The sequence below is a fragment of the Flavobacterium salmonis genome, assembly GCF_903819435.1.
Lineage (GTDB): Bacteria > Bacteroidota > Bacteroidia > Flavobacteriales > Flavobacteriaceae > Flavobacterium > Flavobacterium chungangense.
In genome coordinates this window covers 1-115,343 of the sequence record NZ_CAIJDP010000069.1, presented here as the reverse complement: position 1 = coordinate 115,343, position 115,343 = coordinate 1, and the positions used below count along the sequence as shown (strand labels likewise).

Here is a 115,343-nt window from a genome sequence, read left to right as displayed (position 1 = left end):
TTTCTACGGCAACTAAAGAAGGCAAAAGAGCTACGAGAGTTTATCCGCCTTGGGATGTTACTACAAGCAAACAGGCTCAAAAAACACAAAAGTGGCAATTGGATTATTTTTTAGAAATAACAAAAGATGAAACTATTGATTTGAAAGCTAAAGAATTACGGGATAAACTGAGTCGGTTATTATTTCAAATTTAACTTGATGCTTTTTTAACAAATTAATATTTTCCGGCAAGGTCTTTTTTTTCGATATTGCGGGTATGCATTATTCGCAAATAGGAAGATATAAAGAAAAAGGGGCAACACCTTCTGCCAATATTATAGCAAAGATTTCTAACGCGCTAGGTGTATCTTCTGATTTTTTAATGAGTGAAGTTCTGATGATTTAGCAGATAGTTCGATAACAGATAAAGAACTGTTTAACCAATTTAAAGCCATCGAAAAAATACAGGAAAATGATAGATCTATCATTAAAATTCTAATTGATGCCTTTATCACAAAAAAGAAAATTCAGCAATTAGCGCAATAAAAAGCTTCGCTATAAACACAAAAGCCTAGCAATTTTCTAGTTTTTTGTGTTTATTCTTTGTGGGTACGAGTGAGACACTCGCACTAGCAGTTGTAATTATTTCTGCTCGGACCAGCTGGGCTAGCATCTTTGCTCATTTTAGTTCTTTTTAAGGCAATATTAAAACAATAAAGAAGAGCATTACTGCACTTCTTTATCTTATTTTTTGCTAATAATAATTCTATTTCAACATGTTATAAATTTAAATTCTCATATCACTAACTCTGAAACACTACCATCTGAGATATTACCCATTGTTTTTACTGTAAATTTCAAGAAAAACAGTTAAAAACCAAAGAAAACCAATAAAAGCAATACTAATTCCAAAAATTTTTCTTTTAAATTTAAAAAATTCGACTAAACCTAATAATATTAATAATGGAAAACTTAACCAAACTTGAATATAATAATGATATGGTATTAAAGGTAAATTTTTTAAATTAATATAAGTTTTAGCTACATAAACTATAATTGGATACAAAAGAATGCAACATAAAAAAACAATAATAAACTCAATAACATTTTTTTTTACTAATCTCATAACTTTAAATTAATTATTTAATTCTTTTAGAATTTGTTGAATCACAGCTTTAAAGGCTACCTCATCAATTTTTCCATGTTCATTTGTAATTTTAGTTAAATCGACATTAACTCCATTTGTATTACTTTTTTTCTCTTTTTTATTTTCCGCTCCATGAGAACCTATTGCAGATGGATTAGTTTGAAAAATATTAATATATTTTTTAACATTTGAAGAAACAGTTCTATTAATATCATCTGACTCAGGACCAGCAGCCGTGTCAACAGTAACAAGTAAATCAATATTAATTTTATTTTTCCTCAATCTACTTGCAAGATGTGAAGCTAAAACACCTCCATAACTATAACCTTCTATTATGATTTTACCGCCTTCTACATCTTGTCCTTTATCCTTGTTATAGTTTGAAAGAATATAATCATATGCTCCTTGTGTTGCATCATCAAGACTTTCAGAATCTGAAAGACTCGTTCCCCAATATTTAGAAACAAAAGACTCAACCTTTCCACCCTTAGAATTACTATATAAAGATTGTAAATTTCTTTGAATTGCTAAAGCTCCACCTTTATCGTTATTCTTAAGAATATCTCCACCACCAAAGACAACTACTACATCTCCTGGGTCTTTTCCTTTAATATCTATATATTTTATAGGATTATTAAAAACATATGAATATGGACTTATAGATTCATATTTTTCAATATGTGGATCAATGTTTATCCATCGTCCTAATGCAGGGTCATAATTACGTGCTCCATAATCATACATGTGAAGTCCTAGCTCGTCTTGAAGTTCTTTTCCATTGTACTTATACTTCAAAGCAGGATGGGTTGAATTAACTACATTATTATTCTTATGCTTTAACCCAAACGGATAATAATTGTTTTCCTCCAGAATTTCAGAACCTGCGATTGTTCCATCGTTATTTGAATCGCTATAACTCAATCGTACATTCCCTAAATGATCTTTGTATTGATAAATATAACTAAAAGTTCCTGAATTATACTCTACAAAACCTTCAGGTTGGGGGAAAAATTTTAATATATTGTTTTCATACTGAAATCCACTGGCATAATCGGTTGTCGTTCCTGAACTTACTATTTTACGCTGTTTTACACCTGTTGCATCATAAAAATAATCGATAGTTCCGTTGCCAAATGTTATTTTAACAGGAAGGTTGAGGTGGTTGTAGGCAATGGCTGTTATCCCTTTGTTTTTATCCAGAATCATATTGCCATTTGCATCATAGCTGTAGTCATCATCTGTATTATTCCCATCTTTAAAGCCTTCAGATCCATAGGCAGTATTAGCATTTTCCATTACTTTTATTAAGCGATTCCCTTCATTATAATAATACCTTAAAATATCCATATATCCTGAAACAAATACACCAGGAGTTGGCATATTACGGGTTAAATACATAATATTACCATTGCGATCATAACCAGAAATAATTTCTTCAAACTTATTATTCACAACATTATTTTCAGCATAAATCGCAGTTTTAAATCTATTCAACGCATCATAAGTATAATGATACTGTTTTAAGACAGAACTCACATTATTTGTTTTCCAGGAAGTACTGCTGATGTTGCCATTGTATAGTGGTTTATTTTGATAATAGGAAGCAAGAGATGGATTTACTAAAGTATTATAATTTAGCCCAAAACCAAATAAATCATTATCCTGATTCAGGTTATTGGGGTCGTTTATACTTTTGAGCCATCCCCTAATGTTGTAGGCATAATCTACTTTTTGTAGTCCCTGAATGGTTTTTCCGCCCACTTTCTTGCCGGATAATTGCCCTAATTCATCATAGGAATTGGCTACAATCATTTCTGGTGTGGTAGTCCCGTTAATGGCCTGTGTTTGCTTGGTGAGCCTTCCGGCTTGATCGTAGGTAAAGGCATCTACTATAGAAGTAGTAACCCCGTTTCGGAGGTGTGTAGAGGTGGTTTCCAACGTTTTGCCTACAAAATCGAATTGATTTTTTACCGTGCTGGTGGTCCCCAGATAATCATTTTTGGTATAGTTGTAAATAGCTCTGCTTTTAGTATCATAATAGGTCAGGCTGGTTATCCAGCTGGAAGTTCCTAAAACACGGACTTTGTTTCCAGTAGTCAGACCTTTGGCATTGGTAATTGGGGTAATAGTATAGGATATTGCTGAACCGCCGCCGTTTAAATCAAAATCATAATTATCGTAATAATTAATCGTCAGCAGATTAATGTCAGTTGGGTTTGGAAAAGCATTGTTGCTATAATATACAGTAGTGCCATTGATGGTGTTCACTGCCTGTTTCGTTTCCGATAAGGTGGTACCGGCATCTGCCAAAAGTTGCACATCAGCACGAGTTGTTTTTACAGTATTTATATATTCACCGGTATAAACAGGTCTATTAAAGACATCATATTTGGTAAAGATCCATTTTTTGAAAGTTTTTAAATTGGCATCCTGTGTTAAAACCGGCCTGTTCAGTTTATCATATACAATGTATTCCCATTCCTTGCCCGGAAGCTTCTTTTCTATAAGCCGGTTGCGTTTGTCATAACGGTATTGATAAATCAAATCATTTAAAGTGGTTCTGTCCAATGCCAAGGGAGTATAAAGAGCCTGTAAACCGGAAAGACTTTTTGTCATTTCACAATATAAATAACCATACTCATCTGGATAAACGCCAACGCCGGGTGTTGGAGTACAATACAAACTGCCATTCTGAATAGAAGCAACGCCTCCCACTACTAAGTTTCCGTTTACGTCCAGCACCATAATATTGCCTAAAATCATATCGGGTAAGGCAGGAGAGAAATCCAAATCAGCAATTTTTCCGGATATCAATGAAGAGCCTGGAGTAAAACCAGATGAAACCAGATAAAAATATATGGAATTGTCATTGTTATGAGATAAACTAAGTTCAACAAATTGATCATCAGTAAAAAAATGAAGATCCTCAAAATCGCTATCACTATAAAAATATTGATCTTCATACCCCTGTGTTATGGAATAATAGGTAAAAACTTTAGGAGGCAATACATAAGTTAGGTTCCCATAATCGTCATATACATAATAAGTGTCATGCCATTTACCGGCATCGAAAGTACGTTTTAAAACCACATGTTCTTCTTTGTCTTTAAATTCTACTGTAGTATAATCATCAGGATTAGTTTGGTTTGCCTGCCAGTTCTCATCCTTGGTAATGGTTTTGTATAATTGGGATGGAGCATAAATACCTTCATCTTCCAAATAAGGATTCTCCGTATTGCCGCCAATAAAAGAAACACCAAAACGTCTTACCAGATCAGCATTTGTATTGGCTTGGTAGTCCAGTCTTATCTCATGGCCATTCCCTAATTTCCAGTCCTCTCCCGGAGCTGCTTGCTTCAGCACCCTGTTAAGTGGAGAGGCTTCAAATTCTTTTTGAGAAAAAGGGTTGGTGGTGTTTTCGTATTTCGCCGTATTATAAAATGTACCAACCTCCGTTAGTGCCGTAGTTTTATAATCGAGTGAAGCAGTGGCAGTAGGTACATAAGGCAGATAGTCTTTTACCTGACGGCCAAAGGCATCATACTCAACAGGTGTCACTATATCTTTTCCTGTACCGGATTGCTGATGTGCCACTTGTTGGATAGGCCTTCCCAAGCCATCAAAATAGGTGATGTTCTGATTTGCTTGTGTAATATTTGGTACTGAAATAGCTGTCTGGGTCGGTACTTTATAAGTTGTTGTTTTTATATAATTCTGAGTGACCGTCTGGCTTATTACCAATATTGGAAATAAAACCAAAAGCAGGTTTAGTATTTTTTTCATCTTTACTTTAAAGTCTTATTGTTTGTAATGGTATTGGTTCTCAGTAAGTATGTTTCCGTCCTTATCTTTTATAAATTCAAGTCTGCCAAAATTATCATAAGAATACGTTGTGGTATATCCCTTAGGATCTGTAGTAGTACTTACACCTACAAGAGGAATATAAGTATAGGTGGTTACCATAGCAGCCGGCAAACTTGTCCTGATTTTATTTAAAACAGTAATCATTGCTCCCTGATCATATGTTCCGTTCTTAATATTGTTTAATTCTGCTGAAGTTAAAGCAGCTTCCACTGCGGACAACGAACTATTTTTAACTTCTGCTACCGGATATTGCTCATTATAACCCCAAACATAAACTGTTGTGGCACCATCGGTTTGCTTGTATTCAGTAAGGTTTCCGTATTTTCCATAACCTGTAAAATCTATCTTTTTTTCATAACTTGTTGAACCACCTTTTATGGTTTTAATGTTTTTAGGCAAATACATGTTCTTAGAAACATTATTTTCATCCAGATAAGATATGATTTCAAAATTATTAATAGTTCCTTGTACTACATTTCCATCAACAGTAGTTTCAGATTGGATCACAGGGTTAACAACATTAGCTGCTATTATGCTTGAGATAGTTGCTGCTGGAGTTTCATCTATACCTGATTGTAAATCTTGTGGATATTTGTTTTTAGATATTATTGTTTCCCCATTACTGTTAGTAGTTGTTGTTTTGGTTATATTTTTATGCAAGACATTTTCAAAGTCATAATTTGTTGTTGTAATGACAGGATTCTGTCCATTAAGATCATAAACTGTTTCTATAGTCTTTTCAGGATGCCACCACTCAGAGTAAATTCTATAGTAATTTATAAATCTATTAGGTTCCGGTTGATAACTAGGAGGATTTTTTAGCAAAGTTCTCACATTAATTCCTTTAATCATCTTTGATGAAGCTTGATCTTTTACATATTTATTTTCGATGGATTTTAAAAGAATATCATTAGTATTAAAATATTCCTCCTTTATTAAATCACCATTATCCATATGAGTTATTACAGGCATACCCGGAACATCATAAAATCCACTGTCATCAGGATTATTTGAATAGGTGTACGTAGATCTTCCCATCTTATTTCCTAATTGATCTTCATCTGAAACAGATACCTGTGTATAGCCTACATGATTTCCCTGCGCAGATGAACTCAACGGTGTATTATTATCAGAAGAACGTACAATTACTTTTGTCCAATCGTTACCAAAAGATATATTATATGGATCATAATAATTTCGATTTCCCCCATCTAAATAAAAATGCTGAATATCACTCATTGCAATTCCTGAAGTCCAAGTGTTTGGATGAAAATTATACTCATAAACTCTGCTCAATTTGACTTTTCCATCTGTATCTAAACTTTCCTGTTTTGCGATTCTTAACCCTCCGCCAATTATTGTGCCTGTTCTAAATGTCTCAGCAAACTTAACAGTCATAAAAATTGTTACCAAACCTGTTGGAGCTTTAGTATTTGCTTTAATTGAATAACTACCTGGTGGCAAAACCAACTGAATGTTTGAATTAAAATTACTTATGTTTGGATTAAAACGAATTACATCAATATTACGACCATTAGCTTGTATCAAGGCTTTAACATTTGCCAATGTGCTTGCAGATCCAGAAGTCGTAATTCTGCAATCAATTTTAACAATGGTATATTCGCTTAAATTAAAACTGCTTATTTCATCATCTGCGGTATCTCCATCGTGCCATACTGAATATGATCTGTACTCATATTTTAAAGGATCCTGATCAATGTTTGGATCATAGCTATTTGGCTCGTAAGTAAATCTCGTACTTCCTCCTGTGGGATAAGTAATTTTGTTCAAAATCCCTGCCTGCATTTGTACTTCATCAGCTTCTCTATTAGCACCATTTAAAAAAGGAAAATAAGTAGAGCCAATTGTTGGACTAACAATTGCCTGAAAAGGCAAAAAACTTTGGTACTTCTTTTTATATTCATTTGCATTCTCACTTTGTATTATAACAGTATTGCGTATATAATCATATGCAGGAGAATCATTCTTATATAACTTTTGTGTTACATCTTCGTAATATTGGATATGATCATTATCAAATCCATTATGGTATCCCCAATGATCAACATTAGCAGAGGTCTTGGCTGGAAGGATAACTGAATTATACGTAAAAGTGAAGGGTTGATTTTTTTTGTATGCATTAGACGACTTATCATAAAATAATTCCTGTACAGTATTTAATTTGAGTCTCCAATAATTTTCTTTATTTTTCCCTACGATATTTTCGTTAAAATATGAATAATCAAATGCTACTTTTTTAACTGATTCTCCATTTAAATCAAATACTTCAATAGAATTTAATTTTTGAGATTTTGGAGATAGCGTTCCAAAATGATTATTTTGACGAAGGTCTTCTCTATCACTTGTAGTGAAATCAATGTACCCATTTTTAAATGTTATTTTTTTTAAGTTTATATCTGAAGCCGATGACATGCCAACAGATATGTTGTATTTCTTTTCTGAAAAACTCCCATACCACAAATTTTCATTTTCAAAAGGTTTGATAAGAGTATTACCATAATAACTCTCTTGTTCATAAAAATTTAATTGCGTTATACTCCGGCGTCCTAATGCATCATCATATTCGAAATTTAATATATCACCTTTCGGAGTGATTATTTTATTAATATACCAAGCTGATATATATTCATCGAAATTAACATTGGGATCTAATCTGGAAAATCTCTCTTCACGTTCCTGATGATTTACCAGATAAGATGCCGAACCACTATTATCGGAAGCGCTATAACTACGTGATACTTCTGTCACATTAAAATAATACTTCCAGCCATTACCATCAGTCACTTCCCACTCTTTTTTGTCTGAATCATAGACAAATGTAGTATTTGTTTGTTTTAGAGGTATGCCTTTGATTTTGTTCGTACCCGACTGCTTTTTATCGAAAATCATTTTTCCTGATTCTCCTAAAAAATTATAATAAAACATATCTGGCTTTCCATCTCTTAGCCCCATTTGAATTTCTCTATAGTCATAAAAATATTGCCATGTATCTCCATAAATGGCAATATCACTTTGTGTAGAAGGCAATTCATTAACTATAGTATATCCATAAAAAGGTTTTAAGTCATCTACACCATTTACTGACCTTGAAATAACACCACCTGCATTTAATGCCCAGCCCAAACCGACATTGCTTGCTTCCTGAGAGACCTTTACACCAGAAGCATGATAACTTAATGAAATAGGTAATTCTATCTCACCTGATTTTATTTCATACAGAGGTATAGATATGTTGGGAACTCCAGTGTAATTATTCGTTGGAACATTTGCATATTGCGCCAGAGCAGAAGCATTAGGTGACGGCGGCATGACTTTTGGTGCATTTTGTGAAAAAACAATACTTAAGCTGAAGAGTGGCAAAATTTTTGATAGTATCTGTCTTTTCATATGATTTGTTATATTCTTTTTTTATTAGTTATAAATATTGAGCCAATATTAACACATTATTTCTTGTTTAATATTTACATCAGATTAACTAATTATTATTAAAATAAAAACATAAATATGCTATATAAAAATGGAAGCAAGAATAAATATGCATCTTTTATCTTCATTTTATCCTCTGAAACTGTGCCGAAAAAGCATATTGTAGAATAACATCATTATGGCAACTTTGCCCTTTAGCAATCATTATTAATCTCTTTTGATTTTTTAAAAAAATTTCAATTTTAATCATGTTTTTATAGTGATTTAGATTACAAAAAAACAGGCAGCTCAATCGAACTGCCTGTTTTAGTTTTATTATTTGTCGTTTTATTATTTTATAATCTTTCCTTTACACACTACTTTATTATTTTCTGTCAAAGTATAAATATAAATTCCTTTTTGTAAATGGCTTACCGGAATTGATGTTGTTGTTATATCCTGACCAGCTGTAACATTCGACGGATTGTTTACCAAACGTCCGTTAAGATCATAGATTCTGAATTTCAGATTCTTATCTATATTGCTTTTCACTGAAATATTAAAAACATCTGTTGCAGGATTAGGAAATACTTTTACAGCAAATCCTTTATTCGTTTCAAAATCAATTGTACCCAGATTATCTTCTTTCAATTCAAAGCGTGCAATTACAGGTCCATGGTCAGAAGTGTTCGTTGTATAGTTTGCAATGTCTGTACGCGGATCATATACAGCAATAGAATTTGCAATATATTCATCTGTCAATTCATTAGAAATGATAATGTGATCTAAAAACCCGCCAGAACTTAAAAAACTATAAGTACCCGCCTGACTGATTCCCAAAGTAAGTGCATTGTAATTACTGGTATCGGTAACAAATGCTTCGTAAGAGGAAGGATTTGGAGTAACAACAGATGCTTTCACATCATCATTAAAATCTCCTAAAATAATCAGATTAGAATTTGGATAATGAACATCCAGACTGTCTTTCAAAAATTGAGCATCATATTTACGCATATTATATCTTCCTATATCTGTTCCGCTATTCGCACGGGCATGAAGGTCAATCAGGTTAATCTCTTTTGTAACTCCGCCAATATTAGTTTCTATTTGTACCAGATATGGTAAACGTCCTGAAGAGAAAAAACTATCATCATTTCCGCCCGGATAACCAGATAAAGTTACTGTATTAGCACGCACATCATCATATAGTTCTTTAAACATTACACGAGTCTTTTTTACGGTTGTCGTTTGTGTATTATAAAGTACCACTAATTTTTGAGGAGGGAAATTCGGGTCGGCTGCATTAAATGAATACGACCATGATGTAGAAATTGATTTATCAAATGTTTTTCCGTTGATATTTATTTGTTTAATCAATTCATCAATTGACGGATCATCGGATACTTCCTGAACTACATACACATCTGCATTCAGTTTGTTCATTACTTTTGCCACATTTTCGATTTGCAAGGCATCATCTGTTGGGCCAAATTCAACATTATCAGTTCCTTTTACATCGGTACCAAAAAATTCTAAATTATAAGTTACCACATCAAAAGTTTCTGCTTTTGGAAGTGAAGATCCCGTTAAAGAACCTATCTGTTTGTTTAATGAAGTTCCTGTAACTGTTAGCGGGCCGGCAATTTTAAATTCTTTTACAGTCGGCGCAAATCTCGCATACAATGTTTTCCCTGCAAAAGCATCGGCTTCTGTCAAAATAATGCTGTTTTGGAATAAACTATTATCTACAGATATCTGATAACCTGCAGGTGCAATAATCGTTACATCTCCATATCCTTTGGCTTTAAAAGTAAAAGATTGCGAAGTCGAAATAGTGTTTTGATCTACAGTACCAAAATCTAAAACAGGGTTTGACGCTACATAAGCTGATTCGTTTACAATAGCGTAATCATCAAACGACCATTCTGAAGCATTTCCTGTACCACCGCCTATTGTTGTCTCATAAACCCATGCTACATAAGTATGACTAGTTTTAAAAGCTGATAAATCAATATATTGAGATTGAACATACGATCCTGTTGTAGTTGGAAAACTGCCATCAATTTCTGTCCATACTGCAGTTTCTGGGCTGCTTACTCCATCGTAATTCGTAGAAACCATTAATTTTAAAGCTGGTCCCGGATAGAACTTACGAGAATAAAAAGATAATAATGGTAATTTGTCAAAAGTATCTAAACGTAATTTTGGCGAAATTAACCAATCTTTGCTGGATCCTGCATCAGAATAGCCATTCATAAAAACCGCACCGGTTCCAGAATTTACATTTCTTGCTGTTGTGGTGTATGCCCATTTGTTTGCAGTTCCTGCTGCATCATATTGCGTCCAGCCACTGTTGCTTAACACATTTGGATCATCAAAATTTTGAACGTATGGATTGATTCCTCTTCCTTCTAAAGATAAATTTTTAATAACAGAAGTAGATTCATGTGTAATCTGTCCTGTAAAAGCACCCGCTAAATTTGGATTAAATCTTACATAAACCGTCTGTGAAGCATTTGAAGCAAAGTCAGCAGCAGCGTAAGTAAGCATTGAAGCAAATGTTACATTATCTTTTGAGATCGAAAAATTTGGTGTAACACTAACCGTTAAATCGCTCAAAAGATCCATTGCTTGAATTTGATAACTTTTAGATGCTGATTCTAAGTTTAATTCATTAGAACCTAAATCAAGAGCACCTACAGAAGTTGTTACTACTGGTAATGCAGTTGCTGTTGTTGTAACGTCTACTTTATTTACTGCTGTTTGTAAATTTCCATATTCATCCTCAGAAACAGAAAATACGCTGTAGGCAGTTGATAGCGTTAAACCAGCAATATTTTTCGTATAAGCCGATGAAGCATCTGCTATAGTTAAAAATCCTGCTTGTAAAGCAGCATTTCCGTTGGCATCTAATCCTGCTTTTACCTGAGCAGGAGTTGGAACTGTATTCCCGTCTGCAAGCAAAACATAATAAGTTTTTCCGATTTCATTCAACTTATCCGAAAAATCAAAATGAGTTGAGGATATATTAGCAGATTTTGGAAATCCGGTTTCGTTTACTGGCGCTGTGTGATCGCTGTTTACATCAATATTGTCAATTGCGAAAGAAGGACGAGAACCAGAACCTGAAAGTTGTCTTGCAATCCATCTAAGCTGCACGACTGGCTGATTATCACAATCTGAAGGCAATGTTACTTTTATAACTTGAGGATTTTGCGCCGAAGTATCTCCAGCTCCTATTTTTTGAGTTGAATTATTGACATAAACAGTAGTTGGCAAAGTTGTGAATGCTGCTGTTGTTCCGACTCTGTATTGTAATACGAACTCATTAACTCTAGTTGTTGCCGGGCTTCCTACTCCTGTTGGATTACGAATCACCATCGCATCATATTGAACTTGAATTCCGTAGAAATTAGTAGTTTCTAATGCAAGACCAATTGCCTGATCAAGGAAGCTTCCCGCATTTAAAATTCCTATTTTGTCATTAAAATTATAAACATCTCCAGAAGTAGAACTAGCAGAACCTGCAGTTAAACCTTTATTTCCTACTATAGTACCCGAGGTTGTAAAATTTGATGGAGTTGGTAAGCTTGAAGGAGTACTTGCAGACCAGCCTTGAATTCCTAAAGGAAAAGTTGTTCCTAAGCCTGTAAAATTCTGCTTATAAGGAAGTTTCTGCCCTTCCGGCATTGTCTGCGCATTTACACTTAAAGAAAAGCAATAAAAAAAACTTAAAAAAGCCATTAAATGGCGTACAGAGTAGATCTTTTTCATATTTAAAAAATAGAGTTTTTAGAAATCAAATTTATACCCTTTAAAGTTAAGGGAATATTATAAAACTATAAACTTAAATACACTAAACTTATAAACATTTCACATCAATAGCTAAAAAATTCGACAACTAATTAAATTATTCACAACCTTTCTTCAATTGAAATGATGATATTATTTTTTTAAGCCCCGCTATTTTTTTTTAACAAAAAACTCTAAACATAAAGCTATACCTACAATTATACTGCAAATAAGTAAAGCAAAAAAGACTGAATGAAAAACAGACAGTCTTTGTATTGTATAATGAAAGAATTTTAAAGAGTTATGTTTTAATTTCCCTCATCCAATTTCATATTTCCTCTGTCTTCATGACTTTCAGGATTTGAATTAGGATACCGATTTGGTGTAATATCCGAATTTCGGTCTTTGTTTTCGACTGTCTTTTTTGCTTCTTCTTCTGTAGAAACACCACGGTTTGCATTGGCATCCTCCATACTTGCATCACCTTTTACTTTTTGAATATCCTCGTTTTCATTTCGTGCCCTTTCTACTATTTGTTTATTTCCCTGCACATCCGTAACAACTTCTTTTTTTAAATTTGCATCCTCAGATTTGCCGTCGTGAGAAATATTTTTTCCTTTCGATTCGTCAATATTTTTTTGTACTCCATTTATCTTTTTAGAGCCTAAATTATTAGTTTCCATATCATTATTATTTAAAATTACTATTATAATATTACGAATTCTAAATTTTAAAACTAAACGATTTAACATTGCCTTTAGTTTATTATACGATTATTTTTAATGAAGATGAAACAAACTATCTTTGCAAAAAATTAAAAATGCACAGACACTTTATTCTTTTTAAACCTTATGGCTACCTCAGCCAATTTATTTATGAATTAAAAAGAAAGAAAAAGCTTTTAGGTGAATTGCATGATTTTCCGGAAGGGACAATGGCAATAGGAAGGCTCGATGAAGACTCTGAAGGTTTGCTTTTGCTGACTACAGACGGAAAAGTCAGCGAACAGATAAGAAGCAAGAAAGTAGACAAAGAATATTACGTTCAGGTTGACGGAATTATAACTCCCGAAGCCATTGAACAATTGCAGCAAGGTGTAGAAATTGGTTTTGAAGGAGTAAAATACAAAACAAAATCCTGTACCGCTTTTATCGTTACCGAAATTCCTGATTTTGGTCCAAGAGCCAAAAAGATCAGGGACGAACGTCATGGTCCAACCTCATGGGCTTCGATAACAGTTAATGAAGGAAAATTTCGTCAGGTTCGAAAAATGACCGCCGCAGTTGGTTTTCCTACTTTAAGACTTGTACGTGTTCGAATAGGAAATGTATATTTGCAAAACTTAAAAGCGGGTGAAGTTCGTGAGGTTGATCAATTAGAGAATTAGATGATGTGGCAATTAGCCAATTAGATAATTCCAAAAAAACTTATCACTTATAACTCAAAACTCAAAAAAAACATGCTAAACGTTGTTCTCGTAGAACCGGAAATACCAAACAATACCGGAAATATTGGCCGCTTGTGTGTAGGCACAGAAAGCAGACTGCATTTAATTCATCCGTTTGGATTTGTAATTAATGATAAAAATCTAAAACGTTCCGGCTTGGATTATTGGGTTCACCTTGACGTAACCGAATATCAAAATGTTGAAGAATGGATAGCACAGATTCCGGATCAATCCCGTGTGTTTTTAATGAGTTCACATTCTGATAAATCGTATTTGGAAAATGAATTTCAGGATGGTGACTGGCTGGTATTCGGGAAAGAAAGTGTTGGTTTGAGTAAGGAGTTTATGGCAAGATTCGAAAATCATTTGACTATTCCGATGTCTCCGCTTATTCGTTCTTTTAATATTGCTAATTCAGTTGCGTTTGTGGTTGGGGAAGCTAAGAGGCAGATTGGATTGAAGAAATTTAATCATTAAATCAACAAAATGTCTGAAAGAATAATATTTACATTCGAAATAATATTAATTGATTTTTTTGCAGCATATGGTTTAATCACAATTCTATATCTAATTCTTTCAATTTTCACAAAAAACCAACTTATTAAACAAGTTGATGAGCAATCTAATCGTTCTATTTCCTTTGTTGGAATTATTTATTTAATTGTATGGATGATTGCAACTATAACTGATTTAAACAGCATAGATGAAGAAAGTAAAGCTTCTCTACTCAGTAGAATGTTTGGAGAATATTGGTTTACAGTCTGGCTTCAGCCATTCCTTTGGTTTTCTATTACTCAATTATTACGATTTAAAGTAATCCGGAAAAATATTCTATTGAGATTAGTTTTTAGTATTTTACTAATTCTTTCAATAGAAAGAATAGTAATAATCATAACCTCTTTTCACAGGGATTATTTACCTAGTTCCTGGTCAATGTATTCAAGTATTTATCCTTCAAACATTTTCATTGAATTGCCGATGAGGATTTCTTTTTTCTTAGCTTTTGTTGGATTTTTTGTATTTATTAATCGAAAAATAAACGGGTGGAAATCAAAAAAAACTAACTCACAATAAACTTCCCTTTCTCTGCATCAAAAACAATATGTTCGTCTTTAAATAATGTTGCAAAACTTCCTTGTGAAATTAAATTGCAAGGTTCATCCTGTACTACCATTTCGGGCGTCATTATAATCATTTCGTCACTTAACTGAATTGCCAGATCAATGTCGTGTGTTGAAAACAAAATGCATTTTTGAGTTTCCTGTGTTAGCTTTTTCAGCAATTTGAACAGTGAAACTTTATGCAGTAAATCGAGATGTGTTGTAGGTTCGTCCAGAATAATCAAGGGCGTGTCCTGTGCCAGAGCTCTTGCAATTAAAACTTTTTGCAATTGACCATCACTTATTTCAAAATGCCTTTTTGTAGCTAAATGTTCTATTTGGGTTAATGCCATTGCCTGCCTTACTTTATCAATATCAGTTTCTGTTAAAGTTCCCACCCAATTGGTGTAAGGCTGACGGCCCAATGCCACCAATTCAAAGACTGAGAGATTACTTGGGGGCAGTTTTTCAGTTAAAACTAAACTTAGGCTTTGTGCTAAATCTAATGGTTTGTAGGTGTTTATATTTTTATCATTTAGAGAGACACTTCCTTCTAGTGCAGGCTGAATTCCTGTAATCGTTCTCAGTAAAGTTGACTTTCCTACTCCATTGGCTCCAATTAAAGCAACGAGTTTTCCCGAATCGAAAGTCAGATTTAAATCCTGGGCAATAGTCACAGCAACTTTCTTGATTTTGTAGCCAATACTTAAATTTGAAGTTGAGAGGATGGTGTTCATTTTTGCAATTGATTTAAACTAATTACTTAAAATTACTTTTTCGTACCAATAACCAAATCACAACTGGTGCCCCAATTATAGATGTAATAGCATTTATTGGAAGCGTCACATCAAAACCGGGCATTTGAGAAACTATATCACAAAATAGCACGATAATAGCTCCAAAAAGCAAAGTACTCCAAAACAAAATCATATGATTACTGGTTTGGAAAGTCAGTTTTGCAATATGCGGAACTGCAAGACCAATAAAAGCAATCGGACCTGCAAAAGCAGTGATACTTCCGGCTAGAATACTGGTCGCAAAAATGATTATTAATCTGGCTTTTTTAAAATTCAACCCCATGCTTTTTGCATAATTTTCTCCCAGTAGCAAAGCGTTCAAAGGCTTGATACTGCATGCACTTAAAACTAAGCCAAAAGACACACTAATAGCTAAAACAATGATTGATTTCCATGAAAGGTTTCCAAGATTTCCTAAGGACCAAAAAGTAAATTTCTGAAGCTGTTCAGCAGTACTAAAATAGGTCAAAACACTTACGATTGCTGTTGTAAAGCTTCCAAACATTAATCCAACGATCAAAATTGCAATTGTATCCCGTAATCGCTGTGAAACTAACAAAACCAAGAGTAAAACGAGTGTACTTCCTAAAGTCGAAGCCAAAACAATTCCGTATGATGATAATGCAATTATTTTCAAAAAGGGTGGCAAAAAGCCTGCCCCCAGAATTACAAAAGCTACACCCAAACTTGCACCTGAACTTAATCCTAAAACATACGGTCCTGCAAGCGGATTTCTAAACAAAGTCTGCATTAGCAAACCGCTTATTGAAAGTCCGGTTCCAACTAAAATGGCGGTAATGGCTTTTGGCAAACGATAATTAATAATGATATATTCCCAAGTCGATTTACTAGCCTCACCTCCTGTTAAACTTGCATAAACATCTTTAAACGGAATATTCACAGAACCCAAACTAATACTCGCAAAAAACATCAGAAGAAGTCCTAAAGCTAAAATGCTAAATAAAATCGTATTTCTTTTTCTGTTCGGCAATTTAATTCAGTTTAGTTGCAAAAGTAAACTCATAACCCGGCAATAAATCCGGATGAAAAATTTTAATATAATCTTTCAGAACCAAATCAGGCCTGCTTGGTGATAATTCATAATAAATAGTTCCGCCTGTAGCTCCAAACTTACTTTCTAAACAATAAACTGATTTGTTTTTAAAAGCATCAAATTCATTATAATGCGGATTTGCTTTTTGTAATTCGTCTAAAGTTTTAAAGGATCCTGAAACAATCCAGAAGTTTGCGGTTTTGGCTTTGTCCAAAACTTTTTCAAATGACAAGCCCTGGCTTCCGGTGCCTTCTAAATCTGACCATAAATAATTGGACTGAGCATCTTTCATAAATTTGGCAACCCAGCTGTTTCCTTTTGCCACATACCATACATCTTCATACATTGAACCGTACAAAACAGTAGAAGCTGCAGATTTTCCGGCTACTAATTTTTTTGCCTGATTATAACTTGTCACAATTTTATCGAATAATTCTTTTGCTTTGTCTTCTTTTCCAAATAAAGCTCCATAAAGTTTAATCCATTCCGCTTTGCCAAGTGGAGACTGCTCCATCCAATCAGCCTGAATGAGTACATTTAAGCCACTTTTTTTCAAATTATCCAGCATTGGATTATTATTGTCTACTCCAAAAGTCACAATCAAATCCGGTGACAATTCTATTAATTGTTCCATATTTAATTTTTCGTTCTGCCCCACATTTTTAACAGCACCTTTATCTATTAATGCTCTGGTTTTTTCAGAAGAAATATAATCTGTATGTGGAAACCCCGTCAGTTTATTTTCGACATCGAGCATTTCAAGAAACGGAATATTGGTTGTTGAAGTCACCACAACTGATTCCAAAGGCACTTTAATAGTTGTATAATTCTGCAGGCTGTCAGGCACTTCAGCATCTTTTTCTTTTAAAATATATTTAAAATTTTTATTGGCTTCCGGCCAGGGATTCGAAACTGTCACAACTGAATATCCTTCGTGTTTTACAATAGAAAGTCCGGAAGCATACTCGATAGTATTTTTAGGAATTTTAGAAGTTACAATTTGTTTGCTTTCATTTTTCTTACATCCTGTCAGTATAAAAAATGAGACAATAAAAATAAATTTAGAAAATAAATGTTTCATATGCATGTTATATTGTTTCAGGAAATATGGCATTATTATTGTCTGCTCCCAATAATGTCTTTATCAATAATGACAAAGGTAACGTAATTTATTATTTTTTTTACCCACCTTTATTCTTACAAATTTAGACAAACCAATTTTTAAATATTTATGAATAATATAAAAACGAAAGTTTGTTCAAGCTGTGAATCTTCCTTTAGCTGCGGTAATATTTCTCCTGAAAACAATTGCTGGTGCAATGACTTCCCCCCGATTTTTAATCTTTCAGAAGGAGGAGACTGTCTTTGTCCAGAATGTTTTAAAGAAGCATGTATCGACAAAATTGATGCCTATGTAGAAACTATTACTCCTAAAAAAGCACTTAAAAACAAAGCGATATGCTTACCAAAAACTGAAAAACTAATTGAAGACATTGATTATTACATTGAAAATGGCAATTATGTTTTTAAAACATGGTTTCATTTAAAAAGAGGAACCTGTTGCGGTAATGCCTGTCGTCATTGTCCTTATTAATTGTTAATTATAAATTGTTAGTTGTTAATGAAAAATAACATTGTAAAAGATAAAAGTTTTGATTTTGCTATTCGAATAGTTAAATTACATCAATATCTATGGATTGAGAAAAAAGAATTCACTCTCTCAAACAGCTCCTGCGATCCGAAACCAGTATTGGTGCTATGATAAGAGAAGCAGAGCATGCTGAAAGTAAAAATGATTTTATTCATAAATTTGCAATAGCTCAAAAAGAAGCCAATGAAACAATTTATTGGTTGGAACTTCTCAAAGCAACTGACTATTTAAATGAAAAAGAATTCGGGAACATTAACAATGATGCAATTACAATATTAAAATTAATAACCAGCATAATTAAAACTACTAAAAGCCAAGTTATGGCTAAGTAAGTTCTTTCTTAATTAATAACTAACAATTTACAATCAACAATTTAAATAATGATTTACTTAATTACCGGAGGTGAACGTTCCGGAAAAAGCAGCTACGCTCAGACTTTAGCTTTACAGCTTTCAAATGCGCCAATTTATGTCGCTACGGCCAGAAAATGGGATGATGATTTCCAGAACCGAATTGACCGTCATCAACAGGAACGCGACGAACGATGGACCAATATTGAAAAAGAAAAATATTTGAGTGAAATTGACTTTTCAGACAAAACAGCTTTGATTGACTGCGTAACGCTCTGGCTGACCAATTTTTTTGTTGATACCAAAAATGATGTCTCATTATCACTTGAAGAAGCAAAAAGCGAATTTAAAAAAATAGCCAGTCAAGAAAATACTAACCTGATTATTGTAACAAACGAAATTGGAATGGGCGTCCATGCCGATACTCACATTGGCAGAAAATTTACCGAACTGCAAGGCTGGATGAATCAGTTTCTGGCTTCAAATGCAGACGAAGTGGTTTTGATGGTTTCAGGTATTCCGGTTAAAATAAAAGGTTAGGCAAAAATCAATTTCAAAAACAATGGCAATTTCAAAAATCAATATCAATTAATAAACAAATTCCAACATTTTAAATTCCAAATTCCAAAGCTCTGCCTTAACTTTACATAAATTCAAACATCAAGATTATTGCAATTGATTTTTGAAATTGTAATTGATTTTGATTTTGACATTGTAATTGATTTTGACATTGTAATTGATTTTTAAAAATGAGCAATCTGGACGATATACTAAAATCACGTCGTGATACCCGACATTTTACAGCCGATACCGTTCCTGACGAGGTGATTAAAAAAGCTTTGCAGGCCGGACATTGGGCACCTTCTGTAGGATTGACGGATGCCACAAGATATTATATCATCAAATCTGCAGAAGTAAAGAGTGCAGTTAAAAATTTATTTTTGGATTATAATAAAAAGGCCGAAGAACTTACAGATAATCCAGAGCAAAAAGAACATTACAAATCCCTGAAACTGGAAGCGATTGAAGAAGCCCCAATCGGGCTTATCATTGCGTACGACAGATCGGTTCTGAATCAATTTACAATTGGAACTGTTGGAAGCAATGAGGCGGTAAAATTTAGTTCGGTTTGTGCAGCTCAAAATATCTGGCTATCCCTTACAGAGCAAGGATATGGGATGGGATGGGTTTCGATTTTGAATTATTATAAGTTTAAAAAAATACTTAACCTACCTCAAAACATTGAACCTCTGGGGTATTTCTGTATTGGAAAACCTGCAACCAATTACGATAATCAACCGATGTTACAGCAACTGCATTGGAAACAAAAATCTGAAACTCCGGATTGTACAGAAATTAAAAATGTTAATCTAAATCATGTGTCGGATTTTGTTTTAAAACCTCAATCTGAAACTGAAGACGAAACCAATTTCAACATACTGCTGCAGGAAAAAATAGATTCTAAAACCAAACCTGTTGGTGCTTTAGGCACTTTAGAAACTTTGGCTTTTCAGTTAGGGACAGTTTTTAAAACTTTAAATCCAAAAATAAACAATCCTAATATTGTCGTTTTTGCAGCTGATCACGGAATTGCAAATCACGGTGTAAGTGCTTATCCACAGGATGTAACCAGACAAATGGTTGGTAATTTTCTGGAAGGCGGTGCTGCAATTAATGTTTTTTGCAATCAGCATGATATTCAACTTTCAATTGTCGATTCCGGAGTTAATTATGATTTCCCAACAAATGCTAAACTGATCAATGCGAAAATCGCAAAAGGAACCCAATCTTTTTTGCATGCGCCGGCAATGAGTGAAACCGAATTGCAATTGTGTTTTGAAAAAGGAAAATCAGTTGTCGAAACTATTGCCAAAACAGGTTCTAATTGTATTGGTTTTGGTGAAATGGGAATTGGAAACACTTCGACAGCTTCAGTTCTGATGAGCGTTTTAACCGGTTTTCCGATTGAAGAATGTGTTGGAAAAGGAACAGGAGTTATTGATAAAAATTTAATTCAGAAACAAAATCTGCTTAAAAAAGCGATTGAAAATTATTCTGGCCCGGCCGAATTAATGCAGCAGCTCGCCTACTTTGGAGGTTTTGAAATCATACAAATGACAAGCGGAATGTTAACAGCTTTCGGGAACAATATGATTGTTTTGGTTGATGGCTTTATTTGCAGTGTTGCCTTTTTAATTGCTTCAAAAATAAATCCTGATATTTTACAAAATGCTGTTTTCTGCCACTGCTCTGCCGAAAAAGCACATCAAAAATTATTGAATTATCTGCAGGTAAAACCAATTTTAAATTTAGATTTGCGCCTTGGAGAAGGAACAGGCTGTGCTGTTGCTTTTCCTATTCTGAAATCTGCTGAGGCTTTTTTGAATGAAATGGCGAGTTTTGAAAGTGCGGGAGTGAGTAGGAAATAAAAGCAATTGCAAAATTCAATTTCAATCAAAATATAAAAATCAAATCTTTTAATGAAAAAAGAACTACATATTTTCTTTACATGTCTAATGTTTTATAGCCGGATTCCATGTCCGAAAAACATCAGTCACGATCCTGAATATTTAAACAAAGCCACACGATATTTCCCTTTAATTGGCTGGATTGTGGGAAGCATATCATTTGTTGCTTTCTATGTTTCTTCTCTTTTTCTTTCTACAGAAACAGCTGTTATTTTAGCAATCATTACTTCTATACTCACAACAGGCGCCTTTCACGAAGATGGTTTTGCTGATGTCTGCGATGGTTTTGGCGGAGGCTGGACTAAAGAAAAAATCCTCATGATTATGAAAGACAGTTCAATTGGCGCTTATGGTGCGATTGGTTTAGTGCTGCTTTTTTTATTGAAATTCAAATTACTTTCTGAATCTGTTTTACTATTTACAAACGATAGCTCCTATTTTCAAATTTATCTATTGTTTATTTCTGTACACGCATTGAGCCGTCTGGCCGCAATATCCATTATTTTTACTCACGAATATTCACGAGATGATGCTTCAAGCAAAAGCAAACCCATTGCTAAAAGTCATAGTTGGAAAGAGGTTTTCGGTTCGTTTTTCTTCGGATTACTTCCCCTATTGGCACTCTCCTATTTTCAATATAAAATACTTTTAGTTTTAATTCCTGTTTTCCTGACTCGTTATTTTTTAGCTCGTTATTTTCAAAAATGGATTGACGGCTATACCGGTGATTGTCTGGGCGCTACCCAACAAGTTTGCGAAGTGCTTTATTATTTAAGCATTCTTTTTATATGGAAATTTATTTAGTTCGCCATACCGAAACGACCTGCGAAAAAGGAATTTGCTACGGACAATCTGATGTAGATTTAGCGGAGCCTTTTGAGTCTGTTTTCGAAAACATCCTTTCACAACTACCTTCTAAAGCAATAATTTTTTCGAGTCCGTTGAAACGATGTGTGATTTTGGCGAAATACATTCAAAAAAATATAAATACGATTTCTTACCAGGAAGATAATCGCTTGAAAGAAATGCATTTTGGCGATTGGGAAATGAAAACGTGGAATGAAATTCCGCCGGAGCAACTCAATCCATGGATGGAAAATTTTGTTAATATCCGTGCTTCAAACGGAGAATCTTTTGTGGAATTACACGAAAGAACTGGCGATTTCTTATCCGAAATTAAATCAAAAAAGTCCCATTTACCGATTATCATCGTAACGCATGCCGGCATCATCAGAAGCTTTTTGTGCTATCATTCATCACTACCTTTAAAAGATGCTTTTCAGAATAAAGCAGACTTTGGAGAGGTCATCAAAATCAATTTTTAAGGCGTCTTTTCTTTATCAAGTGTTTTAAAAAGTAAAACAAATTTGAATTTTACACTTTTTTAACTTTATCTTTGCACCCGATTAAGGTTGTGTTTTTGATTAAAAAACACATTAAAAGGGAATCAAGTGACTGATTTTAAGTATTTTAAAATCAAATTCTTGAGCTGTACCCGCAACTGTAAGCTTAGTTCTTTTTAAAAGAATGCTTGTTGTTATCTACAAAACCACTGTCACGGCTGCGTGATGGGAAGGTAAACAACAAGACGCAAGCCAGGAGACCTGCCTTATTAACAAATATCGAACTCTCGGGAAAAAGAGTGTAGAAATTATGACTTTTAAAAAACGTTTTGCTTTTTGCTTTTTGCTTTTGTGCCAGATTATTTTGGCGCAGAACGACTCTATTACAAAATTAAAAGAAGTTGTTGTTTCGGATAAAAATTTAAAAAAATACTCAAACTCTCAGTCGGTTTTAAAACTCAATGACTCCATCATCAATAAAAACGAGGCTTTACTGACTGATTTATTAAATTTCAATTCGACACTTTATTTCAAGGAATACGGTCGTGGAATGCTTTCTACGGTTTCTTTTAGAGGAACAACTTCTTCTCAGACAGCTGTAATCTGGAACGGAATCAACATTAATTCACAAATGAACGGAAGTACTGATTTCAATACAATTTCCGGATCCGATTATAATTCTGTGAGTGTAAAAGCAGGTGGTGGAAGCGTAATTTACGGCAGTGGAGCAATTGGCGGAACAGTACATTTAAATAACGATTTGGAATTTTATAATCGTTTTGAGAATAATTTAAAACTGGATTACGGAAGCTTTAATACAATTGGAATCAATTATAAAACCAATATTTCTAATGAAAAATGGAGCGCACAAATTGGTTTTTCCAACAACAGCTCAACCAACGATTACAAATACCTAAATAAATACACATGGAAGGGAGAACAGCGGTGGAATCGAAATGGTGAATACAATATTTTTACGATCAGTGCCAATTTAGGCTACAAACTTAATGCAAAGAACTTTCTTAAGTTATACAGTCAAACATCAAATACAGACCGAAATACTTCTTTAATCACAGAAACTGAAACTCCAAGTAAATACATCAATGGTTTCAATAGAAATTTATTAGAATACGATGGTAGTTTTGGCAAATTCACTGCAAATCTCAAAACAGCATACATATACGAAAACTATCAATATTACGCTGATAATTCAACAAACAATTACACATACGGAAAAACAGAGAGCTTAATTACAAAAGCTGATTTTGGTTATACTCTATTTAAATCAACTCAGATAAATGGGATTCTAGATTATAATAAAACCACAGGGACAGGAAGCGGTTTTGGAACCAATACCCGTGAAATTAGTTCTGCTTCTTTATTACTAAAAGAGGATATTTCTGCCAGCTGGAAAAACGAATTTGGTGTTCGAAAAGAATTCACAGACAATTACAAATCACCGATTTTATTTTCTTTAGGTTCTTCTTATCAGTTTAGCCAATTGTACAATTTGAAATTGAATGTATCACGTAATTTCAGAATCCCGACTTTTAATGATTTGTATTGGGAACCAGGCGGAAATCGCGATTTAAAACCTGAAAGTTCCTATCAGGCCGAAGTTGGAAACATGTTTACATTCAGCAATATTACATTAACCCAGACTTTTTATTACATCAAAATAAAAGACTTATTACAATGGGTTCCGGGCAAAAATGGGATATGGACACCACAAAACACAGACAAAGTAAACAGTTACGGAGCAGAAACTTTATTTAGCTGGAAAAAACAATTTGGTAAAAATATTTTTGCCCTTAATGCTACTTATGCCCATACAATTTCTGAAAATATTGATACTAAAAAACAACTCTTTTTTGTCCCTTTCGATAAAGCTACAGCTGCAGTTGTTTATTCCAGAAATAGAATTTCTGCCAATTATCAGTTTTTATATAATGGTTTTGTTTATACCAGAGCCGACAATGATCCTGATGAAATTATAAACGATTATATGGTATCCAATATTGGAATCGATTATGATTTCAAATTTATGGAATCTTTCAAACTAGGTTTTCAAATACTGAATTTATTTAATGAAGCTTATGAAAGTCTTGAAAACAGACCCATGCCAGGTCGCAATTTTAATATGAATTTAATCTTAAAATTTTAATATATGAAGCTTAGTAAATTATTTTTAATAGCACTTAGTGCATCTATGTTCGTTTCGTGTTCAAACGATGATGAAGATTCAAACGAACCGCAAGGAGTTTATGATAATGGTTTTTTCATCTTAAATGAAGGAAGTGATGTCAAAGGTACAGTTTCTTTTCTAAATAATGACTTAGTTACATTTACAAAAGACGTATATGGATCAAATAACAACGACGATAACCCTGGTGGTTATTTGCAGAACATTTTTTTTAATGGTGATAATGCTTACATCATTTCAGGTAGCTCTAATGTAATTAATGTAGTTAACAGATACACTTTTAAACTAGTAGATAAAATAGAAACCGGCCTTAAAAACCCAAGATATGGTGTTGTAAAAAATGGAAAAGCATATGTAACCAATGCAAATGAATATGCTTGGGGAGGTGCTTGGGATACTGAAGGTAATACAGATGATTTTGTGGCGGTAATTAATTTGAAAACAAATAAAGCAGAAACTCCAATACCATTAAATGGAACAGGGAACAGAATTATAGAAGAGAACGGTAAATTATATATTACCGACCCGAACAATAGTGACAAATTACTGATTGTAAATATTGCTACTAAATCATTAGAAACTCCAGTAACTATTGGATCAAATGCTGATTCTATAGAGGAAGAAGACGGCATTTTGTATATTTTAAGAGGTCCTTCTGGCAACAGAAGTGAAATTGTAAAAGTAAAATTATCAGACAAATCGGTTTCTAAAATTACTTTCCCTGAAACCCTAGATGGAGCTGGTTTTATGGATATCGAAGATGACAAAATTTATTATACTGTCGGAAGTTCAGTTTATGCAATCAATGATAATGCAACAGCGGCTTCAACCACGCCAATTGTTACTTCTCCGGCTGGTTATGTATATGGATTTGCTGTAAATGATAACCGCATTTACATTGCTAATGGAGTTTTCACAAAAGATGGTCAAGCTTATATTTATAATTTAAACGGAACATTGCTAAAAGAATTAACCACAGGCATAGGATCAAACGGTTTTTACTTTAACGATTAAACAAAAAATGCCCTTATAAACAAAAATATGAGGGCATTTTAATAACATATATAGAATGTTAAAAAAATTACTTTATAACCTGTTATTCGTTCCTTCAATAATTTCTTCACAATCATATGCCCCGGCAGCAGGTCAGACCGGCAGTACTGCCATAGCAAAAAGTAGTTCCGTTTTTGTAGGCTGGGCAACAGGGATTACAGTTGTAAGAGGTCCCCAGGATATTGCTATAGCAAACAGCCCTTTGGCTTCTTCCGGAACACCAGCAGACGGAATGAAAGGTGGTACATCAGGATCAGGTGTTGTGTGTCTGGGTGATGGAGGAAGCGCAACCTTAACTTTCGACACTCCAATCGCTAATGGTTCAGGATTTGATTTTGCCGTTTTTGAAAATGGTTTTTCCGATACTTTTTTAGAATTGGCCTTTGTAGAAGTCAGCTCAGATGGTATTAATTTTTTCAGGTTTCCTTCACATAGCGAAACACAAACCACAACTCAAATTGGAGGTTTTGGAGCAGTTGATTGCAGATACATTAATAACCTCGCCGGAAAATACCGTACCGGTTTTGGAACTCCATTTGATTTATCAGACATTCAGGATAATACTCTGTTAGATAAAAACAATATTACATATGTTAAAATAATCGATGTAATTGGTACAATTAATCCTTTGTATGCCTCTTATGACAGTAAAGGAAATATAATCAATGATCCTTACTCGACTGGTTTTGCAGCAGGAGGTTTTGATTTGAATGGCGTGGGCGTGATTAATCAGAAATCAGCAACTTTAGGGGGTAAAGACTTTAATATTGATTCTGTGATGTTATATCCAAATCCTGCTTCAGATATTGTTTATTTAAATACCAACGAAAAAACCAGTATTATCATTTTTGATATAACCGGAAAAATTGTAAAAAATCTCCCTACAGCAAATTACAACGATATTATACTTACTGATATAATTCCCGGAACATACCTGTTTGAGATAACTGCTCAGGATAGAAAAGCGGTTAAAAAAATAATTATCAATTAGTTAATTTTGTTTTTTTTTTAAAATTGTTTTGGAAAAAAAAGGCTTTCAGAAATGAAAGCCTTTTTTATATTTTTACAATTTTAGAAACTCTTTTGGAATACTTTCAAAATACATTTCTTTTCCAAAACGACGCATTGATTTTGAATCTGTAAAATAAGGAAGAACAAGGCCTTTATCAGTTTGAATTCTTTTTGACGTTGAACCTGTGATTTTAGAAATGGCAAGATTCAATAAAGGTTCAGACGCGTCACCTAAAACCCCGTAACTGCTCACACGTTCATCTTGTGCAAAAGTGGGCGGTAATCCTCCTGTATAATCACCAAAGTTAGCAGAATTCGAAATTTTAAAAACCAAAGGCTGCATCGCATATTTGTGTATCGGATTTACTCTTGTTTTAGATAAAGTTTTGGAATCATAAACTGTATAAGATCCAACATTTTTACCTATAGTTGTTTCTCCAACCTGAATTACATTGATATATGGTTTTAAACCATTAATAACTAACTCACTTGCAGAAGCTGTACTTCCTGTTGTTATAACATACACTGTGTTTAATTTTAAACTATTTATTGCCTTTCCGTCAAACGATGATACAAATCTGTTATTTAATGACTCTAATTGTGAACTGCTTAAACCATTCATCTGTTTGGCATTATATTGTGTTTTTGCAAAAATATCATCTGGGAATTGTCCTGTAATCATACTTGCTAATCTAATCGAAGAACGAACTGAACCTCCTGGGTTATATCTTAAATCCAGAACTAAATCAGTAACTCCTTCAGTTTTCAGTTTGCCAAAAGCCTGATTTAGTTCATTATCATATTCAGCATAAAAACCATTATACATTAAATATCCTATTTTATGGCTTCCCGAAGTTATTATTTTATTGATTAAAATTGGATTTTCTTCTAAAACCGTTTTTGTTAACACTACAGATTTACCGTTTAACTCAAAAGTACTACCATTATAATTGGCTAAATTTAAGGTATAACTATCAGACTCAGAATTTAAAAGTAATGATCTATAATTTGATTCTGTAAGTGGTATTCCATTCACACTGGTAAATAAATCACCTCGTTTAATATCTTTCTTTGAAGCATCAGAGTTAGGAATAATATAACGTATATAGCCTACTAAATCATTTGATCCTTCTGCTTGCCTTCCTAATCCAAAATCAATACCACTATTTTTTGTAATACCATTTAATTCTTGTTCTAAAACGGTATAGTCATCTACAATCCAGCTAAAACGATCGATAGCACCTCCATTAGGGTACTTGCTTTTAGGTTTATTTAGCAAATCTTGAAATAAGTCTTCTGGCGTTGAATAGCCTTCCAAAAACGAATTTAAATCCTCCTGACCCGTAAAACGATTGTCGGCCAAATTAGGAACATCGGCTTGCCATAAATAAACTTTATTCAATCCTCTCCATATAAAATTATTTATTTGCAGATCTTTTGGAGTAGCAACATCATCTTTATCGTCACAAGATTGAAGGCTAAATGCAATCAAAAGAAAGTAAACGAGACTTCTTAATGTTTTTTTCATAAAATAGGGGTTTCAATATAGTATAAACGTAAAAATAGTACCTTTAGTTTTAACTATATAAATGTACAGGTTTTTTTACAACATTTTTTTAACTTGTCTTGTAACAAAAATAATACTGTCTCGTCTTGAATATATAAGCTAACCAAATCTTTGATTTATGAAATGAATATGATCATAAACAGATCAAAGACAAATTGAAATATGTTAATCTATATTACCGGCCAAAAATCAATAAAAAACCACAAATGAACCAAGTTGTATTTATAGAATTAATAAATCCTTTTAAAGACAAAGTTTTTCGTCTGGCAAAAAGATTATTGACAAGCACTGAAGAGGCTGAAGATGCAACTCAGGAAGTTATGGTAAAATTATGGAACAAAAAAGACAATTTAAACGCGTACAATAATGTCGAGGCTGTAGCGATGACAATGACTAAAAATTATTGTCTGGATCAATTAAAATCTAAAAGAGCAGATAATCTTAAAATTGTACATAATAATTTTACGGATCGCGAACCTCAATTAGACAAAAAATTAGAAGACTCGGATAGTTTAGAATGGGTAGAAAAAATAATAAGCCAGTTGCCTGAACAGCTTCAAATACTAATTCAGCTCCGCGATGTTGAACAATATGAATTCGATGAAATCGCAAAAATTGTTAACATGAATGAAACAGCTATAAGAGTAGCACTTTCAAGAGCGAGAAAAAAAATAAGAGAATCAATGATTAACACACACCGTTATGGAATTAAATAAAATAGAAAATATATTAGAAAAATACTTTCAGGGAGAAACAAGTATTGCTGAAGAAAATGAATTACGAGACTATTTTTCCTCATCAAATGTTGCGCAGCATTTGGAGCAATACCAACCAATTTTCAGTTATTTCTCCCAGGTAAAACAACAAAAATCGACGCATGAACTCGAGAACCTCGATCAAACAGACAAAGCAATTCCGCTACAAACTAAAAAACAAAATGTGGGGTGGTTATCAATTGCAGCTTCTGTTATTGTTTTACTAGGAATTGGAACCTATTTTTATACAAGCGAAAAAACCACAACTCCGGTTGTTGCGCAATCAGAATTAGGAACCTATGACAATCCTGAAAAAGCCTTTGCCGAAACACAAAAAGCTTTGGCTCTATTGTCAAATAATGTTAATGTAGGTATTGAAAGTGTACAATACATTAAAGAATACGAACAATCAAAAAATAAAATTTTTAAACAATAATTAATTAAACAGATATGAAAAATTTCATCATAACAGTAATTTTGGCCTTTTTTACACATGCTTTTTATGCACAAAATGCATTTGATAAATTTGACGGGCAGGACGACGTAACATCAGTAATTGTCAATAAAAAAATGTTTGACATAATGAGTAAGGTAAAAGTAGATCCATCTGATAAAGAAACTCAACAATACATGAATCTTATTAAAAAGCTTGACAATTTAAAAGTGTTTACTACAAAAAACTCAAAAATTGAAGCCGATATGAAGCTTTCTGCTGATAAATATATCAAAACAGCAAATTTAGAAGAATTGATGCGCATAAATGATAACGGGAAAAACGTGAAAATATATGTTAAATCAGGCGCTACTGATACTAAAATCAAAGAATTATTCATGTTTATCGATGGTGCAAAAAATGAAGACACCGTTTTATTATCCTTGACAGGAAACTTTGATTTAAATGAAATTGCTGTCCTGACAGACAAAATGAAATTACCGGGCGGTACAGACTTAAAAAAAGCCTCTAAAGGCAAAAAATAAGATGAAAGTTGGTATTTTTATCCCGGCACTTTTAGCATTGCTAACTTTAATAAGTTGTAATTCTGAACCTTCATTACAAAAATACTTTGTAGAAAATACAGAGAATAAGGATTTTATTGCATTGGATGTTTCTCCAAGCATTCTAAACCTAGAAAAAACTAAATTATCACCAGAGCAAAACGAAGCCTTAAAGTCCTTCGACAAGATGAATATTCTCGCTTTCAAAGCCAATGATAAAAATCAGGCACAATTTGAAACAGAGCGGGCAAAAGTCAAAGCGATTTTAAAAAATACCAAATATCAGGAGTTAATGAAAGTTGGTTCCGGTAAAGATGGCGCCTCAATAAGCTATGTTGGCACTGATGAAAACATCGAAGAATTTATAATTTTTGCCAACAGAAAAGAAAATGGTTTTGCTGTTGTTCGTGTTTTAGGAAAGAATATGAATCCAAATAACATTATAACTTTAATATCGGTTTTGAAAGAATCAAAAATTGATATGGAACAATTAAAACCATTACAGGAATTGGTTAAATAATCCACCTTAGGTTTCAACAAAAAGCTCCAGAATTGGAGCTTTTTTTGTTACATATATTTGAAAGATTATACGTTGTAATTTAGTTCGGTTTTTATTTTAATGTGTGCTGAATTTAATTATATTTGTTAATAACCAAAACTAGATTATTAAACATGGTACAAAAAACATCAAATGCCTTTATAGCGGCATCTTGGGTAGCTCTTGGGGCTGGAACAATTGGATTTATAGTTGGATTAGCAAGAGCCGAAATGCTGTTAAATGAAAAAGGATATTATTTCACCGTTCTAATGTTCGGATTATTTGCAGTAGTTTCATTGCAGAAAAGTGTTAGGGACCGACTTGAAAATCTTCCTGTAACTGATATTTATTATGGGATTTGCTGGTTTGGAACACTTTTATCAATTGTACTTTTAGTTGTTGGACTTTGGAATGCAACTATTTTACCAAGTGAAAAAGGATTTTATGCTTTTGCTTTTTTACTAGCGTTGTTTGGCGCTATTTCTGTTCAAAAAAACACAAGAGATAATATGTCATTTAGCCAAAACGAATAAAAAATTAATATTTTTATTAAATGCAAAAAAGCCTCAAAATTTTAGATTTTGAGGCTTTTTTTATTGAATCTATTATTTACTCAAATACATTTTTCTTCTTGAATACAATTCATAGAATTGGTCATCTTTTAAATCATCAATAAACAAGATGCTCTCTCCTGTTGATTTCATCTCAGGCCCTAATGCTTTATTTACATTTTGGAATTTACTGAAAGAGAATACCGGCTGTTTGATAGCATATCCTTTTAATTGTGGATTAAAATCAAAATCAGTTACTTTATTGTGACCTAACATTACTTTTGTTGCGTAGTTTACATAAGGCTCTCCGTAGGCTTTTGCAATAAACGGTACTGTTCTGGATGCTCTCGGATTTGCTTCAATAATATAAACTGTATCGTCTTTTATTGCAAACTGAATATTGATCAAACCAACTGTTTTTAAAGCTCTCGCAATTTTATAAGTATGATCTTTTATCTGCTGCATCACGAACTCTCCTAAGTTGAAAGGAGGTAATGTAGCGTTACTATCTCCAGAGTGAACTCCGCAAGGTTCAATATGCTCCATAATTCCGATGATATACACATTACCATCAGCATCACAAATTGCATCAGCTTCTGCTTCAATTGCTCCGGCTAAATAATGATCTAAAAGCAATTTATTTCCTGGAATTGTTTTCAATAAGTTGATAACGTGCTCTTCGAGTTCTTTTTTATTGATAACGATTTTCATTCCCTGACCTCCTAATACATAAGAAGGACGAATCAATAATGGAAAATCAAGAGTATCTGCAAGAGCAGAAGCTTCATCAGCCGTTTCAGCAATTCCGAATTGTGGGAAAGGAATATGTAATTCCCTCAATAAGTCTGAGAAACGCCCCCTATCTTCAGCTAAATCAAGTGCATCAAAACTGGTTCCGATGATTTTCACTCCGTATTTAGATAATTTTTCAGCTAATTTTAAAGCTGTTTGTCCGCCTAACTGAACAATAACACCTTCCGGTTTTTCATGCTGAATGATGTCGTAAATATGTTCCCAGAAAACAGGTTCAAAGTATAATTTATCCGCTGTATCAAAATCAGTCGAAACTGTTTCCGGATTACAGTTAATCATAATGGTTTCGTATCCACATTCTTTTGCTGCTAAAACGCCGTGTACACAAGAATAATCAAACTCAATTCCTTGTCCAATTCTGTTTGGTCCTGAACCAAGAACGATGATTTTCTTTTTATCGGTAACAATACTTTCGTTATCTACATAACGCTCCCCGTTTGCTTTTTCGATCTCAGCCTCAAAAGTCGAGTAGTAGTAAGGTGTTTGTGCTTTAAACTCAGCCGCACAAGTATCAACCAGTTTAAACACACGGTTGATATTCTGATCCATACGCAAAGTATGTACTTCACTTTCTAAGCAATTTACCATGTGAGCAATTTGTCTGTCGGCAAAACCTTTTTGTTTCGCTTCAAGCAACAGTTCTTTTGGAAGATTTGAAACTTTATAGTTTGAAATTTCTTTCTCTAAAGTATAAAGCTCTTCATATTGTTTTAAGAACCACATATCAATTTTTGTGATTTCATGAATACGGCTCAACGGAATTCCCATTGCAATCGCATCATAAATTACAAAAACACGATCCCAGCTTGCAAAAGTCAGTTTCTCGATAATTTGTTCGTAATTGGTGTAGCCTTTTCCGTCAGCTCCTAACCCATTTCTTTTGATTTCTAATGATTGAGTAGCTTTGTGTAATGCTTCCTGAAATGAACGCCCAATTCCCATTACTTCCCCAACGGATTTCATTTGAAGTCCCAGAGTTCTGTCTGCGCCTTCAAATTTATCGAAGTTCCAACGAGGTATTTTTACAATTACATAATCTAAAGTCGGCTCGAATAAAGCTGAAGTTGATTTTGTAATTTGATTTTGTAGTTCATCTAAATTGTAACCTAAGGCCAGTTTAGAAGCAATTTTAGCAATCGGATATCCGGTTGCTTTTGATGCTAAAGCAGAAGAACGAGAAACACGAGGATTAATCTCAATCGCTACAATATCTTCTTTATCATCAGGAGAAACTGCAAATTGCACATTACATCCTCCGGCAAAATTTCCGATACTACGCATCATTAAGATAGCGTAATCACGTAATTTTTGGAAAGTGGTATCAGATAAAGTCATTGCAGGAGCAACGGTAATCGAATCTCCGGTATGGATTCCCATTGGATCCATATTTTCAATCGAACAAATAATTACAACGTTGTCATTTTTATCTCTCAATAGTTCTAACTCATACTCTTTCCATCCTAATAAAGCTTTGTCAATTAACACTTCATGAATTGGTGACATTTCTAATCCGTAGGTTAGTTTTTCGTCAAACTCTTCTTTGCTGTGTACAAAAGCTGCTCCTGTTCCACCCAATGTAAACGAAGGACGAATTACTAATGGAAACCCAAACTCCTGAGCAATTTCTTTTCCTTCAAGGAAAGAAGTAGCGGTTTTAGCAGGCGCAGTAGGTACATTTATTTTTTGAAGCAGTTGCTTGAATTGCTCTCTGTCTTCGGTAATATTGATGGCGTTTACGTCAACACCAATTAATTTTACTCCAAAATCCTGCCAGATTCCTTTTTCGTCAGCTTCAAGACACAAGTTTAGAGCCGTTTGTCCACCCATTGTAGGTAAAACAGCATCAATTTGTGGATGTTCCTTCAGAATTTCAATAATCGATTTTGTAGTTAATGGTTTCAAATAAATATGATCGGCCATAGATGGGTCGGTCATAATAGTCGCTGGATTTGAGTTTATCAAGATAACTTCAATTCCTTCTTCACGAATAGAACGTGCAGATTGAGATCCTGCATAATCGAATTCGCAAGCTTGACCAATAACAATAGGTCCTGAACCTATTATTAAAACTGATTTTATTGATGTGTCTTTAGGCATTTTATTTGTATTGTGTAGTTATATTTTATTTAAATCTGCAGTAGTTTGTTAAAAACCAGAATTTTAACCTCTTTATTTACTGACAAGGTATAAAAAAAGGCGGTACTAAAAAAAGTAACGCCTTATTTATGTTTACAGAAACATTATTTTTTGTGTCTAGGCTCGCTAGAAACAGTTAATTTATGTCTTCCTTTAGCTCTTCTGCGCGCTAGAACTTTTCTTCCATTCGCAGAAGCCATTCTGTCCATAAATCCGTGCTTATTTCTTCTTTTTCTTTTCGATGGTTGAAACGTTCTTTTGCTCATTGCTTTGTATCTTTAAAATAGTATCTAATATCTCTTTTTTGTTTTTGAATATCCTTATTCCAAAACCGAGTGCAAATATACAAAGACTTTTTTTTCTGGCAAGTACTTTAATAAAAATATTTTTAATTCATTTTACTATATTTGCAATCACAAATATACACCTATTATGTTTCATAAAAATATTAAACTTATTTTAGCCGGACTTCTTGTAGTCGCTGGCGTTTGGCAATTTACAGAAAGTAATATCGGAAATGGAATCTTCCTTATTTTACTGACTGCAATTCCTGTTTTCCTTTACTTCAAAAACGAATTTATCCTATTAGCTTTCCTTAAATTGAGAAAACAAGACTTCGAGGGCGCTAAAAAATGGTTAGCATACATTAAAAATCCTGAAACGGCTTTAGTAAGAAAGCAGCAGGGATACTTTAATTATCTTCACGGAATCATGTTGTCGCAGACAAATATTAATCAGGCTGAGAAACACTTTAAAAAAGCAATCGAATTAGGCTTGTCTATGGATATGGATTTAGCCGTAGCAAAATTAAACCTAGCCGGAGTTGCCATGTCACGCCGTAGAAAACTTGAAGCTACCAATTTATTAAATGAAGCTAAGAAACTAGACAAACAGGGAATGCTAAAAGAGCAAATCACAATGATGAAAGAGCAAATGAAGAAAATTTAGATTCTTTAAAATCACAATATTTAAAATCCCAAATTCAATTCAGGTATTTGGGATTTTTTTTTGTTTTAGAATTTCAGTCAGGAATTTAATTTGAAGCTATTTCCTGCTGTCCTTCCAATCTTTTGTGCCGAACCCCGGCACAAAAGGATTTTCCCTCCCATCAGGGCTAGGCAATCATTTTCATAAGAAGTTTACGTTTATCTGTAGTGCCAGTCTGAGCGAAGTCTAAGCCCTTTTTGAGAACGAAAGCCTTCGACTTCGCTCAGGGTGACAATAGTAATAACCGCTATTTTATCCCTCCAATATAATAGACGGCAAATTCTCATTCAGCCATTTGTATTTATTCAGAATCATAATATGAGTCCCTCCTTTTACAACAATACAACTATTGATATATTTTATAGGAAAAACATCATCCTGATCGCCGTGAATATGAATTACTTTTTCATCAATCTCATTCCGGTTCCAACATATAACAGATTCTACAGCCCATTGCAGGTAATTCAAATCTCTAACAGCAAGAAACTTTTCATACAACTTAATGCGCTTATTGATTTTTTCACCAAAAGAAAACTTAGCCAGATTCTCTATATTCAAAATCAACTTCATCGGAATCAGCTTGTACGCTTTTGTGGCCTTACCAATTTTCATTCTCCTTGGAAACTCCAAACTGCTTCTCACACTCGAAATAATAATCACTTTTCGGACTTCGATATGTTTTGCCATTTCCTGAACCAGAATTCCACCAAAAGAAACACCAATTAAAACAGGATTTTCATGTTTAATTTTTTTTGTAATTCGAAGCGCATAATCAGATAACGATTCTTTTAACTGAGGAATTTCCCATTCCAGCAAACAAACTTCAAAAATAACTTCATCTAATTGGATTCTTTCAAAAATGGCCGGACTAGCAGCCAAACCGGGCATAAAATAAACAGGAATTTTACTCATCGCTAGAAAAGGAATTTAATTACAAAAGCTAAAATTACTTTTTTTACCAATATACACAGCAAGTCTTACGCTTTAAATTGAATATCAAAATAAACAAAAACATAAAATCATTTCTAAGTTAACTTTAGAGCAGTCATTAAAAAATAATTTTATATTGAAAATCAAATGATTAACTTTACAGTCCAAATCATTCGTGTTTACTATTTTCCTATGATTTTTTTTAAACCGAATCATCACCCTAAATCTATATTATATTTTTAAACCTGCTAAAAAATGATAAATTATGGAACCTATTGAAACTATTATGGCGGTCAAAGACAACTCTTTTGCAAGACAATTTGAAACCATAGTTCCGGAAGGAATGCTTTCAGTTGAATATTCATTTCAGGAGAAAAAGATTTTCCTAACAAAAATAAATACTCCGGAAGATTTTAAAAATCAACTCCTAATAGACACATTACTTAAAAACATCATGGAGATTGTCATTGAAAAAAAAATGAAAGTAATGCCAATTCATCCAAAAATTGTATTATTCATTAAAAAAAATCCGGAATACAAAGAATTACTTCCACCTGGAATTCGAATTTAGAATTACATTTCAAAGAAAAAGAGCTGCTCAATTGAACAGCTCTTTTTCTTTCTTACTTCTCCTAAATCAGGAATTATTTCTCAATCTCCCTCATAGAATCCATTTTTTTATGTGCCAGAAAACCTGCCACATCTTCAAAATGTTCTTTCACACGTTTATTTCCAAATTCAAAAACTTTAGTTGCCAATCCGTCAAGGAAATCACGATCATGAGAAACCAGAATCAGTGTTCCGTCAAAATCACGCAAAGCATCCTTTATAATATCTTTGGTTTTCATATCCAGATGATTCGAAGGCTCATCCAGAATCAACAAGTTTACCGGCTCAAGCAATAATTTGATCATTGCCAAACGGGTTTTTTCTCCACCCGAAAGCACTTTTACTTTTTTGGTAATGTCATCCCCCTGAAACATAAACGCCCCTAATATATTTTTAATCTGCGTACGAATATCTCCGACCGCAATAGCATCAATAGTTTCAAAAATTGTTGCATTTTCATCTAACAAAGAAGCCTGATTCTGAGCAAAATAACCAATTTGCGAGTTATGACCAATTTCTACACTTCCTTCATCAATACCAATTTCCTTCATAATGGCTTTGATCATAGTTGATTTTCCTTCACCATTCTTTCCAACAAAAGCAACTTTCTGACCGCGTTCGATTACAATATTAGCATCTTTAAAAACGACATGATCGCCGTAAGATTTAGAAAGATCTTTTACCACAACAGGATATTGTCCTGAACGTGCAGCCGGCGGAAATTTTAATTTTAGCGCAGAATTATCAACCTCATCAACCTGAACAATAACTAATTTTTCCAACATCTTAACACGCGACTGAACCGCATCTGTTTTAGAAAACGTTCCTTTAAAACGATCAATAAACGCCCTGTTATCCGCAATCATTTTTTGCTGTTCGTCGTATGCTTTTTGCTGATGAACGCGACGGTCTTTTCTCAACTCTAAATAATGAGAATATTTGGCTTTATAATCGTAAATTCTTCCCATCGTCACTTCAATGGTACGATTTGTAATATTATCTACAAAAGCTCTATCATGGGAAATCACCACAACTGCTTTAGCCTGATTAATTAAAAACTCCTCTAACCACTGAATACTTTCAATATCCATATGATTGGTAGGCTCATCCAGCAAAATCAAATCAGGTTTTTGTAGTAAAATTTTAGCCAATTCAATACGCATTCGCCATCCTCCTGAAAACTCAGAAGTTTGCCTTGCGAAATCCTCACGTTCAAAACCTAAACCAACTAAAATTTTCTCAACTTCAGCCTCATAATTTACCTCTTCAATTGCATAATACTTCTCACTTAAATCCGAAACCCTTTCGATCAGCTTCATGTAAGCATCACTTTCATAATCGGTACGAACAGTTAATTGTTCGTTGATCTCATCAATTTCTGCTTTCATTCTAAAAACTTCCCCAAAAGCTTTTGATGCTTCTTCCATAACAGTCGCTCCATCCTGTGTCAGCAAATGCTGAGGCAAATAAGCTACAACAGCATCTTTTGGCGTAGAAATACTACCGGTAGAAGGCTTACTTTGACCTGCAATTATTTTTAAAAGTGTCGATTTCCCCGCACCATTTTTACCCATAAGGGCAATTTTATCGTTTTCATTGATAGCAAAAGAAACATCGCTAAATAATGTAGTTCCACCAAACTGAACCGAAATATCGTTAACTGTAATCATTTAGATTTTTAGATTTTAGACTGCTTAGATCATCAGACGTCTTAGCAAGTATTTTTTTGAAGGTGCAAAGATAGATTTAATTAGAGAATTTGACAATTAGATAATTAGATAATTCTACTTAAAACGAAAAGCTTTTAAACAAAAAAAACTCCACCAAGCATTAAACTTTGCGGAGCAATATTTTCAATTATCTAATTGACTAATTATATAATTGACACATTAATCTTTTCTCCATTTTTTGGTTTCCTCAAAAACATGTTCTAAGATGGCAGCTTCTGTTTCGTCAAATTCGATATTTCTTCTTCCCATTACCAATTTAGCAGTTTCAAAAGCTTTCTTGGTAATATAAGTCGTAAAGCCGGCAGATCCACCCCATGAAAAGCTCGGGACGAAATTTCTAGGAAAACCAGAACCAAAAATATTAGCACTCACTCCTACTACCGTTCCGGTGTTAAACATCGTATTGATACCGCATTTACTGTGATCCCCCATCATCAAACCGCAAAACTGAAGCCCTGTTTTTTCAAAACCTTCTGTTTCATAGCTCCATAATTTAACTTCTTCATAGTTATTTTTCAGATTCGAATTATTACTATCTGCACCAATATTACACCATTCACCCAAAACAGAATCACCTAAAAATCCGTCATGACCTTTATTTGAATTAGCAAAAAGAACAGCACTCTTCACCTCTCCGCCTATCCTTGACCCCGGACCAACGGTTGTAGGCCCGTAAACTTTTGCATTTAGTTTCACCTGGGCATTTTCGCATAAAGCAAAAGGACCACGAATTACGGTTCCTTCCATGATTTCAGCATTCTTACCTATATATATAGGACCAGTCGATGCATTCAGGGTAACAAATTCTAATTTAGCTCCCTCTTCAATAAAAATATTTTCTGGCGCAATAACATTTACACTTTTCGGAATTGGTTGTGATTTTCTGTCTTCTGTCAAATATGCAAAATCAGCACGAATAGCAGCATCATTTTTTGAGAAAATATCCCAGGTATGCTCAACTGTTAAACAATCATCGTTGTACTGAATAATTTCATACAAATCAAAATCAACTTCTTCCTGATTTTCAGTCGTAAAAAAAGCAATCACATCCTCACCTTTAAAAATGGCCTGATTTTCCTTTAAATCAGAAACAATTTCGACAAGTGTATCATTTGGTAAATACGCAGCATTTATCATAACATTCTCTTCCATTTCCACCATCGGAAATTTAGCAGATAAATAATCTTCGGTAATTGTTGTAATAGTAGAACCTAAACGAGCCTCCCACTTTTGACGAATCGTCATGATTCCGATTAGAATATCAGCCACGGGCCTTGTAAAAGTAAAAGGTAATAAAGCATTTCGAACGGGCCCATCAAAAAGAATGTAGTTCATAAATAATAAATTTGGCGCTTGTTAAAATCTTGATTTGGTTATCAGGTTCAAAGTTACAAATATTTTATTTGTATCAGTAAACATGTTTTTCAGCGAAATAAACAGCCTTTTTCTATTCAAAATTCAGAACCAAATTTAGTTCCTAAGCCGCTCTTCAATAGCGGGTTGTTTAAAATATTGAATCAATTCTAATGAGTAAATTACACTTGTAATTTACCATTTTCCATCTCTTTTTATGAGATTTAAATACTTGCTGCCCCAATTTGTCATTTTGCCATCTGCCCAAAAACTGTAATCCATTATTACAGAAGCTACAGTTCCATATTCGATAACTTTAATATTATCAAACTTATCTTCAGTAGATTGGTGCCTGAACAAACTTCTCATAAAACCTTTATACGATCCGGAGAAATAATTACTACCTGCTTTTACCTTCCCTTTTGCTTCAATTTCTTTGGCCTGAGTCCGATCTTTATAGCCTGCGCACCAGGTTACATTTCCATCATTAAATAAACCATAAAACACAACAAAATCTTTTACAATGACACTTTTCGAATAGTCGTCAATCATGGCAAATATTATTTTTTTATCGTCTGTTTTTTACTGCCCATAAAATAGCAAGATTACCAAAAGCAAAATCGCCGTTATTTTAAATTTTTCCATTTCTGTTTTATTTAAAGGTTATCTTCTTTTTTGAAATTTGAAATTTTATTGCTGATAATTTTATACTCAATAGTAAGCACTTCATAACCGTAAGCATCAGCTTTCATTTCTTCGATTGCTGAATAACTTACCGGATAAACATTTCCAAGTAGCTCTGACAGCAAATTATGCAAAGCCTCTATATATTTTGCCTTGTCATCTTTGAGGTTGATTGAGCCTGAAATTTTGATCGTCAAAAAGAAACTGTTCTTTTTTAATTCAGCTAAAGATTCTGAATTTACAAACCATAAACAATCCGAAATAAAAGATACGGTTACAACTGTAACTTCAGGCTTTTTATGCAGTATTTGATTTGTGAGACTACTAATCGTTTTCACGAGTTCTTTTACTAAAGCAGGATTTTCTTTACCGCTGACTTTAAGATCAATTGCTAGCATACTTCAAATATTTATTGATTACTGAAGTACAAAACTCAATCTAAAAACACACTTATTTATTGATGTATGTTAAGAGTTTAATGCGGCTTAACGATTCCGGTTTTATTCCTAAATAAGAAGCAATATGGTATTGCGAAATTTCCTGTTCGATTCCGGGATAGGCTTTACAAAGGGGCTCAAACCTTTCTGTTGCAGAGTTTTTCAAAAATGAAGTTTCGCGTTTGCATTTTTTAATAAAGAAAACATCCGAGATATATTTTGCTAATTTCAAAAAACGGACATCCTCTTCAATCAACGCATTAAATTATTTATAAGTAATACAAATGATTCCTGTATCAGCCAAAGCTTCAATATTGCAATTTGTTGGATTCCGGGTTAGATAACTTGTATAGGCCGTAACCAGACTATTCTGCAGATAAAAATCATTATTGAATTCTACACTATCATTTTGAACATAAGACCTAAGTTTCCCGGAAACAACAAATCCTATGAATTCACAAACAGTTCCTTCCTGAATCAGAAATTCTTTTTTCTTTAAGGTTTTAATTTTAGTTAAGCTAATGAACTTTTCAAGATGGTGTATTTCCAGTCCGAGTTTATTAATAAAAATATCTTTTAGAAAATCCATTGCTTTTTAATTAAGATGAATTCTTTTCAAAGATAAAGATTAATTTTTTGAGGAATTTAAAAAATCACCGCATAAAAAAAGCCTCCCGGACTGGAAGGCTTTTGTATAGTTTAAAACAGCTATTATTTTTTAGCGTGTTTTGCATATTTAGTTTTGAACTTGTCAATACGTCCTGCAGTATCAATAAGTTTAGATTTACCAGTATAAAAAGGGTGAGATGTTCTTGAAATCTCCATTTTTACAACAGGATACTCAACTCCGTCAACTTCAATTGTTTCTCTTGTATCTGCAGTAGATTTAGTAATAAAAACGTCATCATTTGACATGTCTTTAAATGCAACTAATCTGTAATTTTCCGGGTGGATTCCTTTTTTCATCTTTTCTTTTTATTTATTGTTTCAGAGCACTTTTATTTTGAAGCTTTTTCATGGCTAGAAAAAGGTGTAAACAAAGGATACTCTTTCTTGTTTAAAACTTTTAATTATTTTGAGTTTGCAAATTTACAATTCTTTTTTAATATACAAATCTTTAGCCCACTTTTTTTTAGTTAAATTCAAAAAGCTTTTTTTTAACTTTGATTATATTCGGAATTGCTATATTTGTGGATTATTTTTAAAACATATAAATATGATTAATGAAGTTATAAAAAAGAATGGAATTACATTTGGTTTAATCATAGGAATTGTTGCTTGTTTATCGCAAACTTTTGTATACATCGGTGGATCAGCTGTTTATAAAAGCTCCATCTTTGGCATAATCGTTTGGTTGTTATATTGGGTAATTAGAATATTTCAGGCAATTACAACTAAAAAAAAATTAGGTAATATAATTACTTTTAAAGATTCTTTCACCACCTTATTAATATCAACAAGTATTGGAATATTTATATCGATAACGTTTAATTATATTTTATACAACTTCATAGCTCCTGAATTTAAACCTGAAATAAATAATTTCATGAACTCTAAACAATTAGAGATTTTTAAAGCTATGGGTAAAACTTCATCAGAACTAAATGAATTATTAAAAAACGACAATTTCTCTATCGGAAACCTTATTAAAGGAGGTCTTTTTTCAATAGTTGTAAGTTCTATTTTTAACTTGATTATATCAGCAATTATCAAATCTAAACCATTACAACAATAGTGAATTTATCTATACTTATACCACTTCTAAACGAGGAGGAATCACTGAAAGAGCTCTACTCATGGATTATTAAAGTGATGCAGTCTAACAATTATTCTTATGAAATCATTTTTGTGGATGATGGCAGTACAGATGATTCGTGGAACATTATTGAAAGCTTTTCTAACGAAAATCCGAATGTAAAAGGAATTCGTTTTATGAAAAACTTTGGAAAATCTCAGGCACTACATGCTGGTTTTGCAAAAGCACAAGGTGATGTTATTATTACTATGGATGCCGATTTACAAGATAGTCCTGATGAAATTCCGGGACTATACGAAATGATCACTACTCAGAAATATGATTTGGTTTCTGGCTGGAAAAAGAAACGATACGACTCTGTTGTAGCCAAAAACCTTCCCTCTAAATTGTTTAACTGGGCAGCAAGAAAAACTTCCGGAGTTGAATTGAATGATTTTAACTGTGGATTAAAGGCTTATAAAAATGCCGTCGTAAAAAACGTTGAAGTTTCGGGCGAAATGCACAGATACATTCCGGTTTTGGCGAAAAATGCCGGATTTAACAAAATTGGCGAAAAAGTCGTAATTCACCAAGCCAGAAAATACGGCGAAACAAAATTTGGAATGGAGCGTTTCGTTAACGGATTCCTTGATTTGATTACGATTTGGTTTTTGTCACGATTCGGAAAAAGACCTATGCATTTGTTTGGCGCAATTGGCTCTTTAATGTTTATCATCGGATTTTTATTAGCCGGTTATATAGGCATCTCTAAATTATACCATATGTATAATGGAATGAAATATAGTTTAATTACCAGTAATCCCTGGTTTTTTATTGCGCTGACAACAATGATTTTAGGAACGCAGTTATTTTTGGCAGGTTTTCTGGGAGAAATTATTTTGCGAACTAAAAACAACGAATCACGTTATAAAATAGCACGGGAAGTTAATTTTTAACCTGAAGTCATAGCCCTGATGGGAACGGCATCCTTTTGTGGTTCCGTTTGTAACGGGATCACAAAAAATATAGTGTGCAGCAGGATTAGCTCCTAAAAAAAATTATCTTTAATTTAAACATTAAAAAAAATTACATGAATATAGCTCCTAACATATTGAATGCTGTAAACGAATGGCTAACACCTACGTTTGATAAAGAAACACAAGCTTCCGTTAAGGAATTAATGACAACATCGCCGAAAGAACTTGAGGAAAGTTTTTATAAAAACCTGGAATTTGGAACTGGAGGAATGCGTGGTGTTATGGGGGTTGGAAACAACCGAATCAATAAATATACTCTTGGAAAAAACACGCAGGGACTTTCAGATTATTTGCTTACAGTTTTTCCAAATCAGCCTATAAAAGTAGTAATTGCTTATGACTGTCGTCATAACAGTAATACTCTGGCCAAAGTTGTTGCCGATGTTTTTTCTGCAAACGGAATTCAGGTTTATTTGTTTTCAGATTTACGACCTACTCCTGAGTTGTCTTTTGCCCTTAAGTATTTAGGCTGTCAATGCGGAATCGTTCTTACTGCTTCGCACAATCCACCGGAATATAATGGATATAAAGTATATTGGGAAGATGGCGGACAAATTGTTCCCCCAGAAGATACTGCTATCATTAGCGTTATTGAAAGTTTAGATTATGACAAAATCAAATTCAACGCAAACGAAAGCCTGATTCAGTATATCGATACCGAAATCGACAAAGCTTTTGTAAAATCATCTATCGAAAATGCCAGTTTTAATACTCCGGCTACTGCCAAAGAGAATTTACAAATTGTTTTTACCTCTTTGCACGGAACTTCTATAAAATCAGTACCTGATACTTTATCACAAGCAGGCTACACAAATGTTCATATTGTTCCTGAACAAGCGATTCCTGATGGAAATTTCCCTACTGTAAAATCTCCAAATCCGGAAGAACCCGAAGCATTAACTATGGCTTTGGCATTGGCAGACAAAACCAATTCGGATATTGTAGTCGGAACAGATCCCGATTGTGATCGTTTAGGTGTTGCTGTTAGAAATAACGATGGAAAAATGATTTTGCTTAACGGAAACCAGACTATGGTTTTGATGACTTCTTTCCTTTTGAAACAATGGAAAAAAGCAGGCAAAATTAACGGAAAACAATTTGTGGGATCCACTATTGTTTCGACTCCGATGATTATGGAACTGGCAACTAATTATGGCGTAGAATGTAAAGTTGGTCTGACTGGCTTTAAATGGATTGCCAAAATGATTAAAGACTTTCCCGAACTTCAATTTATTGGTGGCGGAGAAGAAAGTTTTGGTTTTATGGTTGGAGATGCTGTTAGGGATAAAGATGCTGTTGCAGCTACTTTATTAATATGTGAAGTTGCCGCTCAGGCAAAAGCTGCAGGAAGTAGTGTTTATAAAGAACTTTTACAGCTTTATGTTGAAAATGGATTCTACAAGGAATATTTGGTTTCTTTAACCAAAAAAGGAATTGAAGGCTTAGAAGAAATTAATCAGATGATGATTAATTTAAGAGAAAATCCATTGAAAGAAATCAACGGGCAAAGAGTAATCATGGTTGAAGATTATCAATCATCTGTTGCTTTGAATTTATTGAGTGGTGAAGAATCTGTAATGGAGATGCCAAAATCAAACGTTTTGATTTATTATACCGAAGATGGCTCTAAAATCTGTGCAAGACCAAGCGGAACAGAACCAAAAATTAAATTCTATATCAGTGTGAATGCACAAATTGAATCGGTTTTGGATTTTGATGAAGCAGAAAAATTCTTAGATCAAAAAATACAAAATATCATTGCAGACATGCAATTGAATTAATAAATTATATACATTTTTTTCAAAACCCGATATGTTTAAACAAGCTATCGGGTTTTAATGGTAAAAAACACCTAAATGAGTAATTTCAAAAAAATACTACCTTTTTTATATCCGTATAAAAAATATGCTTACTTAAACATCTTTTTTAATGTTTTGTATGCCTTGTTTGGAACACTTTCGTTTGTTTCTTTAATGCCTATGATGGATGTATTATTCGGGCAATCCAAGAAAACTTATATTATTCCGGTTTACAAAGGAATTTGGGGATTAAAAAAATATTTATCAGATTATCTAAGTTATTATTTAACTTCAATAACAGATACCAACGGCATTGGATATACATTATCAATATTGGTAACCGGAATCATTACAATCTTTTTGTTAAAAAACATCTCTGATTATCTTGCTATGTTTTTTATTACCTATTTAAGAAATGGTATCCTAAGAGACATACGAAATGCGATGTATAAAAAAACATTAGAATTACCATTAGCATTTTTCTCAGAAAAAAGAAAAGGTGATGTAATTTCAAGAATTTCTGCAGATGTAAATGAGGTACAATCATCCTTTTTAGCCATTCTTGAACTTATTGTAAAAGAACCGCTAACTATCATTTTTACTATAGTTGCCATGTTCACAATAAGTGTAAAACTGACCATTTTTGTATTTGTTTTTATTCCAATTTCAGGATACATAATCTCTTTAATTGGAAAACAATTAAAAAGAAAATCCACCAAAGCACAACAAGAACAAGGTACCTTTCTATCCACTATAGAGGAAACGCTTGGAGGACTAAAAGTAGTAAAAGGGTATAACTCTGAAAATTACTTTAATCGTGTATTCCAAAATTCAACTGATCGCTTTTTTAAATTATCAAACAGTATTGGAAATCGCCAAAACCTGGCTTCTCCCGCGAGCGAATTTATGGGCATTATGGTTATCGCCATTTTGCTTTGGTATGGAGGACAAATGGTTTTGATTGAACACACTTTAAAAGGTGCTGAATTTATTACCTATATGGGATTAGCGTATAACATCCTTACACCTGCAAAATCAATATCTAAAGCCTCTTACGCTGTAAAAAGAGGAAATGCTGCTGCTGAACGTGTTTTAGAAATTCTGGACCAGGAAAACCCAATTACATCTAAACCGAAAGCTTTTGAAAAAGAAACCTTTGACAATGATATAAACATTGAGCATATTAACTTTAAATATGAAAATGAAACGGTTTTAAAAGACTTTTCACTTCAGATTAAAAAAGGTCAAACTATTGCTCTTGTGGGACAATCCGGAAGTGGAAAAAGTACAATTGCAAATTTACTGACACGCTTTTATGATGTAACTGACGGAACAATTTGTATTGATGGGGTGAATATAAAAGAAATGAATCTACAATCTCTTCGAAGCCTGATGGGATTGGTAACTCAGGACAGTATTTTATTTAATGACACCATTAAGGCTAATATTGCACTAGGAAAATTAGATGCAACAGATGATGAAATTATTGATGCCCTTAAAATCGCGAATGCATATGAATTTGTAAAAGAACTACCTTTAGGGATTTACACAAACATTGGTGATAGTGGAAATAAATTATCCGGAGGCCAAAAACAACGCTTATCGATTGCTCGTGCAGTACTTAAAAATCCTCCAATTATGATTTTGGACGAAGCAACATCAGCATTAGATACCGAAAGTGAAAAATTTGTTCAGGTTGCCCTTGAGAACATGATGCAAAACAGAACTTCGATTGTGATTGCACACCGTCTTTCTACAATACAAAAAGCTGATGTAATTGTTGTGATGCAAAAAGGAAAAATCGTAGAACAAGGAACTCACGACGAATTAATTTCTCACAACGGAACTTATAATAAGCTTGTAACTATGCAGTCATTCGAATCATAAGATTCCACTTGTTCTAACAGCAAACATTTACACAGATTAAGGAAATATTAAAACTGAGTTTAATTTTCTTTAATCTGTGTTTATTTTTATAACTTTAGTTTAGTTAAAGAATAAGTTATTTAATTCTCTTCAAAATGTATCTTAACAATCCAAACATAAAACTGCCGGAAGACCCTGATACTGTTGTTTGGAAATATCTAGATTTATCTAAATTTCTTGATTTACTGCTTTCAAACAAACTATTCATGTCCAGATCTGACAAGTTTGAAGATCAGTATGAAGGTACTTTCAGCGAACCTACTTTTGAAGAAATTAAAAAATTGGCTATTGACAATCCGGAGTTTTTAAATTACTACAAAACACATAGGGAAAAAGTCGCTGTCAGCAGCTGGCATATCAACGAGTATGAATCGTTTGCGATGTGGCAAATATTTACCCAAAACAGCGAAGGTCTGGCTATTCAGTCTACAATTGGGAGGTTGCAAAAAGCAGTTAACCCTGAGAAAAATTTTGATCAATATATTGGTGAAGTAAATTACATTGATTACAAAAAAGAATACATACCCTTTGATGATTCATTTTTTCCTTTTTTATTCAAACGAAAAAGCTTTCAGTACGAGCGAGAGGTCCGAATCATTACAGACACTTCTCAAAGTAATTTAAAATTGAATGAAGGATTAAAAATTAACGTTGACATCAATGAGTTAATTGAAAAGATCTACATTCATCCCAAATCAGAAAACTGGTACAAAAAACTCGTCATTGAATTGGTAGAACGTTTAGGTTTTGGATTAGAAATAGAAAAATCAGATTTAGAAAGTGATATTTTAATTTAAATTTTTTCTCCGCAGACAAAAAAATTGATACCCAAATAACACTAAACGCATTAAAAAAAAAAAATTAAATAGGCTTATAACTTACAGCCTCCCATTTTTTAGAAGTCAAATCAATATAATAATAATGCAAAACATCATTTTTATCAAACTGTCCATTTTGATTAGTATCTTCAATTGTTCTAAAATACAAACGCTTTTTGGATTCAATTAAACTCCAGTCAACCAACTCCTGCATGTCTGTTGAAACTTTAGTGAAATTTTCTCCGCTAATATCACTTAAGTAAAGAGTCTTAATATCTCCAGTATCAATTTTCCCGTCTTTATTCGTATCTGAATCTGTCAAAGTATAAACCATAATTTGACTAAGGTTTTTATCTGCAAGTGCCTTTAAATAAGTCGCTGTTAAAATTAAAACCGGCTTATCAGATAATGGTCGGATAGAATCTGAATCTATTTTTTGAAATTTCAAATTTTGCAGATAACCTGTGATTTCAAATTCGCCTAAATTAGAAATTGTAAAACTTACATCATTTACACTCGATGATCCGTAACGTACCTTAGTTCCTTTTTCAAAGACTCTTAAATCTCCAACAGGATGAATCAAATAATCTGTACCTTCCATTTGGATAGGCAAATCAGCTATTTCAATTTGAGTTGAATCTGTTTTAGTTAAAGCACTTGTTTTATTTGATGTATCATAAGTCACTTTTGGTTTTTGAGCTTCTTCTTTACAGCTCGCTAAAGATCCAATAATTACTAAGGCTATATATTTAAAATATTTTTTCATCTGCATCAATTATATTCGATTATCAAATATAGCGTTTTTGGTGATAATATTTGTTTTTATTGAATTTTACTAACGCAAAAATGTTGATAAATACAATTCCTAAATAGGCTAAAAATATCATCCAGTTTTTTTTATAGAGGGATAACAACCGTTTTCTTTCTGCTTCTTTGGCTTGGCTTAACCAAAAATCTTTATTCGCTTCACCATTTCCACAAATAATATGATCAAACGGTTTTAAATTAGTTGATTTTGGCGGTCTTGCACTTGAAAAGGCATAAATATCATCTTTATACAAAGACCAATTCATTACTTTTTCTTCAATCATAATATTTTGAACACTGATAAAAAGATCATAATCAGTTTTTGATCCGAAATGGATTTTTGCACCATTAATGGTATAGTATTCTTTTACTAAATTCCGAAGAAAGAACCTTAATTTTTTCAATTCTTTAAACTCTTGGAATTTTTTCTTTTCAAAATAAAAAGTCTTGTAATTCCTTTTAATCCTTCCTAGTTGTTCTTTATTAATTGAATCATTAACGTAAAAAAAGGCAATACAACTTTGAACCTTAAAAGCATCCGTTTTATAAAAATGGTAAAAACAAAACAAAGGAATCAAAACCAAGGAAATCATTCCTGGAACATATAAAATTCGTTTTCTTTTTATCCGTTCTTTCATTATAACCTGGCATTCAGTTTTATATTAAAAACTCTCGAAGTCATATAATTTGGAATTGCATACTGATTTTTTGAATAAGCATCTCTAACCCAGGTATTGGTAATGGCATTTTGATTATTAAAAATATTAAATATTTCCACTCCCAAAGACAATTCCTTAAAGTTTTTCAGCCAGCCAGACTTTGGTGCACTACTCTGATCAATAAAAACCTTAGCAAAACCAACATCTGCCCTTCTGTAATCATTCAATCTGTTTTGGTACAGATAAGGATCAGAATAAGAAGGCGAACCTCCTGGTAAACCGGTATTATAAACTAAATTCAGGTACAATTTTATACTTGGAATATTGGGCATATAATCCTGAAATAACATTGCAAATTTCAATCTTTGGTCAGTTGGTCTGGCTATAAATCCTTTATTATCATAATTTTCTTCCGTTTTAAGATAACCGAAACTTATCCATGATTCAGTTCCCGGAACAAATTCACCATTTAACCTAAAATCCAGTCCCTGAGCATAAGCTTTGGCATTATTATCAGCAACATAGCGAATTCGTACATTATCAATTGAATACACATTGACATCTGAAAGTGATTTATAATACAATTCCGTAACCCATTTAAAAGGGCGGTTCCACATTTTAAAATTATAATCGTTACTTAAAACAAAATGTATCGATTGTTGTGCTTTCACATCCGGATTAACTTCTCCTTCAGCATCACGAAGTTCCCTGTAAAATGGCGGCTGATAATATAGTCCTCCTGAAATCCTAAAAATCATGTCCCTATTCCAATCTGGTTTTAAAGCAAATTGTACACGTGGACTAAAGACTGTTTGATTTTTTCCATCAACAGTTGCTCCTGAAACTTGCCAGCTTTGAAAACGTGCCCCAATAGTATACCAAAATTGATTAGAACCCAACTCTGTTTTATTATTCCATTGTGCATAACCGGAAAACCTGTTTATATCATTGAAATTGGTCGCACGGATATTTTGATACGGCAAAAGAGGTCCGGTATAAGGTTCATATGGCTGATTATTTTTCGGCAGATTTAAAATACGTGGATTTAATGAAAATCCTGCAGAATCAATCATCTCCCACTCTACAATTCTGTCCCGTATCGATTCTCTTGTATATTTTAAACCAAATTCCAGCTGACTGTCATTCCATTCTTTAAACCCTTTAATTTCAACATTTGCTATCAAAGCATCCAAATCGTTTCTGGCATGATTAAGCTGGGTACCAATTCCTCTGGTAAAATCGACATCATCAGGATTTATGTTTCCATTATCATCAACATTTCCCAATCGGTATTGTGCCAAAATATCAAAATGCTCCTTCTCTATTGTATGAAACAAGGATCCTATCAATTTTAAAGTAAAAGTTGGCGAAGCTTTATAAGTTGTTTTTAATGCTCCAAAATAAGTATCATATTGATCTTTTTCCTGACCCTCATAAAAAACAGCAAGTGCCATAGGCTGATCGATAGTTCCAAATTTTGTTTCGCGGGTTAAAGGCTGGTATAAATATTTATTTTGCGAAATATTTCCCAGAAAACTCAATTGCCATTTTTGAGAAACATCATAGTTAATATTGGTTTGAATATCTGCAAATGTTGGCGTATAATTTGTCTGTGTATCCTGACTGTTTACCAGCAGACTATTATTACGATAACGGACTCCGGTTACTGCAGACCATTTTTTGTTTCTAGAAACAGCATCAACAGAAATGCTTCCACCAAGAAAACTGGCCTCCAAAGAAGCTCCAAATTGTGTAGGTTTTCTGTAACTGATATCTAATACTGAAGAAAGTTTATCTCCATACTTTGCCTGAAACCCTCCGGCAGAAAAATCTATGTTCTGTACCAAATCGGTATTGGTAAAACTTAATCCTTCCTGTTGTCCGGAACGAATTAAAAATGGGCGATACACTTCAATTTCATTTACATAAACCAGATTTTCATCATAATTTCCTCCACGAACTGCATATTGAGTACTTAATTCGTTGTTTGAATTTACTCCTGGCAATGTTTTTAGTATATTTTCTATTCCGGCATTCGCTCCGGGTACTTTTTTTATGGTAGCCTGATCAATAACTGTAATACCCTGGACACGTTTTTTATTTTTTGAAGTAACAAAAACTTCCCCCATCTGTTCTTCTGAATTGTTCATCACAGGATTAAAAACGAAAGTTTCGTAAGGTTTCAGGTTGACTGTTAATGTCATCATTTTTAAGGAAATGTGCGTAAAAACCAAAACCACCTTTTTGTTTGAGGGTACAAAAATCTGAAAATAACCTTTTGCATCAGATTTTGCCGCTTTGTCTCCTGTCGTAACATTTACATCTGCAACCGGATGATTTTCACTATCTAAAATAACTCCCTTAACGCGAGCACTTTGAGCAGATGAAGCATAACCAATCCATAAAAAAAGAAAAACAATTATTAATTTAAAATTATTCAAACGCTTAGATTTTATTTTTGTTGACTTCTAAAAAAATGAGTTTCAAAGATAGCAGAATTCCCCACATTATCAACTACTTCAATTTTTAAATCATTCGCACCTTCAGCAACTATAGCATCATCAAATGTGTGGGTTATTTTTCTCGTTTTATTATCATATTCAAACAAAACCCAGTTCCCATTCAAATAACCATTATAGAACCTAATTCCGGATAAGGCATCACCAATTGTAAACTGAACATTTTTAACACCGGTAATCCATTTATCCTGAATCACTTTAGTGATTTTTATAACAGGAGCAATAGTATCTAAAACCAAACCATATTGCCCTAAAGTTTTTGATTTGATAGTAAAGACATCATTTTTTCTGGTGGTAGCATTATAACTTTTACTATTACCACTAAATCTTGCAATAAAAAGTTTATCACGCAAGGTTTCAGAATAAGTACTGTCTTTTATCGTAACCGTAAAATTTGAATGCACTGGAACAACATCTTCATGAATGTAAATCCGATTGTTTTTTACATCAAAATTTAAATTAAAATCTTCATAAAAGGTACCTGCAGGAAAAAAAACAGACATATTCTCTTTCTCAAAATTCGAATCTTTATTGTATCGAACAAAATACTTTGATGTCAATGGTTCTGCGTTAATGATTGGTGCTTCCGAATCATATTCAACCGGAACAGTAATCGAATTCAAATTTCCAAAATAATCAGAAACTTCAATTCTGTAAGTCGAAGCTAAATTAGGTTCAACAGGAACTATTCCGTTGAGCGAATCTCCTTTTATAATACTTAGAGCATAAGGGCTTTTCATAAATAGCTTTTGCACACGCTGACCCGTTTTTTTATATCTTGGATAATCAATAAACGCATTTATAAAACGCATTTCATCAAAAGAATAGGTATTGAACTGGTAATTATAATTTTGATTTCCATTTAAAAAAGTACTCACATTAAAAACACCATTTCTATTGTTGGAAACATCATCAAAATCGACAGCATTAATTCCGAAACCTATCTTTCCGTTAGCTTTCACTTTACCAGCCAGATAAGTTCCGTCTTTTTGGAGGGAAAGATTCAATAACAGAGGCTGTTTCGACTGGTTTACCGTTGTATTATCCATCGGATAAACAAATAAACTGGAAATCGTCGGTTTTTTAGTATCCTTTAAATATTGATCAAATCCAAAAAAAATAGGATTTATAACAAATTCTGTTTTCGTGTCACGAAATTCAAAATGCAAATGCGGACCTTCTGAAGAGCCTGTGTTTCCTGAGAGCGCAATTATCTGCCCCTTTGTAACAGGAAGGTCTTCCGGCTTTGGAAACATTTCAATTTCAAAAGATTTTTCGCTATAATGCGTTTTATGAATATATTCCTGAATTGGTCCAACAGCTGTTTGCAAATGTCCGTAAACAGTAGTATAGCCGTTTGGATGTGTGATATAAATACATTTTCCGTTTCCAAAAGTTGAGATTTTTATTCTGGAAACATAACCATCAGCAACAGCATAAACATTAAGTCCTTCCCTTTGATTGGTTTTTAAATCGAATCCGGCATGAAAATGATTGGGTCTCAACTCACCAAAATTCCCGGAAAGCTGCATCGGAATATCTAATGGTGTACGAAAATAATCCTTTGGATACTGGTTCTGGCTAAAAATAAAATTACAAACAAATAAAAAAAACAAATAAAATCTCATAGGTAACATTTTTGCTAAGATAAAAAATTAAGGAGCTAAAACCGAAAGATTAAACAGCAAAAACACAATTAACTGAATTTCATTAATTTGTCTATTTTTAATGTAAAAAAATCGATAAAAAATTGCATTAATAAAAAGGAATATTAACTTTGTAGGATTAAGTAATGAAAAGGATTTATAATGAGTGTAATTGCTGAAATAATTGATACTCTTGAATATAAAGTCGAAAAGCTTTTTGCAAAATCAAAAACTTTAGAGAAGAACAATCAGGATTTACGATTAGAACTAAACAAAGCTGTGCAAATTATCCAGAAACAATCTGAAGAAATTGAAGCTTTGAATAAGCAATATGAAACACTTAAGATAGCCAATTCGTTGCTCGGCAGCGACAACAACAAGAGAGAGACAAAGCTTAAAATAAATTCATTAATTCGCGAAATTGATTACTGTATTGCACAACTATCAGATTAGTAAATATGGACGGAAAGCTTAAAATTAAAATATCAGTTGCAGACAGAATTTACCCGTTAACGGTTGAGCCTGCTCAGGAAGAAGGACTTAGAAGTGCTTCTAAAAAAATTGATGCTATGATTAAGCAGTTCGAAGAAAATTACGCAGTTCGCGACAAACAAGATGTATTGGCTATGTGTGCCCTGCAATTTGCATCACAAGTAGAACAAAAACAAATTGACAATACTATTGATGGCGAAGAAACTATCAAAAGAATTAAAAGATTAAATTCGCTTTTAGATCAATATCTCGAAAATTAAACGTTCTTTACACGAAACTAAGATACTGCCTACATTAGTTCACAATTGGTAAACTCAACACTAACAATTTAGAATGAGCAAATCGTCGCTACTATAGTATGCCATGCTTCGGCTTGGAAACTTGAACAGTGAGTTAGCTCAAAACTTGTCTTTACGAGTTTATTCAAGCAATTAATGTAGGCTTTTTTATATATAAATTTTAACAAACATGGACATCATAACGATCATTATTTCAGGTATTGTTGGCATTGCAGCTGGTTTTGCGATAGCTAAAATTATCGAAAAAAGCAATATTTCTAACTTAATCAAAAACGCTAAAAAAGAAGCTGCATCTATTTTAAAAGACGCTAATTTAGAAGCTGAAAATATTAAAAAAGATAAAATTCTTCAGGCAAAAGAAAAATTTATCGAATTAAAAGCAGAACACGAGCAGGTAATTTTATCCAGAGACAAAAAAGTAGCTGAAGTTGAAAAAAGAGTTCGTGATAAAGAATCGCAGGTTTCAAATGAATTATCAAAAGCTAAAAAAGTAAATGATGATTTTGAAGCTAAAACAGCAGAATATAATAACAAAATTGAACTTCTCGACAAAAAACAAACTGAAGTTGATAAACTACACAAAAGTCAGCTACAGCAATTGGAAGTAATTTCGGGGCTTTCTGCCGAAGAAGCAAAAGAGCAATTAGTAGAAGGCCTGAAAGCTGAAGCTAAAAGCAAAGCAATGTCTCACATTCAGGATACAATTGAAGAGGCAAAACTTACTGCTCAGCAAGAAGCTAAAAAAATCATCATCAATACTATCCAAAGAGTTGGAACAGAGGAGGCTGTTGAAAACTGTGTTTCTGTTTTCAACATTGAATCCGATGATGTAAAAGGTAGAATTATCGGTCGTGAAGGGCGCAATATTAGAGCTCTTGAAGCTGCAACCGGCGTTGAAATCATTGTTGATGACACACCTGAAGCTATTATTCTTTCATGTTTTGATCCGGTACGTAGAGAAATTGCCCGTTTGTCATTACACAAATTAGTTACTGACGGACGTATTCACCCAGCCAGAATCGAAGAAGTTGTTGCTAAAACTGCAAAACAAATCGACGACGAAATTATTGAAGTTGGAAAACGTACTGTTATCGACTTAGGAATTCACGGTTTACACCCTGAATTGATTAAAGTTGTCGGAAGAATGAAATACCGCTCTTCTTACGGACAAAACTTACTGCAACACTCCAGAGAAGTTTCTAAACTTTGTGGTATCATGGCAGCTGAACTGGGTCTGAATGTTAAATTAGCTAAAAGAGCAGGTTTACTTCATGATATTGGTAAAGTTCCAGATACTGAAAGCGATTTACCACACGCCTTATTAGGTATGCAATGGGCAGAGAAATACGGTGAAAAAGAAGAGGTTTGCAACGCTATTGGAGCTCACCACGACGAAATCGAAATGAAATCATTACTTTCCCCAATTATTCAGGTTTGTGATGCTATTTCCGGTGCGAGACCAGGCGCAAGACGTCAGGTTTTAGATTCATACATTCAACGTCTTAAAGATCTGGAAGAAGTAGCTTACGGATTCAGCGGTGTTAAAAATGCTTATGCAATTCAAGCCGGTAGAGAACTTCGTGTAATTGTAGAAAGCGAAAAAGTATCTGATGAAAATGCAGCTAATTTATCTTTCGAAATTTCACAGAAAATTCAAACAGAAATGACATATCCTGGTCAGGTAAAAGTAACTGTTATTCGTGAAACCCGAGCAGTAAACATTGCTAAATAAATTCACAAAACATATTCAAAATAAAAAAAAACTTCTCATCGCTGAGAAGTTTTTTTTTATTTCTGATTTAGCCTTAAATCACAACTCATCATTAAAAACAATTTTAAACACAGTTCCCACTCCAACCTCACTTTCAACAAAGACTTTTCCGTTCATGGCTTCTATTTGATTTTTGGTAATATGCAAGCCTATACCCCTGGCATCTTTATGTTTATGGAAAGTTCTATACATTCCAAACAACAAGTCACCATATGCATCTAAATCAATCCCCAGACCATTATCTTTTATTTTTAGAACTTTATGCCCCTCTTTTTCTATAGTATAATCGAAAATAATCATTGGACTCCTGTCTGGATGGGCATATCTGATCGCATTGGTTACAAAATTTAAAAGCACACTTTCAAGATAGGCCGGATTAAAAGTTATCGTTACGTATTCGGGTACGTTGTTTATAATATTTGCATTTGTTTCGGAATTAAAATTCTTAATAGTTGAAATTGTTTTATTGATGTATTCTACCAAATTCAATGGTTTGATAATTATACTCATATTGCTCTGAATCTGAACAATTTGATTCAAGTTCAAAATAGTATCATTCAAATCATTAGAAACTGTTCTAAGATGTATTAACATCTCTTTTATCGTTTCTTTTTTCTCATCAATATCAATAAAATCCAATATAGATTTAATATTACCGGCCTGTGTACTTAAATTATGCGAAACAATGTGTGAAAAATTTAGCAATCGACTATTTTGATCACTATATAATTTCATCGTTTTTATAAGCTCCAACTCTTTTTCTTTTTGCACAGATATATCAGTATGGGTCCCTATAACACGCAAAGGCTTTCCTTGTTCATCTCGTTCAATTACTTTTCCTCTGTCTAATATCCATTTATAATTTCCGCTTGAGGTCATTACGCGATGATAATTTTCGTAATAAGGAATCTTATTCTCAAAGTGATCCTGAATATCCGAATAATATTTCGGTAAATCATCAGGATGCACAATCTGATCCCAACGTTCAGGATCATCAAGTACATCTGCCGATTCAAGCTCTAAAATCTTCAAAGACAAAGAGGAATAAAACACTTTATTAGTAAGCATATTCCAATCCCAAACACCGGTTGTAGAAGCTTCTAAAGCAAATTGAAACCGTTCTTCAGAAATACGCAGTTTCAATTCTTTATCTTTTAACTCTGTAATATCCGAAAGATGCCCAAAAAAACTCACCTTGCCATCTGAAGACAATTCGGATTTAGATGAGATTTTAAACCATCTTAAGCCTTTTTCAGGCAATATTCCCCGAAATTCAACTTCCCATCTGGAAACTTGCTTTCTAGCTTTTACAAATGACTGAAAAAACAAATCACGATCTGAGGGATGGATTCTTTCAGAAATAGCAAATTTGATATTATTTAAAAAATCACTCGTACTTAATTCAAATATTTCTTCAATTGATTTACTAAATAATGGAAATGAATAATTATTATCAACATCGATAATAAACTGAAAAATCAAATCAGGAATTTCAGCAAACAATTTTTTATAAAAATCATTAACATTATTACAATCTGTATTTTCATCTAAATCAAAAACCATAGTTACTTGTGTAAGTTTAAATTAATTTAAATTTGAGGCTACAACTTTCCGCAAAAAAGAAACCTTAATATTTCAAAATATTCCTTTTTAAAAAAGTCACTAATAATAACTAATTTTTCTTTAAAAAATTATCTTCGGGGATGAAAAGCATGCATTACATCTTTTAAGAAACTTCTGTCTAAATGAACATAAATCTCAGTTGTTGTTATTGATTCATGTCCGAGCATGAGCTGAATAGATCTTAAATCGGCACCGTTTTCTAATAAATGTGTCGCAAAAGAATGTCTAAAAGTATGCGGACTGATATTTTTGTTTAGGCCGATTTTTACAGCTAAGTCTTTAATGATGGTAAAAATCATCGCACGTGTAAGCTGATTTCCTCTACGATTCAAAAACAAAGTATCTTCATTTCCTTTTTTTATTTTCAAATTTACCCGAACTTCTTTTTGATAAATGTTAATATATTTTTGGGTTAAATTACCAATAGGAACAAAACGTTCCTTATTTCCTTTTCCGCTAATTTTTATAAATCCTTCTTCAAAAAAGAGGTCTGAAATTTTTAAGGTCACCAATTCCGAAACACGAAGTCCGCAACCATACAACGTTTCCAACATCGCTCTGTTTCTTTCCCCTTCGTTCGAACTTAAATCTATAGCTGCAATCAGATTATCTATTTCCTGAACTGACAACGTATCCGGCAATTTACGCCCTGTTTTGGGAGCTTCTATTAATTCCAGCGGGTTATCTGTTCTGTAATCTTCAAAAACCAAATAATTAAAAAAACTTTTTAAGCCTGAAATAATTCGGGCCTGAGATCTCGGATTAACTTCTCTTGAAACTGAATAAATAAATTGTTGAACCGTTTCATCTGAGATTTTTATTGGAGACACTTCTATTTGATTGGATTCTAAAAAAAGACATAAGCGTTCAATATCGAAACCATAATTTTCGATTGTATTTTTTGACAAACCCCTTTCTATTCGCAAATACGACTGATAATCTTTAATATAGGTATTCCATTTCATCTTTACAAAGTAAACACATTTTTGAGCATAAAAAAACCTTCCGGTTAGGGAAGGTTTTCATATAAGTTTAAATACAAATTAGAATTTGTAAAGAAGACCAAAGTTGATTGAACTTAAATCAGCACCTAAACCAAAAGAATTAGTTTTTTCTGCTCCGTCTCCACCATTATCATTTGTAGTGTAACCTAATCCAGCCCATGTAGCTTCGATTGCAAAGTTACTAGATACGAAATAGCTTAAACCTAAACCTAAGTTAGCACCAATTTCATTTGCTTTAAAATCATCTAATTTGTCATCTATTGAGCTGTAATCAACACCTAGTTCTCCAAATAAAGAGAAGTCTGAAGCTGGAGTAAAGTAATATCTACCAAAAGCTCCAACAGTTAATGATGCTAAATCCTGAGTATCTCCACCAGCGTCTTCAGCTTTCAAAGAACCAAAACCTAATTTTCCACCAATTGCAATGTTTTCAGTCACAAAGAAACCAACTTTTGGCTCAATTGTAAAACCTGTAGCTTTCTCATCACCAGTTTTTTCTGAAGCAATACTAACAGATCCAGAAATAAAAATATCTCCTTTAGAGAATCCTTTTCCTGTAGATTCTTGTGCATTTGCAAATCCAAATGCTAAAACAGCAACCATTGATAAAACAATTTTTTTCATTTTTTTTTAAAATTAAAATTAATTAATGGCGCAAATCTATGTTATAAAAACTCAATAAACCAAATTAAATTGTAAAATAATTATTATATTTTGTTATAAATAATCTTGTTAAAAGAATCAAAATGTTATTTTTCAAATAATTAGCTATTTAAAAATCACTAAAATTAGTGATATAAAAAAAGAGACTAAATTGTGAGTAATTTTCGTTCAATTAGTAAAAAAAACATTTTTTTTCTCACAATTTTTCTAAAATGGAAATTATGAAACCCAAAAAACAATAAATATAAAAATACTGAGTTTTCATTTGTGTTATTTTGTATTAATCAAAACTTAAAATTAATAGTATGAAAAAGATAATTTTAGCGATAACATTTATGATCGCATCATCAGCTTCAATTCAGGCACAATTATTAAAAATTGGGGTAAAAGCAGGGGTAAACTTTGCAAATCAAACCGGAGATGCAACTTTTGAAGGTGAGGACTTTAATAAAGAAGGCATCACAAGCTACCATGCAGGACTTGTTGCAGAAATTAAATTACTGGATAGATTTGCTGTACAGCCTGAGCTTTTATACTCTACACAAGGTGCAAGCTATAAAAATGCAGTAACTGAATTTAAAAATGAACTAGGTTATCTATCAATTCCGGTCATGGCAAAAATTTATCTGACTGATTCATTCAGTCTGGAAGTAGGTCCACAAGCTTCCTTTTTATTAAGTGAAAAAAATGATTTTGACGTTGAAGATGCTGAAACATTTGAATTTGGAGTTAATGCAGGTTTAGGATTTAAAATCACAAAGAATCTTTTCATTCAGGGTCGTTATGGTTTAGGATTAACAGAAGCTTCAAAAAATGCTGATGTTAAAAACTCAACAGTACAATTATCTGCCGGATTCTTGTTCTAAAAAAATATAACATAGTTTATAGAAACCGTTCTGTTTAATTAGAACGGTTTTTTTATTTTTACCACATTAAATAATAATTGTAAAACCGACCACATTGTCAATTAAATTCAATTAAAATAGTGTTGTTAATTGAACTGACAGCATTGACAGTTTTTATAATTTTAAACAAAACTCAAATATGAAAATTGCTATAATAAACGGACCCAACCTGAATCTATTAGGAAAAAGAGAGCCTGAAGTTTACGGGAGCCAGACTTTTGAAGATTATTTTGAAACCCTTCAACAGAAATTCCCTGATATTGAACTTTCCTATTATCAAAGTAATATTGAGGGAGAACTAATTGGCAAAATTCAGGAATACGGGTTTACATACGACGGAATTATTTTAAATGCAGGTGCTTACACTCACACTTCAATTGGTCTGGGCGATGCAATAAAAGCAGTAACAACTCCTGTTATTGAAGTTCATATTTCAAATACCTATGCACGTGAAAGCTTCAGACACCAGTCGTATTTGTCCGGAAATGCAAAAGGTGTTATTTTAGGATTTGGATTAAAAAGCTACGAATTGGCTATTCAGTCATTTTTATAGCGCATTATTTAACAAATTATTAATAAGTACAGATTCAACTTGTTTTATTTTTGTAAGAGAACCCACTTACATGAAAAACTATATTTTACTCGCCTTTTTATTTTTTTCAATTTCAACTTTTGCCCAAATAAAAGGCACCATAACAGATGAAAAAGGAAGTCCTCTGGCTTTTGTATCTGTTTTTGAAGAAAATACATATTCCGGTACAACCTCCAATGAACTTGGACAGTATCAGTTGAATGTAAAAGAACCAGGCAAAAACAAAATCGTTTTTCAGTACATGGGTTATAAAACTCAAAAAATAGCTATTTCTTCAGATTCAAAAGCTGCCGTACTTGATGTTAAAATGTCGGAAGAAAGTTTTGCATTAAATGAAGTTATAATCGATCCAAAAAACAATCCTGCAACTGCAATTATTAAAAATGCCATTGCAAACAGAAAAGAAAATTCTGAAAAAACAGCCCGTTTTAATGCTGACTTTTATTCAAAAGGAATTTTAAAAGTTAAAGATCTGCCTAAAAAAATACTAGGGCAAAAAATAGACCTTGGCGCTGATTTGTCTTCTAATCTGGATTCAACCGGTACCGGAATTCTATATTTATCAGAAACCATTTCTAAAATTACTTTTCAAAAGCCTGACAAATTAAAAGAAACAATTGTTGCTTCTAAAATCTCCGGAAACAACAACGGCTTCAGTTATAATACTGCTGCATTATCGACCTACGATTTTTATGACAACACATTAGAATTTGATGTTAACCTTATCTCTCCTATTGCCGGAAATGCTTTGAGCTATTATACCTATAAACTGGAGGGAAGTTTTTATGACGATAACAAACAGCAGATTTATAAAATAAAAGTAATTCCAAAGCGGGATAAAGAACCTGTTTTTGAAGGTTACATTTACATTGTCGATGATAGTTTTGCAATTTATGCAGTTGATTTTGATATAAAAGGCTACAGGGCGAAAAATGAATTTACTGAAGTAATGAATTTAAAACAGACTTTCAGTTATAATTCACAAAATAAAATATGGTCAAAAAACGCACAGACACTTTCTTTTAATGCAGGTGCTTTTGGAATAAAATTTTCAGGTCAGTTTAATTATGTTTACTCTAATTATGAATTTCCGTCTTCTTTTGCTAAGAAGACATTTGGAAACGAAATAGTTGCTTTTGACCTGAATGCTAATAAAAAAGACAATTCGTTCTGGAATGAAATTCGTCCGATTCCTTTAACACTTGAAGAAAGTACTGATTATATCAAAAAAGACAGCCTTCAGACCATTAGAAAATCCCAAAAATATACAGATTCAGTTGATGCCAAAAACAACAAATTTAAAGTTTGGGATATCCTGAAGGGCTATGATTACAAAAACACGTTCAAAAAGTATTCTTTTAAATATGAAGGTTTACTAAACCTGACTTCTTTAAGTTTCAATACAGTACAGGGCTTTAATTTAGATTCTGGTTTTTCATTTAAAAAATGGAATGAAGAAAACGGCAAAAGCACTTCAATAAATACAATTTTCAATTATGGATTTTCTGATGAACGTCTTCGCATTATTGGCGAATTCACACATCGGTTTAACACGGTAAATTATGCTGCAATTTCGGCTTCGGGAGGAACAAAAACGGCACAATTTAATGGCACTGACCCCATAAAGAAAATTGTCAATTCTGTAAGCTCTTTATTTTTTAAAGACAATTATATGAAATTGTATAATTTGGAATTTGCTCAGCTTAACTATACTCAGGATATTGCAAACGGAATCAATCTAAATGGTAAAATAGCCTATGAACAAAGAAAATCACTTTTTAACACAACAGATTATTCTTTTTTTAGTAAAAATGATGTTTATTCATCAAACAACCCTCTCGCGCCGGAAAATTTCACATCTTCTTTTGATCAGCACCATTTATTCAAAACTAACCTTACAGCCAGGATTAACTTTGGAAATAAATATATCTCAAGACCTGACGGAAGATATAACTTTAAAAACGATAAATATCCAACCATTTTTCTTGTACTGGAGAAAGCCTTTGCAGCAAGCGAGAAAAAATATGAATTCGAAAGAATCGGTGCTTCTATTCAGTATGATTTATCACTGGGAAACAAAGGGATTCTGGGGATGAATTTCAGAGCCGGAAAATTCTTTAATGCTAAAAATATTTCTTTTATCGATTACAGGCATTTTAACGGAAACCAGACTCATATTGGCACAACAGATCGTTATCTGAATGTTTTCAACTTAATGCCCTACTACTCAAACAGTACAAATGACCGCTATCTTGAAATACATTTAGAACACAATGACATGGGATTTTTAACTAATAAAATCCCGCTGATCAATCTTTTAAAATCAACTATGAATATTGGCTTTCATTCATTGGCACTTCCGGACAGAAATCCTTATTCTGAGTTCACAGTTGGTTTAGATAATTTAGGTTTTGGTAAATTTAAATTGTTCCGGGTTGATTATGTTCATTCGTACCAAAGCGGAATCCAGCAGAACGGAGTTATTTTTGGTTTGAAGATTCTGAATGTTTTAGATTAATTTTTTAATAGATTCTTTATTGGCGTTACCTCCGGCCGGGCTGTCCGCTGTATCTTTTTATTTTTAAAGAAAAAATAAAAAGGATGCCGCTCCCATCCCTAACGCATCAACCCTAAATTCATATTTACGATATTAACAGAAAAAATCGCTTAATTTACCAGATAAATTTGCCCTGACAATTTAAACAGATTAAATTATTTTAGAATTTGACAACATAAGCTTCAATTCCGCGTAGTAAGGAATTTTACTTTATTTACAGCAACAAGAATTTATAAGAGATTTTACAACTTAAAGCTTAGCCTTACGAAACCTCTCTAATTATAATCATCTGGCTCTACATGAATCAAAACATGACCAAGTTCCGGAATCTCTCCTCTTAAGGTATCTTTTAATTTATGTGCCAAATCATGTCCCTCTTTTACAGAAATTTTAGCTGATACAATAGCATGAAGATCTACGTGGTAACGCATTCCGGCTTTGCGGATAAAACATTTCTCGGTTCCTAAAATACCCTGAACTGTTAATGCTTTTATGCGAATTTCTTCTACAAGATCATCATTAAGATTTTCATCCATGATTTCACCAAGGGCAGGCCTGAAAATTTTATAACTGTTGTATAAGATAAAAAAAGAAGCGAAAAGTGCTGCCCAATCATCTGCAGATTCATATCCTTTTCCCATAAACAGTGCAATGGAAATTCCAACAAAAGCTGCTACTGAAGTAATGGCGTCACTGCGATGATGCCAGGCATCTGCAGCTAAAGAAGAACTATTGGTTTGTTTGCTGCGTTTTATTACTAATCTAAAAGAATATTCTTTCCAGACAATAATTGCACCTAAAACATACAAAGTCCAGGATTTTGGAAGATTATGCGGATTCTGAATATTGGATATACTTTCATACCCGATGATCGTTGCCGAAGTAATTAAAAACCCAACTACCAAAAAAGTAATTAAAGGTTCTGCACGACCGTGACCGTAAGGATGATTTTCATCAGCCGGTTTGTTCGAATATTTGATTCCGAACAAGACCAAAAAGGACGAAAATATATCAGTAGTTGATTCGATCGCATCTGCAATCAGGGCATAAGAATTGCCAAAAAAACCCGCTAAGCCTTTTATAACGGCTAAGCAGGTGTTTCCAGCTATACTAAAATAAGTAGCTTTTATAGCTTTTTGTTCATTTGTCATTGGAGATTTTTTATTCTCTTACGATTTTAGCACCAATTGCTCTCAAACGTTCATCGATACGTTCGTATCCACGGTCGATTTGTTCTATATTTTGAATTGTACTTGTTCCTTTTGCAGATAATGCAGCAATTAATAACGAAATCCCCGCACGAATATCAGGAGACGACATTGTAGTTGCTTTTAACTGAGATTCAAAATTATGCCCCATAACCACAGCTCTATGCGGATCACATAACATAATTTTTGCCCCCATATCGATTAATTTGTCTACAAAAAATAAACGACTTTCGAACATTTTCTGGTGAATCAAAACATCGCCCTTTGCCTGTGTTGCTACAACCAAAACAATACTCAATAAGTCAGGTGTAAATCCTGGCCAGGGTGCATCAGCAATAGTTAAGATTGAACCATCAATATCTGTTTTTACTTCATATCCGTCTTTGTGGGCAGGAATATAAATATCGTCGTTGCGTTTTTCTATTGTAATACCCAGTTTTCTAAATGTATTCGGTATTAAACCTAAATTATCCCAGCTTACATTTTTGATTGTTATTTCGCTTTTTGTCATAGCCGCAAGACCAATCCAGGAACCGATTTCGATCATATCCGGCAAAATTCTGTGCTCACATCCTCTGAGACTTTCAACACCTTCGATTGTCAATAAATTAGAGCCAACCCCAGTGATTTTAGCTCCCATTGAGTTCAGCATTTTACACAATTGCTGTAAGTAAGGTTCACAAGCAGCATTGTAAACTGTAGTTCTTCCTTTTGCCAAAACAGCAGCCATTACAATGTTTGCAGTTCCGGTTACAGATGCCTCGTCTAAAAGCATATCTGTTCCCTGAAGGCCTTCTTCAGGAGTCTCTACTCCATAAAAATGATCCTCTCTGTTATATCTGAATTTTGCTCCAAGGTTAATAAACCCTTCAAAGTGTGTATCTAATCTGCGGCGGCCAATTTTATCTCCACCCGGTTTTGGAATATATCCTTTTCCGAAACGAGCCAAAAGGGGCCCAACAATCATAATAGAACCACGAAGTGCTCCTCCTTCTTTTTTGAAAGCTTCGGTTTCTAAGTATCCAACATTAACCTCATCCGCCTGAAACGTAATTGAACCCGGTGCATTGCGCTGAATTTTAACTCCTAAATTACCCAACAAAGTGATTAATTTATTGATGTCAATAATATCGGGAATATTATTAATTGTTACTTTATCTCCCGTAAGAAGTACGGCACATAAAATTTGTAATGCCTCATTTTTTGCTCCTTGCGGAGTGATTTCTCCTTTTAAAGGAATTCCTCCTTCGATTTTAAATACTCCCATATTCTTTTTTTAGGTTCTGAGTTGCTGAGTTCCTAAGATTCTAAGTTTTCTTTAGAGATTAAAACCCCCTGTTACTTAGCAACTTTATTTATTTCTGATTGTTATTTTTTTGAAAAGGTTTCGGTTTCCCTGGTCCCTTATTGTTTTTGTTGCTTTGGATTTTTGGTTGTCCGGGTGGCGTAATTTTATTTGACATGCGTTTGTTGGTGCGCAACAAATCTGTAGTATTTAAAAGCTCTTCCGTACTCTGCAATAAATTGATTTTTCCTCCTGACAATTCAAATAAATGTTCGAAAATCACATCGTCTTTTACTGTGTCTTTGTTCCAGCTTAAATACGACTTTTTCATGTGGTTGGCAATTACCAGAACCAATGCATTTTTCATTTCGCCATCTTCCCATTTGTTCGCAACATCAATCATGTACTTGATATTGTTACCATAAAATCTGTATTTTGGAAAATTTTGCGGATACTGTAAAACATCCGGTTTTAACTGCAGCACATCACGTGATGGAATTGGATATGGAGATTCTACATTTAATTTAAAATCAGACATGATAAAAAGCTGATCCCATAATTTATGCTGAAAATCCGGCACATCGCGCAAATGAGGATTCAGACTTCCCATAACCTGAATGATATATTTCGCAGCTTTGTTGCGAGTTTCATCATCTTCAATATGAGTAGCCTGATCGATCAGTTTCTGCAAATGACGACCATATTCCGGAATAAGTAAACGCTGTCTTTCAGAATTGTATTCTAAGTTGAAAACAACGTCATTCGCGACTTCTTTTTTATATTTTTCGACCATAATTTATAATGAAACTATACCTTCTATTGTAGAAACTTCTTTGTATTTGCCAATTACTTCGTCAGCACTATCCATTGTTACATCTATAGAAACACTGGTAAATTTACCTGTTTTAGATTTTGTTGTTTTGATAACCGCACCCATCCTGTCAAAAGCTTTTTCAACGCGCTCTACATTATCGGCTACTGAAGGCACTATAAATTTATACAAATATTCTGCTGGCCAGGTGTTTGAATTGTCCAGCTCAACCTTTAATCTTTCGTAAAATTCAGCGGTGTTTTTTTCTTTATCGTTCTCCATTCGTAATTAAAAATAAACGCAAATATACGTTTTTGATTTTAGATATTTTATATTGAAAAAAGATATTAAATCCTCGTATTTTATTTATGATGAATTTCACTAATTTGCATGAATTATTTTTATTCTAAAAATGCAATTGAATAAATCCGATATTTTAAAATTAGTCAAAGTCAAAAAATCAGATGTTTTTTGGAATCATTTTTTTTTACGGACTCAAAAAAGATTATTCTGTAAATGGTGAAATTCAAACAAACACTATTAATTGCGGGGTTCGCCATAAAAAGATATAGCTGAAAGCAGGAACTTTGCTGGCTGAATTTGCGAAATCATTCGCTGCTGATAAATATTCTTTTCAAATACGAATAACTTTAGGTAAATTTGCTCTTTATTTTTACGAAAGTGCAAAAAGAAATTATTGTTCTCCTTGGCGGTCCTGGAACAGGAAAATCTACGCTTATAAACGAATTAGTCGCTCGTGGCTATTGCTGCTACCCTGAAATTTCAAGAGAAGTTACACTCGAAGCCCAGAAAAGAGGCATCGAGCAATTGTTTTTGGAACAGCCTTTACTGTTTAGCGAAATGCTGCTTGAAGGCCGTATTCAGCAATTCAAGAGTGCTTTTCAGGAACCTGATAACGTGGTTTTCATTGACCGGGGAATCCCTGATGTTGTGGCTTATATGGATTATATTGGCGACGAGTATCCGGAGTTTTTCACGAAAGCCTGTGAGGATTATAAATATTCTAAAACTTTTATTTTACCTCCCTGGGAAGAAATATATCAGAGCGACACGGAGCGTTATGAAAATTTTGAACAGGCATTAGAAATTCAGAAACATCTTATTGAAACCTATAAAAAATACGGATACGATTTAATTGAGGTTCCTAAAGACACGGTTGAAAACAGAATTCTTTATATATTAGACAAAATTTAGCCTACGGATTTAAAGTTGCAAAACTAGAATCTGAGTTCTAAATTTTTAACTTTAATACATTGGCCATGCAGGAAGCACAGGATATTCTTTTAAAATACTGGAAACATACCAGTTTCCGACCACTGCAAAAAGAAATTATTGATTCGGTCTTAGCAGGTCATGACACTTTTGCACTGTTGCCTACCGGAGGTGGAAAATCGATTTGTTTTCAGGTTCCGGCCATGATGCAGGACGGAATTTGTCTGGTTGTTTCGCCTTTGATTGCTTTGATGAAAGACCAGGTGGCAAATCTGCAAAAAAGAGAAATTAAAGCTATTGCCTTAACAGGAGGAATTCATACCGAAGAAATTATAGATCTACTGGATAATTGCCAATACGGAAATTATAAGTTTCTTTATCTATCGCCTGAGCGTTTACAATCTGACTGGATTTTGGAACGTATTAAAAATCTTCCTATCAATTTAATTGCTATTGACGAAGCGCATTGTGTTTCGCAATGGGGTCACGATTTCCGTCCGGCTTATTTAAAAATTTCTGAACTTAAAAAATATTTTCCTAAAATTCCGTTTTTGGCTTTGACTGCGACTGCAACACCAAGAGTTGTAGAAGACATTAAGACACAGACAGGATTAAAAGACCCTAATTTTTTTCAGCAGTCATTTGAAAGAAAGAATATTGCCTATATGGTTTTTGAAATCGAAGACAAACTTTATCGTGTTGAGCAAATTTTAAAGAAAAACCCACAACCTTCTATTATATATGTACGAAACAGAAAATCGTGCTTAAATATATCAACCCAATTACAATCATTAGGATTTAAGGCAACATATTATCACGGTGGCCTTTCGGCAAAAGAAAAAGACAAAAACATGGGATTGTGGATGTCCGAACAAGCACAGGTAATTGTGGCGACCAATGCATTTGGAATGGGGATTGACAAAGACAATGTAAAAACAGTCATTCATACACAATTACCCGAAAACTTAGAAAATTATTATCAGGAATCCGGAAGAGCGGGACGAAATGGCGAGAAAGCGTTTTCGGTTTTACTTTATAACAATTCAGATTCAAACCAAACAGAACAGCAATTCTTGAGTGTTTTGCCTGATAAGAAGTTTCTAAAAACGATGTATGTGAAACTTTGCAATTATTTTCAGATTGCTTATGGCGAAGGCTTAGATGATTCTTTTTCGTTCAAACTTAATCATTTTTGTAATAAATACGACTTCCCTACTTTAAAAACATATAACTCTTTGCAGTTTTTGAATCAGCAGGGAATCATAACAATGTCACAAGAATTTTCAGAAAAAATTACCATGCAGTTTTTAATTGAATCAAAAGAAGTCATTCGATATATGAGTCTGAATCCAAATGATGAAGAAATCATTTTGGCAATTTTGAGAACGTATCCCGGAATTTACGAAATGAAAACATCTTTTAATATTTCGTTGATTGCCAAAAAATCAAATCATTCTGAAGAACAAGTTTCTGCAGTTTTAGAAAAACTAAAAGAAAAAGAAATCATCGAATACAAATCAAAAAATAACGACGCGACTATATTATTTAATGAAGTTCGCGAAGATGATCTTACCATAAACAGAGTTTCAAAATATCTCGAAAAACAAAATCAATTAAAAAAAGAACAGCTTTCATCTGTTCTGCATTATATAAAAGAGAATAAGACCTGCAAAAATCGATTAGTTTTAGATTATTTTGGAGAAGAAACGACAGAGAATTGTGGCGTTTGTTCTTATTGCATTATTCAAAAAGGAAAAATCACCGAAGCAGATTCGATTGCTGATAAAATTTTGTATTTATTAAAATCTGCTGCTTTAACTTCGCGAGAAATTCAAAGCCAGATAAAACTGGATGCCAACGATATTATTTTGGTACTTCAGGAGTTATTAGAAAACAATCATATTACCATATTAGCGAACAACAAATACACTTTAAAATCATAATGAAAAAATTGAGAATTATATTTATGGGAACTCCTGAATTTGCTGTCGGCATTTTGGATACCATTATTAAAAACAATTACAATGTTGTTGGCGTGATTACCGCTGCAGATAAACCGGCAGGACGTGGACAAAAACTAAAATATTCGGCAGTAAAAGAATACGCACTTGCCAACAGCCTTACTTTACTACAGCCAACAAATTTAAAAGATGAAGATTTCTTAGCCGAATTAAAGTCTTTGAACGCTAATTTACAAATCGTAGTCGCTTTTAGAATGCTGCCAAAAGTTGTTTGGGAAATGCCGGATTTAGGAACCTTTAACCTGCATGCTTCGTTATTGCCAAATTATCGCGGAGCAGCCCCCATTAACTGGGCTATTATCAACGGAGAAAACACAACCGGCGTTACTACTTTTTTCATAGATGATAAAATTGATACCGGAGCGATGATTTTAAATTCGGAAATTGCTATTGAACCTGAAGAAAACGCAGGACAATTACATGACCGATTAATGTTTTTAGGAAGCGAAACTGTGATCAACACCTTAAAAGTCATTAAAAATGGAAATGTAACCACAACTATCCAGGAAGATAACGACAATATAAAAACGGCATATAAACTAAACAAGGAAAACTGTAAAATCGACTGGACAAAATCCGGAACAGAAATCAATAATCTTATTCGCGGTTTAAGCCCATATCCTGCTTCCTGGTGTTTTTTGAAAGATAAAAACGAAGAATTAAGTATCAAAATATATGAGGCAAAACTGTTTTTAGAATCGCATTCACATGAAACAGGAAAACTTATTTCCAGTAAAAAAGAAATTAAAATTGCAGTACAAGGGGGATTTTTACATCTTTTGAGTTTACAATTACCCGGAAAAAAGAGAATGCAAGTGGCAGAATTACTTAACGGGATTGCTTTTTCTGATTCAGCCAAGGTCTATTAAGCTCAGTAAAACAAGGGTTTATAACTATTTTTAGTGATAAAACCAGTCGTTTTATGAACAAAAAAAATAAGTTATTAACAATTATTGCTAAATTTGTAGAAAACACTTGCAAGGAACGGATTTCCTACTAAATTTGTGTATTAACAATTTTTTTTAACCAACAATTAATAACTAATTATTATGAACAAATCAGAATTAATCGATGCTATCGCTGCTGATGCAGGAATTACAAAAGCTGCTGCAAAATTAGCTTTAGAATCATTTTTAGGAAACGTAGGTACTACTTTGAAAAAAGGAGGAAGAGTTTCATTGGTAGGTTTCGGATCTTGGTCGGTATCTGCCAGAGCTGCTAGAGATGGTAGAAACCCTCAAACAGGAAAAACTATTCAGATTGCTGCTAAAAATGTAGTGAAATTTAAAGCCGGAGCTGAATTAGAAGGTGCAGTGAACTAAGTAAGAAAGTTCTCTAAACTTATAATATAATTAAAACCCTCCTTATAGAGGGTTTTTTTGTACGGTTTATCGATTTTATTTGGGTTTTTAAAAATTTTTTGATTAAATTTAATAAAAATTGTAGCCGTATGATTTCAGAAAAATTAAAAAAAGGACACCTGCTTATTGCCGAGCCTTCTATAATTGGGGATTTATCTTTTAATAGATCGGTAATTTTATTAGCAGACCATAACAAGGAAGGATCAATAGGTTTTATCATTAATAAACCGTTAAAATACACTATTAATGACTTAATTCCTGAAATTGATGCCAATTTCAAAATATACAATGGCGGACCTGTAGAACAGGACAACCTCTATTTCATTCACAATATTCCTGAATTAATCCCAAACAGTGTTGAGATTTCGAATGGTATCTATTGGGGAGGTGATTTTGAATCGACTAAAGACCTAATAAATAACGGATCTATTCATAAAAACAACATTCGTTTTTTCTTAGGATACACAGGTTGGGATGAAAATCAACTTGAGAATGAAATGCAGGGAAACTCCTGGATTATAACCGATAATAGTTATAAAAACAAAATTATTGGAAAATCTACCACTCATTTTTGGAAAGAGCAAATTATAGAGCTTGGAGGTGATTATCTTATTTGGTCAAATGCACCAGAGAATCCATATCTGAATTAATTTTGAGATATGGATTCGTTTAGCTTTTGGACTAACAAATGAGCCAAATTAGCTGTAAATTCCTTTTTTCGGTATTTTGTTATCGACTGTATTCCTGTGATTACATTTGTCAGAAATAATTCATCTGCTTTTTGAAGATCAAAAGGTGAAATTATTTCTTCAGACACTTCTATCCCTTCCATCCTCTTTGCCAAAGCTAAAATTTGCTTACGCATAACACCATTTAAACAACCTTCTGAAACTGGTGGAGTAATTAGTTTTTTCCCCGTAACCATAAATAAATTCCCTTGTAATACCTCAACCACATTCTTCGTATCATTAAGTAAAATACAGTTTTCTAAGCCATTTTCGTGAGCAAAAATACTTCCGGTAACATTTATCAGCTTATTAGTTGTTTTTACAGACGATAACAACTGTTTTGTTACATAGAAATCTTTATACAAATCTACTTCATATGAAACGGTATTTAATGCATACAAAGCATTTACTAAAGGTGTGGCATGAATTAAATAAGAGACTTCATTTGTTTTTGGCAAATACAACCCTCCATCGTTTCTAAAAACAGTTATTCTGGCTCTTGCAGATGATGAAATCTCTTTTTGTTTTACCAGATTTAAAATCTGCTCCTCAAAATATTCCATTGTGAAATTCATTGGAATTTCCATACGAACAACCCGCATAGAAGCCATTAATCTAAAATAATGATCTTCAAGAAACAGGATTTTACCGTTAACTATTTTTAGTGTTTCAAAAACACCATCACCATACAAAAAAGCACGATTTTGAGTTAACACATTTTTCTGCTCTAATACATTTCCGTTAAAATTGATCATAAAAAAACCCTGAATTTTGTTCAGGGCAAATATAAGGCATAAAATAGACTTTTACTAAACAGAACCTATAAGATGTTTCAGATCTGAAATTTGATTCTCCCACAATTGCTTAGCTTCCCCTACTTCTTCTTTTTCAGCAAAATCAATTACCATTAATGACACATCTTTGGTTAATTCATCAACCAATATATGTAGTTCAAAGAAATATTCTGTGTCTTTACTTGCCTCATCGACCCATTTAAATTTTACTTTTTCGCCGGTTTTTTTAGAAGCAAGTCGTGCTTTTTCCTGTGAATCATTCCAGATAAAAGTAAAAAACTCACCTCTTGAATTTACATTGTCGGCAAACCATTCAGACAAACCTGACGGTGTTGATATATATTGATATAATAGTTGTGGCGAAGAATTGATAGGAAACTCTATTTCGTAACGTATTTTTGAATCCATGTGTTGCTTTAAATTTTTTCGAAATATAAGAATATATGTCCGAAAACAATGCATTTTTAAAAATATTTTTTTTTCTTCATTTTATGCTTGTCATTTTTAATATAATTTTTATATTTGCACCCGCAATGAGGAACTCGGTTCACATGCGATTCTGGCGAGGTAGCTCAGTTGGTTAGAGCGCAGGATTCATAACCCTGAGGTCACGGGTTCAACTCCCGTCCTCGCTACAAAAGGCAAAACCCTTAAACAGAAATGTTTAAGGGTTTTTTATTGCTTTTTGTATTAAAAACTACGACTTTAATTAGCTCAAACTTATTTCTAAATAGGGAAAAGTTGTTAAAAGTTACTCCCAAAACTATTCCGGATTTTTGCATTATTCGATAAGGAAGTATTTATAAAGTGAGACATTATTAGCTGCTATTTTGAATTATTCCCGCCTTTTACATTTTATTTGCTTTTTTATACTAATTTTCGGCTCCAACTTCTAAAATTTTTATCCAATAGCACTCCTATTCTATAAAATTTACTTCACTTCACTCCTAAATCATTGAATACTAAATACCAAAAACAAACTTCAAACAACCTCTTAACAAAATAATTAACTTTTGCCGATTCATTTCAGGCAGGCTGACGAACCATCATACTAATAAGTGAACTAGCTAAAATTACTTGCGAAAAACTTACCAGCCCTTTTGCTGTTACCTTATTAGAATATGCAACGCACTACATGTTCTATCTACAGCCCAGATTTTCATCCGAAACACTTCTTCAGAGAACAATATTATTTTTAACCGCATTGTAATGCCTGCTTTTGGGAAACAATTTAAGTAGGCACTCGATGAAAACTAACGTTGGGAGCGGGAACGATCATTATCTTTATTCGAGCATCCTTCTTTTCTGTTCATTAAACTCTTCTTGAGTTAAAATTCCTTTTTCAAGTAAGTTATGTAACTTTTCTAAGTCATTTGCTAAATTTGATTTAGTTTCATTGTCTGAACTTTCTAACTCTTTTAAAATTGGTTTTGTAGTTTGTTTGTTTAACAATCTTTTTAATTCTGAATATAAATTTGGAATATTTTTACTTTGTTTTATAGAAATATCACATTCATTTCCGTTATTATTTACTATTAATGTCAAATGATTTTCTTTTCTTCTTTTTCCACCGATAGCAGCACCAGCTAATAAGCCAATTCCACCTGTCAAAATTCCTCCAATAATTGCTCCAGTAGCTGCTTTTCCTGCAGACCTGTAAGACTCTTGATTTAGTCCAACTTCTATGATGTCATCTGGCTTAATAATCTTTTTCACTGATGTAAACCCTGTCAGTATTTTAAATTCGACTTCATTTTCTCTGAATTGAATTATAACAGGCTTGTCACCCCTACTAATATCAGGAAACCCCATTTCATATTTTTCCGAAAATCTTGGATACTTAAGTGAATCTTTTAGTGAGTCTAAAAATCCCATTTTTATTTGTTTTTAAAGTTAATTTTTATTTTAAGAAGAACGTTCTTCATGACGTTTTTGTAATATGACACACAACTTGTATATGCCAAAACAAACATTGATATATCCGCTGCGATTAAGGCAGACTGGCGTAATTTGTTTCGTTTGAATGTTATCAAAAATAACAAAAAAAGATTACAAACGACCAAAAGAATAATTGGTTGTTTCTTCCCTATTCAATAAAACTAAACTCCATAAAAAGAGTTATTTAAAGTCGAAAGACATTTAAGGAGTTTGGAATTTACATGGACATTAAAAATATTATGCAAAGTCGGACACATTTGTAAAGTGTTTGGTGAGAAAAACTTCGGAGAGCCAGCGTCGCTTTTCATAAATAACTCTTTTAGAGCGAGGCAATTTTACATATTTAGTTTGCTTTACTTTACGGGCACAGAATGCTATTCTTAACTAACGTTATACAGACCTGCGCAAACGGATTGTATATTCCAAGTCATCTTTTCTAATATTCCTCCACAGTTACGAAACAAATGAGTTAAATATGATCAATATATTAACAACTGAAGATGAACATAATGCTCTGACTTAATAAAGCCTAATTAAAATAACAGCATAACCTTGCTTTCCATGTTGTACTTATTTATTTAAACTTGTAGCATAATTTTCTTTTACAATTATATCCAGTGGGATAAAATGAGTAGGATTTAAATTTTTTTCATGCAGAATGATTTTTTTGTAGAGATAACTTATTCCTGTATACCCCTGCTCTTCCGGTTTTTGATTAATTAAAAAATCAATTATACCGGAATTCAAATAGGTTATATTTTCTTTTAAAAGATCATAACCTATTATTCTAATCCCTTTTATGTTTTGCTGTTCTAAAAACTGTGCTACAATGTAGGCACGTGAATTGGGTATGAATATACTGCTGATGTTTTTAAACATTTCCAAAGTAAGCTGATTGACATCAGGATCTTTAACCGTAATTTCAGAAAAATTAAAATTGGTCAGTTCTGAATGCTCTTCAAAAAAAGTATAAAATCCTTTTATACGCTGTAAATAAACCGAAGTACTATCAATTTCTTTTGCTATTTTAACAATAAGCACATTCCGTTCATTTTTTACAGCAAAACTAATGAGCCGGCCCGCTAAATATCCACTTTTAAAAGCATCCTGACCAATATAAAAATGAGATATATCGTTATTAATATCCGAATCAATCATTACAACCGGTGTATTTTTATTTTTATAGTGTTCTAAAAACAAGAGTGATTCTTCATGGAAAATAGGCGAAAAAAGCAATCCTTCACATTCAAAATCTAACACCTTCGAAAACATTGCCTGAAATGACTCACTATCAAAGTCGTACAGAAAGTAATATAGTTCAATACCAAATTTTCCAAATTCTTCACCCGCCTTTTTAACTCCCGTTAACTGACTCTCCCAATATTCCAATTTCTCAGGCTTTGGTAAAAAAACAGCAATTCTGGATTTTTTATTCGAGGCTAAATTACTTGCAAAAATATTTCGTTTAAAACCATGTTTTTTAATAATGGCATTTACCTTATCAATATTCTCCTGTGATACCTGTCCACGATTGTGAATGATTCTGTCAACTGTTCCCGGAGAAACATTTGCAAGTTCTGCTATTTTTTTTATTGTTATGATATTCTTACGCTTTAAGTTAAATAATTTAAGAGAGTTCCAAAAATAATTTTTTTTTATTGAAAAGTTGCATTTTTTATTTAAGTTTTTATATATATTTGCAAATCACGTGTGCGTACACGAAAATTATAACAGTATGATTACGAAATAAAAGCATTTTTGGAAACATTTGTTTTTATGCCTATTCAAAATGAATTAAAAATATTTCAATTCATTTTTAGAATTAAATCCGTGTACGCACACGTAAAAATAAAGATATGTCAAAAAAAATAAAACTAAAAACGTTCACAGTATACAAAAAAATAAAAAGTAAGTAATCAAAATAAAATAATTAAAATGAATTCGATATTTAACCTAGAAGGAAAAATAGCGCTAATTACAGGCGGTGCAGGTGTATTGGGAAGCAACATGGCTCAGGTTTTAGCTAACCAGGGGGTAACTACAGGAATTTTGGGATTATCAATTGAAGAAGCACAAGTTACTGTTGCAGAAATAGAAAAAAATGGAGGAAAAGCATTTGCTGTAAAAGGAAATGTTTTAAATCAGGAAGAACTTGAAGCGATACGAGATCGTATTATTGAGAAATATGGCCGTTTGGATATTTTAATCAATGCTGCCGGAGGAAATATGCCAGGAGCTACAATTGGACCAAATCAGGCGATTTATGATTTAAAGAAAGATCATTTACAAAAAGTACTTGACCTTAATATCATTGGAACAATTTTGCCTACCCAAGTATTTTCAGAACTTTTTGCAAAACAAAAAAGTGGTGTAATCATCAATATTTCATCTGCATCTGCAGAGCGTCCTTTAACAAGAGTAGTTGGTTATTCAGCTTCAAAAGCTGCTATTGATAACTTTACAAAATGGATGTCTGTTGAATTAGCTTCTAAATATGGAGAAGGAATTCGGGTAAATGCTATTGCTCCGGGATTTTTTATTGGAGAACAAAACAGAGCTTTATTACTGACTCCGGAAGGTGAACTAACTCCAAGAAGTCTTAAAATAATTGACCATACTCCAATGGGACGTTTTGGGATTCCTGAAGACCTGGATGGTGTATTGCTTTTCTTATGCAGCGATATGTCTAAATTTGTAACGGGAACAATAATTAAAGTTGATGGAGGTTTTGGAGCTTCAAGTATTTAAATTATCGAAAATTTGATAGTCCTAAAGGTAAAATAACTAATAAATAAAGTGATTGCTGATTTTTGATTTCAGATTTGTGATTTCAGATTTGTGTTGATAAAATAGATGATATTGACGATTTTACGAAATTCTTTACATCTTAAATCTAAAAATTTTTAAATTAAAACAAAAAATATAAAATTATGGAACAAACATGGAGATGGTACGGTCCAAATGACCCTGTACAATTAGCTGATGCCAGACAAGCCGGTGCAACCGGAATTGTAACTGCTTTACACCACATTAAAAATGGACAGGTGTGGGAAGTCGAAGAAATTATGAAACGAAAAAATGAAGTTGAAGCTGCAGGAATGACTTTTTCAGTTGTAGAAAGTATTCCTGTGCATGAAGACATCAAAAAACAATCGGGAGATTATTTAAAATACATAGAAAACTACAAGCAAAGCATCAAAAATCTTGCATCATGTGGCGTTCATATCGTTTGCTATAATTTCATGCCTGTATTAGACTGGTCAAGAACCGATTTGTCATACGAAATGCCGGATGGTTCAAAAGCATTACGTTTTGACATCAATGAATTTGCTGCTTTTGAATTGTTTATTTTAAAACGTCCGGGTGCAGAAAACACTTATACTGAAGCACAGCAAGTAAAAGCGAAAGCAACTTTTGAAAAGTTATCTGATGCAGATAAAGTAAAATTACAGCAAAATATCATCGCCGGTTTGCCTGGTGCCGAGGAGTCGTATAGTGTTGAAGATTTCCTAAAAGTACTTCAGAGTTACGATGGCATCGATGCTGCTAAATTAAAAGAAAACCTATATTATTTCCTACGTGAAATTGTACCTGTAGCCGAAAGTGTAGGGGTAAAAATGGCTATTCATCCTGACGATCCTCCTTATCCAATTTTAGGATTACCAAGAGTTGTGAGTACAGAAGCTGATTTAGTACAATTACTAAATGCTATTGATTCGCCTTCTAATGGATTTTGCATGTGTACAGGATCTTATGGCGTAATTGCCAAAAATGATTTGTCAGGAATGATTGATCGTAATGGAGAGAAAATGAATTTTATCCACTTGAGAAGCACACAACGCGATGAAGAAGGTAATTTTTACGAGGCTAACCATTTAGAAGGAAATGTTGACATGTATGAAGTGGTAAAATCTATTGTAAAAATGGAAAAACAAACCGGAAGGATTATTCCAATGCGCCCTGATCACGGACACCAAATGTTAGACGATTTAAAGAAAAAAACAAATCCCGGATATTCAGGAATAGGCCGCTTAAGAGGACTGGCCGAATTACGCGGACTAGAATTAGGGATTAAAAGAAGTTTATAATAATGATATTCCACCTTCACATTTTTGCAAACAAATTGGTGCAAGGTGGAGTTTTTCAACAGTCATAGCATGCAACAAAGCTTTATAACCGAGGACTTTCTATTACACAATGATACAGCAAAGAAGCTCTATCATGACTTTGCTAAAATGCAGCCCATTTATGATTATCATTCACATTTGTCTCCAAAAGATATTGTCGAAGACCGTCAGTTCGAAAACATTACCCAACTTTGGATAGAGGGAGATCATTACAAATGGCGTGCGATGCGTGCCAATGGTATCGATGAAAAATATATTACCGGAGACGCTTCTGATTTTGAAAAATTTGAAAAATACGCTCAGACATTGCCAAATACATTAAGAAATCCTTTATATCACTGGACACATTTGGAATTGCAGGGCTATTTTGGGGTAAATGAATTACTCAATGGCGCATCTGCGCAAAGAATATATGATACCTGTAATGAATTATTGAAGAAACCTGAATTTAGTGTCCGTAATTTATTGCATAAAATGAATGTAAAAATGGTAGGCACTACAGACGATCCTACAGATAATTTACAGTATCATAAACAATTAAAAGACGAAAGATTTAAAATTGCGGTATTACCTACTTTCCGTCCTGATAAAGCAACTGAAATTGAAAAAGGCCAGGCATTTACTGACTGGATCAAAAAATTAGAAGCAATTGTGCATTATCCTGTAAATACATTTGCTGATTTATTAAAAGCTCTTGAAGAACGACATTCCTTTTTTCATGAAGCCGGGTGTAGAATATCAGATCACGGACATGAAAACTATTATGCGGCAGACTATACTGAGACTGATGTTAATCAAATATTTCAAAAAGGTCTAAATAATGAAACCTTACTACCAAGGGAAATTTACCAATATAAATCTGCTGTTCTGCATAAAATTGCTGTCATGAACGCAAAGAAATCATGGGTACAACAATTTCACGTAGGGGCTATTCGAAACAACAACACCAAAATGATGCAATTATTAGGTCCGGATCATGGATTTGACTCTATTGGCGATCAGATTATGGCTCAAAACATGAGTCGTTTTTTTGGTCGTTTAACTAAAGAAAATGCATTAGCTAAAACAATTGTTTATAACCTAAATCCGCGCGACAGTGAAATGATTGCTTCAATGGCAGCAAACTTTAATGATGGCTCAACTCCCGGTAAAATGCAGTACGGAGCAGCCTGGTGGTTCTTAGACCAAAAAGATGGAATGCAAAAACAATTGGACGTTCTTTCTAATTTTGGGTTATTAAGCCATTTTGTGGGTATGCTTACAGACTCAAGAAGTTTTCTTTCTTTTCCGAGACATGAATATTTCAGACGCATTTTATGCAATGTTTTGGGTGAGGAAGTCGAAAAAGCAGAATTACCAAACGACATAGCGTTAATTGGTGGTTTAGTCCGTAAAATATGCAGTGAGAATGCTGTTGTGTATTTTGGTTTTGACCAGAAGTAGATAAATTATTTTAGCACCGTTTATTATAAAACGGTGCTATTTTCATTTTACACTTAATTGCAATGAGCAACCCTTGGATTATTAGTCGAACTACATTGAAATAAGTATCTTGATTGTGGATATAATGCAACAGGATTATCAGTGACAACCAAAGATGACAATGCCTGCCCGTTATATCCTGGCATTGTAACTTGTACTGCTGACCCATTACCCAAAGCTACATTTTTAGCATTCGCATTTCCGTTAAAACTATAATCAATCATAGCGTCCAAAAGTCGGTAAACACCGTAATAATCGTAAGCATCATAAGATGACTGTGTATTTGGCAAATTATGCTCTGCAGTATAAGTAAAAGAAGGTAGCACACTTTTCTTTATTAAAATAAAATCTTTTTCTGAATTGGCAATGTTTATATTTTTAAAAATATCTATAGCAAGACGGTGATCATTTGTTGTATCATCATCATAAACTTCTGTAATCAACTTTGTATTGGCAGGAAAATCGAGCAACTGACTGTCTGATAACTGGTATGCATACCATTGCGCCATTGCAAAAATAAATCTGCCGTTTTCACCCCAGCCTTCATCAATAAATGCTCTGTGTGCCAGTGAAAATGATGCACCTCCACCAAAAGAATGCCCCATGAACCCTACTTTTTTTGTATCAATGATCTCTGGGTAATCTGTTACTGCTTTTTTAAAACTCTGCCATAAAGTATTGTATCTCTCATCAATCGTTACTCCGGTGGTTGGATAAGGTGCAAATACTACTACATATCCTTTTTTGGCAATAAATTCGTAAAGTCCAATATTGTAAGCACTTTCTTCTCCTCCATAGGGATGAGAATAAAAAATAACAGGTTTGGGCGAAGTAATTCCTTGTGGATAAAAGATTTGAACATTTTTACCTTCATAGGCTGGACTTGCAAAAGAAATTTTTGCAACAGAAAAAGTTCCGTCTGCTCCATATCCTGAAGCTGGCCGTGAGATAGGTCCGGCAAGATCATCATCAACATACTGGGGATCAGATTTTTCTGTGTTTGCATCATTGGAACATGATGTTAGTACTAATGTAAATAGAATCATTTTCAGGATATACTTCATAACTAATATAATTAAATGTTAAAAATTAGACTGTATTTAGGGATAAAAGGTTTAATCACATTTATTTTTTTTTATTTTAATGATTCCTTATAAAACTTAAACACTTATTAAAATACGAAAATAAAATAAATGGAGTAATTTTACACCTTGTACCCAACTACAAGACATCCAATCTTATTTGAACCAATTGATTGTCTTTTGTATTGGAATTAGTTCTATTAAATCCTAATTTTGTACTGGCAAACAGAGCAATATTTTCTTTATATTAAAATGAAAGATAGCAGACGTTTAGAATAGCTTTGAAAACTAAGTAATTTACAGCAACATGGATATAGTCAAATTTAAAATCACATCAAAAACGATAAAAGTAGAAGTACGCAATTCGAATAATTATGTTTTTAATTTTAATACGGCTTTAGAAATTGCTAAAGAAGACAAGGATGTTTTATTAAAACTATACAATGCCTTAGATATTCTTTTTAAGAAAGAAACTCCCAGCGAAATAAAAAACTATATCTCACCAAACCAAACCAATATCCTGGATCAGATTTCTGCAGTAGACAATTTAGAAGAGCAGCAATAAAGTTCTAAATTGGAACAACTTTTCGGCCTTACCGGCATTTAAAAGTATTTTATTTATTTTTGTACAGATACAAATTTCACTAAATGAAACGTTCCGGCACAGCAGATCTTCCCTTACATTATGGACATGTTCCATTATGGCTTGCCGAACGAATGTCTAAACTTGGTTTTGCAATTGTAGAAACGATTGCCATGGAATTTTCCACTTCAGAAGTAATAAGCAAATTAAGCAATCCGTTTTGGTTTCAAAGTTTTGGCGCTATGATGGGAATGGACTGGCATTCATCCGGAATTACAACTTCAGTACTTGGAGCCTTAAAAAAGTCGGTAAACCCACATTCGAAAGAATTAGGTATATACATTTGTGGCGGCAAAGGCAAACATTCCATGTTAACACCACAGGAGCTTTTATCTGTTGGTGAAAAAACAGGTCTTGACGGCAATAATCTTGCGAATTGCAGCAGGCTTGCCGCCAAAGTTGACAATACAGCCATTCAGGACGGATTTCAATTGTACCAGCATAATTTTATTGTGGACAATAAAGGGCAATGGGCCGTTATTCAACAGGGAATGAATCCCAACTCTAAAACAGCGAGAAGATACCATTGGCATTCGCAAGATTTAAAGTCTTTTATAAATGAACCGCACACTTTTATTTATGGCGAAAATCAGGGTACTATCTTAAATCTTACAGCTCATGCAGCGACCAAATCCAGAGAAGGTATTTTGGAATTATCGAAAGAATCTCCAGCAAAAATCATGAAGGAGATGCAGTACCTTTCTATGCCTGCACATCATGATGTCAGGATGGAGGATGTTAATATGAAAAGGCTCGGCGCAATGCTCTGGACAACTCATGAGAATAAACCGGAAGATTTTGAAGAACTGCTGCTTTTAAAAGGAATGGGGCCAAGAGCTTTACAATCATTAGCATTGGTTAGTGAAATCATTTACGGCACTCCTACCCGATTTGAAGATCCGGCACGTTTTTCATTCGCCCATGGTGGAAAAGACGGACATCCGTTTCCTGTTCCGGTAAAAATATACGATGAAACAATTGATACTTTGCAAAGAGCTATTAATCGTGCTAAAATAGGCAATAGCGATAAAATACAAGCGATTCAAAAATTGTCCGAAATATCAAGAAAGGCTGAAGAAAGTTTTACACCAAACTCCAATTTTGATGCACTAATTCAAAGAGAAAGAGACGAATCGCACCAATATGGAGGAAGAACTGTTTTTGGAGATACTAAACCACCTAAAAACAAGCCTATTCATCCAAATAATCAACTGGAATTGTTTTAAACTGATTAGATAGCGGGATTTAATTTTACGTCAATTATTACTTTCCTGAAATCAATTTTTCAATTTCACCAAAAGAAATAACCGGATTTGCGCCAGTCGATGCAGCAACTAATGCCCCAACAGCACAAGCAAAATCAATAGAGTCCTGAGGCAGTTTTCCTGTAAGCAAAGAAGTTATTAATGATGCTAAAAATGAATCTCCTGCGCCTACTGTATCGGCAACCTGAACCAGATAACCGTCGTTTTTATACAATTTCCCTTCCCATAACAACAAAGCTCCATCTTTTCCTTTTGTTACACAAATAGACGATGTATTTGTTCTGGAAGCTATAAACTCAATATTATCTTCGAGTGTTGTAAAAGGAGACTGCAAAGCTGTAGCAATTTCAAGAATTTCATCATCATTGAATTTGATAAAATTGGCAGACATCATTAATATTTCGAGAATTTCATATGAATAATGTGGCTTTCTTAAATTAACATCAAATACTTTATAAATTCTGTGTTGCAATAATGATTCTAAAGATTTTCGGGATACTTCATCCCTGCAAACCAAACTTCCGTAAATTAAAACATCTGAATTGTTTACCAAATTTTGCCCCAAATCGTTTATTTTAATTTTATCCCAGGCTGCCGGGTAATGAATATCATAAGTTGCAGAACCATTTTTATCCAGAGTTACGTTTACCAAACCTGTTGGAAACGTTTCCGATTGCAATATTACATCCGTCCCCACCCCTAATATTTTTACTTCATTAAGAATAGCAACTCCATCTTCATCATTTCCCACACTGCTTATCACGGTGACCTCACACCCCAGGCTTTTCATTCGCAAAGCCACATTTAATGGTGCTCCGCCAATCTTTTTTTCGTTATCAAAAACATCCCAAAGAATTTCTCCGAAGGCTACGACTTTAAGTTTTTTGTTATTACTCATTTATATTTTTTTCTAAAATTACAATTTAAAGTAAAAACAATCAACCTTATAGCAAATCTATAAACAAATTAGCTATCTGTATTCTACAAAAAAAGGGAATATTCGTTATCCGAATATTCCCTTTTAATATTACAATTTAGCTTATTTTACTAAAACTTTTACTGTTTTGGTACCTTCTTCAGATTCTGCTTTTACAATATAAACACCACTCTTAACAGATAAACTTACATCTTCATTAGTTTCAGTAGATTTAACCAGTGCACCTGTTATACTATACACACTAACTTTAGCAGCTGCAGTTACATTTGCAACATTGATTTTTCCATCTGCACCAAATATAGTTACTTTAGAATCTGCTTGAAAATTATTAGTTGAAAGTGTTGCTCCAGAAACTTCAATCTTATAAACTGCAAAAGAACTATCCCCATAAATATAAACCAAACCAGAATTTGTAACATTAACGGTAACTACATTAGATAAATTAGCAGTTACGTCATTAGTAACTGAACCGCTTCCATAAAGAGCCGCTCCATCTGACACATAAAGAGTACGTGTTGTAGGTGCTGTACCATTAGTAGGTATCGCTGTTGTATGTTTTATCCAAGCTTTAACTGTACATGGACCACTTACATTGAAAGAAAAATAACGAATAGTAGGCAAAAAAGTCCCTGTTGCCGCTGCACTTGAACCTCCAGTACTTGCTCTATTTGCACCAACATATCCATCAGAAAAAGTTTGGCTATTCCCTGATATAGCAGCAAAAGCTGAAGCACCAACAGCAGTATGTCCATATAAATTCAAACCACCAACGTTTATAGTATTTGGTGAAGTTCCTGCAGTACTACCCGAAGCGCTTGTAAGAACCCCTGCAGTAGGAAACGCTGGACTTGGAACTGTAACGGTACCACTAACAGTATTGTCGCTAAAATTCCAAGTTGTAGTTTGTGCATTAATAGATCCTACTGAAAAAAGCAAAACAGCAGTTAAATAAAGTAATTTTCTTTTCATAATTTATGGTTTTAATAGTTTAATAATCACAATTGTAATCGATTTTCTAAGTTAATATTTTTTTATTAAAATGTAAAAAAATATGTGTTTATTTTAAAATTTTTATTATACAATCCATTTCATACATCCTGGCAGGAAAAGAATAAACCTAAAACAAAAAAAGCATGCCTAAAATAATAGGCATGCTTTAAATAAATTGAAACTTGAAATTAATGTGTAATAACTTTCACAGATTTTTGACCATCTTCAGCTTTAACAACCACAATCCAAATACCATTTTGGAATTCAAAATCAACATCCTGAGTTGTTTTGAATGTTTTTACCTTAGCTCCTGTAATACTGTAAACAGCCACAGCCGTTTCTGATTTTACATTTGAAATTGCAATTCTGTTTTTATATCCAACAACCTTAACAGCAGAAGTTGGCGTATTATCTTTAACCCCTAAACTTTCATTAGCAATTAATTGTGGTAAAGGATCCCAATTATCGCTTCCTTTTGTAAAATTAAAAGTTGTAATAGCTGTACCATCATTTAATATAGGTGCTGCTAATTTAGTAGACCATGCAGCACGACTTGTACTATTGTTTACCCCTGAGTTTTCTATAGTTCCGTATTCATACATTTTTACAGATTCTCCGCTCAATGAATTATTCCAGCCTGCAGGTACAATTAAAGAAAGATTTTCACTACCTGGATAATTAGATGTTTCAATCGTAGTATTATAAAAAACAACTTCACTTGTATTAGCAGCCCAAGGACGACCAAAATAACCTGGTTTTGCACGATAAGCTGAAGCTGTTTCTATTCCAGGGGTGGCTGTTGTAACTTTACATTCGTACATTAAATAGCCTCTTCCGGTACTTTGCTGAGGAGCTGTAATATAAGCCTGATCGCTACTTACATCACTTGTATTCATTGACAAATCAGTTTTATAAAAAACAGCATTCATTCCACCAAAAATATAATCTACAGCCCCCATCATAGCGCCTTTATACACTACTACTCTGGCACCGGTTCCTCCATAAAATGAATCCTGACGACCTATCACTCTACATTTATTCAATATTACTTTATCAACATTGTTAAGAATTGAGATAGCAGCTGCTCTTTCTACAAAGCTTCTGTTCTGAACAGCAGTATTTCCAATATCTGTTGGGCGAAGTCCTTTATTTCCTACTGCCCACATTTCAACCACATCTTCGGATTCTTTTTTAGAAATGTACTGATTAAAAGAGTTCTCAAAAATAATATCATTTGCTTCAAAACCGTTAGCATTTATCACTATAGTCGCATTCCAATAAGATCCATTAGTAGTTCCGGAACCTGCATTAGCATAAGATAAATAACCATTTTCTTTGTTTACTTTTAAAACATCTTCATGCCATTTTTGATCTGATGACATACTGTAATAGCTATATCCATGACCATAATATGAAGTAACCCTAACCGAAGAACTTCCAATATCAACCCCTTTATTTAATAATTCTATCGTTGGATTAGATGCCGCATTTTTTAATGTTACATTCGCCTGATTTATTACTAACATTTCTTCATAGTTTCCCGGATCAATCATAACTGTAACACGATCTGAAGCGGTACGCGGCATTTTCGCAATAGCATCTAATGCTGCATTTATGGTTTTGTATGTTTTGTCAGTTCCTACAGTAATTGTAGAAACATAAGGTATACTGCCACCAATTTTAATTTCAGTAATATAAGTTGTTAATGCTGAACCGCCCATAGTAATGGTTACATATCCAGATGTACTTCCCGGGTATATATATTCTACTTTTTCTACATTTGCTGTACTGTTAGTTGCAGTTGTAATTGCTGTACCTCCATCAATAGAGAAATTAGCCGTGTAATAATATGAAACTGTAATTTTATCTCCAACATTTACCGGAACCTGAATAGTACCACCGGTTTTTGCTAATAAATGACCTGAAGAAACACTGTTAGAAATAGTCGCAGCAGTTCCTCCAAACACCATTCCTTTGTATGCAGTAGTAGAAGTTGTTATTGTTTTATCATCAAAAGACCAAACAGAAACCGGTTTGAATGCTAAAACTTTTGTAACTGCTGAACCATTCACTGTTAAATTAGAAACCAAACCAAGCTCAACTGAATAAGCATCTAAGCCAGTATAGCTAACTGCATATGTACCATTACGCAAAGAAATACCGGTTGTTGAGTTAAAATTATAAACATATCCACTTTCGTTTAAGTTGGTAAAAGTTAATTTTAGATTATTTAATTGCGTAACATCTAAACCCGTGGCATTTATAGTTACACCATAAACCGGTTTTGCTGTAAATGCAACATTTGCTGAAGTAGCACCTGTAATATTTACAACGTTTGATAAAATTTCATAATCATTAACTCCCTGACCTGAAACAACATATTGTGTATTTGCTTCCAAATCTACGCTATAAGTCGCATTAGCGGTATTAATTACAGGTTTAGGAATATACACTTTATTAGCAGAAGCATCTGGAGTATATGTTAAACTTAATTTTGAAATATCTGTTCCCAATCCTGTGATTGAACCACTTACTGTATATAAATCTACTTTTAAAATCGCAATATCATAAGTCGTAGTTGCATCTGAAACTGCTAAGTATTCGCCATTACTAATAATATAACCATTGGCATTAAGCAAAGTCATTTTATAAGTAAAACCTTTAGGAAGGCTCACATTATAAGTACCATTAGTAACAGGAGCCGTCCATGATTTTCCTGCCGTATTTGTAAATACTACAGAATATCCATTAGGAATGTCTGCTGCTTGTGAAACATCTAGATTTCCTGTTATTGCAGCATAAGAAGCTGGTTTTCTATAAATTCGGTAATAATTCCCTTTACCTCCCAAACAAGTTATTGTAAAGTTTCCAGCTTGTTTTGCCTGAAATTTTGCAAGTGTAACACTAGTACCTGACGTTACTAATGGAATCAACTCTGTTTGGGTATTTGTTGTAGTATTAACAACTGTTAAGTTATTACTTGAAGCAGCTGATTCTATACTTGCAACAACCGTTACTTCATCATCTTCATTTAATGTTAGAGTAAAAAAACGTGTTGTAGCACTCGCACTACCATTACAATAATATCTTGCAGTATAATTAGCGTCTGTTGTCCCTAAATTACCTGTTGCATATCTTGTAATAGCTGTATTCGTTGTATACAATCTGTCATTATTGCCTGTTTTAAGTGTTAGTGCTCCAGAAGTAAGTGTCAAAGCTGTTGAGCCACTTAGAACGTTAGCAGAACTTGCTGTCCCTTGCACAATTGTTGCACTATAGGTATACCAAGTGTTAATATCAGTGGCAGTCAATTTATTATTATACAAATTGACATCCAATGTTGCGCCTCCAAAATCCCAAACATCTGTTTTTTGAGCATGGATATACGATACTGAAAGCAATATCGTAAAAAAGAGTAATCGTAATTTTGTTTTCATAAGTGGTATTAATTGGTTAGTAAAATTTTAATTTTTAATCTTTATTTTTAGAATTCGTTGGATGCCATTAATAACCTAACTAATCCAACGAATTATCTTTATTCTCATTTCATCCAAATTAAGTTTTCTTAACAAGATATCTTCTACTAAAAAAGGCATGCGTAAACGTTTAAATTCAGCATGCCTTTTCATAACTATCAAATATTTTTTGAACTTATTTAATCCAACGTGGATCTCCTACTTTTCTATCAATCAAAACCTGATTTTTAATTGTAAAATCGCCTGTCGCTGCATTAACAAATTGTGGATCTAATGCTGTTCCTAAACCATCTGATTTTAAAGGCGCAATAGCAGCCGGATCGTTAAGCGCAGGAGCATTAAAATAATTATTATTTTCGAATGTAGGGTCTAAATCTGTTGTTGACTGATTAGAAAATCTTGCCACCGTTGCAGCAAAAATTGAATTCTTAACCGTTACCTGATTTGTAGTAAAACGGACATACATAATTTGAAGACCACTTGTTGCAACAGTATTAGTTACACCATATAAAGTACAATTCTCAATTAACACATCTGTTGTAACTGATCCAAATACTGTAGCATTATCAGATCTTATAAATGCAGCATTTGGAACACAATTATTGAAAGTACTTTTTCTAAAGATAATCTCATCTGCGAAGGCAGCTCTAAAATCAATAAATGATCCTGATCCTGCCGTACCAACATTGGTAATTATAGAATTTTCAACAATTATTGATTGTATGTTTGCATTAATACCTGTTCCTGCACCAATAAATGTACGTTCGTAATCATGAATGCTACATCCACTAATAAGAAGTTTACTATAATTTGCAGTTGCTGAATACCTTATAACATCTATCTTATTACTTGCTGAAGCTGGCGAACCTACTAAATCCAAATCTATCAAATTAATATTTCCAGTAACACCTGTAGTAAAAGGAGCCAAAGAAAAACTAAGTTTTAATTTTGGTTTATCAAAACTTCTTAAACCTCTAATCGTAATTGGTTTATTTAGCACAATCGTACTTACTTGAGCTGTATAATCCCCAGGCTTTAATATCAATACAGCTTCTGCCGCAGCATTAGCTATTATTGTAGCTAAATCATCTGTAGGACCAACTTCTGTACCGTCAGAAAGATCTATACCAGTAGTTATTGTTTGAGAACCTCTTCTAGAAGTAATATTAAATATATCTGCAACATATTTAGTCAAAGAACTTAATCCTACAACAGTAGCAACTCCATTTAGTTTTTCTTGAGCGGTAATAGTATGGGTAACTGTAGGTTTTGTTTCATCTGCAGGTGTAAATACTATTTTTGTAACACTACTGTTAGAAATCCATCTTACAGTAGCTTCTTTACCCAGAATATCGTCAGCCTGTGCAGCTAAGAAAATTTGTTCTTCTAAAGTTTGAGCAGTAATCACAGACCATGTTGAATCCTCTTTTCCTCTGTTACTCACTGCTTTTACTCTGATTGAATAAAGTGTTTCTCCTTCGAGCTTTACTCTTATCGGCAATTCACTAGCATTAACTTCCAAAGTTTTAAAAATCGTATTAAATTCAGCATCATTAGCACTGAATTCAACAACATAATGATCATCTGTTTCTTTGGTATCCCAAACTAATTCAACAGAAGTTTCATTACGCACAGTAGCTTTTAAACCAGTTGGGGAAAATTCACGATTAGCATTCAATTCTGTAATAATATCTTCTGTATAACTTTCGCAGCTTCCAGCAAGTACCACAAGCATCGAAGCTGCAATTATTCCTTTGAATATATTTCTTTTTTTCATAATTTTCTTTTCTACGTTAAATAATCACACAAAACTATTATTGGTTTGGATACCCGTAATCATTTAACAATTTCCCATTACTATTGCTAATAAAAAACTGCCAAATAGGCCAGAATTGACGATTATCAGGATCAGCGCCTGTTTTGTACACCGAATTAATTTTAGCGTCATTCAAATTATTCCATGTAAAAGCTGTGTAATCAGCACCTGGATTTATAGATTCACCGCGATTTAATCCATAAATCGATAAAATAGTCGTATTATCAGATGATCCGTATTTAGAAGCATTAGCCTCATCTTTTACATACTTATAATATAATACCGCAGGTACATCAGAATATTCATTAGCTCTTTCACGTAAATTAGTCATTTTTGTTTTAGACTCATCTAATTTAGCTTTTAATATATTCCAACGAATTAAAGCCTGTTTACGTTCCATTTCACCTGTAAACTCAAATTTATGTTCTTTTACAATAGCATTAAACATAGCTTCTTTAGAAGATAATGCATTTACATAAGCATCTACTTTAGCTGCTCGGTCAGCAGCTGAAAAAGCTCTTTCTCTAATTTGCTTTAAATATGGCGCAGCTGCACTTGGTCCTTCTAATTCATTCGCTGTTTCAGCAGCAATTAACAATACTTCTGCATAACGCATATACACTTTATTTACTCCATCATCACTAGCAGCAGTAATTCTTCGTTTCGTCCATTCATAACGATATTTACCAAAATACCATGTATTTAAAGCTACCAGTTCCTGTTTAGCAATACCATTTACAGATGTACCCCAACGGTAAGGCACACAAGTTACATCTCTACGAGTATCTTTTTCATCAAAGTCATAAAAAACAGTAGGTAACGGACCAGCTGTTCCACCAGACGAACCATTACCATTTGCCTGAAATTGATTTGGTGTCTGATTTCTAACTGCAAAACTATACAACACACGTCCACGACCTTCTGCAAACGGAATCTCCCAAAGTGATTCTCCACCCGCAGTTACATAATCCTGGTTTACATTTCTCCAAAATCCTTCAAAAGTAGCATTTAACTGTGCTTTACCACTTTGAATTACCGAACGTGCTTCGCTTAAAGCTAAAGCATACATTTTAGCAACAGATAAATCAGGGTCATTACTTCTACGGATTCCATCAGGGTATTGTTGGTATCCTGAAGCTACTAAAGCCAAACGTGCTCTTAACCCCTTCACAAAAGCTTTATTAACACGCTCAACTGTAGAAGTTTCTGATGATTCATTAGGCCAAGCCACAAGCTCCGAAGCTTCTCCTAAGTCAGCAATCAATTGTTTATAAATTACATCACGATTCGTCTTAGGAAGATAGATCGTTGCGTTATTAATAGGTTCGAAACGATATGGCACATCACCCCATCCTTTCATTAAATCAGCATAATAAATAGCACGTAATGTTAGTGCCTCACCCAAAAGCTGCCCCATTTGTGTTCCTGGAAAAGGATTTCCATATTGACGAAGACCTCTGATAGCAATATTAGCACGCTCTATACCTCCATACATAGAAGCCCAGGCATTATCAGCTGTATTCATCTGGATGTTATCTATTTTTGCATCATAAGTACACAAATCAGATTGCGCACTAATAGATTGTGAATTATTATACCATTCTGCATCTGTATTCATTCCGTAAAATGGTATAAAACGACCTCTGTAAGAATTAGTTTCTCCAAAAGGCACCTTAATCCCATCAATAGCTCCTTTAGCTAAACCCGGTGTAGAAAAAATTACAGATTCATCTAATGTAGATTGTGCCGGTGCTTCTAAATAATCATCACCAAACTCTTGACAGCCTGTAAAAAAAGTAGCCAAGGCTAATCCTGCAATTATTATTTTATGTTTCATTTTTTGTACTGCTTTAAAATTAGAAATTAAGATTTAGACCGAAAATCAACTGTCTGCTTCGCGGATATGCTGATGAATCAACACCTGGAGATAAAGTCGTTTTTCTTCTAGTTGAAACTTCAGGATCAGAACCTGAATAATTTGTCCACACAAATACGTTAGTAGCCGTAAGATAACCACGTAACTTAGTTAAACCTAAATGAGAGATAAAACTTTCTGGAGCAGAATAACCAAGAGTTAAAGTATTTAAACGTAAGAAAGAGGCATCCTCTACAGCCCAGTCACTCATTACAAAACGGCCCATATAAGGTGACCACATCGTAGTATTAGCATTCAAAGCCTCTAAATCTGCAGGATTTGTAACTAGTTCTCCTGTCGCTGGATTCAAATTAGTCCAACGTTTTCCATCAGCCATAACCGTACTTAAATTTCTATACTCTCCATTAGTTTGGTTAGCAGTCGAAAATTCAATTTTATCAGCATTGTAAACATCATAATCAAGTGCCCAGTTAAAAGCTGCTGACAAATCAAATCCATAAGCATTAGCATTGATTACCATACCTCCTGTGTTTTTTGGAATAGCACTTCCAATAATAGTTTGGTCTTTACTATCAATTACATTATCTCCATTCAAATCTTTCAATTTCATAGAACCTGGCTGTATAGTATTTACAGGCCCATTATCAACCAAACCATTTTTCAAAGTATATGTTGTTCCATTCCAATCAAAATCAGATACCTCATAACGGCCAGCGCTTCTATAACCATACATTTGTCCTAAGGCAGAACCTACCATTACCATGTAATCGTTTCCAATTTGACTTGATGCCCAATTTGATGCGTATGGGAAATCTCCCATTACCCCTAATGAATTAATTTTGTTTTTATTTATCCCTACGTTAAATGCAAAATTTAAACCATAATTTTTCCCTTCAATTGCAGCAATGTTTAAACTAGCCTCAAAACCAGTATTTTGAGTTTGTCCCATATTACGGTATTGATACTCATAACCCGTACCTGCTACAGGAAACTCAATTAACAAATCACTAGTTTTATTATTATAAAAATCTAATGTTCCGCTAATACGATTATTAAAGAAACCAAAATCTAAACCTATATTTTGCGTAACGGTAGTCTCCCATTTCAAATCAGGGTTAGCCATATATTTACTATTTGTAGCCCAACCACTTGAAACTCCATTTATAGTAGTTATACCTCTAGACTCAAAGTTCTGAACCGTTTGTCCTGTTGGAATATTATTATTACCAGCTTCTCCGTAACTGGCACGAACCTTCAACTGAGTTAACCAACTTTTATCTTTTAAGAATCCCTCTTCTGAAATTTTCCAGGCAGCTGCAAAAGCAGGAAAATAACCCCATACATTATCACCTAAAAATTTACTAGAACCATCAGTACGGAAAGTAGCAGTTAATAAATAACGATCTTTGAAGCTATAATTAGCTCTTCCAAAGAAAGACAACAATTTATCATCCGGAGCATAAAAATTATCAACAAAACGAGCCTGATTAGTATTAGAAGGTGTACCAGTATAAGCCGCATTAGAATTACCTGTTTGTGTTGTTAATTTTCTTGACAGATTAAAATCAAAAAATTCAGGAAAACCATGAAGCGTATTTGTCAGAGTAGTTGAAGTTGTTCTAAGAGTTTCTTCTCCAACCAATAAATCTATATGATGATTTTCTCCTAATAATTTTTTAAAATCATAACTTAAGGTATTCGCATTTCTAAATCTTTCCTCTTTTTTATCACTTAATATCAAAGCTGGCATTCCTTTAAATGGTGCGTTAACATCTGGCGAACTATTAACATAATACGTTGATGTTCCATAGAAACGAGCGTCTTGATAACTATAATTATCCAAACCTAATTCGGTTTTAAATTTCAAATTGTCAACTAGCTCCCATGAAAAACTACCTAACATATTAAAGTTTTTTCGCAATTGTTCTCGGTCATTATCCCAAACTGAAAGCACTGGATTAACTAAACTATTAGCAACATCTTCATTTGTTTCATCAGTTGAAACACCCGGAATTGGCAGTGGCGCATAAGCGATTGAATTTCTCAAACGGGAATCAGATGTTGATTTTTCGTTTTGCTCATTTACCCCTCCACCATTAATTTGAGTATCAGAATAACGCATTGTATAAGTTAAATCAATTTTATCATTCACTTTCCCTTTTAATGCCAAAGATAAGTTATTACGCTTATAATCAGATCCTAACATAATCGCTTTTTCATCATAATGAGCATAATTGAAATTATAATTCAACTTCTCATTTCCGCCTCTGATTCCTAAATCACGACTTTGTACCTCTCCTGTACGACCAAAAATTTGTTTTTGCCAATCATTACTTGCCATACCATTATACATATCGTAATCTTCCCAATTACCAAAATACTTAGTATATGAAGTAGGATTAGAAGCTACTTTTGTTGATCCGGATTGTGATAACAAAGCATATTCATATTGCCATTTCACATAATCATCTACCGGTAAAACATCAAAATCTTTAGCTCTCGTTTTCATACCGTAAAAAGTATTAAAACTAACCGCCAATTTACCGTCTTTACCACTTTTCGTTGTAATCAAAACCACACCATTAGCTCCACGAGAACCATAAATAGCTGTAGACGAAGCATCTTTCAATACTGTCATTGTCTCAATATCCGAAGACGAAATGTCGCTCATGCTATTTATTGGAAAACCATCTACTATATATAAAGGCGATGCAGACTGCGTTAAAGAACCTCCTCCACGAATTTTAATACTAATCTCTGCATCTGGAGAACCTTCAGAAGACATTACTTGTACTCCTGCAATACGACCTGTCAAAGCTTCTGCAACATTGGCTACAGGAACTTTTTTCAAATCGTTACCAGAAATACTCGCTACTGAACCTGTCAAATCTGACTTCTTAACACTTCCATATCCAACAACAATTACTTCATTTAAACTATTTGCTTCTTCCGCCAAAACAATATTAATCGTTTTTTTACCGGCCGCAGCAACTGACTGAGTTGTAAAACCTATAAAAGAAAATTCTACAATTGCCTTTGAACTTGAAAGTTTCAATTTGTATTTTCCATCAAAATCAGTTGAAACTCCGTTTTTTGTACCTTTTTCCAAAACGTTAACCCCAGGCAAGGTTAAACCTGAAGCATCTTTTACAACACCTTCAACTGTTACCTCTTGTGCGTTTGCCTTATTACTGGCAAGCAAGCATAATAAGAAAACAAATGCAAAACAGCACTTTATTCCTTTATTAAATAAATCTTTCAAATTCATAGTGTAGTGTTTAGTTAAATTATTAATGTTTATAAAGTTTATTTATGGTTTTTTAAATCACACTTTACTTCTAAAATATTTTAAAAATATAATTTTTAGTTAAAAACTAATTTTCAATTTATTTCCGCAACCCCTGAAAACAAACAAAAAATAGATATTTTAAAATATTGAAAAGCAATGTGTAATCGATTACACAAACATAAAAAAAAATTCTATATAAAAAATTAAATTTCACAAAATAATCATAAAAAAAATTACATATAAAAAAATAATCAGTTTTAAAATGCCATATATTCAATTTATCTGCTTTAAAACTAAGAAATATTCTTTTATACTTTTAATGAGATAAAATTATTGCACAAAATTCAATCGATTACATCATCTGTGAATATTTTAACGATCCCAATAAAAAATACATTTTTCAGGAAATTTTCTCATAATTTTTCTCTAAAAATCCCTACAGTCAATTGGAATCAAAAATGAGTAAAAACCTTTTCTTAAGAATTCATTAACATTAAAAAGATAAAATAACAAAATTATACATCACAAATGAATTCTATAAAGATTAATTCTTCTAATCAGAAAAAAATATTTCACATCATTTAACATTTGGCTATAAAAAAACCCTTAAATAAAATTTAAGGGTAGTAAAATCTAATTGTGATTATTTATTATTCCGTTTGTAATTTCAAAACGGTTTTTTGTTTTTGTATTAAACCAAAAGTTATAATCATCCCTATAATTGCCATACCAACACCTATAAGGTTTGGCGATGCATAACTATAACCGGCTGCCAAAGGCAAACCGCCTAAAAAAGCTCCTAAAGCGTTCCCAATGTTAAAACTCGCCTGAAGTGCTGCAGATGCAATCATCTCTGCATCTTTAGCTGTCTTAATCATTAACATCTGAATTGGTGCTATAACTGAAAAAGAAATGGCTCCTGTTAAAAATGTAAAAAATAACGATACATATTGGTTAAAGGAGAAAAAGTAAACCATAATTAAATCGAGAACCATTATAAACAATAAGGCGAAAACTGTTGGGGCTGGTAAAAATTTATCAGCCAGTTTACCTCCGACAAAATTACCTACAACCATACCGAATCCTGCTAATATCAATATATAAGAAACATTTTCTGGTAAAAATCCCGAGATATTGATTAACAAAGGCGCAATGTAACTAATCCATGCAAACAATCCTCCAAAACCAATTGCCGTGATTCCAATGATTAGCCACGCTTCTGTTTTTTTGAAAAACAACAATTGCGTTTTCATATTTACATCACTGCTTTTTTCTAACTTCGGCATCCATAGAAAAATAAACAAAAAAGTCAGCAGTCCTACAATGGCAATTAATATAAAAGTATAACGCCATATAAAATGATGTCCAATATAAGTACCGATTGGCACCCCTATTAAATTTGCTAATGTCAGACCTGAAAACATTATTGAGATTGCCTGAGCTTCTTTACCTCTATCGGCCAAACGGCTTGCGACTACCGCTCCTACCCCAAAAAATGCTCCGTGTGGCAATCCGGAAAGAAATCTGGAAGCAAATAAAATGTTATAATTGGGTGCTATGATCGAAAGCGCATTAAAAAGAGTTAACATCAAAGCTAAAATTAAAAGCATTTTTTTTGGAGGAAAATTTCTTCCCAGGATAACCAATAATGGCGCTCCAATAACAACGCCCAAAGCATAAGCTGAAATTAAATATCCGGCTACCGGAATCGAAACATTCATATCTAAAGCAATATCGGGCAGTAAACCCATCATTACAAATTCGGTTATGCCAATTGTCAAACCTCCTAATGAGAGTGCAATAAGACTTTTTTTCATTTTTTTGATAAGAAAAGAATAGGTTTTCTATACCGCAAATTTACGTCATAAGCATACACTGTAAATTGTAAATTTGCGATATAAAGTTGTACATTTAAGTTATGCCAAAATTAAATCAGTTTAAAACACTTGTCCTTGATGAATTTGAAGAAGAGAAGTTTCACCTTCCTCCACATACACATACGTATTACGAAATCATCTATATCAAAAAAGGGAGCGGCATTCATCACTTAAATAACAATCTGTTACCATATAAAGCAGGAGATCTTTTTGTTATTTCTCCAGATGACCAACATTATTTCGATATTAAAAAAAGTACACGCTTCATTTTTATCAAATTCACTGATAATTATTTCAACTCAAAACAGAATCTGACTTGTGATGAATTTCTAGTCAATACTCCAGAAAGTTTCATGCGAGACAAAATCCTAAAAGAAACGGTTTTGAAGTTTGATGAACCTTGTAAAACGATTTTAAAAAACACAGTCGAAAACATCGTAACCTACAATCATTATATTGATGTCACTTCTTCGCCAATTGTTTTCTATCAGATTCTGTCGATTTTTGGTTTGATTAAAGAAACCATTCGTTGCATGAATCTACAAATGCAATCGACGCATTTGGATAACGAACAAATTGCTAATTATATTCATCAAAATATTTATCAGCCCAAGTTAGTTCAGGTGAAAGTGATTGCAGATCATTTTAACATTGCGCAAACGTATTTTAGCGCTTACTTCAAAAGGACATTCAGTATTAGTTATCGTGAATATATCCATAATCTGAAAACGACTTTAATCGAAAAAAGATTTCACAACAATCAATTGCCGATTAAGCAAATTGCATACGAATTTGGTTTTACTGATGAAAGTCATTTGACCAATTATTTCAAAAAGCGTAAAAACATGAAACCAACCGATTTTAAGAAACTGTAGTTATTGAAATCTTAAAAAGTAATTTTCTCAAACATTTTTAACTAAATTTGTACTCATAAAAATAATTTCTTTGAAAAAGAAAATCCATATAATAATGCTTTTTATAACACTTAGTTTCTTTTTGAATCCGAGTTATACTTATGCATGCAATATGGAGCATAAAAAAGAAATTGATGCTAAAGAAGAAAACAGCTGTTCTAAAAAATGCTGTGAGAAGAAATCTTCAAAAGAGCAAAAACACAATTGTGATGGAAAATGTCAACATTCAGGCTGCAGTACCTCAGCGTTACAATTCGTTATTTTGACTTCAAATGAAATTAATTTTCAAAACGATGTTTTCAATTTTTCTTTAAAAAATACTATTTCTTCTTATAGTCAATCCAATATTTCTTCTGGATTTACTTCAATCTGGCTGAAGCCGAAAATATAATTATTGTATTTGTGACAGCCCATATTGGGTCTTTTTGAAATCAACTTTTTTAATTAATTTTAAAGGAAATAAAATCCTTTACTCAAATACTATACACAATGAAAAAATCAATCATAGCTTTAGCAACAGCACTAACTCTATTATTTAGTGCAAACAATATTCAGGCAAATACCGCAAAATCAGAATCAGAAACAATAGAAATCGTTGATGCAAGTCAGCTTCAACCGGTTTATGATGCTTATTTTAATGTAAAAGATGCACTTATAAAAAGTGACAGCAAATTGACTTCGGCAAAAGCCAAAGATTTGGTTACTGCAATTTCATCTGTAAAAATGGATAAACTGAAAAGCGATGAACATACAGTTTGGATGAAAGTGGTTAAAAAACTAACTGCTGATGCAAAAAGTATTTCAGCTACAACAGATCTTAAAAAACAACGCGATACTTTTAAATCATTATCAAAAAGCACTTATGATTTAATAAAAGTTTCAAATCCGGATCAGCCAATCTACAAACAATATTGCCCAATGGCAGACGCTGATTGGTTAAGCAAAGAAAAAGCAGTTAAGAATCCATACTACGGTTCTTCGATGCTGACTTGCGGAAACGTGGTAGAAACAATCAAATAAATATGAAGCTCTACATCAAAAATATGGTGTGCGCGCGATGTAAAATGGTTGTGGAGTCTGAGTTTGAAAAACTTGGACTTCATACTATTTCTGTAGAACTTGGTGAAGTTGAATTAAAAGAAGAACTAGACGATAAGCAAAAAGAAATTTTATTAGTAAATCTTCAAACTTTAGGTTTTGATTTAATTGATGATAAAAAAACAAAAACTGTCGAAAGAATAAAAAACTTAATCGTCGATTTAGTTCATCATAAAAACAACTATCTCAAAATTAACTTGTCTGATTATTTAGCTGAAAACTTAAATCAGGATTATAATTCGCTGAGTAATCTATTTTCGGAAATTGAAAACACCACGATTGAGAAATATTTCATCAGTCAGAAAATTGAAAAAGTAAAAGAGTTATTGATTTATAATGAGCTTTCGTTAAGTGAAATTGCAGACATTCTAAACTATAGCAATGTGGCGCATTTGAGTAATCAGTTCAAGAAAATTACGGGTTTTACGCCTACTTCGTTCAAACAATCAAAAGATAAAAAGCGTATTCAGATCGAGAATATATAATCTCTCGCAGATTTAAACAGATTGAGCAGATATTTAAAATTATCAAAATTAAATCTGCTCAATCTGCAGAATCTGCGTGAAACAAAACTTTTTAAACCATTTTGTAAATCTTACAAATCATTCACAAAATTCTACAAACCTAACTCGTCAATAGTTCAGAAATTTGCATTGTAATACTTAAAACCAATACAATGACTCATCAATATATAATTTCAGGAATGTCTTGCAACGGATGCCGAACCAAAGTAGAAAAAACTTTGAATGAAATCGAAGGCGTTCAGGCAGAAGTAACTTTGAATCCGCCAACGGCTAGGATAACAATGGAAAAACATGTTCCGACAGAGAAATTTCAGGAAGTTTTAGCTGCTGCTGGAAATTATACTATTGAAATGGATTCTCCTAAAAATCATGACGAAGCTGCTAAATCCTGCTGTTCTGTCCATAAAAAAGACAATCACGAGCATACTAAAAAAGTACATCAGCACAGTGCAAATGGCATTTATTACTGCCCAATGCATTGCGAAGGCGATAAAACCTATAATAAACCCGGAGATTGTCCAATTTGTGGAATGGATTTAGTTCCAATGCAAGCTTCAGAAAGTCAAGAAAACAAAACCTATACTGATTTATTGAAGAAAATGAAAATCGCGATTTTGTTTACGCTTCCTATTTTCATCATTTCAATGTCAGAAATGATTCCAAATAATCCACTTTACAATATAATATCTATTGAAAAATGGAATTGGGTTCAGTTTCTATTTTCTCTTCCCGTTTTATTTTATGCGGGTTGGATGTTTTTCGTTCGCGCTTACAAATCTATTGTGACTTGGAATCTGAATATGTTTACTTTAATTGGAATTGGAACCAGTGTTGCTTTTCTCTTTAGTATTGTCGGAATGTTTTTTCCGGATATTTTTCCATCGGAATTCAAATCGCATCACGGAACGATTCATTTGTATTTTGAAGCTGCGACCGTAATTATCACTTTAGTTTTATTAGGGCAATTATTGGAAGCAAAAGCACACGGACAAACAAACGGCGCAATAAAAGAATTATTGAAATTAGCACCAACCGAAGCAACTTTAGTAGAAAACGGAAACGACAAATCAATCTCAATTCACAACATTCAAAAAGGAAATTTATTACGAGTAAAACCAGGAGAAAAAATTCCGGTTGACGGAAAAATAACTTCTGGCGAAAGCAGTATAGACGAATCGATGATTACCGGAGAACCAATTCCGGTAGATAAAAAAGTTGGAGATGTTGTAATATCAGGAACGATAAACGGCACCAAATCATTTGTGATGATTGCTGAGAAAGTGGGTTCAGAAACCATGCTTTCGCAGATTATCCAAATGGTAAATGACGCCAGCAGATCTCGCGCGCCAATTCAGAAATTAGCCGATCGTGTTTCTAAATATTTTGTTCCGACGGTTGTTTTTATTTCGATTTTGACATTCTTTATTTGGGCAAAATTTGGCCCGGAACCCGCTTATGTTTACGGATTGATCAATGCTATTGCGGTTTTAATTATTGCCTGTCCTTGCGCGCTTGGATTGGCAACTCCAATGTCGGTTATGGTTGGTGTAGGAAAAGGTGCTCAGCACGGAATTTTAATCAAAAATGCCGAGGCTTTAGAAAACATGAATAAAATTGATGTTTTAATTACTGATAAAACAGGAACCATTACCGAAGGAAAACCATCTGTAGAAAAAATTTATGCCATTAATAATGACAAAGATTATCTCCTTGAAAACATCTCTTCTTTAAATCAACACAGTGAACATCCTTTGGCGCAGGCCGTAGTCAATTTCGCAAAAGCAAAAAATACTACATTAAAAGAAGTTCAGGATTTTGAAACTATTGCCGGAAAAGGAGTTTTAGGAACTATAGAAGGCAAAAAAGTAGCTTTAGGAAACAAAAAACTAATGGATGAAATTGGAGTTTCGATCAACTCAGATTTAGAAAACAAAGTAACTGCCGAACAAAATCTTGGAAAAACAATTTCGTACATTTCTATTGAAAAAGAAGTTTTAGGATATGTTGCCATTACCGATGCGATTAAAGAAAACAGTGCAAAAGCCATCAAAGAATTAATAGATCAAGGCGTTGAAGTAATTATGCTGACTGGAGATAACTACAACACAGCAAAAACGGTTGCCGATCATTTGCATTTGAGTTCTTTTAAAGCGGATTGTCTTCCCGAAGATAAATTGAAAGAAATCGAACGTCTTCAGGCTGAAGGAAAGATTGTTGCAATGGCCGGAGACGGAATCAACGATGCGCCTGCTTTAGCACAATCTAATATCGGAATTGCGATGGGGACAGGAACTGATGTTGCGATTGAAAGTGCCAAAATTACCTTGGTAAAAGGAGATTTAAACGGAATTGTCAAAGCCAAAAACCTCAGCCATGCTGTAATGTCAAATATCAAACAAAATTTATTTTTTGCTTTTATTTATAATACTTTAGGAGTGCCAATTGCAGCAGGGATTTTATATCCAATTTTTGGGATTTTGCTTTCGCCGATGTTGGCAGCGGTTGCTATGAGTTTAAGTTCTGTTTCGGTAATCGTAAATGCTTTACGATTGAGAAATTTAAAATTATAATCTAATATGAAAATCAAATACCTCTTTATACTTTCACTAATTTCTTTTCAGCTAAAAGCCCAAAAAGTGGTGCGATACGATTTGCACGTTCTTGATACGATTGTCAATTTTTCGGGGAAAGAAAAACGTGCGATTTCGGTTAACGGACAAATCCCGATGCCGACTTTGACTTTTACCGAAGGCGATATTGCCGAAATTTATGTGCATAACGAACTCAAAAAAGAAACCACTTCGATGCACTGGCACGGATTGTTTTTACCCAATAAAGAAGATGGCGTACCATATTTAACACAAATGCCGATTGAACCTGGAACGACTCATAAATATACTTTTCCAATTATTCAGAATGGAACCTATTGGTATCACAGTCATTCTGGTCTACAGGAGCAAATTGGTTTGTACGGACTTTTCATTATCAATAAGAAAAAAGACGATCCGACTATTCGAAAAGGCATTGACGATTTGCCGACAATTCCAGTCATTTTAAGCGAATGGACCGATCTTAAGCCGGAAAATGTACCGCGAATGCTGCACAATGCCAACGATTGGTTTGCCATAAAAAAGGGCACGACTCAAAGTTATGCCGAAGCTGTAAAACAAGGCCATTTTTCGACCAAAGTAACCAACGAATGGAAACGAATGAACGCGATGGATGTAAGCGATGTTTATTATGAAAAGTTCCTCATTAATGGTAAAAACGAGCAACAGTTTTCAGACCTTAAACCCGGCTCAAAAGTCCGCTTAAGAATTGCCAACGGAGGCGCTTCCAGTTATTTCTGGCTGACTTATGGCGGAGGAAAAATTACCGTTGTGGCCAGCGACGGAAATGACGTTGAGCCTGTAGAAGTCGATCGTTTGATAATTGCCGTTTCTGAAACCTATGACGTTGTCGTTACGATTCCTGAAGACCATAAATCTTTTGCTTTTTTGGCTACAGCCGAAGACAGAACTGGATCTGCGTCTTTGTTTTTAGGAAATGGTGAAAAACAGCCCGTTCATCATCTTTCGAAATTAAAATATTTTGAAGGCATGAAAATGATGAACGACATGATGAAAATGAACGGCGAAATGAATGACATGGGCATGAATATGTCTTTGAATAAAATGGACATGAATGCCGTAATGTATCCTGAAATTTCGGGGGAAGATGAAAATGCAAAACCTGTAATGGACCATTCGAATCATAATATGGACGGAATGAAAATGGAAAGTGAAAGTACTGAAACTTCAGAAATTGTGACTTTGAATTACGGAATGCTGAAATCTCCTCTTAAAACGAACTTTCCAAAAGATACGCCAGTAAAGGAATTACGTTTCACTTTATCCGGAAATATGAATCGCTACGTTTGGAGTTTAGACAATAAAGTAGTTTCTGAAACAGATAAGATTCTAATTAAAAAAGGAGAAAACATTCGTATTACATTATATAATGGTTCGATGATGCGCCACCCAATGCATTTACACGGACACGATTTTAGAATTCTAAACGAACATGGCGATTATTCTCCATTAAAAAATGTGATTGATATTATGCCAATGGAAACCGATACGATCGAATTTCAGGCAAATGCAGACGGCGACTGGTTTTTTCACTGTCATATTTTATATCACATGATGGCAGGAATGGGACGTATTTTTAGTTACGAAAATTCAGCTCCAAATCCGCTAATTCACCATGCTGAAATGGCTTATAAAATGCTAAAAATGGATGATCGTATGTTTCATTTTATGGGCGAAAATGATTTTGCTACAAATGGAAATGATGGTGAAGCGATGTTTAGCAATACGCGTTGGAGCATCGGAACGGAATGGAGGCTGGGTTATAATAACGAACATGGCTACGAAACCGAGACCCATATTGGAAGATATATCGGAAAAAATCAATGGTTAATGCCTTTTATCGGTTTTGACTGGCGTTACCGAAAAATGGTAATGGACGAGCATGAAGAAAATCTTTTTGGACAAAGTAATACCAAAGACAATCGTTCGGTTTTTAGTGCTGGTCTTGAATATACGTTGCCAATGCTGGTAAAAGCACAAGTTGAAGTTTATACGGATGGAAATGTTCGCCTTCAATTTGAGCGAAAAGACATTCCGCTTGCGAGAAGTTTACGAATGAATTTAATGTGGAATACTGATAAAGAATATATGGCTGGTTTGAAATATATCGTTGCCAGAAACTTCGGAATCACGACGCACTATGATAGTGATATGGGAATTGGGTTTGGGGTAAATTTGAATTATTAGTAAAAAAGAAAAAATTACGGTTTACCATAAGATTATGCTTTAGATAGTCACTAAATTTGTGTTTTTAAAATTATTAATTTATGAAAAAAATATTTTTTTTATACTTTTTATTTTGATCCAATATTGATTATGCACAAGATTGTCCAAATCGTATTGGATCTTTAGTAATTAATTCTACAACATTCCGGTATTTTTCGAACATATGTCTCAGCTGTAACATTTATGGATTACCAACAATAAAAAATAAAGAGGATTATTTATTATATAAAGTTGCTCAAAGTAAACTTAATAATGAACCACTAGATGAATCAATAGCATATGAAGTCAAACCAGATTTCGAGAACATAAAAAGTTCATACAATATGGAAATAGCTTCATTAAACGATTCCATTAAAGTTATTTTATTCCTATTTTTTTAACCAATGGTATATACATAAAGAATCTCCTTTTAAAATTTAAAAATGATAATTTGTTTTACATGAGTGCCAGTTTATCAAAAGAGTACAGAGATATTATTTTGGAAAAATACAAGGGAAAAGGACATAAATCAGAAGAAAAAACAACACCCAATACTTGTAAGGATTTAAAATTCAAAAAGTATAAAAATAGCTTTTACCAGTATTTCTTTGCTTCCGAAGAGAATAAAATAAGAGCATTACTTACGTTTGATTTAAAAATAAATAAATATTGTGAAGTAGAGATAAATAATAGAATTGAAATTTTTGATTTCGATATTTATATAAGTGAAAGTGATAAAATCATTCCTAATATGGAAAAATTACAAAAAGAAAAGAATGACAAAATAAAATTGGATAGAGAAGAAAGATTAAAAAAATTCTAACTTTTTAGTTTATATTTACTTATAAGACATATGTTTAAAATATTTTGACATAAACTCTTCAATCAAAAACAAGAAAAAGACATGACAATTAAATTAAACAAAAATGAAAAAATTATTTACTGTTTTAGCCATCGCTTTATTCACAATTGGATTACAAGCACAAGACACAAAACCTGCTCCTAAAAAAGAAAAACCTAAAAAAGAATCTTGCTGCAAAAAAACAGCTGCTGAGAAAAAATCCTGTTGTGCAAAAAAATAATTCGAATTGTATTTCAACAAAAAAGACCTCAATTGAGGTCTTTTTTGTTATTTATAGTTTTTGCATAAAATCATTTCAAACGAACGCTCCATTCAAAATCCATTTCAGAAACCTGAGCACCTTCTTCATTTGTTCCTATAGATTTCATCCAGAAGGTCTGTCCTTCGCCTGTTTCTATTGTTCTTTTAATAGCTTCTGTAATTAAATGCCCATCGTTGCAGACAAATGTAATTCGGCCTGTAGCCTTTTTTGTGAAGTTTCCTTTGTTGTTGGCAACCAGCATCGAAATTTTCTTTCCGCTTTCCTGAATTTGTGAAATGACCAATGCTCCGGTCGTTAACTCAGCTGCCATTGCCTGAACAGCAAAATACATCGAGTTAAAAGGATTTTGATTGATCCATCTGTGCTTTACCGTTACAGTGCAACTATTCTGATTAATAGCTTTAACACGTACCCCGCAAAAGTAAGCTGATGGTAATTTGAACAACACAAATTTATTGAGTTTTGAAACTGAAACTGCCATTTGATATATTTTTTATGTAAAAATACAAAAAAACTATGCGTGCACAATAAATTGAGTGTACTTTCTAAAAGCCCCAATAAAATCAATACTTGAGAATGATTTTCAATCAATTAGATTTCAAATATAAATTTTGTTTTTGTTAAAATAATGTTAATATTTGGTACTATGCAAAACAAGATACTGTCTTTTAGATATATATTTGCATAAGAAATTACTATATACTTTTAATCATGGAAACATCAACACCACTCATCATGGAAAAAACATCAGAAAAGAATACAGCAGCATTTACTCATTTGAGTACATTAAGTCAGTACATCATTCCGTTTGGGAATTATATTTTCCCACTTATCATCTGGACAAATTATAAAGATAAATCTGAATTTGCAGATCACCACGGAAAACAGGCTTTGAACTTTCAGTTAAGCTTATTGCTTTACACTTTGATTTTAGCACTTATTGCAATTCCGATTTTTGTAACTGTATTTTTGCAGAATCTTCCAATCGAAGCGATTATTAATGATGAAGATTTTATCATCAGAAATTTTAATCTTGAGGGAAACATTGGTCTTTTAAGTGTTGGAATTACAGCAGTAGTTCTTTTTGGATTATTAAAATTTGTTGAATTCTTTTTAGTGATTTATGCTTCGATAAAAGCTTCAAACGGAGAATTATACAAATATCCGCTAACAATTCCTTTTATAAAGTAATCTGCTAAACATTAAAAGTTATAGATTCCCAAGAGCCCTAGCCCTGATAGAAGCGGCATCCTTTTGTGGCGGGGTTCGCCACAAAAGATAAAGCGGATAGCAGGAAACAGCTCCTAAAAAACAATCAATCATCAATCATCATCAATCATCAATCAAAAAACGAATTGTTCAATCTAAAAAAAATGAAATGAAATTATGAACATTGAAAACACAAAAGCACAGATGCGCAAAGGTGTTCTTGAGTTTTGCATCTTATCGGTACTAAAAGAAAAAGACGCATATACATCTGAAATACTAGACACTTTAAAAAACGCAAAATTATTAGTTGTTGAGGGAACTGTTTACCCTCTTTTAACCAGACTAAAAAACGACGGTTTACTCAATTACAGATGGGAAGAATCGACATCGGGGCCACCAAGAAAATATTATGGATTAACCGAAATAGGACAAACATTTTTAAACGAACTTAGCGGAACCTGGACAGAATTGTCTGACGCCGTAAAACTAATCACCAATCAAAATCAATAAGTCATGAACAAAACAGTAAATATTAACTTAGGCGGTATGTTTTTTCACATCGATGAAGATGCATATTTAAAATTGACACGCTATTTTGACGCTATAAAAAGATCATTAAACAACTCATCTGGTCAGGATGAAATTATTAAAGATATTGAAATGCGTGTTTCTGAACTTTTAACAGAAAAACAGAAGAGCGAAAAACATGTTGTTGGCTTGAAAGATGTTGACGAGGTGATTGCGGTAATGGGACAACCTGAAGATTACAGACTTGAAGACGAAGGAAGTACTAATCAGTCTTTTAATTCTGATAACAGAAAACATAAAAAATTATACCGTGACAAAGAAAAAGGTATGATTGGCGGTGTAGCAACAGGTTTAGGACATTATTTTGGAATAGACGCTGTATGGATTAAAATCGTGTTCTTAATATTTGTTTTTGCAGGTTTTGGAACTGGAATCTTAGCTTATTTTGTATTATGGGTTGTAACTCCTGAGGCGGTTACAACCTCAGAAAAACTGGAGATGACTGGAGAACCGGTAACGATTTCTAACATAGAAAAAAAAGTTCGTGAAGAAATTGACTCATTGTCTGATAAATTTAAAAATGCAGATTATGACAAAATGGGAAACCAGGTAAAGTCGGGAGCTGAGAGAATAAGTAGTTCATTTGGAGACTTTGTCATGACGGTTTTTAAAATCTTCGCTAAGTTTTTAGGAGTAATTCTGATTATGTCCGGAATCACTGTTCTAATATTATTATTAATTGGAGTGTTCACTTTAGGTACAAATGTTTTTCTTGATTTTCCTTGGGAAAACTTTATTGAAGCCGGAAATTTTACTGAATATCCTATCTGGTCATTTGGCTTATTAATGTTCTTTGCTGTTGGAATTCCGTTTTTCTTTATGACAGTTTTGGGTTTCAAATTGTTATCCCCAAATACAAAAACAATCGGAAACATTGCCAAATATACTTTGTTAGCGATTTGGATTATCGCAGTCGCAGTTGCCATCAGCATCGGAATCAAACAGGCTACTGAAATTTCATACGACAATAAAACGGCAGAGAAAAAAGCAATCAACATTACTCCTAATGACACATTGTATGTAAAGTTTAGATACAATGATTACTATGCGAAAGACTTAGATCATCATAAAGAATTTGAGTTTGTACAGGATTCTGCCAATAATGCTTTAATTTACTCAAATGATGTTCGTTTGCATGTATTGCATACCGACCAGGCCGCTCCTTATTTACAAATAGAAAAAAGCGCCAGAGGAAACTCGTTTACAAGTGCTAAAAAAAGAGCAGAAAAAATCAATTATAATATTGACATTAAAGGAAATTATTTAATTTTGGATAATTATTTTCTTACAGACGTTAAAAATAAATTCAGAGGTCAGGAAGTAGATGTGTTTTTATATTTACCAGAAGGACAATTATTTAAACCGGATGCTTCTATACAGGATTATGATGACTCTGAAAATGATTTTTTCAATTTACATTTCAGTGGTAACTATAGCTATAAAGTACAGGGTTCCAAAATTAAATGTCTGAACTGCCCTGTAGATGAAGACGATTATAATGATACCGAAGAACAAGAAACTATTGAAAATGATACTGTAAAAGAAGTGTCGATTAAGATTAATGGAGAAGAAGTTTTAAATGCCAAAAAGAACAAAGGAAGGCTAACCACTGATAAAAACGGAGTTATAATCAAAATTAACTAAACCATGATAAAAATAATCATTCATATTACGAAATTCATTATTGCAGCAATCACTGCATTATTGTTTGCCTCTTGTAACTTCAACGTGAACTCAATTGAAGGCAGCGGGAATGTAACCACTCAAAAAAGAATCGTTGAGGGTGATTTTAAAAAAGTATCTGTGAGCAATGCAATTGATTTGGTAATCATACAGTCTGATTCAACTGAAATTACAGTTGAGGCTGATGATAATCTGCAAAAAGACATTATTACGAAAGTAGAAAACGGAACATTGATTATTAAATGCAAATACAGTTCGTTTGGCGATGTTACTAAAAGAGTAACTGTAAAAATGCCTGTTATTAACAAACTGGAAGCTTCGAGTGCATCTACTATACAAACCGAAAAAGTTATTTTGGGAGAAGATATCGACCTGGAAGCATCAAGTGCAGCTACAATAAATGTTGAAATTGAATCAGATAATATTACATGCGATTCAGGAAGCGGAAGCACAATTAATATAGAAGGAAAAGCATTAAAAATTAAAGCTTCGGCATCAAGTGGTGCCAGTATCAATGCTCAACAAATGCAGGCCAACGATGTTGTAGCAGAAGCATCAAGCGGCGGAAGTGTACATGTGCATCCAATCGTAAATTTAAAAGCAGAAGCTTCAAGCGGTGGAAGCATTAATTATGACTCATCACCTAAAACAATCGAAAAAACTGAAAATTCAGGTGGGAGTGTCAGCAGAGGATAACGCTATTTTGTGTTAAATATAAAAGAAATCATTCATCAAAAGTGGATGATTTTTTTATATTTGTCAAAATCAAAATCTAGAATTAATGAAAAAAAATACAGCCCTTATCTTATTGTTATTAGTTACTACATTCACTTTTGCCCAAAAAAGAGAAAAAGTAAAAGGTTCTAAAATTGTCACAACATCCATAAAAGAAGTTGGTGATTTTGATGCTCTGGAAATAGATGATAATATTGAAGTCTATTTAGAGAGAGGCGAAAAAAATGAAATAAAAATTGAAGCCGATGATAATTTGCACGAGATTATCCAAATGGATTTAAGAGAAAAAACCCTTCGTTTATATACATCAAAAGAGTCTTCCATTTTTAAAAAACTATCCGTTCGTGTTACTTATACAAAATCATTAACAAAAGTAATTACTAAAAATGAAGCCATAGTGTATGCTATTCAGGAACTTCAGTTAGACGATATTACATTTAATAGTTTCGATTATTCTAAGTTGCTTTTGAATGTGAATGCAAAGAAATTCAATTTAGTTGCAGATGATAAATCAAAATCTGAAATAAATTTAAAATCTGAAGATGCTGTATTGCAATTAAGCAAAAGCTCATCTATAAAATCCTTAGTATCTTCAATTAAATTCAAATGTGATTTATACCAAAAAGCAAACGCTGCTATAGAAGGAGTTGCTGAAAAAGGCAGCATTCGTATCGATAACAATTCTACTTTTACGGGAACAAAGTTTACTATAAAAGAAGCAAACTTTACTGCTGAAGCTAATGCTACAGGGACTGTATTAGCTGAAATCTCAATATCTCTGGCAATTAGTGACAAAGCTGAAGTTTCGCTTTTGGGTAAGCCAACAATTCAACTTACACGTTTTAGTGAAGAAGCAAAATTGATTAAGAAACTTAAGTAGTTAGATTTATTTCATAAGTCGTTCATTTTAAAGATGAGGAAAGAAAGAAATTTACTCCGCAAAAACTGGCCTGATTTAAGAGCAGAAATAACTGCAGTAATTATTCAAAATAAAATTTCTAAAGAGGATTTTCGTCCATTATCTGTAAATGAAGACTGGAAACAAATTGAAAATAATATTATAGAAGCATTTTGTTTTTATACTCCTAACAAAACTCCCTGGCTTTGGAATAACTTTAAACTTGATACATTTTCAACTTCAAATTTTATTGATAGACCCGAAACTTACTTAGACAAATTAGTTGAAGAAAAAGAAAAGGTTTGGTATATTGTTAATGAAACAATTAATGAAACTGATAAGTTTTGGTTTTATGAAGGTAAAATAAAAGGAATACAAACCATTATTGATAAAAGTTGGTTTGATGAACTTTATATTGTATCAAAGAAGTACAAATGGTTAATTGCTATCAATCATCATGATATCTTAATTGCAACGGGGGAAATAATGCCGGATAAATTAAGAAAATTGGAAATAAGATAAATACAAAAAATCTCCGTCTAAAATTTAGACGGAGATTTTTTATAGATAAGCTTTATGATTTCAAAAACAGAAAACCTGAAGAAACTCTTTAAATTATTCTTTAGCTGCTAAATATCTTTCTGCATCAAGCGCTGCCATACAACCTGTGCCAGCTGCTGTAATGGCCTGACGATACACATGGTCGGCAGCATCTCCAGCCACAAAAACACCTGCTACATTTGTTTTAGATGTTCCCGGAGTGTTTACAATATAACCTGTTTCGTCAAGAGTGATGTAATCTTTAAAGATATCTGTATTTGGTTTATGACCAATGGCCACGAAGAAACCTGTTGCAGGAATTTCAATAACTTCTCCATTAGTTTTATTTAATGCTTTGATAGCGTGAACTACATTTCCGTCACCTAAAACTTCAACAGTATCGTGATTCAGTAAAATCTCAATATTCTCGGTTTTACGAACACGCTCTTCCATAATTTTTGAAGCTCTGAATTTTTCGCTTCTTACCAGCATCGTTACTTTTTTACACAATTTTGATAAGTAATGTGCCTCTTCACAAGCTGAATCCCCTGCTCCAATAATTACAACTTCCTGATTACGGTAGAAAAACCCATCGCAAACGGCACAGGCAGAAACCCCTCCGCCCATATTTAAGTAATGCTGTTCTGATGGTAATCCCAAATATTTAGCTGAAGCCCCTGTAGAAATAATAACCGTTTCACAGTGCAGTTCTATTTTATCGTTAATCCAAACTTTATGAATATCGCCTGAAAAATCAACTTTTGTAGCCCATCCGTCACGAATATCAGAACCAAAACGTTTTGCTTGCTCTTGCAACTGAATCATCATTTCCGGCCCTGTAACTCCATCAACATAACCCGGAAAATTTTCCACTTCATTAGTAGTGGTCAACTGACCTCCAGGCTGCATTCCCTGGTATAAAACCGGATTCATATTTGCTCTGGCAGCATAAATAGCAGCAGTGTAACCCGCAGGACCAGATCCTATGATTAGGCATTTAATTTTTTCGATTGTATCTGACATAGTATTTATAGTTTTTAGAGATGCAAATGTAAACTTTATTACAAAAAATTCCCCTCAAAATAAATCCTAAATAACTATCTTAAAATAAGTTTTATTTATTTTTAGTTTTTTCTTTTGAAAACAGAATTTATTACTATATTTGCATCCGCTTACGGGGTGTAGCGTAGCCCGGTTATCGCGCCTGCTTTGGGAGCAGGAGGCCGCAGGTTCGAATCCTGCCACCCCGACTTTTAAGACTTTCAAAGTCAGTCAAAACCCCTTAAATCCAATGATTTAAGGGGTTTTTCTTTTTATTACACTCCAAAATATTCAAGTTATATCAAAGGATATGGGACCTATTCGGCTACCCCTTTTCTTTTTTTACCTTGCAGGTCCCGAAAATCATTTTAATATTTTAAAAGTCAGTCAGTTGTACTCAAATTTTAACATTTGATGCTTCTTCAATTATGCAGTTTTTCAAAAGAAAATCCAGCTTTCTTGGGACCCATTTAATGTGCAATTGATCTGAAACATTAAATTTTTGAGATATGAAAACAGCAGGAATTACATTCGGGGTCCTCTTTTACCTAAAGACCCAAAAAACCACGATCCAAGGTTCGGCTCCTATCTGTGCCCGAGTAACGGTAAATGGAAAACGGACTGAGATTTCAGTCAAGCGTTCCGTTAAGGCAGCCGAATGGGATGAAAGAAAAGGCATGGCCAAGGGAAACCGTAAGGAAATCACTGAACTCAACCTGTTCCTTACACAATTCAAGGCAAAAATCATAAATACCTATCAGCAGATGCTACTGAATGATGCTGCTATAGACGGCCCTGCGATACGCGACCGGATAATGGGCACGGACAACACAACTCCAACTCTGATGGCACTGATGGAATATCATAATGAACAGCAGATGCATAAACTTGCTCCGGGAACCATGAAGAATTACCATACCACCCAGAGGTATGTAAAAACATTCCTGAGGGAGAAACTCTACAGAAATGATATTGCCCTTTCGCAGCTTAAGTACAAATTTATTCTGGATTTTGAACGCTATTTATTTAATTATGTTCCCAAGGATCACCAGAAGCCACTTAATAACAACGGCATCATGAAGCATATCGAAAGGCTGCGAAAAATGATAAATATGGCTGTCAAGCTGGATTGGCTTGCTAAAGATCCTTTTGCCAGCTTCAAAAAACATTTTGACAAAGTGGAACGGCATTCATTGAACGTTAAAGAACTTGCATTGCTGGTAGATAAAGAATTTACTATCGAAAGGCTGAGACATGTTCGGGATATGTTTCTGTATAGCTGCTACACCGGTCTTTCCTATATTGAACTAGCTGAACTAACCCCAAGCAAGATTATTACAGGTATAGACGGCGGGCTTTGGATATCTACAAGCAGGGCAAAGACAGATACCGGCGTAAGTGTACCGCTTCTGCCACAGGCGATAGAATTAATGGAAAAATATAGGGATGATCCAAGGTCACTGAATAACGGTACAATTTTTCCAGTAATTTCAAACCAGCGAATGAACGGCTACCTTAAGGAGATTGCTGATCTCTGCGGAATAACCAAAAAATTAACCTTTCATATCGCACGGCATACTTTTGCAACTACTGTTACCCTGAGCAATGGAGTACCAATTGAAAGCGTTTCCAAAATGCTCGGTCACACAAGCATTCGTACCACTCAAATCTATGCTAAGGTGGTTGAACAAAAACTCAGCGAGGATATGCAGAATTTGAAACAGAGGATGTCCTTAAGTGTGTCGTAATATCTAAGAAACTATAGTTTTATGGGGTCGAGCCCCAATCACCGACAGAAAGAAAAACAAAAGCCATCGGAATCCTATGGCTTTGTTTTTTCCTTAATATATTTCACAGTTTCTCCATATATTTTGCAAGAAAAACATCTTCTTAGATGAATTATCCAAGTCTATTTGTACTAAATCAGCCTTATAATACTTATAAATCAAAAACTCACTTAGTAATAAAATTTTTAAATACAACTCAAACGTATTGATAATGCGGTATGGAATCTGATACGAAAAATAACCGCCACATCAGAACAGAATCTTAATCTGCCAAAAATTCAATAAAACGCCTTCCATTTTTCCATTTCTATTATTGACTCCTGGAAATAATTCCACTTTCGGCATCAAATAATTTTTATATTTCCATTCGATATCATCCAGTACTATTTTAATTCTAAAATGGAGATAAACTAAACCACTCTGCACTGAAAGTGCAGAGGTTTGTTTGACGAGGGACTGAAAGTCCCTCTTTCTATTTCATTCAAGAATGAAATTTGAATTATCA

At 33.4% G+C, this 115,343-nt stretch carries 100 protein-coding genes, 2 tRNA genes, 1 pseudogene and 1 riboswitch (1 of these 104 running past the window's edge); of the genes and pseudogenes, 59 read left to right on the top strand and 44 right to left on the bottom strand.

Features of this window, described 5'->3' with window-relative positions; translation table 11 throughout:
• Together FLACHUCJ7_RS12785 and FLACHUCJ7_RS25620 are read left to right on the top strand one after the other, a co-directional pair.
• Positions 1 to 194, top strand: partial view of a MepB family protein gene (locus FLACHUCJ7_RS12785; RefSeq protein ID WP_180909151.1) — the final stretch only. 361 nt of this gene lie to the left of the window's left edge; only the last 194 of its 555 coding nucleotides appear in the window; the start codon falls outside the window, past its left edge; the stop codon is at positions 192 to 194.
• Positions 195 to 256: 62 nt separating this feature from the next.
• A complete protein-coding gene (locus FLACHUCJ7_RS25620; protein ID WP_180909150.1) occupies positions 257 to 385 on the top strand; it encodes a hypothetical protein in 129 nt (42 codons plus the stop codon).
• Between the two features lie 426 nt (positions 386 to 811).
• Here FLACHUCJ7_RS25620 and FLACHUCJ7_RS12775 read toward each other — a convergent pair whose 3' ends face one another.
• The 5 genes from FLACHUCJ7_RS12775 to FLACHUCJ7_RS12755 form a co-directional block, all read right to left on the bottom strand.
• Entirely contained in the window at positions 812 to 1,105 is a 294-nt protein-coding gene (locus FLACHUCJ7_RS12775) for a hypothetical protein (protein ID WP_180909149.1), read from the bottom strand.
• Between the two features lie 9 nt (positions 1,106 to 1,114).
• Positions 1,115 to 4,909 (bottom strand): DUF6443 domain-containing protein, encoded by a 3,795-nt coding sequence (locus FLACHUCJ7_RS12770; RefSeq protein WP_180909148.1) that lies wholly within the window; start codon positions 4,907 to 4,909, stop codon positions 1,115 to 1,117.
• A 15-nt stretch (positions 4,910 to 4,924) separates the two neighbouring features.
• On the bottom strand, positions 4,925 to 8,398 hold the full coding sequence (locus FLACHUCJ7_RS12765) for an RHS repeat protein (RefSeq protein ID WP_180909147.1): 3,474 nt from the start codon (positions 8,396 to 8,398) through the stop codon (positions 4,925 to 4,927).
• Positions 8,399 to 8,767: 369 nt separating this feature from the next.
• Positions 8,768 to 12,190, bottom strand: a complete 3,423-nt coding sequence (locus FLACHUCJ7_RS12760; RefSeq protein ID WP_180909146.1) for a T9SS-dependent choice-of-anchor J family protein — start codon at positions 12,188 to 12,190, stop codon at positions 8,768 to 8,770.
• A 326-nt stretch (positions 12,191 to 12,516) separates the two neighbouring features.
• Complete coding sequence (locus tag FLACHUCJ7_RS12755) at positions 12,517 to 12,891, bottom strand: hypothetical protein (protein WP_078227890.1); 375 nt, start codon at positions 12,889 to 12,891, stop codon at positions 12,517 to 12,519.
• Positions 12,892 to 13,028: 137 nt separating this feature from the next.
• Between FLACHUCJ7_RS12755 and FLACHUCJ7_RS12750 the strand changes: the two genes are divergently transcribed.
• The 3 genes from FLACHUCJ7_RS12750 to FLACHUCJ7_RS12740 all read left to right on the top strand — a co-directional run bounded on the left by FLACHUCJ7_RS12750 (position 13,029) and on the right by FLACHUCJ7_RS12740 (position 14,729).
• A complete protein-coding gene (locus FLACHUCJ7_RS12750; RefSeq protein WP_078227889.1) occupies positions 13,029 to 13,595 on the top strand; it encodes a pseudouridine synthase in 567 nt (188 codons plus the stop codon).
• Positions 13,596 to 13,667: 72 nt separating this feature from the next.
• Positions 13,668 to 14,132 (top strand): tRNA (cytidine(34)-2'-O)-methyltransferase, encoded by a 465-nt coding sequence (locus FLACHUCJ7_RS12745; RefSeq protein WP_180909145.1) that lies wholly within the window; start codon positions 13,668 to 13,670, stop codon positions 14,130 to 14,132.
• A gap of 9 nt (positions 14,133 to 14,141) precedes the next feature.
• A complete protein-coding gene (locus tag FLACHUCJ7_RS12740; protein WP_180909144.1) occupies positions 14,142 to 14,729 on the top strand; it encodes a hypothetical protein in 588 nt (195 codons plus the stop codon).
• Here the strand turns inward: FLACHUCJ7_RS12740 and FLACHUCJ7_RS12735 are convergent.
• Genes FLACHUCJ7_RS12735 through FLACHUCJ7_RS12725 form a run of 3 tightly spaced genes read right to left on the bottom strand, consistent with a single transcriptional unit; the run spans position 14,716 to position 17,687 of the window.
• On the bottom strand, positions 14,716 to 15,492 hold the full coding sequence (locus FLACHUCJ7_RS12735) for an ABC transporter ATP-binding protein (RefSeq protein ID WP_180909143.1): 777 nt from the start codon (positions 15,490 to 15,492) through the stop codon (positions 14,716 to 14,718). The genes FLACHUCJ7_RS12740 and FLACHUCJ7_RS12735 overlap by 14 nt on opposite strands.
• Positions 15,493 to 15,514: 22 nt before the next feature.
• A complete protein-coding gene (locus tag FLACHUCJ7_RS12730) occupies positions 15,515 to 16,543 on the bottom strand; it encodes a FecCD family ABC transporter permease (protein ID WP_379782048.1) in 1,029 nt (342 codons plus the stop codon).
• Between the two features lies 1 nt (position 16,544).
• Entirely contained in the window at positions 16,545 to 17,687 is a 1,143-nt protein-coding gene (locus tag FLACHUCJ7_RS12725) for an ABC transporter substrate-binding protein (RefSeq protein WP_078225940.1), read from the bottom strand.
• 150 nt (positions 17,688 to 17,837) lie between these two features.
• Here FLACHUCJ7_RS12725 and FLACHUCJ7_RS12720 point away from each other — a divergent pair, with 150 nt between their 5' ends.
• The 9 genes and pseudogenes from FLACHUCJ7_RS12720 (at position 17,838) to FLACHUCJ7_RS12680 (ending at position 26,665) form a co-directional block, all read left to right on the top strand.
• On the top strand, positions 17,838 to 18,200 hold the full coding sequence (locus tag FLACHUCJ7_RS12720; RefSeq protein WP_031457597.1) for a DUF5522 domain-containing protein: 363 nt from the start codon (positions 17,838 to 17,840) through the stop codon (positions 18,198 to 18,200).
• Between the two features lie 27 nt (positions 18,201 to 18,227).
• A pseudogene (locus FLACHUCJ7_RS12715) lies at positions 18,228 to 18,589 on the top strand (four helix bundle protein).
• 48 nt (positions 18,590 to 18,637) lie between these two features.
• Positions 18,638 to 19,147, top strand: coding sequence for a bifunctional adenosylcobinamide kinase/adenosylcobinamide-phosphate guanylyltransferase (gene cobU / locus FLACHUCJ7_RS12710; RefSeq protein WP_180909142.1), 510 nt, complete (start codon positions 18,638 to 18,640; stop codon positions 19,145 to 19,147).
• Between the two features lie 209 nt (positions 19,148 to 19,356).
• Positions 19,357 to 21,036, top strand: coding sequence for a nicotinate-nucleotide--dimethylbenzimidazole phosphoribosyltransferase (gene cobT / locus FLACHUCJ7_RS12705; RefSeq protein WP_180909141.1), 1,680 nt, complete (start codon positions 19,357 to 19,359; stop codon positions 21,034 to 21,036).
• A gap of 51 nt (positions 21,037 to 21,087) precedes the next feature.
• Positions 21,088 to 21,879, top strand: coding sequence for an adenosylcobinamide-GDP ribazoletransferase (locus FLACHUCJ7_RS12700; protein ID WP_180909140.1), 792 nt, complete (start codon positions 21,088 to 21,090; stop codon positions 21,877 to 21,879).
• Positions 21,864 to 22,400 carry an alpha-ribazole phosphatase gene (gene cobC, locus FLACHUCJ7_RS12695; RefSeq protein ID WP_078225935.1) on the top strand — a complete coding sequence of 179 codons (537 nt, stop codon included), beginning with the start codon at positions 21,864 to 21,866 and terminating at the stop codon, positions 22,398 to 22,400. Before FLACHUCJ7_RS12700 ends, cobC begins: the two co-directional genes overlap by 16 nt.
• Positions 22,401 to 22,467: 67 nt before the next feature.
• Positions 22,468 to 22,701: riboswitch (cobalamin riboswitch) on the top strand.
• 27 nt (positions 22,702 to 22,728) lie between these two features.
• Positions 22,729 to 24,582: a TonB-dependent receptor plug domain-containing protein gene (locus FLACHUCJ7_RS12690; protein WP_180909139.1), complete on the top strand. Its 1,854-nt coding sequence runs from the start codon at positions 22,729 to 22,731 to the stop codon at positions 24,580 to 24,582.
• Positions 24,583 to 24,585: 3 nt separating this feature from the next.
• Positions 24,586 to 25,635: a YncE family protein gene (locus tag FLACHUCJ7_RS12685; protein ID WP_180909138.1), complete on the top strand. Its 1,050-nt coding sequence runs from the start codon at positions 24,586 to 24,588 to the stop codon at positions 25,633 to 25,635.
• 55 nt (positions 25,636 to 25,690) lie between these two features.
• Positions 25,691 to 26,665: a T9SS type A sorting domain-containing protein gene (locus FLACHUCJ7_RS12680; protein WP_180909137.1), complete on the top strand. Its 975-nt coding sequence runs from the start codon at positions 25,691 to 25,693 to the stop codon at positions 26,663 to 26,665.
• 72 nt (positions 26,666 to 26,737) lie between these two features.
• Here the strand turns inward: FLACHUCJ7_RS12680 and FLACHUCJ7_RS12675 are convergent, their stop codons facing one another.
• The gene (locus FLACHUCJ7_RS12675; RefSeq protein ID WP_180909136.1) at positions 26,738 to 28,213 is read right to left on the bottom strand and encodes a S41 family peptidase; all 1,476 of its coding nucleotides are present in this window, start codon (positions 28,211 to 28,213) and stop codon (positions 26,738 to 26,740) included.
• Positions 28,214 to 28,458: 245 nt separating this feature from the next.
• On the opposite strand from FLACHUCJ7_RS12675, the gene FLACHUCJ7_RS12670 reads away from it, so the two are divergent.
• The 5 genes from FLACHUCJ7_RS12670 (at position 28,459) to yiaA (ending at position 31,074) form a co-directional block, all read left to right on the top strand.
• Positions 28,459 to 28,968 (top strand): RNA polymerase sigma factor, encoded by a 510-nt coding sequence (locus FLACHUCJ7_RS12670; protein ID WP_078225931.1) that lies wholly within the window; start codon positions 28,459 to 28,461, stop codon positions 28,966 to 28,968.
• The gene (locus FLACHUCJ7_RS12665; RefSeq protein WP_078225930.1) at positions 28,955 to 29,443 is read left to right on the top strand and encodes a hypothetical protein; all 489 of its coding nucleotides are present in this window, start codon (positions 28,955 to 28,957) and stop codon (positions 29,441 to 29,443) included. Before FLACHUCJ7_RS12670 ends, FLACHUCJ7_RS12665 begins: the two co-directional genes overlap by 14 nt.
• A 14-nt stretch (positions 29,444 to 29,457) precedes the next feature.
• Positions 29,458 to 29,985, top strand: coding sequence for a DUF4252 domain-containing protein (locus FLACHUCJ7_RS12660; RefSeq protein ID WP_078225929.1), 528 nt, complete (start codon positions 29,458 to 29,460; stop codon positions 29,983 to 29,985).
• Position 29,986: 1 nt separating this feature from the next.
• Positions 29,987 to 30,523: a DUF4252 domain-containing protein gene (locus tag FLACHUCJ7_RS12655; protein ID WP_078225928.1), complete on the top strand. Its 537-nt coding sequence runs from the start codon at positions 29,987 to 29,989 to the stop codon at positions 30,521 to 30,523.
• A 152-nt stretch (positions 30,524 to 30,675) separates the two neighbouring features.
• Positions 30,676 to 31,074, top strand: a complete 399-nt coding sequence (yiaA, locus tag FLACHUCJ7_RS12650; protein WP_031457584.1) for an inner membrane protein YiaA — start codon at positions 30,676 to 30,678, stop codon at positions 31,072 to 31,074.
• Between the two features lie 72 nt (positions 31,075 to 31,146).
• Here yiaA and carB read toward each other — a convergent pair whose 3' ends face one another.
• A complete protein-coding gene (carB, locus tag FLACHUCJ7_RS12645; protein WP_180909135.1) occupies positions 31,147 to 34,002 on the bottom strand; it encodes a carbamoyl-phosphate synthase large subunit in 2,856 nt (951 codons plus the stop codon).
• Positions 34,003 to 34,145: 143 nt separating this feature from the next.
• Positions 34,146 to 34,307, bottom strand: a complete 162-nt coding sequence (gene rpmH / locus FLACHUCJ7_RS12640; protein WP_008464848.1) for a 50S ribosomal protein L34 — start codon at positions 34,305 to 34,307, stop codon at positions 34,146 to 34,148.
• Between the two features lie 166 nt (positions 34,308 to 34,473).
• Here rpmH and FLACHUCJ7_RS12635 point away from each other — a divergent pair, with 166 nt between their 5' ends.
• On the top strand, positions 34,474 to 34,989 hold the full coding sequence (locus FLACHUCJ7_RS12635; protein ID WP_031457582.1) for a hypothetical protein: 516 nt from the start codon (positions 34,474 to 34,476) through the stop codon (positions 34,987 to 34,989).
• Between the two features lie 291 nt (positions 34,990 to 35,280).
• Here the strand turns inward: FLACHUCJ7_RS12635 and FLACHUCJ7_RS12630 are convergent, their stop codons facing one another.
• The gene (locus tag FLACHUCJ7_RS12630; RefSeq protein WP_180909134.1) at positions 35,281 to 35,940 is read right to left on the bottom strand and encodes an alpha/beta hydrolase family protein; all 660 of its coding nucleotides are present in this window, start codon (positions 35,938 to 35,940) and stop codon (positions 35,281 to 35,283) included.
• A gap of 283 nt (positions 35,941 to 36,223) precedes the next feature.
• Here FLACHUCJ7_RS12630 and FLACHUCJ7_RS12625 point away from each other — a divergent pair, with 283 nt between their 5' ends.
• Entirely contained in the window at positions 36,224 to 36,529 is a 306-nt protein-coding gene (locus FLACHUCJ7_RS12625; protein ID WP_230408819.1) for a GNAT family N-acetyltransferase, read from the top strand.
• Between the two features lie 73 nt (positions 36,530 to 36,602).
• Here FLACHUCJ7_RS12625 and FLACHUCJ7_RS12620 read toward each other — a convergent pair whose 3' ends face one another.
• The 7 genes from FLACHUCJ7_RS12620 to FLACHUCJ7_RS12590 all read right to left on the bottom strand — a co-directional run bounded on the left by FLACHUCJ7_RS12620 (position 36,603) and on the right by FLACHUCJ7_RS12590 (position 41,737).
• On the bottom strand, positions 36,603 to 38,237 hold the full coding sequence (locus FLACHUCJ7_RS12620) for an ABC-F family ATP-binding cassette domain-containing protein (RefSeq protein WP_078225925.1): 1,635 nt from the start codon (positions 38,235 to 38,237) through the stop codon (positions 36,603 to 36,605).
• A 219-nt stretch (positions 38,238 to 38,456) separates the two neighbouring features.
• Positions 38,457 to 39,632 (bottom strand): GlmU family protein, encoded by a 1,176-nt coding sequence (locus tag FLACHUCJ7_RS12615; protein WP_180909133.1) that lies wholly within the window; start codon positions 39,630 to 39,632, stop codon positions 38,457 to 38,459.
• Positions 39,633 to 39,845: 213 nt separating this feature from the next.
• Complete coding sequence (locus tag FLACHUCJ7_RS12610; RefSeq protein WP_180909132.1) at positions 39,846 to 40,202, bottom strand: hypothetical protein; 357 nt, start codon at positions 40,200 to 40,202, stop codon at positions 39,846 to 39,848.
• Between the two features lie 104 nt (positions 40,203 to 40,306).
• Entirely contained in the window at positions 40,307 to 40,732 is a 426-nt protein-coding gene (locus FLACHUCJ7_RS12605) for a tautomerase family protein (protein WP_180909131.1), read from the bottom strand.
• A gap of 52 nt (positions 40,733 to 40,784) precedes the next feature.
• Positions 40,785 to 40,937 (bottom strand): hypothetical protein, encoded by a 153-nt coding sequence (locus FLACHUCJ7_RS12600; protein ID WP_219634091.1) that lies wholly within the window; start codon positions 40,935 to 40,937, stop codon positions 40,785 to 40,787.
• A gap of 99 nt (positions 40,938 to 41,036) precedes the next feature.
• Positions 41,037 to 41,360: a cyclic nucleotide-binding domain-containing protein gene (locus tag FLACHUCJ7_RS12595; RefSeq protein WP_219634090.1), complete on the bottom strand. Its 324-nt coding sequence runs from the start codon at positions 41,358 to 41,360 to the stop codon at positions 41,037 to 41,039.
• 122 nt (positions 41,361 to 41,482) lie between these two features.
• Entirely contained in the window at positions 41,483 to 41,737 is a 255-nt protein-coding gene (locus FLACHUCJ7_RS12590) for a type B 50S ribosomal protein L31 (RefSeq protein ID WP_031456968.1), read from the bottom strand.
• 250 nt (positions 41,738 to 41,987) lie between these two features.
• On the opposite strand from FLACHUCJ7_RS12590, the gene FLACHUCJ7_RS12585 reads away from it, so the two are divergent.
• From FLACHUCJ7_RS12585 to FLACHUCJ7_RS12565, 5 genes are all read left to right on the top strand, one after another.
• The gene (locus FLACHUCJ7_RS12585) at positions 41,988 to 42,506 is read left to right on the top strand and encodes a DUF4199 domain-containing protein (RefSeq protein ID WP_180909130.1); all 519 of its coding nucleotides are present in this window, start codon (positions 41,988 to 41,990) and stop codon (positions 42,504 to 42,506) included.
• Positions 42,506 to 43,462 carry a glycosyltransferase family 2 protein gene (locus tag FLACHUCJ7_RS12580; RefSeq protein WP_078225920.1) on the top strand — a complete coding sequence of 319 codons (957 nt, stop codon included), beginning with the start codon at positions 42,506 to 42,508 and terminating at the stop codon, positions 43,460 to 43,462. The genes FLACHUCJ7_RS12585 and FLACHUCJ7_RS12580 overlap by 1 nt, the downstream gene beginning before the upstream one ends.
• A 134-nt stretch (positions 43,463 to 43,596) precedes the next feature.
• Positions 43,597 to 45,324: a phospho-sugar mutase gene (locus FLACHUCJ7_RS12575; protein ID WP_180909129.1), complete on the top strand. Its 1,728-nt coding sequence runs from the start codon at positions 43,597 to 43,599 to the stop codon at positions 45,322 to 45,324.
• Positions 45,325 to 45,399: 75 nt separating this feature from the next.
• The gene (locus tag FLACHUCJ7_RS12570) at positions 45,400 to 47,229 is read left to right on the top strand and encodes an ABC transporter ATP-binding protein (protein ID WP_180909128.1); all 1,830 of its coding nucleotides are present in this window, start codon (positions 45,400 to 45,402) and stop codon (positions 47,227 to 47,229) included.
• A 134-nt stretch (positions 47,230 to 47,363) separates the two neighbouring features.
• Entirely contained in the window at positions 47,364 to 48,065 is a 702-nt protein-coding gene (locus FLACHUCJ7_RS12565) for a DUF2971 domain-containing protein (RefSeq protein ID WP_180909127.1), read from the top strand.
• A 64-nt stretch (positions 48,066 to 48,129) separates the two neighbouring features.
• Here FLACHUCJ7_RS12565 and FLACHUCJ7_RS12560 read toward each other — a convergent pair whose 3' ends face one another.
• The 4 genes from FLACHUCJ7_RS12560 to FLACHUCJ7_RS12545 all read right to left on the bottom strand — a co-directional run bounded on the left by FLACHUCJ7_RS12560 (position 48,130) and on the right by FLACHUCJ7_RS12545 (position 53,699).
• Positions 48,130 to 48,852, bottom strand: a complete 723-nt coding sequence (locus FLACHUCJ7_RS12560; protein WP_078227884.1) for a CREC-EF hand family protein — start codon at positions 48,850 to 48,852, stop codon at positions 48,130 to 48,132.
• 22 nt (positions 48,853 to 48,874) lie between these two features.
• Positions 48,875 to 49,177, bottom strand: coding sequence for a hypothetical protein (locus FLACHUCJ7_RS25345; RefSeq protein ID WP_230408818.1), 303 nt, complete (start codon positions 49,175 to 49,177; stop codon positions 48,875 to 48,877).
• 353 nt (positions 49,178 to 49,530) lie between these two features.
• On the bottom strand, positions 49,531 to 51,993 hold the full coding sequence (locus FLACHUCJ7_RS12550; protein ID WP_180909126.1) for a TonB-dependent receptor: 2,463 nt from the start codon (positions 51,991 to 51,993) through the stop codon (positions 49,531 to 49,533).
• Positions 51,994 to 52,004: 11 nt separating this feature from the next.
• Positions 52,005 to 53,699: a M23 family metallopeptidase gene (locus tag FLACHUCJ7_RS12545; RefSeq protein ID WP_180909125.1), complete on the bottom strand. Its 1,695-nt coding sequence runs from the start codon at positions 53,697 to 53,699 to the stop codon at positions 52,005 to 52,007.
• 180 nt (positions 53,700 to 53,879) lie between these two features.
• On the opposite strand from FLACHUCJ7_RS12545, the gene FLACHUCJ7_RS12540 reads away from it, so the two are divergent.
• The 3 genes from FLACHUCJ7_RS12540 to rny all read left to right on the top strand — a co-directional run bounded on the left by FLACHUCJ7_RS12540 (position 53,880) and on the right by rny (position 56,240).
• Positions 53,880 to 54,170 (top strand): hypothetical protein, encoded by a 291-nt coding sequence (locus FLACHUCJ7_RS12540; protein WP_031456978.1) that lies wholly within the window; start codon positions 53,880 to 53,882, stop codon positions 54,168 to 54,170.
• Between the two features lie 5 nt (positions 54,171 to 54,175).
• A complete protein-coding gene (locus FLACHUCJ7_RS12535; RefSeq protein ID WP_031456979.1) occupies positions 54,176 to 54,469 on the top strand; it encodes a cell division protein ZapA in 294 nt (97 codons plus the stop codon).
• A gap of 208 nt (positions 54,470 to 54,677) precedes the next feature.
• A complete protein-coding gene (rny, locus tag FLACHUCJ7_RS12530) occupies positions 54,678 to 56,240 on the top strand; it encodes a ribonuclease Y (protein WP_031456980.1) in 1,563 nt (520 codons plus the stop codon).
• A 78-nt stretch (positions 56,241 to 56,318) separates the two neighbouring features.
• Here the strand turns inward: rny and FLACHUCJ7_RS12525 are convergent, their stop codons facing one another.
• The 3 genes from FLACHUCJ7_RS12525 to FLACHUCJ7_RS12515 form a co-directional block, all read right to left on the bottom strand.
• Positions 56,319 to 57,842, bottom strand: a complete 1,524-nt coding sequence (locus FLACHUCJ7_RS12525) for a sensor histidine kinase (protein WP_180909124.1) — start codon at positions 57,840 to 57,842, stop codon at positions 56,319 to 56,321.
• A gap of 128 nt (positions 57,843 to 57,970) precedes the next feature.
• Positions 57,971 to 58,867, bottom strand: a complete 897-nt coding sequence (gene xerD / locus FLACHUCJ7_RS12520) for a site-specific tyrosine recombinase XerD (RefSeq protein ID WP_180909123.1) — start codon at positions 58,865 to 58,867, stop codon at positions 57,971 to 57,973.
• Positions 58,868 to 58,945: 78 nt separating this feature from the next.
• Positions 58,946 to 59,530, bottom strand: a complete 585-nt coding sequence (locus tag FLACHUCJ7_RS12515; RefSeq protein WP_180909122.1) for an outer membrane beta-barrel protein — start codon at positions 59,528 to 59,530, stop codon at positions 58,946 to 58,948.
• A gap of 344 nt (positions 59,531 to 59,874) precedes the next feature.
• On the opposite strand from FLACHUCJ7_RS12515, the gene FLACHUCJ7_RS12510 reads away from it, so the two are divergent.
• The 3 genes from FLACHUCJ7_RS12510 (at position 59,875) to FLACHUCJ7_RS12500 (ending at position 63,584) form a co-directional block, all read left to right on the top strand.
• Positions 59,875 to 60,435 carry a porin family protein gene (locus FLACHUCJ7_RS12510; RefSeq protein ID WP_180909121.1) on the top strand — a complete coding sequence of 187 codons (561 nt, stop codon included), beginning with the start codon at positions 59,875 to 59,877 and terminating at the stop codon, positions 60,433 to 60,435.
• 178 nt (positions 60,436 to 60,613) lie between these two features.
• The gene (gene aroQ / locus FLACHUCJ7_RS12505) at positions 60,614 to 61,027 is read left to right on the top strand and encodes a type II 3-dehydroquinate dehydratase (protein WP_180909120.1); all 414 of its coding nucleotides are present in this window, start codon (positions 60,614 to 60,616) and stop codon (positions 61,025 to 61,027) included.
• Positions 61,028 to 61,097: 70 nt separating this feature from the next.
• Positions 61,098 to 63,584, top strand: coding sequence for a DUF5686 and carboxypeptidase regulatory-like domain-containing protein (locus tag FLACHUCJ7_RS12500; RefSeq protein WP_180909119.1), 2,487 nt, complete (start codon positions 61,098 to 61,100; stop codon positions 63,582 to 63,584).
• A 314-nt stretch (positions 63,585 to 63,898) separates the two neighbouring features.
• Here the strand turns inward: FLACHUCJ7_RS12500 and FLACHUCJ7_RS12495 are convergent, their stop codons facing one another.
• The 4 genes from FLACHUCJ7_RS12495 to FLACHUCJ7_RS12480 form a co-directional block, all read right to left on the bottom strand.
• Positions 63,899 to 64,774 (bottom strand): cation diffusion facilitator family transporter, encoded by an 876-nt coding sequence (locus FLACHUCJ7_RS12495; protein ID WP_078225908.1) that lies wholly within the window; start codon positions 64,772 to 64,774, stop codon positions 63,899 to 63,901.
• A 10-nt stretch (positions 64,775 to 64,784) separates the two neighbouring features.
• A complete protein-coding gene (murA, locus tag FLACHUCJ7_RS12490; protein ID WP_078225907.1) occupies positions 64,785 to 66,098 on the bottom strand; it encodes a UDP-N-acetylglucosamine 1-carboxyvinyltransferase in 1,314 nt (437 codons plus the stop codon).
• Positions 66,099 to 66,186: 88 nt separating this feature from the next.
• Complete coding sequence (locus FLACHUCJ7_RS12485) at positions 66,187 to 66,909, bottom strand: DUF4290 domain-containing protein (protein WP_078225906.1); 723 nt, start codon at positions 66,907 to 66,909, stop codon at positions 66,187 to 66,189.
• 3 nt (positions 66,910 to 66,912) lie between these two features.
• The gene (locus FLACHUCJ7_RS12480; RefSeq protein ID WP_078225905.1) at positions 66,913 to 67,209 is read right to left on the bottom strand and encodes a DUF493 family protein; all 297 of its coding nucleotides are present in this window, start codon (positions 67,207 to 67,209) and stop codon (positions 66,913 to 66,915) included.
• Between the two features lie 399 nt (positions 67,210 to 67,608).
• Between FLACHUCJ7_RS12480 and FLACHUCJ7_RS12475 the strand changes: the two genes are divergently transcribed.
• The 5 genes from FLACHUCJ7_RS12475 (at position 67,609) to FLACHUCJ7_RS12455 (ending at position 72,192) form a co-directional block, all read left to right on the top strand.
• The gene (locus FLACHUCJ7_RS12475; RefSeq protein ID WP_078225904.1) at positions 67,609 to 68,142 is read left to right on the top strand and encodes an AAA family ATPase; all 534 of its coding nucleotides are present in this window, start codon (positions 67,609 to 67,611) and stop codon (positions 68,140 to 68,142) included.
• A gap of 65 nt (positions 68,143 to 68,207) precedes the next feature.
• Positions 68,208 to 70,103, top strand: coding sequence for a RecQ family ATP-dependent DNA helicase (locus FLACHUCJ7_RS12470; protein ID WP_180909118.1), 1,896 nt, complete (start codon positions 68,208 to 68,210; stop codon positions 70,101 to 70,103).
• Entirely contained in the window at positions 70,103 to 71,050 is a 948-nt protein-coding gene (fmt, locus tag FLACHUCJ7_RS12465; RefSeq protein ID WP_078225902.1) for a methionyl-tRNA formyltransferase, read from the top strand. The genes FLACHUCJ7_RS12470 and fmt overlap by 1 nt, the downstream gene beginning before the upstream one ends.
• A gap of 180 nt (positions 71,051 to 71,230) precedes the next feature.
• Positions 71,231 to 71,503 carry an HU family DNA-binding protein gene (locus FLACHUCJ7_RS12460; protein WP_031456994.1) on the top strand — a complete coding sequence of 91 codons (273 nt, stop codon included), beginning with the start codon at positions 71,231 to 71,233 and terminating at the stop codon, positions 71,501 to 71,503.
• A 128-nt stretch (positions 71,504 to 71,631) separates the two neighbouring features.
• Positions 71,632 to 72,192 carry a YqgE/AlgH family protein gene (locus FLACHUCJ7_RS12455; RefSeq protein ID WP_031456995.1) on the top strand — a complete coding sequence of 187 codons (561 nt, stop codon included), beginning with the start codon at positions 71,632 to 71,634 and terminating at the stop codon, positions 72,190 to 72,192.
• Here the strand turns inward: FLACHUCJ7_RS12455 and FLACHUCJ7_RS12450 are convergent.
• Positions 72,189 to 73,025, bottom strand: a complete 837-nt coding sequence (locus FLACHUCJ7_RS12450; RefSeq protein WP_180909117.1) for an aminotransferase class IV — start codon at positions 73,023 to 73,025, stop codon at positions 72,189 to 72,191. The genes FLACHUCJ7_RS12455 and FLACHUCJ7_RS12450 overlap by 4 nt on opposite strands.
• A gap of 54 nt (positions 73,026 to 73,079) precedes the next feature.
• Complete coding sequence (locus FLACHUCJ7_RS12445; protein ID WP_007804463.1) at positions 73,080 to 73,472, bottom strand: START-like domain-containing protein; 393 nt, start codon at positions 73,470 to 73,472, stop codon at positions 73,080 to 73,082.
• 153 nt (positions 73,473 to 73,625) lie between these two features.
• Here FLACHUCJ7_RS12445 and FLACHUCJ7_RS12440 point away from each other — a divergent pair.
• Positions 73,626 to 73,699: transfer RNA gene (locus tag FLACHUCJ7_RS12440), tRNA-Met, on the top strand.
• Between the two features lie 649 nt (positions 73,700 to 74,348).
• Here FLACHUCJ7_RS12440 and FLACHUCJ7_RS12435 read toward each other — a convergent pair.
• Together FLACHUCJ7_RS12435 and FLACHUCJ7_RS12430 are read right to left on the bottom strand one after the other, a co-directional pair.
• Complete coding sequence (locus FLACHUCJ7_RS12435; protein ID WP_078225900.1) at positions 74,349 to 74,939, bottom strand: SHOCT domain-containing protein; 591 nt, start codon at positions 74,937 to 74,939, stop codon at positions 74,349 to 74,351.
• Positions 74,940 to 75,572: 633 nt separating this feature from the next.
• On the bottom strand, positions 75,573 to 76,586 hold the full coding sequence (locus tag FLACHUCJ7_RS12430) for a substrate-binding domain-containing protein (RefSeq protein ID WP_180909161.1): 1,014 nt from the start codon (positions 76,584 to 76,586) through the stop codon (positions 75,573 to 75,575).
• A gap of 351 nt (positions 76,587 to 76,937) precedes the next feature.
• Here FLACHUCJ7_RS12430 and FLACHUCJ7_RS12425 point away from each other — a divergent pair, with 351 nt between their 5' ends.
• The 3 genes from FLACHUCJ7_RS12425 (at position 76,938) to uxaC (ending at position 80,572) form a co-directional block, all read left to right on the top strand.
• Positions 76,938 to 77,750: an SDR family oxidoreductase gene (locus tag FLACHUCJ7_RS12425; protein WP_180909116.1), complete on the top strand. Its 813-nt coding sequence runs from the start codon at positions 76,938 to 76,940 to the stop codon at positions 77,748 to 77,750.
• Positions 77,751 to 77,932: 182 nt separating this feature from the next.
• Entirely contained in the window at positions 77,933 to 79,090 is a 1,158-nt protein-coding gene (gene uxuA, locus FLACHUCJ7_RS12420; protein WP_180909115.1) for a mannonate dehydratase, read from the top strand.
• 69 nt (positions 79,091 to 79,159) lie between these two features.
• A complete protein-coding gene (uxaC, locus tag FLACHUCJ7_RS12415) occupies positions 79,160 to 80,572 on the top strand; it encodes a glucuronate isomerase (protein ID WP_180909114.1) in 1,413 nt (470 codons plus the stop codon).
• Between the two features lie 53 nt (positions 80,573 to 80,625).
• Here uxaC and FLACHUCJ7_RS12410 read toward each other — a convergent pair whose 3' ends face one another.
• Positions 80,626 to 81,657, bottom strand: a complete 1,032-nt coding sequence (locus tag FLACHUCJ7_RS12410) for an alpha/beta hydrolase (protein ID WP_230408817.1) — start codon at positions 81,655 to 81,657, stop codon at positions 80,626 to 80,628.
• 343 nt (positions 81,658 to 82,000) lie between these two features.
• Here FLACHUCJ7_RS12410 and FLACHUCJ7_RS12405 point away from each other — a divergent pair, with 343 nt between their 5' ends.
• Both FLACHUCJ7_RS12405 and FLACHUCJ7_RS12400 read left to right on the top strand, forming a co-directional pair.
• Entirely contained in the window at positions 82,001 to 82,258 is a 258-nt protein-coding gene (locus tag FLACHUCJ7_RS12405; RefSeq protein ID WP_180909112.1) for a hypothetical protein, read from the top strand.
• Between the two features lie 83 nt (positions 82,259 to 82,341).
• Positions 82,342 to 83,562, top strand: coding sequence for a DUF763 domain-containing protein (locus tag FLACHUCJ7_RS12400; protein WP_180909111.1), 1,221 nt, complete (start codon positions 82,342 to 82,344; stop codon positions 83,560 to 83,562).
• A 37-nt stretch (positions 83,563 to 83,599) separates the two neighbouring features.
• Here the strand turns inward: FLACHUCJ7_RS12400 and FLACHUCJ7_RS12395 are convergent, their stop codons facing one another.
• From FLACHUCJ7_RS12395 to FLACHUCJ7_RS12365, 7 genes are all read right to left on the bottom strand, one after another.
• Positions 83,600 to 84,499, bottom strand: a complete 900-nt coding sequence (locus tag FLACHUCJ7_RS12395) for a carbohydrate kinase family protein (protein WP_180909110.1) — start codon at positions 84,497 to 84,499, stop codon at positions 83,600 to 83,602.
• 141 nt (positions 84,500 to 84,640) lie between these two features.
• Positions 84,641 to 85,507, bottom strand: a complete 867-nt coding sequence (locus FLACHUCJ7_RS12390; protein WP_180909109.1) for a T9SS type A sorting domain-containing protein — start codon at positions 85,505 to 85,507, stop codon at positions 84,641 to 84,643.
• A 209-nt stretch (positions 85,508 to 85,716) separates the two neighbouring features.
• A complete protein-coding gene (locus FLACHUCJ7_RS12385; RefSeq protein WP_180909108.1) occupies positions 85,717 to 88,965 on the bottom strand; it encodes a pectinesterase family protein in 3,249 nt (1,082 codons plus the stop codon).
• A gap of 214 nt (positions 88,966 to 89,179) precedes the next feature.
• Positions 89,180 to 90,781: a DUF5123 domain-containing protein gene (locus tag FLACHUCJ7_RS12380; protein ID WP_180909107.1), complete on the bottom strand. Its 1,602-nt coding sequence runs from the start codon at positions 90,779 to 90,781 to the stop codon at positions 89,180 to 89,182.
• A 37-nt stretch (positions 90,782 to 90,818) separates the two neighbouring features.
• Positions 90,819 to 92,657, bottom strand: coding sequence for a RagB/SusD family nutrient uptake outer membrane protein (locus tag FLACHUCJ7_RS12375; RefSeq protein WP_180909106.1), 1,839 nt, complete (start codon positions 92,655 to 92,657; stop codon positions 90,819 to 90,821).
• A 19-nt stretch (positions 92,658 to 92,676) separates the two neighbouring features.
• Positions 92,677 to 95,964, bottom strand: a complete 3,288-nt coding sequence (locus FLACHUCJ7_RS12370) for a SusC/RagA family TonB-linked outer membrane protein (RefSeq protein ID WP_180909105.1) — start codon at positions 95,962 to 95,964, stop codon at positions 92,677 to 92,679.
• Between the two features lie 671 nt (positions 95,965 to 96,635).
• Positions 96,636 to 97,802 carry an MFS transporter gene (locus FLACHUCJ7_RS12365; RefSeq protein WP_078225886.1) on the bottom strand — a complete coding sequence of 389 codons (1,167 nt, stop codon included), beginning with the start codon at positions 97,800 to 97,802 and terminating at the stop codon, positions 96,636 to 96,638.
• Positions 97,803 to 97,903: 101 nt separating this feature from the next.
• Between FLACHUCJ7_RS12365 and FLACHUCJ7_RS12360 the strand changes: the two genes are divergently transcribed.
• The 8 genes from FLACHUCJ7_RS12360 to FLACHUCJ7_RS12325 all read left to right on the top strand — a co-directional run bounded on the left by FLACHUCJ7_RS12360 (position 97,904) and on the right by FLACHUCJ7_RS12325 (position 106,315).
• Positions 97,904 to 98,737: an AraC family transcriptional regulator gene (locus FLACHUCJ7_RS12360; RefSeq protein WP_180909104.1), complete on the top strand. Its 834-nt coding sequence runs from the start codon at positions 97,904 to 97,906 to the stop codon at positions 98,735 to 98,737.
• A gap of 70 nt (positions 98,738 to 98,807) precedes the next feature.
• The gene (locus tag FLACHUCJ7_RS12355; protein ID WP_223255371.1) at positions 98,808 to 99,167 is read left to right on the top strand and encodes a hypothetical protein; all 360 of its coding nucleotides are present in this window, start codon (positions 98,808 to 98,810) and stop codon (positions 99,165 to 99,167) included.
• Positions 99,168 to 99,265: 98 nt separating this feature from the next.
• The gene (locus tag FLACHUCJ7_RS12350) at positions 99,266 to 99,796 is read left to right on the top strand and encodes a DUF3347 domain-containing protein (RefSeq protein ID WP_180909103.1); all 531 of its coding nucleotides are present in this window, start codon (positions 99,266 to 99,268) and stop codon (positions 99,794 to 99,796) included.
• Positions 99,797 to 99,798: 2 nt separating this feature from the next.
• Positions 99,799 to 100,359 carry a helix-turn-helix domain-containing protein gene (locus FLACHUCJ7_RS12345; RefSeq protein ID WP_078225882.1) on the top strand — a complete coding sequence of 187 codons (561 nt, stop codon included), beginning with the start codon at positions 99,799 to 99,801 and terminating at the stop codon, positions 100,357 to 100,359.
• Positions 100,360 to 100,550: 191 nt separating this feature from the next.
• Positions 100,551 to 102,968 (top strand): heavy metal translocating P-type ATPase, encoded by a 2,418-nt coding sequence (locus tag FLACHUCJ7_RS12340; protein WP_180909102.1) that lies wholly within the window; start codon positions 100,551 to 100,553, stop codon positions 102,966 to 102,968.
• Between the two features lie 6 nt (positions 102,969 to 102,974).
• On the top strand, positions 102,975 to 105,215 hold the full coding sequence (locus FLACHUCJ7_RS12335; RefSeq protein ID WP_180909101.1) for a multicopper oxidase family protein: 2,241 nt from the start codon (positions 102,975 to 102,977) through the stop codon (positions 105,213 to 105,215).
• Positions 105,216 to 105,693: 478 nt separating this feature from the next.
• Complete coding sequence (locus FLACHUCJ7_RS12330) at positions 105,694 to 106,056, top strand: hypothetical protein (protein WP_180909100.1); 363 nt, start codon at positions 105,694 to 105,696, stop codon at positions 106,054 to 106,056.
• Positions 106,057 to 106,159: 103 nt separating this feature from the next.
• On the top strand, positions 106,160 to 106,315 hold the full coding sequence (locus FLACHUCJ7_RS12325; protein WP_180909099.1) for a hypothetical protein: 156 nt from the start codon (positions 106,160 to 106,162) through the stop codon (positions 106,313 to 106,315).
• Between the two features lie 70 nt (positions 106,316 to 106,385).
• On the opposite strand, the gene FLACHUCJ7_RS12320 is transcribed toward FLACHUCJ7_RS12325, so the two are convergent.
• The gene (locus FLACHUCJ7_RS12320) at positions 106,386 to 106,838 is read right to left on the bottom strand and encodes a DUF4442 domain-containing protein (protein WP_078225877.1); all 453 of its coding nucleotides are present in this window, start codon (positions 106,836 to 106,838) and stop codon (positions 106,386 to 106,388) included.
• Positions 106,839 to 107,068: 230 nt separating this feature from the next.
• Between FLACHUCJ7_RS12320 and FLACHUCJ7_RS12315 the strand changes: the two genes are divergently transcribed.
• From FLACHUCJ7_RS12315 to FLACHUCJ7_RS12290, 6 genes are all read left to right on the top strand, one after another.
• Positions 107,069 to 107,548 carry a DUF4870 domain-containing protein gene (locus FLACHUCJ7_RS12315; protein WP_230408816.1) on the top strand — a complete coding sequence of 160 codons (480 nt, stop codon included), beginning with the start codon at positions 107,069 to 107,071 and terminating at the stop codon, positions 107,546 to 107,548.
• Positions 107,549 to 107,743: 195 nt separating this feature from the next.
• Positions 107,744 to 108,076 (top strand): PadR family transcriptional regulator, encoded by a 333-nt coding sequence (locus FLACHUCJ7_RS12310; protein ID WP_017498072.1) that lies wholly within the window; start codon positions 107,744 to 107,746, stop codon positions 108,074 to 108,076.
• Between the two features lie 3 nt (positions 108,077 to 108,079).
• Complete coding sequence (locus FLACHUCJ7_RS12305) at positions 108,080 to 109,798, top strand: PspC domain-containing protein (protein WP_180909098.1); 1,719 nt, start codon at positions 108,080 to 108,082, stop codon at positions 109,796 to 109,798.
• Between the two features lie 3 nt (positions 109,799 to 109,801).
• On the top strand, positions 109,802 to 110,533 hold the full coding sequence (locus FLACHUCJ7_RS12300) for a head GIN domain-containing protein (protein WP_180909097.1): 732 nt from the start codon (positions 109,802 to 109,804) through the stop codon (positions 110,531 to 110,533).
• A gap of 85 nt (positions 110,534 to 110,618) precedes the next feature.
• On the top strand, positions 110,619 to 111,452 hold the full coding sequence (locus FLACHUCJ7_RS12295; RefSeq protein ID WP_078225874.1) for a GIN domain-containing protein: 834 nt from the start codon (positions 110,619 to 110,621) through the stop codon (positions 111,450 to 111,452).
• Between the two features lie 33 nt (positions 111,453 to 111,485).
• Entirely contained in the window at positions 111,486 to 111,992 is a 507-nt protein-coding gene (locus tag FLACHUCJ7_RS12290) for a DUF6756 family protein (RefSeq protein WP_078225873.1), read from the top strand.
• A gap of 93 nt (positions 111,993 to 112,085) precedes the next feature.
• On the opposite strand, the gene trxB is transcribed toward FLACHUCJ7_RS12290, so the two are convergent.
• Positions 112,086 to 113,033: a thioredoxin-disulfide reductase gene (gene trxB, locus FLACHUCJ7_RS12285; protein WP_078225872.1), complete on the bottom strand. Its 948-nt coding sequence runs from the start codon at positions 113,031 to 113,033 to the stop codon at positions 112,086 to 112,088.
• A 152-nt stretch (positions 113,034 to 113,185) separates the two neighbouring features.
• Between trxB and FLACHUCJ7_RS12280 the strand changes: the two genes are divergently transcribed.
• Positions 113,186 to 113,260, top strand: a tRNA-Pro gene (locus FLACHUCJ7_RS12280).
• 300 nt (positions 113,261 to 113,560) lie between these two features.
• Positions 113,561 to 114,799, top strand: coding sequence for a site-specific integrase (locus FLACHUCJ7_RS12275; RefSeq protein WP_180909096.1), 1,239 nt, complete (start codon positions 113,561 to 113,563; stop codon positions 114,797 to 114,799).
• The last annotated feature ends 544 nt before the right edge of the window (positions 114,800 to 115,343 follow it).

Bases quoted from the DNA above. Each gene is read 5' to 3' on its own strand.
- trxB (WP_078225872.1), bottom strand. From the start codon at position 113,033: ATGTCAGATACAATCGAAAAAATTAAATGCCTAATCATAGGATCTGGT.
- FLACHUCJ7_RS12615 (WP_180909133.1), bottom strand. From the start codon at position 39,632: ATGAACTACATTCTTTTTGATGGGCCCGTTCGAAATGCTTTATTACCT.
- FLACHUCJ7_RS12700 (WP_180909140.1), top strand. From the start codon at position 21,088: ATGAAAAAAGAACTACATATTTTCTTTACATGTCTAATGTTTTATAGC.
- FLACHUCJ7_RS12595 (WP_219634090.1), bottom strand. From the start codon at position 41,360: ATGGATTTTCTAAAAGATATTTTTATTAATAAACTCGGACTGGAAATA.
- FLACHUCJ7_RS12605 (WP_180909131.1), bottom strand. From the start codon at position 40,732: ATGCTAGCAATTGATCTTAAAGTCAGCGGTAAAGAAAATCCTGCTTTA.
- FLACHUCJ7_RS12410 (WP_230408817.1), bottom strand. From the start codon at position 81,657: ATGATTCTATTTACATTAGTACTAACATCATGTTCCAATGATGCAAAC.
- uxaC (WP_180909114.1), top strand. From the start codon at position 79,160: ATGCAACAAAGCTTTATAACCGAGGACTTTCTATTACACAATGATACA.
- FLACHUCJ7_RS12325 (WP_180909099.1), top strand. From the start codon at position 106,160: ATGAAAAAATTATTTACTGTTTTAGCCATCGCTTTATTCACAATTGGA.
- murA (WP_078225907.1), bottom strand. From the start codon at position 66,098: ATGGGAGTATTTAAAATCGAAGGAGGAATTCCTTTAAAAGGAGAAATC.
- FLACHUCJ7_RS12500 (WP_180909119.1), top strand. From the start codon at position 61,098: ATGAAAAACTATATTTTACTCGCCTTTTTATTTTTTTCAATTTCAACT.
- FLACHUCJ7_RS12320 (WP_078225877.1), bottom strand. From the start codon at position 106,838: ATGGCAGTTTCAGTTTCAAAACTCAATAAATTTGTGTTGTTCAAATTA.
- FLACHUCJ7_RS12470 (WP_180909118.1), top strand. From the start codon at position 68,208: ATGCAGGAAGCACAGGATATTCTTTTAAAATACTGGAAACATACCAGT.
- FLACHUCJ7_RS12445 (WP_007804463.1), bottom strand. From the start codon at position 73,472: ATGGATTCAAAAATACGTTACGAAATAGAGTTTCCTATCAATTCTTCG.
- FLACHUCJ7_RS12385 (WP_180909108.1), bottom strand. From the start codon at position 88,965: ATGAAAACAAAATTACGATTACTCTTTTTTACGATATTGCTTTCAGTA.
- FLACHUCJ7_RS12340 (WP_180909102.1), top strand. From the start codon at position 100,551: ATGACTCATCAATATATAATTTCAGGAATGTCTTGCAACGGATGCCGA.
- uxuA (WP_180909115.1), top strand. From the start codon at position 77,933: ATGGAACAAACATGGAGATGGTACGGTCCAAATGACCCTGTACAATTA.
- FLACHUCJ7_RS12770 (WP_180909148.1), bottom strand. From the start codon at position 4,909: ATGAAAAAAATACTAAACCTGCTTTTGGTTTTATTTCCAATATTGGTA.
- FLACHUCJ7_RS12680 (WP_180909137.1), top strand. From the start codon at position 25,691: ATGTTAAAAAAATTACTTTATAACCTGTTATTCGTTCCTTCAATAATT.
- carB (WP_180909135.1), bottom strand. From the start codon at position 34,002: ATGCCTAAAGACACATCAATAAAATCAGTTTTAATAATAGGTTCAGGA.
- FLACHUCJ7_RS12570 (WP_180909128.1), top strand. From the start codon at position 45,400: ATGAGTAATTTCAAAAAAATACTACCTTTTTTATATCCGTATAAAAAA.
- FLACHUCJ7_RS12565 (WP_180909127.1), top strand. From the start codon at position 47,364: ATGTATCTTAACAATCCAAACATAAAACTGCCGGAAGACCCTGATACT.
- FLACHUCJ7_RS12630 (WP_180909134.1), bottom strand. From the start codon at position 35,940: ATGAGTAAAATTCCTGTTTATTTTATGCCCGGTTTGGCTGCTAGTCCG.
- FLACHUCJ7_RS12345 (WP_078225882.1), top strand. From the start codon at position 99,799: ATGAAGCTCTACATCAAAAATATGGTGTGCGCGCGATGTAAAATGGTT.
- FLACHUCJ7_RS12575 (WP_180909129.1), top strand. From the start codon at position 43,597: ATGAATATAGCTCCTAACATATTGAATGCTGTAAACGAATGGCTAACA.
- FLACHUCJ7_RS12735 (WP_180909143.1), bottom strand. From the start codon at position 15,492: ATGAACACCATCCTCTCAACTTCAAATTTAAGTATTGGCTACAAAATC.
- FLACHUCJ7_RS12655 (WP_078225928.1), top strand. From the start codon at position 29,987: ATGAAAGTTGGTATTTTTATCCCGGCACTTTTAGCATTGCTAACTTTA.
- FLACHUCJ7_RS12690 (WP_180909139.1), top strand. From the start codon at position 22,729: ATGACTTTTAAAAAACGTTTTGCTTTTTGCTTTTTGCTTTTGTGCCAG.
- FLACHUCJ7_RS12275 (WP_180909096.1), top strand. From the start codon at position 113,561: ATGAAAACAGCAGGAATTACATTCGGGGTCCTCTTTTACCTAAAGACC.
- FLACHUCJ7_RS12365 (WP_078225886.1), bottom strand. From the start codon at position 97,802: ATGAAAAAAAGTCTTATTGCACTCTCATTAGGAGGTTTGACAATTGGC.
- FLACHUCJ7_RS12685 (WP_180909138.1), top strand. From the start codon at position 24,586: ATGAAGCTTAGTAAATTATTTTTAATAGCACTTAGTGCATCTATGTTC.
- FLACHUCJ7_RS12775 (WP_180909149.1), bottom strand. From the start codon at position 1,105: ATGAGATTAGTAAAAAAAAATGTTATTGAGTTTATTATTGTTTTTTTA.
- FLACHUCJ7_RS25620 (WP_180909150.1), top strand. From the start codon at position 257: ATGCATTATTCGCAAATAGGAAGATATAAAGAAAAAGGGGCAACACCT.
- FLACHUCJ7_RS12750 (WP_078227889.1), top strand. From the start codon at position 13,029: ATGCACAGACACTTTATTCTTTTTAAACCTTATGGCTACCTCAGCCAA.
- FLACHUCJ7_RS12560 (WP_078227884.1), bottom strand. From the start codon at position 48,852: ATGAAAAAATATTTTAAATATATAGCCTTAGTAATTATTGGATCTTTA.
- FLACHUCJ7_RS12720 (WP_031457597.1), top strand. From the start codon at position 17,838: ATGAATAATATAAAAACGAAAGTTTGTTCAAGCTGTGAATCTTCCTTT.
- FLACHUCJ7_RS12765 (WP_180909147.1), bottom strand. From the start codon at position 8,398: ATGAAAAGACAGATACTATCAAAAATTTTGCCACTCTTCAGCTTAAGT.
- FLACHUCJ7_RS12390 (WP_180909109.1), bottom strand. From the start codon at position 85,507: ATGAAAAGAAAATTACTTTATTTAACTGCTGTTTTGCTTTTTTCAGTA.
- FLACHUCJ7_RS12515 (WP_180909122.1), bottom strand. From the start codon at position 59,530: ATGAAAAAAATTGTTTTATCAATGGTTGCTGTTTTAGCATTTGGATTT.
- FLACHUCJ7_RS12525 (WP_180909124.1), bottom strand. From the start codon at position 57,842: ATGGTTTTTGATTTAGATGAAAATACAGATTGTAATAATGTTAATGAT.
- cobC (WP_078225935.1), top strand. From the start codon at position 21,864: ATGGAAATTTATTTAGTTCGCCATACCGAAACGACCTGCGAAAAAGGA.
- FLACHUCJ7_RS12460 (WP_031456994.1), top strand. From the start codon at position 71,231: ATGAACAAATCAGAATTAATCGATGCTATCGCTGCTGATGCAGGAATT.
- FLACHUCJ7_RS12610 (WP_180909132.1), bottom strand. From the start codon at position 40,202: ATGATTGACGACTATTCGAAAAGTGTCATTGTAAAAGATTTTGTTGTG.
- FLACHUCJ7_RS12760 (WP_180909146.1), bottom strand. From the start codon at position 12,190: ATGAAAAAGATCTACTCTGTACGCCATTTAATGGCTTTTTTAAGTTTT.
- FLACHUCJ7_RS12310 (WP_017498072.1), top strand. From the start codon at position 107,744: ATGAACATTGAAAACACAAAAGCACAGATGCGCAAAGGTGTTCTTGAG.
- FLACHUCJ7_RS12315 (WP_230408816.1), top strand. From the start codon at position 107,069: ATGGAAACATCAACACCACTCATCATGGAAAAAACATCAGAAAAGAAT.
- FLACHUCJ7_RS12665 (WP_078225930.1), top strand. From the start codon at position 28,955: ATGGAATTAAATAAAATAGAAAATATATTAGAAAAATACTTTCAGGGA.
- FLACHUCJ7_RS12360 (WP_180909104.1), top strand. From the start codon at position 97,904: ATGCCAAAATTAAATCAGTTTAAAACACTTGTCCTTGATGAATTTGAA.
- FLACHUCJ7_RS12725 (WP_078225940.1), bottom strand. From the start codon at position 17,687: ATGAAACATTTATTTTCTAAATTTATTTTTATTGTCTCATTTTTTATA.
- FLACHUCJ7_RS12675 (WP_180909136.1), bottom strand. From the start codon at position 28,213: ATGAAAAAAACATTAAGAAGTCTCGTTTACTTTCTTTTGATTGCATTT.
- rpmH (WP_008464848.1), bottom strand. From the start codon at position 34,307: ATGAGCAAAAGAACGTTTCAACCATCGAAAAGAAAAAGAAGAAATAAG.
- FLACHUCJ7_RS12495 (WP_078225908.1), bottom strand. From the start codon at position 64,774: ATGACAAATGAACAAAAAGCTATAAAAGCTACTTATTTTAGTATAGCT.
- FLACHUCJ7_RS12540 (WP_031456978.1), top strand. From the start codon at position 53,880: ATGAGTGTAATTGCTGAAATAATTGATACTCTTGAATATAAAGTCGAA.
- FLACHUCJ7_RS12670 (WP_078225931.1), top strand. From the start codon at position 28,459: ATGAACCAAGTTGTATTTATAGAATTAATAAATCCTTTTAAAGACAAA.
- rny (WP_031456980.1), top strand. From the start codon at position 54,678: ATGGACATCATAACGATCATTATTTCAGGTATTGTTGGCATTGCAGCT.
- FLACHUCJ7_RS12335 (WP_180909101.1), top strand. From the start codon at position 102,975: ATGAAAATCAAATACCTCTTTATACTTTCACTAATTTCTTTTCAGCTA.
- FLACHUCJ7_RS12740 (WP_180909144.1), top strand. From the start codon at position 14,142: ATGTCTGAAAGAATAATATTTACATTCGAAATAATATTAATTGATTTT.
- FLACHUCJ7_RS12745 (WP_180909145.1), top strand. From the start codon at position 13,668: ATGCTAAACGTTGTTCTCGTAGAACCGGAAATACCAAACAATACCGGA.
- FLACHUCJ7_RS12330 (WP_180909100.1), top strand. From the start codon at position 105,694: ATGAGTGCCAGTTTATCAAAAGAGTACAGAGATATTATTTTGGAAAAA.
- FLACHUCJ7_RS12300 (WP_180909097.1), top strand. From the start codon at position 109,802: ATGATAAAAATAATCATTCATATTACGAAATTCATTATTGCAGCAATC.
- FLACHUCJ7_RS12510 (WP_180909121.1), top strand. From the start codon at position 59,875: ATGAAAAAGATAATTTTAGCGATAACATTTATGATCGCATCATCAGCT.
- FLACHUCJ7_RS12635 (WP_031457582.1), top strand. From the start codon at position 34,474: ATGTTTCATAAAAATATTAAACTTATTTTAGCCGGACTTCTTGTAGTC.
- FLACHUCJ7_RS12405 (WP_180909112.1), top strand. From the start codon at position 82,001: ATGGATATAGTCAAATTTAAAATCACATCAAAAACGATAAAAGTAGAA.
- FLACHUCJ7_RS12585 (WP_180909130.1), top strand. From the start codon at position 41,988: ATGATTAATGAAGTTATAAAAAAGAATGGAATTACATTTGGTTTAATC.
- yiaA (WP_031457584.1), top strand. From the start codon at position 30,676: ATGGTACAAAAAACATCAAATGCCTTTATAGCGGCATCTTGGGTAGCT.
- FLACHUCJ7_RS12395 (WP_180909110.1), bottom strand. From the start codon at position 84,499: ATGAGTAATAACAAAAAACTTAAAGTCGTAGCCTTCGGAGAAATTCTT.
- FLACHUCJ7_RS12660 (WP_078225929.1), top strand. From the start codon at position 29,458: ATGAAAAATTTCATCATAACAGTAATTTTGGCCTTTTTTACACATGCT.
- cobT (WP_180909141.1), top strand. From the start codon at position 19,357: ATGAGCAATCTGGACGATATACTAAAATCACGTCGTGATACCCGACAT.
- FLACHUCJ7_RS12305 (WP_180909098.1), top strand. From the start codon at position 108,080: ATGAACAAAACAGTAAATATTAACTTAGGCGGTATGTTTTTTCACATC.
- FLACHUCJ7_RS12625 (WP_230408819.1), top strand. From the start codon at position 36,224: ATGGAACCTATTGAAACTATTATGGCGGTCAAAGACAACTCTTTTGCA.
- FLACHUCJ7_RS12290 (WP_078225873.1), top strand. From the start codon at position 111,486: ATGAGGAAAGAAAGAAATTTACTCCGCAAAAACTGGCCTGATTTAAGA.
- FLACHUCJ7_RS12425 (WP_180909116.1), top strand. From the start codon at position 76,938: ATGAATTCGATATTTAACCTAGAAGGAAAAATAGCGCTAATTACAGGC.
- FLACHUCJ7_RS12755 (WP_078227890.1), bottom strand. From the start codon at position 12,891: ATGGAAACTAATAATTTAGGCTCTAAAAAGATAAATGGAGTACAAAAA.
- FLACHUCJ7_RS12590 (WP_031456968.1), bottom strand. From the start codon at position 41,737: ATGAAAAAAGGAATCCACCCGGAAAATTACAGATTAGTTGCATTTAAA.
- FLACHUCJ7_RS12535 (WP_031456979.1), top strand. From the start codon at position 54,176: ATGGACGGAAAGCTTAAAATTAAAATATCAGTTGCAGACAGAATTTAC.
- FLACHUCJ7_RS12400 (WP_180909111.1), top strand. From the start codon at position 82,342: ATGAAACGTTCCGGCACAGCAGATCTTCCCTTACATTATGGACATGTT.
- FLACHUCJ7_RS12370 (WP_180909105.1), bottom strand. From the start codon at position 95,964: ATGAATTTGAAAGATTTATTTAATAAAGGAATAAAGTGCTGTTTTGCA.
- fmt (WP_078225902.1), top strand. From the start codon at position 70,103: ATGAAAAAATTGAGAATTATATTTATGGGAACTCCTGAATTTGCTGTC.
- FLACHUCJ7_RS12485 (WP_078225906.1), bottom strand. From the start codon at position 66,909: ATGGTCGAAAAATATAAAAAAGAAGTCGCGAATGACGTTGTTTTCAAC.
- FLACHUCJ7_RS12435 (WP_078225900.1), bottom strand. From the start codon at position 74,939: ATGGGATTTTTAGACTCACTAAAAGATTCACTTAAGTATCCAAGATTT.
- FLACHUCJ7_RS12455 (WP_031456995.1), top strand. From the start codon at position 71,632: ATGATTTCAGAAAAATTAAAAAAAGGACACCTGCTTATTGCCGAGCCT.
- FLACHUCJ7_RS12295 (WP_078225874.1), top strand. From the start codon at position 110,619: ATGAAAAAAAATACAGCCCTTATCTTATTGTTATTAGTTACTACATTC.
- FLACHUCJ7_RS12545 (WP_180909125.1), bottom strand. From the start codon at position 53,699: ATGAGATTTTATTTGTTTTTTTTATTTGTTTGTAATTTTATTTTTAGC.
- FLACHUCJ7_RS12380 (WP_180909107.1), bottom strand. From the start codon at position 90,781: ATGAAAAAAAGAAATATATTCAAAGGAATAATTGCAGCTTCGATGCTT.
- FLACHUCJ7_RS12450 (WP_180909117.1), bottom strand. From the start codon at position 73,025: ATGATCAATTTTAACGGAAATGTATTAGAGCAGAAAAATGTGTTAACT.
- FLACHUCJ7_RS25345 (WP_230408818.1), bottom strand. From the start codon at position 49,177: ATGATTGAAGAAAAAGTAATGAATTGGTCTTTGTATAAAGATGATATT.
- xerD (WP_180909123.1), bottom strand. From the start codon at position 58,867: ATGAAATGGAATACCTATATTAAAGATTATCAGTCGTATTTGCGAATA.
- FLACHUCJ7_RS12480 (WP_078225905.1), bottom strand. From the start codon at position 67,209: ATGGAGAACGATAAAGAAAAAAACACCGCTGAATTTTACGAAAGATTA.
- cobU (WP_180909142.1), top strand. From the start codon at position 18,638: ATGATTTACTTAATTACCGGAGGTGAACGTTCCGGAAAAAGCAGCTAC.
- FLACHUCJ7_RS12620 (WP_078225925.1), bottom strand. From the start codon at position 38,237: ATGATTACAGTTAACGATATTTCGGTTCAGTTTGGTGGAACTACATTA.
- FLACHUCJ7_RS12350 (WP_180909103.1), top strand. From the start codon at position 99,266: ATGAAAAAATCAATCATAGCTTTAGCAACAGCACTAACTCTATTATTT.
- FLACHUCJ7_RS12375 (WP_180909106.1), bottom strand. From the start codon at position 92,657: ATGAAACATAAAATAATAATTGCAGGATTAGCCTTGGCTACTTTTTTT.
- aroQ (WP_180909120.1), top strand. From the start codon at position 60,614: ATGAAAATTGCTATAATAAACGGACCCAACCTGAATCTATTAGGAAAA.